The sequence below is a fragment of the Pseudomonas nicosulfuronedens genome, from assembly GCF_005877905.1.
GTDB lineage: Bacteria > Pseudomonadota > Gammaproteobacteria > Pseudomonadales > Pseudomonadaceae > Pseudomonas > Pseudomonas nicosulfuronedens.
This window is the reverse complement of the sequence record NZ_SWDV01000011.1, coordinates 56,622-166,524: the sequence shown is the minus strand read 5'-3', so window position 1 is coordinate 166,524 and position 109,903 is coordinate 56,622. Positions and strand designations below refer to the sequence as shown.

The window sequence follows — 109,903 nt, the reverse complement described above, 5'->3', positions numbered from 1 at the left end:
CGTGGAATACAACCGTCGCCGTGTTGTCGAGCGCAACATTCAACTGGCGCCGGCAGAGGCTGAGGCCTTCTGGGGCATCTACAACATCTATCGCGCGGAAGCGGACAAGGTCGATACCGATGCCTTGGCACTGAGTCTGGATTTCGTTCGCAGCCTGGAACGGGGCTCAGTGGGTGAAGAGCAGGCGCGGGATCTGCAGAAACGGGTCTTTGATCTGGAAGATCGCCGTCAGCAGCTCAAGGAGACCTATGTCACGAGAGTGGCGAAGGAGGTCTCTCCGGTGCGCGCCCTGCGATTCCTGCAGATCGAGAGCCAGCTCGATGCCCTGGCTTTGATCCAGACCAATCGCTCTCTGCCATTGGCGGAGTAATTCCGCTGACTTCAGGCTCACCGCTTGTTGGGCCGCTCTTCCGCATTCCGAGGTCGCCTTCATGAAGATATTTTCCCCAGTGGCCGCGTTGATGGTTTCTGCCCTGCTGGGCGGCTGCATGACCGATCAACAATTTCTCGCCCAGAACCAGAGCGCGGCGATCAATGCCACCGTCTCGCGCGCGAAGTTCGAACTCAACTGCCCTGATGTCACGGCATCCGTCCTCTCAAGCAAGGTCACCCAGGTTCAGTTCGCCTACGCGAACAACCGCACCGAATACACCATCGGTGCCCGTGGCTGCGGCCGTCAGGCGGTGTACATCACTTACTGCCTGGACCCGGATACCTGCAACGCCATTAGCGATACCGCACGGGTCAGCGAGTGACACAGCCGGATTTTGACTCCTTTCACCACGACGAGCCCAAGGAGGGTTCAACCATGCATATGCTCAAATCCCTGCCGATGATCAGCGCACTGGCGCTGGCGTTCGCCACTCCCGTGATGGCTGCCGATATTCCTCTGGGCGGTGCCGTCGAGGCTGACGAAGTCGTGACCAAGGTGATTTCCGTCGACGCCAAGGACCGCCGTGTCGTGGTCGCGGACGCAGCGGGCAAGCCGGTCACCGTTCAGGTCACCGATGCCGCCCAGGACCTGGATCATCTGAAACCCGGTGATGCCATCGGGGCTCTGGTCATCCACTCCACCGCCTTCGACCTCGATACCCAGGTGCAAACTCAGGCTCCAGGCGGTTTCGAGGCTGACGGCGCCGCCATTGCCACGCCGAGCAACCCCCATCCGGGCGGCGACGCTTTCCGCATGGCCCGCGTGCAGCTGAAGATTCTTGGCGTCAACCTGAAGAAGCATCAGATCACCTTCGAAGGCCCCGATGGCAGCAACAAGACCGTCTCCGTCGACGATCCGAAACTGCGCAGCAAGATGGGCGAGCTGAAGGCAGGCCAGATGCTCAACGTGACCTACGAGGACACCCTGCAGATCGTTACCGCTCATCCGGCAACTGCCGCAGCGGCGACCAAGTCGGCTCAGTGATCTGATCACGGAGCCTCCGGACGCCGACGGGGGCTCCGTTCCAGACGCGGCGACGATCACGGGATCTGCTATGCGCTTGACTGATATTCGTTACCCAGCAGCGGCATTGTTCGTTGCGTTATCTCTGACGGCATGTGGTCCGGAGAACAAGGCGCCTGCCAGTGCCATTCCGATCGACGTCACCACGGTAGTCACTAAGCCCACATCCTTACCGGCGAGCTTCACCTTCGTTGGTCAAACGCAGAGCCCCCAAGCGGTAGACATTCGTGCACGGGTCAGTGGATTCCTGATCAAACGCAACTACACCGAAGGCTCGATAGTAACGGCCGGTCAGTTGCTGTTCGAGATCGATCATGCGCCTTTCCTCGCAGACCTGGCGTCGGCGAAGGCGGAATTCCTGGCACAGAAGGCGCGCTACGAGCGCGCAAAGGCCAACCTGGATCGTGTACTGCCGTTGGCGGCCGAGAATGCATTGAGCCCGAAGGATCGCGACGATGCCATCGGCAGCGCCAAGGCAGCCGAGGCATCGATGCAGGCGGCGCAGGCCCAGGTGCAAACACAGGAGCTGAACCTCTCCTACACCTATGTTCGCTCGCCGGTGGATGGCGTCAGCGATTACGCACGAGTCAACGATGGGTCCTATGTCAACACCGAGAACAGCCTGCTGACTACTGTATCGACGCTGAACCCTATGCGTGTGGTGCTCAGCGTCAGTGAAGATCAGTTCCTGGCCATTCGTGCGTTGCATGATAGCGGTCGTATGAGCATGCCTCAGGATGGCCGTATGCAAGCCAGTCTATTGATGGCTGATGGCACCACATACCCTCAGGCAGGGGTCGTGACCTTTGCTTCCACCACCTTCAGCCAGCAGACCGGCACCTTCATGGTTCGCGCGGATTTTGCCAACGCAGAGAGCGCGCTACGACCCGGACAGTTCGTGCGGGTCACGTTGACCGGCGCCAATTACCTCAATGCGATTCAACTGCCGCAGCGAGCGGTCATGCACGGCCCGAAAGGGGATTTCGTGTTCGTTGTTGGGAAAGACAACAAGGCCGAAGTGCGTCCGGTCCAGGTGGCTGACCCGAGCGGCGAGTTCTGGCGAGTCGAGTCGGGTCTCAAGGGTGGTGAGCAGGTGGTTGTCGATGGTGCAGGCAAGACAACTTCCGGAGCGCCGTTGAAAGTGACCGGCGATGCGCCGATCGGAAGCTTTGGTGCTGTCAAAGCCACGGCAGAGTGAGGGGGGCGTCATGCTTTCGCGTTTCTGCATTACCCGTCCGATCTTCGCAATGGTGCTCTCACTGATCATCATCATCGCCGGCGGCGTCTCTATCTTTTCGCTACCGGTGGCGCAATACCCCGATATCACGCCGATCCAGATTACGGTGACCGCAACCTACCCGGGTGCGGATTCCCAGACCATCGCTTCCACCGTTGCTGCCCCCATCGAAACCCAGGTAAACGGGGTCGACAACATGCTGTACATGCAGTCGGTCAGTTCGCCCACCGGGCAGATGACCCTGAACGTGTACTTCGATATCGGTACCGATCCGGACATCGCGCAGGTCCAGGTACAGAACCGGGTCAGCCAGGCACTGGCGCAGTTGCCTCAGTCCGTTCAGCAGAATGGCGTGGATGTTGAGAAACGGTCCAGCAGCTTCCTCATGCTCATCGGCGTCTACTCGCCGGACGACAGCTTTGACCAGAGTTATGTCGGCAACTACGCGAACTTGTATGTGCTCGATACGATCAAGCGCATCCAGGGCGCCAACCAGGCGGAAATCCTGGGCGACGCGGACCTGGCGTTGCGAATCTGGTTGCAGCCGGACCGGATGGCCGAGCTCAAGATCACGGCGGCAGATGTGCAGAATGCCGTCAGCCAACAGAACCAACAATTCGGTGCGGGCAACATCGGCCAGGCACCCTCGGCCGGCAAGATGGAGCTGACCTATCCGTTGGTGACGCCGGGACGGATGAAGACTGCCAAGGAGTTCGAGGACATCATTCTGCGTGCCGACTCCAACGGCACCGCCATCGTTCGCCTGGGCGACGTGGCGAAGGCCGAGATCGGCCTGAACCAGTACAGCATGAGGTCAGCGCTCAATGGCAAGACCGCGACGATGATCGCGGTCTATCAACAGTCAGGCTCGAATGCGCTGCAGGTTTCGACCAACGTACGCGCGGCCCTGGAGGACATGTCGAAGACATTCCCCGATGGCATTGCCTATGCGGTTTCACTGGATACCACAGAGTTCGTTCGTTCCTCGATCCATGAGGTGGTGATGACCCTGCTGATCGCCATTGTACTGGTGGTGCTGGTGGTCTTTGTTTTCCTGCAGAACGTGCGCAGTACGCTGATCCCGGTCGCGGCGGTGATGGTGGCGGTGATAGGTACGTTTGGTGCACTGCTCGCTCTGGGGTTCTCGATCAACCTGCTGACCTTGTTCGCCTTGGTGCTGGCCATCGGCATTGTGGTGGACGATGCGATCGTAGTCGTGGAAAACGTCGAACGGAACATGGAGCAGTTCAAGCTGAACGCTCGTGACGCCACGCTGCGAGCAATGGAGGAGGTCACAGGTCCGGTCATTGCCATCGTACTGGTCCTGTGCGCGGTGTTCATACCGGTGGCATTCGTTAGCGGAACCACGGGGCTGCTGTATCGCCAGTTTGCCCTGACCATTGCCTGCTCAGTGACCATCTCCGGTTTTGTCGCCTTGAGCTTGTCGCCGGCCTTGGCATCTTTGATTCTCAAGCCGGGTCGGCATACCCGTTGGAAGGGCTTCCAGTGGTTCAACCAGGCATTCGACAAGCTGACCAAGGGGTACGTGAAAGTCGTGTCGGTTGTCGTGCGTCGGAGCTTGGTCGCACTGACATTGTTTGCCGTCATGCTGGTGTGCATCGGGGTGCTGTTCTCGCGTATTCCAACCAGTTTCGTGCCGGAGGAAGACCAGGGGTATCTGCTGGTGGCTGTCATCATGCCCGACTCGTCGAGCCTGGATCGAACCGAAGCAACGACCGAGCAGGTCGCCAAGCTGTTCCGTGAGCATCCTGCTGTGCATGACGCGACCGCGGTGGCAGGTTACAGCTTCATCGATAGCCAGCAGGAAACCAACATGGGGACGGTGTTCGTCAACCTGAATCCATCCGAACAGCGTTCGGGTGAGGCTCTTTCGGCAGAGGGGGTGGTTAAGGCGCTGTACCCGAAGCTGGCGCTGATTCCCGAGGCTCGGATCATCCCGATCAACCCGCCCTCCATACCTGGCCTGGGCACCCAGGGCGGCTTCGAGTTCTGGGTTGAGAATCGCGGTGACGGTGACGCCAAGGAACTCCAGGCGGCAATTTGGAAGCTTATTGGTGCCAGCGCAAAGTATCCGGAGCTTTCGGGGTTGATCAGTACTTTCCAGGCGTCGACCCGACAAATGCTCGTGAAAGTCGATAATGCCAAGGCGGAAACGCTCGGGGTGCCTATGGCTGATGTCTACGGGGCACTGCAAACCCAGTTCGGCTCGTCTTATGTAAGTCAGTACGTGCTTGGTAGTCGTGTATGGCAGGTGATTCTTCAGGGGGCTCCTCAGTATCGCAGTGCTCCGACTGACCTGGGGTATCTCTACGTCAAGCAGAAGAATGACCAGATGATCCCGCTCTCCGCACTGGTGAAAACCGAGTTCACTTCAGGGCCGAGCCTGGTGACTCGCTTCAACAACTTCCCCGCCGCCAAGATCAATGGCAACGCGGCCCCGGGCTATAGCTCCGGCGATGCTATCGCCGCCATGCAAAAGCTTGCCGCGGAAGAGCTTCCGGCAGGCTACAGCTACGCCTGGAGTGGTGAGGCATTCCAGCAGAACAAGTCGGGCAACACCACCGTGCTGGTCTTTGTCTTCGGCATCATCATGGTGTTCCTGATCCTGGCGGCGCAGTACGAGTCCTGGGCGCTGCCGCTGACCGTTCTTAGCGCGGTGCCGTTCGGCATCTTCGGAGCGCTGGTGGCGATCTGGGCGCGTGGCATCCCCAACGACGTGTACTTCCAGATCGGGCTGGTCACCCTGGTGGGGTTGGCAGCGAAGAACGCGATCCTGATCGTCGAGTTCGTCATCCTTCAGCGTCAAGCGGGGCTCTCGCCCCTGGACGCGGTACTCAAGGCCGTCGAATTACGTCTACGTCCAATCATCATGACCTCCCTGGCCTTCATCTTTGGCGCAGTGCCACTGGCCATCGCCACGGGTGCCGGGTCCAATTCCCGTCACTCCATCGGCACCGGCATCATTGGTGGAATGCTCGCGGCCACCAGCCTGGCCCTGCTGTTCGTCCCACTGTTCTCCTTCCTCGTCGAGCGTGCCGGTGAACGGCGGGCGAAGAAGAGAGGAGCCTCCCAATTGCCTGCTGATGTAAACGGTACAGCCAGCGACTCTGCCGCGGAGGCCCACTGATGATCACCCGGAAACTCTTGTTGGCATTGGTCGTGAGCAGTATGTCGGGCTGCATGGTAGGGCCTGACTATCAAAGACCCGAGGTTGGCCTGCCGGCATCGTATAGGACCCACCTGGCGGAGCCCTTCTCGGAGGTCGCCGGTCCCTGGTGGGGGCAATTCGGTTCCCCGACCCTGACTTCGTTGGTGAACGAGGGCTTGAGGGGGAACCTCGACCTGCAGCGCGCCACCGCGCGCATCGATCAGTTCCGTGGCCAGTTGCGCACGGTGCGAGCGGGTCTGTTCCCGCAGTTGGGGCTAGGTGGCGGAGCCAAGCGCGCGCTGAGTGATCAGTTTGTCGACACGCCGCTTGCCGGGTTCGATGGAGTGGGCAATCAGTACCAGGCGGGCCTGAATGCCAGCTGGGAGATCGACCTCTGGGGCAAGCTGCGTCGTCAGAGCGAGGCTGCCACTGCGCAACTGCTCGGTGCGCAGTATGCGCAGCGTGGCGTGGCGCTGAGCCTGGCCAGTTCGATCAGCGAGGGCTACCTCAACTTGCTGGCACTGGATGAGCAACTGTCCATTGCGGAGCAGACGGCGCAGGCGCGCAAGGAGGCCCTGGATATCTTCCAGAAGCGCTATGACCGAGGGGTGATTCGCCAGATCGAACTCAGCCAGGCGCAGAACGATTACTGGTCGACCCAGGCGACGATTCCGCCCTTGAGAGCGAAGATCAGTTCGGCGGAGAACTCGCTGTCGGTGCTGCTGGGCCGAAATCCAGGACCCATCGTGCGCAGCGAGCGCCTGTCCGCTCTGCGTCCCCCGACGGCTCCGGATGTCCTGCCGGCTACCTTGCTATCGCGTCGCCCCGACCTGCTGCAAGCCGAACAGGCCGTCGTCGCCAGCAATGCCATGGTCGGCGCGGCACAGGCGCTGTACCTGCCGGACCTGAACCTGTCAGGAATGATCGGCTTCAGCCGGGGCGAGAGCGGGCAATTGTTCGAGAGTGCATCGAAGGTCTGGAACCTGGCCCTGGGGCTGAATCAGACCGTATTCGATGCTGGCGCCATTTCCGGGCAGGTGCTCCAGGCGAAGTCCGAATATCAGCAGTCGGTTCTCGCCTACAAGGGCGCGGTGCAATCGGCGCTGGCGGACGTGAACGATGCGCTGGTGGGCACTCGGGAGTCCGCGGCGCAGTTGGCTGCGGTCGAGCAGCAGGTCACCGCGCTGCAAACATACTCGCTGCAGGCGCGTCGCTTGTACGAGGGAGGATATTCGACCTACCTGGATGTCACTACGTCGGAAGAAAAGCTTTTCGATGGGCAGTTACAGGAAGTGAACAGCCGGTTGGCCGCGCTGAACGCCTTCAACACGTTGTACCTGGCTGTGGGGGGCGAAGTGGGCCCTGATGCGTCGCTGCTTTTCGGGCCGATTGTGAATCGTTGATACGATACGGGAGACAGGTCAGTGGCCTTGGCATTATCACGTCGCCCAGGGGAGGAGCTTCGGATCTTCTGTGGCGACGATGTGAGCGATGAGGAAATCCTTGCAGCAGTGCGGGGCGAGGGGTTGGCGGTACGGGTCGATGGCGTTTACACGTCGCTTTCCCGGACGCCGATGAAGGGTGTGATGGTGCGTCTTTCGATTCGCGCTCCTCGCTGCATCGAGGTGTTGCGCAACGAGTTGATCGACAAGCCGAAACTTCCCAGCGCCTGATGACTTGGCAGCAGAGGCGCCTCTCGGAAGAAAGGCGCCTCTGGTTATCAGCTCTGGGGCACTACACGCGCGCCGTTGCCACTCCCCTCGATGTACACCGCCATACCCTGACCGAGGCTGGGGTTGACCGGCTGGGTCACCGAAACCAGCACTCCGCTACGCATGCGTACGATGATCTGCTGGGCTTCCCTGGGTTGGTCGTAGTGTTTCTTTTCCTCGTAGTTGCCACTCAACGCCCCGCCCAGAGCGCCGGCAACCATCGCCACATCCCGGCCCGTGCCGCGGCCAACCAGGCTGCCCAGCGCGGCGCCGCCGACGCCGCCGAGCACGGCACCCACGCCGCTGTCGTGGTTGGTCTGCATCTGCGTCAGGGTAATTTGCTCGATGCGGCCGGTACGGATTTCCACCTCGCCGGGCCCGCCGTCGTTGGCATCCACCGTTGCACAAGCGCTGAGGGAGAGGGCGAGCAGGGCACCGGCGAGCCAGGATGTTGCTGGTTTCATTGATCTGTACCTCGAAGATGGGGATCTATGGCAGGCGCGCCTTCATTGGCACGCCGGGTTTCCGAGGTTAAGGGGAAGTTTCCGAGGCTGCTGCGGGGGGCGATGAGTACAGGAAATGTCGCGGCAGACTCTAGGACGCTTCTGGTAGTCCGGGTCCTGTCGCCGCGTCAAGAATGGGGCGCACGCCGATCGGGGTATGCGGCAGAGGCTGATCGAGGGGCTCCGTACTCCTGCCTCTGCCTTGAGCCAGGTCCTGGTTATTCCGTGAGTCAGGACCTGGCTTTTTTATTCTGGCGAAAGATATCTCATGGGTTACGTTCCACATTCAGCCAGTGCTGAAATCGCTCCACCTTCGACAGTCCCATCTTGTCAGTGGCGATATCCAGCCAGTAGCCGTAGGGGCCGACCACCTCGACCGGAGTGATGGGCAGGAGGCTGCCATTGGCCAATTCTCTTTCGATCATCTGACGGTCGATCACTGCAAGACCGCCCCCGGCCAGAGCTGTGTGGATGACCTGGTCGAGGGTGCTGAACTCGATTCCGCTGGCGGCATCGACGTCGTTGCGGCCAACTGCTTCGAGCCAGTTTTCCCAGACCCGCAGGCGCTTGCCCTCGTGCAGGATGTGCAGCAGCGGATGGTCATGCAGTTCTGGCGGTCGTTCGCCGTCGAACAGCTCCGGGCTCGCCACGGCGATGTGGCGCTCCATCACCAGCAGCTCGCTATGGCAGTGGGTGGCCTGCTCCAGACCGAAGCGGATGCGGCAATCCAGTTCGCCGGCGCTGTCGTCGCCCTGCTGGTTGGTGATGCTCAGGCTGATGTCCGGATAGCGCTTGAGGAAGCTGCGCAGCCGCGGCGATAGCCAGCGGGTACCCCAGGTCGGTGGTGCGAGGATGCGCAGGCGTTGGCGCAGGTTCGGTACGCGCACGGCCTGCAGGGCGCGCTCCATCTGGTCGAAGGCCTCGCCAAGGTGCGGGGCGAGGGCGCTACCGGCTTCGGTCAGGGTCAGGCCACGGGGGGTGCGTAGGAAAAGGCTGATTCCGAGGTATTCCTCCAGTTGCTTGATCTGCCGGCTGACGGCTCCCTGGGTGACGTTCAAGGCCTCGGCCGCACGATTGAAACTGCGGTGGTGGGCCACTTCTTCGAAAACGCGGAGCATGGTCAAGGGCGGCAGATTACGCATGGCGGGGCCATCCGGAGGGGCGCGTGAGGCGCGGATTTTTTGCCGATTCTAGCTGTGCTGCCGGTAGCGGAACATGTGTTTGTCTGGCGCTTCCTGAGTTGTGTCGGGACACTTTGACTTGCAATGGTGCAGGGCCCTGGGTGGAGTCGCCGGCTTTCGAGCGCGTGGCCGTGTAGTAGCGGCGTAATACCCGCTGCCCGCGCGACTGACTAAGCTCTCCCGCATGCCCGGCCACCTTGGCCGGGCCCTGCCGGGAGGATGCCCAGATGGCCGCGAAGAAGATCCTGATGCTGGTCGGCGACTACGCCGAAGACTACGAAACCATGGTGCCGTTCCAGGCCCTGCTGATGGTCGGACACACCGTCCATGCGGTCTGCCCGGACAAGAAGGCCGGCCAGAGCATCCGCACCGCCATCCACGATTTCGAAGGCGACCAGACCTACAGCGAGAAGCCGGGTCACAACTTCGCCCTCAACGCCAACTTCGCCGATGTGCGCGCCGAAGACTACGACGCACTGCTGATTCCCGGCGGCCGAGCTCCGGAATACTTGCGCCTGAATACGAAAGTGATCGAGCTGGTGAAAGCCTTCGACGCGGCGAAGAAGCCCATCGCCGCCGTTTGCCACGGTGCCCAGCTGCTGGCTGCTGCCGGCGTGCTCAAGGGCCGCTCCTGCAGCGCCTATCCGGCCTGCGGCCCGGAAGTGACCCTGGCCGGTGGCGAGTACGTGGACATCCCCGTGGACGCGGCCCATGTCGATGGCAACCTGGTTACCGCCCCGGCCTGGCCGGCGCACCCGGCGTGGCTGGCGAAGTTCCTCGAGGTACTGGGTACGAAGATCAGCCTGTAGACTGGCCCGACATCGAAGCTGGAGAAGCCGTTCATGTGCGAACTCTACGTCAAGGCCGACCCGATTCTCTACGAGTCGCGCTCCCGCTCGCTGCGTATCCGTGGCGTGGTCACCACGCTGCGCCTGGAGAACCAGTTCTGGGACATCCTGCGCGAGATTGCCGAGGTGGACGGCATGACCACCAACCAGCTGATCACCAAGCTCTACGACGAGGTGATGGATTACCGCGGGGAGGTGGTGAACTTCGCTTCCTTCCTGCGGGTGAGCTGCACGCGCTTCCTGGCGCAGCGCCGTGACAAGGTGACGGAGCTGAGTCTGGTGACGCGCAGCGCGTCCTGATTCAGCTTCCTCGCACGGTGATTGCCGAATAGTCCGATCCCGGAAGCTGGCGCGGTCTTCCTAGACTGCTGCGTTGCCAGTTTCCGGGAGTTTCCCATGTCATCCAGTATCCGCTCATTGCTCCTCTCAGCTCTGCTGGCGGGAGGCATTGTCGGGCTATCGATCGCTGAGCCCAACTCCGCGGAGCGTGAGGCCATCGTGGCCTATCAGCAGAATGCCTTCATCGAGCAGTTGCGCGACATCCATGAGTCCGCCGGTTTTGCCGTCCCCGTCGAAGTGGACTGGGAGAGTATCGCCCTGCCGGGGCAGGCCGCTCATTACGCAGCCGAGGATTATTGGACCAACGTGTACTTCGTACCGTTGGCCGAGGCACTGGAAATGCTGACTTCCTATGACCAGGGGCGGCAGGCAGTGCAGGGCAAGCTGAAGCGAGTCGTTGTCCGCTATGACGCCAGCCAGGCTTCGACGAGCGATTACCACAGCAAAGTGGCACTGGAGTCGGGTGTGCTGAACATCAACTTCAAGCCGGCATCAGCGGCCGAGCAGATCGAAGAACGTACCGAGGCCATCCAGTCGAGCCTGGAAACCTTGCTCTGAGTCTAGCGAGCATGAAAAAGCCCGGCACAGGGCCGGGCTTTTTCAGGGAGCGGTCACGCAGTGATTACTGCACTTCCACCGCCAGGTTCTCGGCGATCTTCTTCTGCCAGATGGCCGGACCGGTGATGTGCACCGACTCGCCGTTGGTGTCGACCGCAACGGTCACCGGCATGTCTTTGACTTCGAACTCGTAGATCGCTTCCATGCCCAGTTCGGCGAAGGCCAGGACCTTGGACTTCTTGATCGCCTGGGCGACCAGGTAGGCGGCGCCGCCCACGGCCATCAGGTAGACGGCCTTGTTGTCCTTGATCGCTTCGATGGCGATGGGGCCGCGCTCGGACTTGCCGATCATGCCCAGCAGACCGGTCTGCTCGAGGATCTGGCGGGTGAACTTGTCCATGCGGGTCGCGGTGGTCGGGCCAGCCGGGCCAACCACTTCGTCACCGACCGGATCGACCGGGCCGACGTAGTAGATGAAGCGACCCTTGAGGTCCACCGGCAGCTCTTCGCCCTTGTTCAGCATGTCGACCATGCGCTTGTGCGCGGCGTCGCGGCCGGTGAGCATCTTGCCGTTGAGCAGGATGGTCTCGCCCGGCTTCCAGCTCTGCACTTCTTCCGGGGTGATGCTGTCGAGGTTGACGCGGCGCGCGGACGGGCCGGCTTCCCAGACGATTTCCGGGTAGGCGTCCAGGGACGGCGCTTCCAGTTCGGCCGGGCCGGAACCGTCGAGCACGAAGTGCGCGTGGCGGGTGGCGGCGCAGTTGGGGATCATGCAGACCGGCAGCGAGGCGGCGTGGGTCGGGTAGTCCATGATCTTCACGTCGAGCACGGTGGTCAGGCCGCCCAGGCCCTGGGCGCCGATGCCCAGCTGGTTGACCTTCTCGAACAGCTCGAGGCGCATTTCCTCGATCTTGTTCTGCGGGCCGCGGGCCTTCAGTTCGTGGATGTCGATTTCGTCCATCAGGACTTCCTTCGCCATCACCGCGGCTTTCTCGGCGGTACCGCCGATGCCGATGCCGAGCATGCCCGGCGGGCACCAGCCGGCACCCATGGTCGGAACGGTCTTCAGCACCCAGTCGACGATGGAGTCGGACGGGTTGAGCATGGCCATCTTCGACTTGTTCTCGGAGCCGCCGCCCTTGGCCGCGACGTCCACTTCCACGGTGTTGCCGGGGACGATGGAGTAGTGGATCACCGCCGGGGTGTTGTCCTTGGTGTTCTTACGCGCGCCGGCCGGGTCGGCCAGGATGGAGGCGCGCAGGACGTTTTCCGGCAGGTTGTAGGCGCGACGTACGCCTTCGTTGATCATGTCGTCGACGCTCATGGTGGCGCCGGCCCAGCTCACGTCCATGCCGACGCGGACGAACACGGTGACGATACCGGTGTCCTGGCAGATCGGGCGGTGGCCGGTGGCGCACATGCGCGAGTTGATCAGGATCTGCGCCATCGAGTCCCGGGCAGCCGGCGATTCTTCGCGCAGGTAGGCCTCATGCATGGCCTGGATGAAATCAACCGGGTGGTAGTAGGAGATGAACTGCAGGGCATCGGCGACGCTCTGGATCAGGTCGTCTTGCTTGATCACGGCCATGGAGCACGGTCCTCTTCAGGCGGGGTAAGACAGGCTTCTAGCCTGTTACATCAGGGGTTCGCCGACACGGCTGCGGCGAAAAAAGGCGCCATAGTATAGCGCTGAGGTCGCTTGCCGCGCACTTGCCAGTGATCCGACCTTGGTCCCAGATGGGCTCTGCTCCTGGTAACGGCTGCCCACATTCCGATCGGCTAGGCACTGAGGCGCTTTGATAGTAGAGTGAAGGCCAGGTGCCATTACGGGACGGAGCCCCATGAGCACGCTGAAACCACCTCTGAAGCAGCACGCCTTACAAAAACTACTCATCAGGCGATTCGGCATGGCCCTCGGGACCTATGCGCTGGCGCTTCTGTTGTTGTGGTTGGCCGTGTTCGGCGAGTTCTACCGCGCCCCCGTCAGCTTTGCCCTGACGTGCACGCTGCTGGTCGCCGGCAGTCAGCTGGTGTTCGCCTGGCTGTTCTTCAGCGGGCGCAACCAGCGTTTCACCGACCCGAGCATGACCGAGCCGCAGGTGCTGGTGGCAGTGGTCTGGAATACCCTGTTCCTGGCCAACGTCGATACTGCACGCGGCACGCTGATGGTGCTCTACGTGCTGATCCTGCTGTTCGGCGTGTTCCAGTTGCAGCCACGGGTATTTGCCCGTTGCGCCGCACTGGCGTTCATTGCCTTTGCCGGCCTGAACCTCCACGAAGCCTTCCAGCAGCGCCTGCAACTGCCGGCCCAGGCCGTGCTGCAGTTGCTGGTGCTGTTCATCGTGCTCACCTGGCTGAGCCTGTTTGCCGGCTACGTGCAGTCGCTGCGCCAACGCATGCGCCAGCGCCGGTATGCGCTGCAGGCTCACCAGGACACCCTGCGCGGCATGATGCGCCAGCTGGAGGACCTGGTGGCGACCGACGAACTCACCGGGCTGTTCAATCGCCGGCACTTCATTCGTCTGGCCGGCCGTGCGCTGGAAGAAATGCGTGATGGCCAGCGCCACGGCCTGGCGCTGATCGACCTGGATCACTTCAAGCGGATCAACGACGTTCACGGCCACGCCGCCGGTGACCGTGTACTGCAGACCTTCGCGGCTGTGGCTCGGGCCTGCCTGCGCGAAGGCGACGTGCTGGCGCGTTATGGCGGCGAGGAGTTCGTCCTGCTGCTGCCCAACGCCGATGCCGATCGCCTGACCACCTGCTGTGAACGCCTGCGGCTGGCCTATTCGGCGGCGGAGCCGGTGGGGGTGAACATTGAAGTGCTCAGCCTCTCGGCGGGTATGACGCTGCTCGACGCCGACGATGATCTCGACGAGGCCTTGCAACGGGCCGACCAGGCGCTCTACCGTGCGAAACGCAGCGGACGCAACCGCTGCGATGCCGCATGGGAGTGGACGCGTGCCTGAAATACAGGCCGGATCGCAACGCTTTTCGGTAAGCCCCGGAGTCAACCTGCTCGATGCCTTGCGCGGGGCCGGCATTGCCGTGCCCTACAGCTGCCGGGCCGGCAGTTGTCATGCCTGCCTGGTGCGCTGCATCCGCGGCGAAGTGCTGGATGCCTTGCCTGAGGCACTGGATAGCGCCCGGCACGAAGCAGGCTGGCGACTATCCTGCCAGTGCCGGGTGATCGAGGACCTTTCGGTGGAGGCTTTCGATCCCCTGCGCGATGGTCTGCCCGCTACGGTCACTGAGCTGGATTGGCTGGCGCCGGACGTGCTGCGCCTGCGCCTCACCCCGCAGCGCCCGCTGCGCTACGGCCCCGGACAGCACCTGATTCTCTGGAGTGGCGAAGGCGTCGCGCGGCCCTATTCCCTGGCCAGCGTACCGGGGCTCGATCCCTGGCTGGAGTTTCACATCGACTGCCGTGAGCGCGGCGCCTTCGCTGATTTCGCCCGTGGCCTGAAGGTCGGCGATGGGCTGCGCCTGGGCGAACTGCGTGGCGGCGCGCTGCACTACGACCCGGAATGGCATGGGCGGCCGCTGCTGCTGATGGCTTCTGGCACTGGCCTGGCGCCGCTCTGGGGGGTGCTGCGCGAAGCGCTGCGGCAGCATCACAGCGGGCCGATCCGCGTCATTCACCAGGCCCATGACCACGCTGGCCACTATCTGGCCGAGCCCCTGCAATCCCTGGCCGCCAGCCATCCGGAGCTGGACGTGACGCTGATGACCACGGCCGAGTCGGCCGAGGTTTTGGCGCAACTCCGGCTTGTTTCGCGGCGAACCCTCGCCTTACTCTGCGGCCATCCCGCCAGCGTCGATGCTTTCGCCCGCCGCCTTTATCTCTGCGGCGTGCCCCGTGGCCAGACGCTGGCCGACCGGTTCCTGCCTCACGCCTGAACCGGTCCCCACCCCTCAATAAGAACAAGGAATTGCCATGAGCGAACAGATTCTCATCGAGCGCGAAGAGGGCCTGCTGACCCTGCGCCTGAACCGTCCGGATAAGATGAACGCGCTGACCCGCACCATGTACGCGGGCCTCGCCGATGCCCTGGAAGCGGCGCAGGAGGATCGTTCGGTGCGCGTGGTGCTGATCACCGGCAACGCCGAGTGCTTCACCAGCGGCAATGACATCGTCGACTTCCTCCAGGAGCCGCCGAGCGGCCCGGACAGCGCGGTGTTCCGTTTCATGCGCGCGCTGATGGAGTTCACCAAGCCGGTGGTCGCCGCCGTCGCCGGCCCGGCCGTGGGTATCGGCACCACGCTGCTGCTGCATTGCGACCAGGTATTCATCGCCAAGGGCGCCAAACTGAAGATGCCTTTTGTCAACCTGGGCCTGTGCCCGGAGTTCGGCTCCAGCTTCCTGGTGCCGCGTCTGGTCGGCCCGGTGAAGGCTTCCAGCCTGTTGCTGCGCGGCGAAGGTTTCACCGGCGTGCAGGCCGTGGCCTACGGCATCGCCAATGAGGCGCTGGAAGACGGTGCGGCTGCGCTGGAGCGTGCCCGTGAGGTTTGCCAGGCCTTCCAGCAGTTGCCGCCGGCCGCGGTGGCGTTGAGCAAGCGCCTGCTGAAAGCGCCCTTCATCGAGGAACTGCGCCGCGTCGTAGCGGAAGAGGGACAGCACTTTGTGCAGCGGCTGCATTCGCCGGAAGCCCATGAAGCGCTGAGCGCCTTCACCCAGCGCCGTCAGCCGGACTTCTCGAAATTCCTCTGAGGCAGGTTGCTCACACAATCTGTGGAACGCGCTGTGGATAAGCTCTGGGGCAACCCGGCTACCTCCCGCCAGCCGTGGCCTGCAAGAGATTGAGCGGTATTTGAACGATGTTCCGCAGGTTGCCCACATAAGGTGTGGAAGGTGCTGTGGATAAGCTCTGGTGCAATCGCTGTAGGCCAGACGCCACGTGGCTTGAAGAGTCTTGAGCAAGAATTGAGCTACCAGCTGGAATCTGGCGAAGGGGCTCTTGGTAGGAGCGAGCTTGCTCGCGAACCGCTTGACGCCGTTGCTGCCGGGGCATGGTTCGCGAGCAAGCTCGCTCCTACAGGTACGGCTCTGCATTTGCGCCAGAAATGAAAAGGCCGCCTGAGGGCGGCCTTTTCTTTTTCATTTACAGCAGGATCAGGCCAGCAGGTCGCCCACGTGCAGCACCTTCATGGTGTTGGTGCCGCCCTGGGTGGTGTAGCTGTCGCCCTTGGTCAGGATCACCCAGTCGCCTTTGGTCACCACGCCACGTTGCAGCAGCGCGTCGACTGCTTCCTGGCTGACCCGCTCCGGCGGCAGGGCAGCCGGGTCGAAGGGGATGGTCTCCACGCCACGGAACAGCGCCACGCGGGCCTGGGTCTCGCGGTGCGGGGAGTAGGCGAAGATCGGCACCGAGGAACGGATGCGCGACATGATCAACGGGGTGTAACCGCTTTCGGTCAGGCAGATGATCGCCTTGACGCCCGGGAAGTGGTTGGCGGTGTACATGGTGGCCAGGGCGATGCTCTCGTCGCAGCGCTCGAAGGTCTGGCCGATACGGTGGCTGGACTTCTTGGTGGTCGGGTGCTTCTCGGCGCCGGCGCAGATGCGCGCCATGGCCTTCACCGCTTCCACCGGGTATTCGCCGGCGGCGGACTCTGCCGAGAGCATCACGGCGTCGGTGTAGTCGAGCACGGCGTTGGCCACGTCGGAGACTTCCGCACGGGTCGGCATCGGGTTGTGGATCATCGACTCCATCATCTGGGTCGCAGTGATCACGGCCTTGTTGTAGCGGCGCGCGTGCAGAATGATCTTCTTCTGGATGCCTACCAGCTCGGCATCGCCGATTTCCACGCCGAGGTCGCCACGGGCCACCATCACGGCGTCGCTGGCGCGGATCAGGCCGTCCAGGGCTTCGTCGTCGGCCACGGCTTCGGCGCGCTCGATCTTGGCTACCAGCCAGGCGGTGCCGCCGGCTTCGGTGAGCAGGCTGCGGGCGTATTCCATGTCCTTGGCGTCACGCGGGAAGGACACGGCGACGTAGTCCAGGTCCATGCTCGCGGCCAGCTTGATGTCGGCCTTGTCCTTTTCGGTCAGGGCCGGCGCGGTGAGGCCGCCGCCACGGCGGTTGATGCCTTTATGGTCGGACAGCGGGCCGCCGATGATCACTTCGCAGACCAGTTCGTCCGCCTTCACTTCCTTCACCGCCATGACCACGCGACCGTCGTCCAGCAGCAGTTCGTCGCCCACGCCGCAGTCCTTCACCAGGTCCGGGTAGTCGATGCCGACCACTTGCTGGTTGCCTTCGGTACGCGGGTGGCTGGTGGAAAAGCGGAAGGTGTCGCCGACTGCCAGTTCGATGCGCTTGTTGGTGAACTTGGCGATACGGATCTTCGGACCCTGCAGGTCGCCCAGCAGCGCCACGAAGCGGCCGTGCTTGGCGGCGATGTCGCGCACCAGCTGGGCGCGCGCGCGGTGTTCGTCGGGAGTGCCGTGGGAGAAGTTCAGACGGGCGACGTCGAGCCCGGCGAGGATCAGCTGTTCCAGGACTTCGGGGGAATTGCTGGCTGGGCCGAGGGTGGCGACGATCTTGGTGCGGCGAAGGGACATGCGGGACTCCTAGGGGAAAGCAGCGGTCAGGCCGCCGCCGAAGCGGGTCCGGAGCGGCCAGGGTGCCATCTTACTCTCTTTCAGGTGACTCTTTCAGGTCGCTGTCTCAGGCGGCCTGATCACCAGCAGGTCACATTCGACTTCCTCGAAGACCCGCTCGGCGGTCTGGCCGATCAGCGCATTGTCGAGCTGGCCACGGGCGACGGCGCCCATCAGCAACAGGTCGATGGCGTGATCCTTCACATAAGCCGGGATCACTTCCTCGGCAAAGCCCTGGCCCAATAGCGTGCGTTGGCGGTCTATCTGCGGGTAATGCGCGAGAAGGGCGTCGAAGGCTTCGCGATGATGGGCTTCGGTGCGCAGTACGTAGTTATCGTAGTTGGCCAGCAGTTCCGCATTGAAGGCCAGGGTATGCGGCAGGGCCATGTACGCGTGCAGATAGTGGGCGTCCAGTTGCAGTCGCTGCTCCAGTTCTCGGGCCACCGTGATCAGCTGGTGGTCCAGTGCGGCAGGGGCATCGCCGGCATGCAGTGGATCGACGGCGGCACACAGGTTTTTCCCGGCCCATTCGCCGTGCTGCACCAGCCACAGCGGCTGCGGGCAATGGCGGATCAGCTGCCAGTCGTTATTGGTGAGGAACAGGCGCTTGAGCAGGTTGTGGTGGTGCGCGGACTTGAGTACCAGGTCCGGTGTGCTCTGCTCGCAGTGGAGTAAGACCTGGTGGTGCAGGGATTTGCCCCAGCGCACCTGGCAATGCACATCGAGGCCGGCCCCGCGCAGTGGCGCGGCCAGCTGTTGCAGCCAGGCCAGGCGCTCGTCCAGCAGGTTGCGCTGGGCGGTATCGAGGTCGCCACGTTCCAGCAGCAAGGCGTTGTCCAGCGCCGGGTTGTACTCGCAGGCCAGCAGTTCCAGGCGCGCGCCGCAACGCTGGGCGATCCAGCGGGCGCGGGTGAGCGCGGGCTGGTCCTCGCGGCTCGGGTCGATGATGACGAGCAGGTGCTGCAGCTTCATGGCGGAGTCCTCGCTTGCTCTGCGCTCATTGCAGAGCAAGCGTAGACACTGCCGCCGGCTACGCGCCTTGACGTGGCTCAGCGGCGCGCGGGTCTTGCGATCAGTTGCGTGAGGAGGTCTGGTTCAGTGCGCGGTCCAGGTGGCGGGCGCCCTTGTCGGCCAGTTCGCCGTCGGGGAACTCGGCGAGCTGGCGGCGCAGATAGGCGATGGCCTTCTCGCGGTCCGGGTGCGGGTTGTCTGGCGCCATGTACATCAGGCCCAGTTGGTAAAGCGCCTTCTCGCGGATATCCGCCGGGATGGCCGGATCGTTGGCGCCCAGCAGGTAGAGCTGCGCGGCTTCGTCCACCCGGCCCTTGAGCACGGCGCGGCGCGACAGAAGGGTCATGTCCGGATCGAGGGTCGGCTTGTTCAGGTCGAGGTTGTATTGCGGCTGCCAGTCGGCCAGCAGCTGCCTGGCGGTCTTCTGCACTGGGTCCTTGGCGCGCTGGCCGATGATCAGTTCGCGGGCGTCGGCGTGTTCGGCAGCCTGGGTACCGGGGAACTCACGGTCGATGCGCTGGAAATACTCCAGCGCCTTCTGGTCGTTGCGCTGGTCGTTGTAGCGGCTCATGTAGATCAGGCCGATCTGGTACAGCGCGATGGCGCGCACTTCCGGGCCATAGCGGGTGTTGTCGTAGCCGGTGAGGTAGAGCTTCTCGGCATCCGCGCTCTTGCCATCGCGGATGGCCTGGGCGCTGTAGGTGAGCAGGTCGCCTTCTTCCTCCACGGCGGCGGTCATGCGCTTGTTCTTGAGTTGCTTGTACTCGGCCACTTCGCCGGTGGTGATCTGGGCGACGAACAGCGGCGTGGTGGGAGCGCAGGCGGCGAGCCAGGGCAGCAGCACGGCAAGCGGCAGGGCAGTCGACAGGGCGTGGGCGAAACGCATGGCAGCTCCTTTGCGCCAGGGCGAGGTCCACGTGAGTCTAGTGGCGGGCTACAGTACGGCCAAGACGGGCCGATACACTTCCCAACGGAGGATATGCCCATGCGAACCCTTTTCCTCGCGCTGCTGGCGCTGAGTGTTACCGGCTGCACCAGCTGGTCGATGAACTATCACCTGAACAACGCCTACCGTGCCTACAAGAGTGGCGACTGCCAACGCGTACAGCTGGAACTCTCGGAAACCGAGCGCAAGGCCCGCGCGCGGCCGTGGATCCAGCCGGAAATCTCCATGTTGCGCGGGCAGTGCCTGGAGCGCGAGAAGTTCTACGTTGATGCGGCGCAGACCTACCAGTTCATCATCGCCCGCTATCCCACCAGCGAGTATGCTTACCGGGCCAAGGCGCGGCTGGAAACGCTACGGCTCAACGGCCGCCTGCCCGGCGACTCGCGCACCTACCCGGCGACGCCCTGACCGGCGGTCGTGGGCTGACTTGAGGCGGGCCGATAGCTGGCTAATCTCATGGATGCTTCACGCAAGGAGGTAGCAATGCGCGCCCTGTGGCTTTGTGCCTGGTGTTTCCCCCTGCTGGCTTCGGCGGATATCTACCGCTGGACCGACGCTCAGGGAAAGGTGCACTTCAGCGAAACACCACCGCCGGGGGCGCAACGCGTCGAGGTCAAGCCGCAGGTCGTCGAACGTGATGCGGCGACCCGCGAGCGCGAAGAGCGTACCCGCCGCTTCTACGACGCGCGTCGAGATGAAAGCGCCGCCGCCCAGAACCAGGCAGCGGAGCAGCAGGCCAAGCTGGACCAGCAGTGCGCGAAGTGGCGCCATGACCTGGATTCGCTCAGTCATGGCGGGCGGTACTTCTCGCAGGCCAGCAGTGGTGAAAGGACTTACTACAGCGATGCACAGATCGACGCCGCTCGTCAGGCGCTTAGCGCACGACTGGCGGAAGGTTGTCGTTAGGACTGGCCCTGCCGGGGCAGCATCGTCATACTGGACGATATCTCATAGCGAAACGCCATTATGCGTCATCAACGACATATCGAGCGCCATCAGCTGCCCTACTACCTGAAGGTGTTCAACAGCATCACCGACAAACCGATGGGTTACCTGGGCAACGTGTCGCTGGATGGGCTGCTCCTGATCAGCCAGCTGCCGATGCTGGTGGGTGGCCGCTTCGAAATGCGCCTGAAGATCCCCGGGCACGACGGCAAGCTGCAACTGATCGAGTTCGCCGCCACCTGCCAGTGGTGCCGCGAGGACGTCAATCCGGGCAACTACGATTCCGGTTTCAGCCTGGTATCACCGCCGATGGAGTACGTCGAGCTGGTCGATGCGCTGCGCCGTTATTTCAGTTTTCGCCGGCAGGTGGAGTCGGTCTGAAGCGCAGGACGCGTTGACCGATCTGCACGGTGTGGGACGCCAGGGAGCCGGCGTCCGGTTATGGCGTACGGTTACAGCGCGCCAGCCTTCTTCCAGCCCAGGTAGCGGCTGATCAGCTCCGGCCCCAGCTGGCTCGGCCGCGCGTCGAGTACCGGCACGCCATGGGCCGCCAGTTTCTCGTGCAGGCCCGCCCGGGCGTTCAGGTAATCCACCGCGCCGCAGTAGGCCAGGGCCTCCTCGAAACCTTCTACCGGCGCCTGGCGCAGACGGTCCAGCACTTCTTCGCGCAGGCTCGCGACCAGCACGCGGTGCTGGCGCCCGAGGCGTTTCACCGCGGCCACCAGTTCCTCGTCATCCTCGTCGCGCAGGTTGGTCACGATCACCACCAGCGCACGGCGGCGCTGGCGTGTGAGCACGGCCTGCACGGCAGCGGGGAAGTCCGCCGGGCGCTGGCTGCTGCGCAGGTCGTAGACGCTGTTGAGCAGGGCGGTGAGCTGGGCGCTGCCCTTGGCTGGCGGCAGGTGGCGTGGCTGGTCGCCGGCGAAGGTCATCAGCCCCACCGCGTCACCCTGGCGCAATGCGACGTAGGCGAGCAGCAGGCTGGCGTTGAGCGAGTGGTCGAAGTGCGAGAGGTCGCCGTCGTGGCTGCGCATGCGCCGGCCGCAGTCGAGCAGGAAGAGAATCTGCTGGTCGCGCTCGTCCTGGTATTCGCGGGCGATGGGCGTGCGCTTGCGCGCGGTGGCCTTCCAGTCGATCTGTCGCAGCGTGTCGCCGTCGCGGAATTCGCGCAGCTGATGGAAGTCCAGGCCCAGGCCGCGACGCTGGCCGGAGCGCACGCCGATGCGATTCAGCCAGTGGTCCACGGCCATCAGTTCCGCGCCATAAAGGCGGGCGAAGTCGGGATAGACGCGGGTTTCGTCGCGCTGCTCCAGGTAGCGCCGGCCCTTCCACAGGCGCAGCGGGCTGGACAGTTCGATCTCGCAGCGCTGGAAGACGAAATGCCCACGGGACAGTGGGCGCACGCGATAACCCAGTTCGGTCTGCTCGCCGGGATGCAGCTCCACGGTCTGCGGCAGGTATTCGAAGTCCATGCCGGCGGGCAGGTGGTCGAACACCGTGATGCGTTGCGGCTGGGCGTAGCGGTGATGGAATTGCAGGCGCACCTCGCTCCAGCGGCCCAGCGGCAGGTTGCCGCTCAGCTGGCGGCGCAACTCGGGCGAGGGTGTGCGGCGCAGCCAGAGGGCATCAGCCAGCGCCAGCAGGACCAGCGCGCAAAGCGCACCCCACCAGAGGCGACCGAGCAGCGCCGAGCCCGAGTCCAGAGCCTCGGCCGCGCCCAGGGCGATGGCGATTGCCAGCAGGACGCCGAGCAGCGCGAGGAGCGCGCGCGATGGCTTCATACGCGCGGCGCCGGTACCTGGTCGAGCAGCTGTTGCAGCACCTGGTCCACCGACAGGCCTTCGATCTCCAGTTCCGGCGACAGGCGCACGCGGTGGCGCAACACGGCCAGGGCGCTGCCTTTCACATCGTCCGGAATCACGAAGTCGCCGCTGCGCAGCAGGGCACGGGCGCGGGCGCAGCGCACCAGGGCGATGGACGCACGTGGCCCGGCGCCCAGTGCCAGGCCCGGCCAGTTGCGGGTGGTGCGGGCGATTCGCACGGCGTAGTCGAGCACCTGGTCGTCGATGGGCAGGTCGGCGGCGATCTTCTGCAGGGCGAGCACGTCCTTGTCCTTGAGCAGGGCGCGCATCGGCGCCACGTCCAGCATGTCGCTGCGCGCGGAGCGGGTGACCTGGCGCACCAGGGTCTGCTCCTCGGCCTCCAGCGGGTAGTCGATGCGCAGCTTGAGCATGAAGCGGTCGAGCTCGGCCTCGGGCAGCGGGTAGGTGCCTTCCTGCTCGATGGGGTTCTGCGTGGCCAGCACCATGAATGGCTGCGGTACTGCCAGGGCGCGGCCTTCAAGGGTGACCTGGCGCTCCTGCATCACTTCCAGCAGGGCGGCCTGGGTCTTGGCCGGGGCGCGGTTGATCTCGTCGGCAAGCAGCAGGTGGGTGAATACCGGGCCCTTGCGCAGCTTGAACTGCTCGGTGGCCAGGTCGTACACGGCATGGCCGGTGACGTCGCTGGGCATCAGGTCAGGGGTGAACTGGATGCGCGCGAAGCCACCGTCGAAGCAGCGGGCGAGGGCGCGCACCAGCAGGGTCTTGCCCAGACCGGGAACGCCTTCGATGAGCACGTGGCCGCCGGCGAGCAGGGCGGTCAGCACGTCGTCGATCACGGACTGTTGGCCGATCAGGGCTTTCTGCAGTTCGTGGCGCAGCGCCTGGGCCAGCTGGCTGGCGCGCTGGCGCTGGGCAGCGGCATTGGGGGCGGTGGTGCTGGACGGTTCAGGCGTCTGTTCGCTCATAGGGCATTCCTGAGGCTTTGCAGGTGCGCGACCTGGCGGGTGAATTCGGCGACGGCCATGCGCTGTTGCGGATAGGGGCGCATGGCCTGGCTGATGGCGCTGACCGACATGCGCGTCATGCGGCCCAGAGCTTGCCATTGTTCGGCGACCGGCAGGCGGTCGAAGCCGGGCTGGCGTTGCCGCGCCCGGCGCATCACGTCACGTTGCAGACCCTGCAGCAGGGCGAGCTGGCCGCGCTGGCGGAGGATGAAGTCGGCGCTGGCGCGCAGATGTTCCTCCAGTTGCCGGCGGCTGCGATCCGGGTTGGGCTGCAGCGGGCCCTGGCGCAGGCCATTGCGCCAGAGCACCAGAACGAGCAGCAGGGCGGCGGCCAGCAGTGCCTGCGGGAAGTAGCGCGTCAGCAGGGTCATCAGGCTGGTCCCGTCGGCGCGATAGACCAGCGTGACGGCGCTGTCCTGGGTCAGGTACCAGAGCAGCCAGGCGTTGTCGTAGGAGTCGAGTTCGCCGTTCTGCCAGATCCAGTTGTCGGTCAGCACGGTGATCAGCCCCTGGCCCTGTTGCAGTTGCAGCAGGTGGGTGGAGTCGCCGCTGTTGGCCCAGGCGTAGGCAAGGTTCTTCGAATCGAACAGGTGATAGTCGGTGTCGAAGTCGATGTAGGCCGGGGCTTTCTCATTCTCCAGGTAGAGCTTGGTCAGGCTCGGGTAGGGATCCGCGTCTGCCGAATCGCTGTCGTGGGCGGCGGAAGGCTGGTCCGGATGCTCTTCTTCGTCCTGCTTGGCGGCGTTGTCCTGCGGTGGCTCTTCGGACGCATCTGCCGATTTCTCGTCGGAGGGAGCGACCTTTTCCTCATCCTTGTCTTTCAGGTCGGCGGTGAGGAACTGCTGCACGCCCAGCTGATCCAGCAACAGGTCGCCGCTCTTGCCTTCGTCTTCGTCCCACAGGCTTTCGGCGGTGACGATAAGGTGGCCCCCTCGATTGGCCCAGTCGAGCAGCCGTGCGTTCTGCGCCGGCGTGACGTTCTCGCGGGTGCCCAGCAGGATCAGGGTCTGGCCCTTGCTCGGCAGCTGGTCCAGCACTTCCATGCCGCGGGCGGTGGTGACGCGGATGCCGCGACCGCGCAGGTACATTTCTGCAGCGAGATAGGGGGTGGCGCGAGCTTCCGGGGAGGCGCCGTGTTCGACGGTCTCGGTGTAGGGCTCGAGGTTTCGGTACAGGTAGTAGCCGATGCCGCCGAGCACGAGCAGGGCGAGCAGCACCAGCAGGGCGAGGTTGCCGCGCTTCATGCCTGAACCTCGTTGCCGAACAGGTGGCGCCATTCGCTGCACAGCTGCTGCTTGAGCTCGGCCTGCGGCGCGCGGTGACCGTAGGCGAGCGCCTGCCACTGCTGGGTCAAGCTGCGGGCGAAGTTATCCAGTGGCGGATCATTGAGGTCGGCCACGCGTACCAGCACCTCGCCCTCGGTGGTCGATTCGCGCAGCGGTATGCGGAAATCGTGCAGCAGGCGGCTGAGCAGGGCGCGGTAGAGCAGTCCCAGCGCAGCGCGGGGTTGTTCGTCCCAGAGGCGCTCGGCTTCACTGGCCACGTCGCTGGGGAGGGTTTCCGGCGCCAGATCCAGCCCGAACAGCACGCTGGGGGCTTCGCGGCGCGGTTTCTGCGGCAGGCCGATGCGCCTGACGAACAGCCGCAGCCATTCGCGATAGCGCCAGATCACCAGGGCGATGACAGTGAATAGAAGTCCCCAGAGCAGCACTTCGATGCCTTGCGCGGCGAACTTGAAGGCCTTCCAGTTTCCCAGTGCCTCAAAGAAGCTCTTCAGGCGTTTGGCCTCGTCCGGGTCGGCCGGCTTCTGGTCTTTCTTGTCTTCGTGCAGGCGCCAGCTGGTGACCTTCTCGCTGTTCTTGAAGGGGGGCGCGGTGAGGATCTTTTCCGCCGCGCTGCGCGAGTCCTCGCTGTTGAGCTTCTGCTGGGTCAGCCTCGCACCCTGCGGGCCGTCGGGGTTCTGGTCAGGCAACGGACAGCTTTGGCTGGCCTTGCTGGCGGTTTCCGAGCCTGCGGCCAGCGCGTCGTCGGCCGGCAGCAGGGAGCAGGCGCCGGCCACCACCAGCAGCAGGGCATAGGCGCTGCCGATCAGACGCTGGCGCAGCCGGCGGAACACCAGTTCGATGTCCCAGGCTTCCAGCTCGGTCCGGCGGTTGAGGTAGAGGGTGAAGCCGCAAGCGACGTACACCGGTTCCCAGACGATCAGCAGCAGCGCGTAGATCAGGTTGCTGATGTGCTCCAGCCAGGCCCAGTCGCCCTCGGCGGCGCTGATCAGCGATTTCCACTCCCAGTCTTCGACCCATTGGTTGGGCAGCATCAGGTACATCAGCGTGGTCAGGCCCAGCCACAGCGCCAGTTCGAAATGCATGCCGACGATGGTCAGCCAGGTGGCGCCGCCGGCGTTGCGCTGGCCGAGTACCACCAGGCGCTGGCTGCGCGCCTGGCCCTTGAGGCCTTCGAGCTGCAGCACCGGCAGGTCGAAGCTGCGCGTCGGGCTCAGCCGGCGCCAGAGCAGACTGGGCAGCAACTGCGACTTGAGCAGGCTGGGGAAGGCCCGCAGCGCTTCCTTGAGTGTCGGCGTATCGCCGAACAGCGAGCGCGACAGGATGTACAGCGGCAGGCGCTCGAAGGCGGGCTTGAGCCACCAGAAGATCAGCACCGCCCAGCTGGAATAGTTCCACAGCAGCACGGAGAGCAGTACGAACACCGGCAGGGTGACGATCGCCCAGCTGGCCATCAACAGGCCGGCGTGCCGGCGTGCGAGCAGGATGCCGAGGTCGAGAGCCTCCCAGGCGCTGCGTGGACGGATGGCGACGCTGGCGTCAGTCAGGCGCATGACGACCCCGTCCGGCAAAGAGGAAATAACTGCCCACCAGCAACCACAGGCAGGCGCCGACGATGTACTTCACCGTCGCCGAGAACTGCGTGACGGAGGACCAGTAGCCCTCGACGAAGGCGGCGATCAGCAGCATCAGGATCACCCCGCCGATCAGTTGCACGGCGCGGGCGGCTGCCTGGCGCAGGGCTTCCAGGCGGCTCAGGCGGCCGGGAGACAGCAATGCCCAGCCGAGCTTGAGGCCGGCGGCACCGGCGAAGGTGATCGCCGTCAGTTCGAAGGCACCGTGGCCGATGACGAAGGACCAGAAGGTTTCGATGTAGCCGACCTGGGTCAGGTGGCCGGCGACCGTGCCGATCACCACGCCGTTGAACAGCAGGAAGAACAGGGTGCCGACGCAGAACAGCAGGCCGCTGGCGAAGGTCTGAAAGGCGATGCCGATGTTGTTCATGATGTAGTGGCCGAACATCTTCCAGTCATCGCCCGCATCGCGCGTGCTCATCGGGCCCAGCCGCGTGGTGTCCGGCGAGTACATCGACTCCATCTCGGACACCCGCTCCGGCGCCATGACGCTGTAGACCAGGTCGGGGAAGTGGTAGACCAGCACGCCCATCAGCAGCAGGCTGCCGTAGAACAGCAGGCTGGCGATGGCGACGCAGCGCCACTCCTCGCGTACCAGACGCGGGAAACCGGCAACCAGGAAGCCGAGGATGCGCGCACCCAGGTGGCTGCGGTGGCGGTAGAACTGCTGGTGCCCGCGCATGGCGAGCTGCTGCAGCTGGTCGATCAGGTGGCTGCTGTAGCCGCGCTCCTGGGCCAGGGCGAGCTGCTGGCAGATGCGCCGGTAGTCGGCGGCAAACTCTTCGGGCTTCTCGCTCGCTTCCTGGCGCTTGCCGCTTTCCAGTTGCTCCAGGCGCTTGGCGAAGCGCTTCCAGCCGCCCTGGTGACGCTGTTCGAAGAAAGCCTGTTTCATGGGTGACCCGTCCCGTTGCCGAGCAGGCCGCTGGCGATACGGTTCAGCCGTGCCTCCGCCTGCTCGGGCGCGATGCCCAGGGGTTGCGCGAGGATGCCGGCCAGCTCCTCACGGCGAGCAGCCGAAAGCTGCGTGCCGCGCTCGGCGAAGCTCATCAGGGCGCGCTGCTCTTCCAGGTTCAGCGGCCAGGGTGCGAGTTCGGGGGTGGTTTCCGGCACCTGCGGACGGCTTGGTGGCGGATCGCGGTAGATCACCAGGGTGCCGGCGGCGAGGTCGCCCAGGCGCTTGAACGCGGAGTTCGACAGGCAGCTGAGCAGCCCGAGTGTGTAGGCGAATGGCAGGATGTCGGCGAAGCGCAGCAGGTTGCGCAGCAGCGAGGCGGACCAGCCGATCGGTGTGCCGTCGTCGTGCACCACGCGCAGGCCCATCATCTGCTTGCCGGGCGAGCGGCCCTGGTTGAGCACTTCGAAGAGCACCATGTACCACCAGGTCATGATGAAGGTGAGGATCAGCCCAAGGCCCGTGCCCAGTTCGCCGAGGAAGGCCAGCAGCATGAACAGCGCCACCATCAGCAGAACGCGAATTCCCAGGTCGATCAGGTAGGCGAGGGCGCGGGGGACGACACCGGCAGGGCGCAGCAGCAGGTCGATGCCTTCCGGGGTCTCCACGTGGTAGCGGGTATCCAGGATGGGCGCGTGGGAAGACGCTTGGGATGAAAGGTCTGCTGGGCTCAAGGGAAACCGCTGTCGATGACGTAGGTGCCAGATGCTAGCCAGCGCGGTGCGGCGAGGCAACCGCGCTGGCAGGCTCAGGCCGATTTGATCACTTGGCCGGCGGCAGCACGCCGAAGATGGTGCGGTAGAGCACGCCGATGGCGACGATCAGCCACGGCATCACCCAGATCAGCGCGATGCCCAGGGTCAGGGTGCTGAGCATGAACAGCAGGCCGAACACCAGCAGCAGGCCGAAGACCTTGAACCAGTGCTGGGTAATGGCCTTGCGCGAGGCTTCCAGGGCAGCCCAGGGCGACAGGCCGCGCTCGACCACCAGCGGGATGGCCAGCATGTAAGCGATGCTCAGGTAGATGCCGGGCAGCACGAAGAGGAAGTAGCCGATGCAGATCAGCAGGGTGCTCAGCAGCACGCAGACCACTACCTGGAAGGTACGGCCGAAGTGGCTGAAGACTTCGTTGAAGCGCAGTGGCTGGTCGGCGGCGCGACGGATGCCGAGCATGTTCACGCCCGCCAGCAGGGGGTAGCACACGGCGGTGGCGACGAAGCTCAGGACGATGGAGCCGACGAAGAACGCGACCAGCGCGCCGACCGCCATGCCGCCGGCGGCTTCGCTGTCACCCAGCAGGCCCATGCCGGCGATCCCGGCGACGCCGACCACGGTGAGGAACAGGCTGAGCACGTTGACCAGGGCGAAGATCGCCGCATAGAAGACCACGAAACCGCCGATGATCAGGCCCTTGGTGCCCTTCGTGCGGCGCCAGGACTCGCCCAGCAATTCGTTGATGCTGAAGTTGTAGCCGCGGCTCAGCGCTTCGCTGACGGAGGGCACGGCGCCCTGGCCTGCGCCCGGTTCGAGGTTGCTCAGTGGAGCGCTATAGGGATTTTGTGCAGCGATGTCTTGCATGAGGAAAGTCCTTTCCAGTGGGTGTCCTTGCGACGCCCATCATAAAGGCGGGGGCTGGCTAGGTGCCAGCGAGGCGTTTTGGAAGTGTGGTCGGCCGCACTGTTAGACTGCGACGCACTCGCTTGCAGGCAAGGAAAAACGATGAACGCCAGCATCTTCTGGTACGACTACGAAACCACCGGTATCGACCCGCGCCGTGACCGTCCGCTGCAGGTGGCCGGCATCCGCACGGACGAGGATCTCAACGAGATCGGTGAATCGCTGAACCTCTATTGCCGGCCCAGCGACGACATCCTCCCGCACCCGGCCGCTTGCCTGGTCACCGGTATCACGCCGGATCGCCTGGAAGAGCGCGGTCTGCGCGAAGCCGAATTCATGACCCGGCTGCACGCTGAACTGGCGCAGCCGGGGACTTGTGTGGCGGGCTACAACAGCTTGCGTTTCGATGACGAGGTAACGCGCTACAGCCTGTACCGCAACTTCTTCGATCCCTACGCCCGCGAGTGGCAGGGCGGCAACAGTCGCTGGGACCTGATCGACATGGTGCGTACCGCTTACGCCCTGCGGCCGGAAGGTATCGTCTGGCCCGAGCAGGACGGTGTCGTCAGCCTCAAGCTCGAACGCCTCACCGCGGCCAACGGCATCGACCATGGGCAGGCGCACGATGCACTGTCCGACGTGCGCGCCACCATTGCTCTGGCGCGACTGGTGCGCGAACGCCAACCCAAGCTTTACGACTACCTCTATCGCCTGCGCGGCAAGCAGGGTGTGCTGGATCAGGTGCGTGTACTGCAGCCGATGGTCCATATCTCGGGCATGTTCTCCGGTGCACGGCACTATCTGTCCGTGGTGTTGCCGCTGGGCTGGCATCCTCGCAACCGCAACGCATTGATCGTCTGCGACCTGGGCGCCGACGTTTCGCCCTTGCTGGAGCTGGATGCGGAAACCCTGCGCAAGCGCCTCTACACGCGTCGTGACGAGCTGGCCGAGGGCGAGCTGCCGGTGCCGCTGAAGCTGCTGCACATCAACAAATGCCCGGTGGTGGCGCCGCTCTCCGTGTTGCGCCCGCAGGATCGTGAACGCATCGGCCTGGACCTCGACGCCTGCCTGGCGGCGGCGCGGACGCTGACCGAGGCGAAAGCGAACTGGCAGGACAAACTAGCGCCCTTGTATGCCGAGGAAAGTTTCGCCGGCAGTGAAGATCCCGAGCAGCAGTTGTATGACGGATTTATCGGCGACCGTGATCGCCGATTGTGCGAGCAGGTGCGCCAGGCCGATCCCGTGCGGTTGGCGAAAGAACAATGGCCGTTCGACGATGCGCGACTTCCCGAACTTCTCTTCCGTTATCGGGCACGCAATTTCCCGGAAACTTTGAGTGCCACGGAACAGCAACAATGGCAGGACTTCTGCCGTGCGCGCCTGAATCAGACCGAGTGGGGCGCGCCCAATACTCTGGATAACTTTGCCGCGGCAATGAGCGAGCAACTGGTCAATGCCACGCCGGCTGGCCGTCTGGTGCTGCAAGAGTGGGATAAGTATGCGCAGGTGCTGCGCGCGCGCTATAGCCTGTAGCGCCGCGCACTTTTCTGCGGCCAATAAAAAACGCCAGCGCGAAGCTGGCGTTTTTCATGTCCGCAAGGCTTAGCCCAGCAGCGTGGCCCAGCCTTCTACGGCCTCGGCGCCCCACTTGGCCTTCCACTCCTTGAGGGTCTTGTGGTTGCCGCCCTTGGTTTCGATGACTTCACCGTTGTGCGGATTCTTGTACTGCTTGACCTTGCGAGCGCGCTTGCTCACGGTGGCTTTTGCGGCACGCGGCGATTTGCTCAGCTTCGCGTCCGGATCAAGCAGGGCGATGACGTCACGCAGGGACTTGCCATAGCTGGCCATCAGCGCACGAAGTTTCTCTTCGAACTCAAGCTCTTTCTTCAGCTTGTCGTCCTGCTCCAGGGATTTCAGGCGCTCCTGAAGTTCCTTGATGGCTTCTTCGGTAGCGCGGTACTCGTTGATCAGCGACATGTTGGGTACCTTGTTCTGGGTCCAGCGGTGGCGGAAAGTTTGTAGCAGACATAATAGTCAGCGAAGTTGTTCAAGTAAATGCTTGGGAAAAGTTTTGTCGGTAATTGTCGACTTATTTAACTAGTTCATTCGCCGGTAATTAATCGATGCACTCGCAATGCACCGAACTGGCTCTCGTCGGCGCGCCGCGGCAATGGCTGATCTTTTCCCCCGCAGCCGCTAGAATGGCGGCCTTCGCGATGTATCTGGAGTACACCCATGCGCACTTTCCGACTGGTGATCGCCTGCCCCGACGGGGTCGGCATCGTCGCCAAGGTGAGTAATTTCCTGGCCACTTACAACGGCTGGATCACCGAGGCCAGTCACCATTCCGACAACGACAACGGCTGGTTCTTCATGCGGCATGAGATTCGTGCCGATTCCCTGCCGTTCGATATCGACGGTTTCCGCCAGGCCTTCGCACCGATTGCCCGCGAGTTCTCCATGGAGTGGCGCATTACCGACTCCTCGGTGAAGAAGCGCGTCGTGCTGATGGCCAGCCGCGAATCGCACTGCCTGGCCGACCTGCTGCACCGCTGGCACAGCGGCGAACTGGACTGCGAGATTCCCTGCGTGATCGCCAACCACGATGACCTGCGCAGCATGGTGGAGTGGCACGGTATTCCGTACTTCCACGTCCCGGTGGATCCGAAGAACAAGCAGCCGGCCTTCGAACAGGTCTCGCGCCTGATCGATGAACACCAGGCCGACAACGTGGTGCTGGCGCGCTACATGCAGATCCTGCCGCCGGACCTGTGCCAGAAATACCGCCACCAGGTGATCAACATCCACCACAGCTTCCTGCCGTCCTTTGTTGGCGCCAAGCCGTACCACCAGGCTTCGTTGCGGGGCGTGAAGCTGATCGGCGCGACCTGCCACTACGTGACCGAGGAACTGGACGCCGGCCCGATCATCGAGCAGGACGTGGTGCGCATCAGCCACCGCGACAACATCGAGGACCTGGTGCGCCTGGGCAAGGATGTGGAAAAGCTGGTGCTGGCCCGCGGCCTGCGCTACCACCTGGAAGACCGCGTGCTGGTACACGACAACAAGACCGTGGTGTTCGACTGATCCACCCGGTCTCGTTCTACACTGGGTACTCCGCATGCTCCCGCCGTCGCTCGGCGGCGGGCGCTGCGCTCATTGGAGATGGTCAGCATGAGTGACCCGAAGAACCCCGGCACCGCCACCCCGCCGCCCACCCTGGGCGAAGGCTGTACCAGCCGCTACGACCCCGAAGCCTTGAGCGACGAGGATGGCACCGAGTTTCCCGGCGCCGCCGAACTCTGGGATTCGCTCAAGCCCGAGGCGCCGTCCGAAGACGACAAGCCTTCCGGCGACTGATCCTCAGGCGCTTTCCCGCATCCCCATCAGCTTGCGCAGCAACGGCCGGCCGGCCATCAGGGCGAATACCGGCGCCCCCATCACCAGGTAGAAGTAATAGGTCACCACGCGCCAGATCAGGATGGCCGCGGCCGCCGTGGACTTGCCCACCAGTGGGGCGAGCAGCGCCGCGCTGGTCAGCTCCGTCCCCCCCGCGCCGCCGGGCAGCAGCGTGGCGAGGCCCGCCGCCAGTGACAGCAACTGGATCAGGAAGGCCCAGGCCCAGTGCAGGTCCACACCCAGCGCCTTGAGGGTGATGTAGAGCACCGAGAAGCGCAGGATCCAGTGGCAGCAGGTGAAGAAGAAGATCAGCAGCAGCCGGCGCTTGGGCTGGCGCAGGCAGCTCACCAGGGTGTCGCGGAAGTGCAGGCATTTGCGCGCCCAGTGCAGGCGTGTGCGCGGCTTCATCCCCAGTCGCTCGAACAACCGGCCGTTGGCCTTGATCACCCGGCGCTGGAAGCGCGCGAGCAATACCACGCCGAAGAAGATTCCACCCAGTAGCACGCCGCTGGTGATCAGCGAGGTCTCCAGGTTCGGGCTGACGCTGTGCGACAGCGCCCACACCAGCACCGCGGCCAGTGCGCAGAGGAAGAACAGCAGGTCGCTCAGTTGGTCCACGGCGAAGATTGCGCTGCTGTGCGCCGGGCGCATGCCGTGGCGGGCAAGCAGGGCCATCAGGGTCAGCGGGCCGCCGGTGCCGCCGGGGGTGGCGTAGAAGGCGAATTCCGAGGCCATGATGATGCCCACCGAGCGCACCTTGCCGATCTCGCCGGCGCGGCCGTTGAGCAGCACGCGCAGCTTCTGCGCGTTGATCAGCCAGCACAGGCAGATCATGCCGAACATCATCAGCAGCTGGTCGAGGGGGAAGGCGAGGACGTGGTCGAGCATCTCCTGGCCGCCCAGGGCGAGCGGGATCAGCGAGGCGCCGATGAGGCCGAGCAGCAGCCACGCGGCGCGGCTCACGGGCGCACCTGCGACGGGCAAAACGGGGCGGGCGAGGCGAAGCGAATGGGGATTGCCTCCTGTCGGGTTCGAACTGTCATGCTGAGTGGACCCTGTTCGGCATGCTGCGTTCGCCTGACTTTGTGTGGGCAGGGCGCCGCCGTGAGGCGGCGCCCAGGGCTCACTCGGCGGGCTTGTCGGCCGATGAGTCGCCGGCGCCTTGTTCCAGCGCCTTGTTTTCCCAGCCTTCCTCGCCGGGCAGGATCAGGTTCAGCAGGATGGCGACGATGGCGCACAGGGCGATGCCCTTCAGGCCGAAGTCGTCCGGGCCGGTGCCGGTGCCGATCAGCACGCCGCCGATACCGAACACCAGGGTGACCGAGACGATGCACAGGTTGCGCGCCTGGGACAGGTCCACCTTGTGGCGGATCAGGGTGTTCATGCCCACCGAGGCGATGGTGCCGAACAGCAGGCAGAGAATGCCGCCCATCACCGGTACCGGAATGCTCTGCAGGATGGCGCCGAACTTGCCGACGAAGGCAAGGCTGATGGCGAACACCGCCGCCCAGGTCATGATCTTTGGGTTGTAGTTCTTGGTCAGCATCACCGCGCCGGTCACTTCTGCGTAGGTCGTGTTCGGCGGACCGCCGAACAGGCCGGCGGTGGAAGTGGCGATGCCGTCGCCCAGCAGGGTGCGGTGCAGGCCCGGGGTCTTCAGGTAGTTCTTGCCGGTCACGCCGCCCACGGCGATGACGCCGCCGATGTGCTCGATGGCCGGGGCCAGCGCCACCGGGACGATGAACAGGATGGCCTGCCAGTTGAATTCCGGCGCGGTGAACTTCGGCAGCTCCAACCACGGGGCGGCGACGATTTTCGCCACATCGACCACGCCGAAGGCGAAGGACAGGCCGTAACCCACCAGCACGCCGGCGATGATCGGCACCAGGCGCAGCATACCCTTGCCGAACACCGCGACGATCAGCGTGGTCAGCAGCGCCGGCATGGAGATGAACATGGCGGTCTTGTAGGGGATCAGCTCGGTGCCGTCACCGGCCTTGCCCATGGCCATGTTGGCGGCGATCGGCGCCATGGCCAGGCCGATGGAGATGATCACCGGGCCGATGACTACCGGTGGCAGCAGGCGGTCGATGAATCCGGTGCCCTTGATCTTCACCGCCAGGCCCAGGAAGGTGTAGACGAAGCCCGCCGCCACCACGCCGCCCATGGTCGCCGCGAGGCCGAACTGGCCCTTGGCGAGGATGATCGGGGTGATGAAGGCGAAGCTCGAGGCCAGGAATACCGGCACCTGACGGCCGGTGACGATCTGGAACATCAAGGTGCCGAAGCCGGCGGTGAACAGCGCGACGTTCGGGTCCAGGCCGGTGATCAGCGGCATCAGTACCAGCGCGCCGAAGGCCACGAAGAGCATCTGGGCGCCAGAAATGATCTGGCGCCACAGCGGTTCGTTGAATTCATCGGCCATCGATCAGGTGTCCTTCTGCTTGGTGCCGAAGATCTTGTCACCGGCGTCGCCCAGGCCCGGCATGATGTAACCGTGCTCGTTCAGGCACTGGTCGATGGAGGCGGTGAGGATGAGCACGTCCGGATGCGCATCGTTGACCGCCTTGATCCCTTCGGGAGCAGCCACGAGCACCATGGCGCGGATGTCCTTGCTGCCGGCTTTCTTGAGCAGGTCGATGGTAGCGACCATGGAACCGCCGGTGGCCAGCATCGGGTCGATGATCAGCGAACGGCGCTCAGCGATGTCCGGTGCGAGCTTTTCCAGGTAGGTGTGCGCTTCGAGGGTTTCTTCGTTGCGCGCCACGCCCACGGCGCTGACCTTGGCCCCCGGAATCAGGCTGAGCACCCCGTCGAGCATGCCGATGCCGGCGCGCAGGATCGGCACCACGGTGATCTTCTTGCCGGCGATCTTCTCGACCTGCACGGGGCCGGCCCAGCCTTCGATCTCGTAGTTCTCCAGAGGCAGGTCCTTGGTCGCCTCGTAGGTCAGCAGGGCGCCTACTTCCTGGGCCAGCTCGCGGAAATTCTTGGTACTGATATCGTGACGACGCATCAGTCCGATCTTGTGGCGGATCAGGGGATGGCGGATCTCGAGGACGGGCATGGATGGGTTCTCCGGACGGGCTGGCAAAAAAATTGCGGTAGCGTAATGCATCCTAGCTACCTTGGGCCACGATTGTCGGCGACATTCGTCCGCTGACCCTTGCTCCGTGGCACGCCGATAGGTACCTTTGCGCACTTTTTCACGGGAGAACCCCCATGTCCGTCGATCTCGCGCACATCCGCCAAGTCATGGCCGAAGCCGACTGCCTGTACACCAACGCCGAGGTAGAGGCCGCCATCGCCCGTGTGGCCGAGGCCATCAATGGCTCGCTGGCCGACACCAACCCGGTGGTGTTCTGCGTGATGAACGGTGGCCTGATCTTCTCCGGCAAGCTGCTCCCGCTGCTGAATTTCCCGCTGGAAGCCTCCTACCTGCATGCGACCCGTTACCGCAACGAGACCACCGGTGGCGAGCTGTTCTGGAAGGCCAAGCCGGAGATCTCCTTCATCGATCGCGAAGTGCTGATCATCGACGACATCCTCGACGAAGGGCACACCCTCTCGGCGATCATGGATTTCTGCAAGCACGCCGGCGCCAAGCGCGTGCACACCGCCGTGCTGATCGACAAGGACCACGACCGCAAGGCCCGTCCGGACCTGAAGGCCGACTACGTTGGACTGTCCTGCATCGACCGCTATATCTTCGGCTATGGCATGGACTACAAGGGCTACTGGCGTAACGCCGCCGGCATCTTTGCCGTAAAAGGTCTCTGAGGATGAGCGGACCGCGTTTTCTCGACAGTGCGCTGTTCGATGAGGTCGCGGCCCGTGCCGCCGCCAGCCCCCGGCGCCGGCAGAACCACAATTTCCATGAGCAGACCGAGCCCTGCCATCGCCTGCTCAATGCGCTGCAGCCCGACAGCTACATCCCGCCGCATTGCCACCGTCACCCGGACAAGGCCGAGAGCCTGCTGGTCGTGAAGGGCGCGCTGGGCCTGCTGGTCTTCTCCGACAGTGGCGAACTGCTGACTACCCGCGTACTGCGCGCGGGCGGCGAGTGCGTCGGTGCAGACCTGCCGCCGGGCACTTTCCACGCCATCGTGGCGCTGGAGCCGGACAGCGTGATGTTCGAAGCCAAGGCTGGCCCCTTCGTGCCATTGGGCGAAGACGAGCGTGGGCAGTGGGCGCCGCGCGAGGGCGAGCCGGGCGCTGCTGACTATCTGGCGTGGATGCGCTCCCAATTCGCCTGAGGCGCCTGCTCGCTCCTACCGATCCCTGATGCATCTGTTCACATCGATGTATGCATGGGTAAGAACGCATTTTTGCCGATGCATGCCCCGCCTATCCTGCGCCCCTCACCAGACAACCGTCCGAGGTTCGCATGTCCCGTCTCCTTTATATCGATGGCCAATGGCAGGCCGCCGACAGCGGCGCCGTCCTGCGCCCGATCGCTCCCGCCTCCCGTGAGGCGCTGCCGGAAGTTGCCTGCGCCGGTGTATCCGACGTGGAGCGCGCCGTCGCTGCTGCCAAGCGCGCCTTCACCGACTGGAAACTGACCAGTGCCGCCCAACGCGCCGGTTACCTGCGGGCTTTCGCCGAGCAGCTCGAAGCCCGCAGTGAAACGCTGATCACCCTGCAGATGCAGGCCAGCGGCAAGCCGCGTCTGGAAGCCGAAATCGACATCAGTGACGCCATTGCCACCTTCGCCTACTACGCCGAACTGGCCGACCAGCTGGACGCCCGGCAGAACGCCGAAGTGGCCCTGCCGGACGCCGGTTACCGCTCGCAGACCCGCTTCGAGCCCATCGGCGTGGTCGGCCTGATCGTGCCGTGGAACTTCCCGCTGGTGACCAGCGCCTGGAAAGTCGCGCCGGCCCTGGCGGCGGGCTGCACCGTGGTGCTCAAACCCTCGGAAATCACCCCGCTGATCGAACTGGTGCTGGGCGAGATCGCCGACGCCATCGGTCTGCCGGCCGGCGTGCTGAACCTGGTGCCGGGCCTGGCCGATGCCGGTGCTGCCCTATGCAGCCATCCGGGCATCGCCAAGCTGTCCTTCACCGGCAGCAACGTTGTCGGCCGCAAGGTCATGGAAGCTGCCGCCGCTCGCACCCTGCCGGTCGGCCTGGAGCTGGGTGGCAAGTCGCCGATCCTGGTGTTCGAGGACTGCGGCCTGGACGAAGCCGTGCAGTGGATCATCGCCGGCGTCTACTGGAACGCCGGACAGATGTGCTCCGCCACCTCGCGCCTGCTGGTGCAGAAATCCATCGCCCAGCCGCTGCTGGCGAAGCTGAAAGTCGCGGTGGAAGGCCTGCGTGTGGGGGATTCGCTACAGGGTGAGACCGACATGGGCCCGATGACCAGCGAAGCGCAGTACCGCAAGGTGCTCGACTATTTCGCGGTGGCTCGTGACGAAGGCCTGGCCTGTCTGACTGGCGGCGAAGCGGCCGAGGGTTGGTTCATCCAGCCGACCGTCTACACCGACGTACCGGCGGACAGCCGCCTGTGGCGCGAGGAAATCTTCGGCCCGGTACTGTGCGTGCGCACCTTCAGTGATGAAGCGGATGCCCTGCGTCAGGCCAACGACAGCGACTTCGCCCTGGCCGCCACCGTGTGCAGCGCCGATCTTGAGCGCGCCCAGCGCGTTGCCGAGAGCCTGGAGGCTGGCAACGTCTGGCTGAACTCGCCGCAGGTGGTGTTCCCGCAGACCTCCTGGGGCGGCGGCAAGCGCAGCGGCATCGGCCGCGAGCTAGGCCCTTGGGGGTTGTCCGCGTTCTTCGACATCAAGCACATCACCGCGCCGCGCTGATCGGCGCCACCCCGTGCTCCAGGCGCAGGTCCTCGACCAGCGCCTGGAGCGCTTCGTTATGCCCCGGCTCGTCGCGTACCACCAGGCTGTGGGTGATGCCGTAGCCGAGGCTGTCCGGCAGCAGCGCGCGCATCTCGCCCTGTTCCACCCAGCGCTCGGCATAGTGCGTGGGCAGGTAGCCCAGGTGAGTGCCCGCGCGCACGGCGTGGAGCACTGCCTCCATGTGCTGGGCGAAGGCCGTGCTGCGTTGCGGGTCGGCCGGCAACTGCACGTCGGCCACTGCATAGCCGTGCTGAATCCAGTCGCAGCTCTCCAGCTCTCCCGCGTTCCTCACTGGCTTGTCGAACAACGGATGCTCGCGCCCGCAGAACACCGCGACTCGCTCGTGGTACAGCGGCTCGTAGCGCAGGTTCGGCAGGCGCCGGCTGAAGCAGGCAATGGCCAGGTGCAGGCGGCCGCTGAGTACCAGGCGCTCCAGTTCGCTGGAGGATTCGATGAGGAAATGCAGGCGCACGTCCTGGTCGCGGCGGTTGAAGCGCGCCAGGGTCTGGTGGATGCGTGCATCGGGCAGGGTGGCGATATTGTCGGCCAGGCCCAGGTGCAACTCGCCGACCAGGCGCCCGGCGAGGGACTGCACCTGGTCGCGGAAGTCGCCCAGCGCGGCGAACAGGTTCTGCGCGTAGTCCAGCACCCGCTCGCCTTTCTCGGTCAGGCGAAAACCGCTCTTGCCACGTTCGCACAGGCGGTAGCCCAGGCGCGTTTCCAGGCTGGCGATGTGCGTGCTGATGGTCGACTGGCCCATGCCCAACTCGCCCTGTGCGGCGGAGAAGCCGCCACAGCGCACCACGCAGGCGAAGATGCGCAGCAGGCGCAGGTCGAGGTCGGAGACGTTGTGCAGCATGGCGGTTTTCGATTCGTGAGTGGCGATGTATTGGGGGTGTTGCTTTGAAGGCTATCAATGTATCGCCGGGCTTGCCATGAGCGCCTGTCTTGGCGCTTCGGGCGCGTGCTAGAGTGCTCGGCCCTGTCCCGCGGAGGTGATGATGTCCGTTCGCATGCCGGGCGCCGTGCTGGCGCTGCTGTTCTGCCTACCTCTCGGTTTTGCCGTCGGGGCCGTTGCCGCGCCGATGCACAGCCAGTTCCTGCCACCGGACGACGCCGGCCTGCGCCAGGGTGAGCCGGAGCAACAGCAACTGCTGCAGGTCACCGAGTACAGTGTGGTGCTGGGCAACCAGCGCCAGTCCAACCAGCAGCCGATTCCGATCACCACGCCGTCGCTGCTGCGCCTCAAGGGCAAGCCTCTGAGCAAGGGCGCGCAGATCAGCCAGGTGGTCATCAGCTTCGACGCCGAGGGCAAGAGCCTGAAGAAACCGGCCTACGACGAGAAGACCCGGGTGCTCAGCCTGTATTACCCGCAGGCCGCTTATCCACAACTGCTCGACCTGCTGCGCAACGGCACCGTCTACGTGCAGTTCCTCACCTACGGCAACGGCCATATCTGGGCCGACCTGCATACCGGCGCGGTGCGTGCGCGTTGAGCCGCGCCCTGCGCAGGGTTAAACTGCCCGACCCGTGGTGCCCGGCCTGAGCCGATGCGGGCCGCGATCCCCGAGACAGCCGTAGAGAGAAGCGAGCGATGCGTAAAGACAAGAAGCAGGTGATTGGCGAAGAAATCGACGACGCCGAGATCAAGCTGTTCCTCGACGTGGAGCCGGCCGACGACACCCCGGCGTCCCTGCACAAGCTGGTCAAGGCCTACCGTGGCCTGCGCATCGACGACTTCGAGCGCTTTGTTGGCTTCTTCGTCGAAGCCGGTTACGACCTGTCTGCCAAGGATGCACAAGGCAAGGACTTCGTTGCCCTGATCCAGGACCAGCGCCAGGCCGAGCCCTACATCGAGGTGATCAAGGCTGCTCGCGGCTGATCCTTTCGATTCGCCGAAAAGCCCGCCTTGTGCGGGCTTTTTTGTTCGGGAACTCAGCGGGAAAACTCCATGTAGGATGGCGTGGAGCGAAGCGATACCCATCACTTCCGAGCTGCGAACGGCATGGGTATCGCTGCGCTCCCCCCATCCTACGAACAGACTCGCCGGACCCTCGTCGAATCCCCGCCTAGACTTTCCCTCAGAACGATAACGACAAGGCGAGGATGAAGCCGTGCAAGTACAGCCCTATCTGTTTTTCCATGGTCGTGCCGATGAGGCTATTGCCTTCTACCAGCATGCGGTGGGTGCCCAGCTCGGCGCAATGATGCGCTTCGAGGAGGCGCCGGGCCCGTCGCCAGTACCCGATGGCTGGCTGGACAAGGTGATGCACGCCAGCCTGCAGATCGGCGAGACGGAGGTTTTCCTGTCCGACGGTCGTGGCGAGCATAACGCCGCTTTCAATGGCTTCTCCCTGCACCTGACGCTGCGCAGCGTCGTGGCGGCGGAAAAGGCGTTTGCCGCGTTGGCGGATGAGGGGCGAGTCGAGATGCCGTTGGAAAAGACCTTCTGGGCCCAACGTTTCGGCATGCTCACCGACCGCTTCGGCGTCGGCTGGATGGTGAGCTGTCATTGAATCGGCAGAAACGAAAAAGCCCGCCGGATGGCGGGCTTTTTCAGGAGTGCAGCACTCAGGACGCGGCGACGATCTGCAGACGGTCGGCGGTCATCTGGTTGACTTCGCGGTATACCGCGGCGTCGGTTTCCAGCTGCTTCTCGCGGGCCGGGAAGATCTCCTTGAGCTTCGCGGTCCACTCGGCCGACTTGTAGCGCTCGGGGAAGCAGCGCTCCAGCAGGCCCAGCATGATCGAGACGGTGACCGAAGCACCCGGGGAGGCGCCGAGCAGGGCGGCGATGCTACCGTCCTGGGCCGCCACCAGTTCGGTACCGAACTGCAGGATGCCGCCTTTCTTCGGGTCCTTCTTGATGATCTGCACGCGCTGGCCAGCGGTTTCGAGGCGCCAGTCGGCCGGGTTCAGTTCCGGGTAGAACTTGCGCAGGGCTTCGATGCGCTGGTCCATGGACTGCATGACTTCCTTCACCAGGTAGCGGGTGAGGTCCATGTTGTCGCGAGCTACGGCGAGCATCGGCAGCAGGTTGCTGGTGCGCACCGAGAGCGGCAGGTCGAGGAACGAACCGTGACGCAGGAACTTGGTGGAGAAGCCGGCGTAGGGGCCGAACAGCAGGGAGGTCTTGCCCTCGACCACGCGGGTGTCCAGGTGCGGCACGGACATCGGCGGGGCGCCCACTTCGGCCTGGCTGTAGACCTTGGCCTGGTGGTGCTTGACCACTTCCGGGTTGTCGCAACGCAGCCACTGGCCGCTCACCGGGAAGCCGCCGAAGCCCTTGCTTTCCGGAATGCCGGACATCTGCAGCAGCGGCAGAGCGCCGCCACCGGCGCCGAGGAAGACGAACTTCGCCTTGACCTTGCGCGCTTCGCCGGTCTGGGTGTTCTTGATGTCCACCAGCCAGCCGTCGCCGGAGCGTTCGAGGCCCACGACCTTCTGGAAGTAGCGGACTTCGCTGCCTTCGCGGCTGGAAAGGTAGCCCAGCAGCTGGTTGGTCAGGGCGCCGAAGTTGACGTCGGTGCCGCTTTCCACGCGGGTCATCGCGACCTGCTCGTCGGCCGGTCGGCCAGGGATGGTCAGCGGGGCCCAGTCGGCGATCTTCGCGCGGTCCTCGGTGTATTCCATCGAGGTGAAGGCATGGTGCTGGCTGAGCAGCTCATGGCGCTTCTTCAGGAACGGAATGTCCTTGCCACGCACGAAGCTCATGTGCGGAACGGGGTTGATGAAGTTGCGCGGTGCGCCGAAGGCGTCCTTCCCGGTCAGGTAGGCCCAGAACTGCTTGGACACCTCGAACTGGGCGTTGATGTTCACCGCCTTCTTGATGTCGATCGAGCCGTCGGCCGCCTGCGGGGTGTAGTTCAGCTCGCAGAGGCCGGCGTGACCGGTACCGGCGTTGTTCCACGGGTTGGAACTCTCGATGGCTCCGGATTCCTGCAGTTCGACGATCTCGAGCTTCACGCCCGGATCGACTTCCTTGAGCAGGACAGCCAGGGTTGCGCTCATGATGCCGGCGCCGACCAGCAGCACGTCCATCGATTCGATTTCGTTCTGCGCCATTAACGCGTCTCCAAAACTATCAGCAGCCAGTTGTGACAGAGGTTTCGCGCCCACTGCGCAAAACAATTGTCCGAATTCTTCTCAGGTCAAAAGACCTTTCGCGAATGTCTCGGGCCGGGATCGGAGGAGGGGAATGCGCACCTTCTCGGCAATCCACGGACGGACAAGTCATCCGCAAGTGCATCGGGGAGTGGCGCTTATGCGCGGCTTCCGGTGCCGAAAAAGCGATTCAGTGCTGCGGGGTCAGACGTCAATGGTGCTACCAACGCAAAACTCTTCATTGCTCGCCACACTCTCGTGAAGTAGTGAAAAACCTTCGATCACGCTCTTTTGGAGGCGTGAAGCTCAAAGGGGATCGTCGTCGCGGGCCGGTCCGGTCTCCGTGCGGAGGGGGCGGCTGCATCCTTGCCAAGTTCTGCGCAACGAACGTACAAAGCGCGACGGCCAGTGACCGAGGCGAGTGGCGACTCTCTTTGAGGGGTGGCAGAGGCGAGACACGGTGTGTCGGCATCGTGCGGGGCCCGACCAGGAGGCGTCCTTATAATCGGGGGGCGATTATAACGGCGAAACACAAAAAAAAGCTCTGCACCTTAGACTTTTTTCCTAGTGTGTACCCCTTGATTCCCCATTTGTGCCCCCTCCCGGTGCGTCTTGCCTCCAGCTGGGTCAAGGCGGCCTATCGACGCGCGGCGAGGGAACCCTGAGAACGGGTTCCGCGTCCAATGGCCAAGCGCTATCTGACCGCGCTGCCCGCCGGTATACTGCCGGCCATCGCTTACCCCATGGAGAGATGAGCATGCTGCCTCGCCTGTTGCTCGGCTTTATCGCTGCCGCCAGCCTGACCTTGACCGGCTGCGCCCTCAGCCCGCAACAACTCAACCCGACCCCCGAGTTCAAGGGGCCTGTCGCCGCCGTTGGCCAGGGCCAGCCGGTAGTGGTGAAAGTCGTCGACGGTCGCCCGAGCACCGCGCTGGGTACCCGTGGTGGCCTGTATTCGGAAACCAGCCAGCTGACCGTGCGCAGCGAAGACGTGATCCCCAAGCTGCAGCTGCAGGCTGAGACCGCCGTGCGCCTGCTGGGCTTCACCCCGTCGGCCAACGCCTACAACGCGCCGCAATTGACCCTGACCCTGGCCGAGCTGAAGTACCAGTCGCCCAAGGAAGGCATGTACGTCACCGAGGCCGACATCGGCGCTACCTTCCGCGCTGACGTGCAGAGCGGTACCCGCCGTTACAGCGGCCGCTACGGAGCCTCGACCAACCAGCGTTTCGGCATGGCGCCCAACCAGGCGACCAACACCAAGCTGGTGAGCGAAGTGCTCAGCGACGCGCTGACTCGCGTGTTCAAGGACCCGACCATTGGCCAGACGCTGAACCAGCGCTGATCGATCTGTTCGGACAGAAAAAAGCCCGGTCAATGCCGGGCTTTTTCATGGGCGTCTGAAGCGCAGCGATCAGGCGGCCTGGCGGTACGGGTCGACCTCGACCAGGCGCATGCGCTCGTCGGCTTCCGGCAGGTCCAGGTGCTCGTGGCCGCAGGCCTGGGTGTAGACCAGCCAGTGGTCGTCCTGGACGTTGAACGAGAGTTCGACGACCACGGCCTCGATTTCTTCGAGGTGTTCGATCAGGTAGGCATTTTCGTGGGGGACGATGTCGAGCATGGCGAATCTCCTTGGCGAAAGACCGGGTTTGCAGAATTCGTTCAAGCCAGCAACGTGCCAGGGCGCGGGAGAGGTCTTAGACCATTTCTCGATAACTCTTACGCTCGTCGTAAATAAGCGTTGCGCGCTGGCTGCGAGGGTGGGCCAGCGGATAAAATGCGCGTCGATTGTTTCTCATCCATGACGGGCCATGCCCGTTCGTCCAGACTGACCCCCGCTTTGCTTCGAAGTCGATGGTGTGCAGTTCTGAAGCGGAGGTTGTGATGTCGCTGCAGGCGCTCTGGAGTCTTTTCCAGGCCCATCCTGGTCGTATCGTGAATGACCTGGCCCTGTTCTTCGCCCTGGCCGGAGGCTGGCTGCTGCTGGCGACCCGCCGCCGCGAACGCCTCGCCCTGGCACGCCTGGCGGCTGAGAGTGAAGTCGCGCCGGTGCCGCTGGACAGCGTCGAGCCGACCGCGCGGATGAACCGCTTCTTCTACCGTTTCGGTTTCGCCTGCATGGCCCTGGCCATGGCGGTGAGCTGGTACAGCACGCAGCTCGGCCAATAACCGACGAGAAGAAAAAAGGCGCCCGAGGGCGCCTTTTTTCATGCCGGCTGCTTGAGCCGGTACTGGTTCAACACCGGGTTGGCGTACTGCAGGATCAGGTGGCCGCGCTGCTCGGCGGGGCATTCGCCCAGGCGACGCTCCCATTCGGTGCGCGCACGCTGCAGTTCCTCGGCCTTGAACAGGGTCTGGGCGCGCGGCACGTTCAGTGCGGCGTCGCGCAGCTCGGAGGCCTCGTAGGCGAGGTAGTGCACCGGGAACAAGCGGTAATTGCCGAGGATCTGCCGGTCCAGTTCGGCGGCGAGCTGCTTGGCGTCGGCGAAGTCGCCGGTGATCTCTTCGCCGAAGTTGATGTGCACCCGGCCCTTGTAGCCGGTGATGCCCTGCACGATGCTGCGGTCGTCCTCGCCTGGCGCCTTCTTGTACTCGCCGGTGGTGGCGCGGGTGAACAGCTCGCGGGCCTTGGCGGCGTCGCAGGGGTCGTATTCGTAGCTGATGGACACCGGGATCAGGTGCAGCTCGCGGATCACCTCGGCGAACGGCTCGTCCTTGCGGCTCATGTGGAACATCTTGAGGATCGCCGAGTCGGTGCGATCGTTACCGTCCTTGGCGCGGCCCTCGGCCTGGGCGATCCAGATCGACTGGACGTCCTGGCAGATCGAATGATTGATGTAGGCCGAGAGGTTCTGGTACGCCGCCAGCTTCTCGCGGCGACCGCTGATGGAGCGGTGCACGATGAAGCTCTTGTTCAGGCGCATCAGGTCGCTGACGAAGGGCTTCTGCAGTAGGTTGTCGCCGATGGCGATGCGCGGCGTCGGCAGCTTGGCGTGGAAGATCGCGTAGTTGCAGAAGGCCGGGTCCATCACGATGTCGCGGTGGTTGGCGATGAACAGGTAGGCGCGGCCGGACTTCAGGCGTTCGACGCCCGAATAGGTAACACCGTCGGTGGCGTGCTCGATGGTCCGGTCGACGTACGGCTCGAACTTGTCCTGCAGCGCGACGACACTGCGGATGCCAGTGACTTCGCGGGCCAGCCGATGGGCTATAAGAGGTCTGAGCAGCCAGCCGAACGGGCCGGATAGACGCGGGAAACGGTAACGCGCCAGCGCGCCGAGGAAGGCGTCATCGCTCAGCAGGCGCTGCAGGACAGCCGGGACTTCGGCGTCGTTGTACGGTCGGATGGCTTCGAACTCGCCCATCATGCTCTCTATGAATTCTGGGGGTATCACGGGTCGGAACCGCGAAGTAGACGGTCCGGAAGGGTATGCCGCCGACTCACCGGCCTGGCGGGCACCCAAAAAGACCGCGCGATTATAAACGGAAGTCACGGGGGAACCAGCGATGCTCGAAAGTCAGGCCTATTCCTGTCCCTATTGCGGCGAGCCGGCCGAGGCCGTGCTCGACCTTTCCGGGGGCGACCAGAGCTACTATGAAGATTGCCCGGTTTGTTGCCGGCCGATCCTGTTCCAGCTCCACACCGATGGGGTGGAATGGACCCTGGACGTTCAGCGCGAGGACGATTGATGCAGCGAATCTACGCACCCGCCGACCTGATCGAAGCCGAACTGCTGAGCGGCATGCTGGCCAACGAGGGCATTTCGTCGCACCTGGGCGGACGCCACCTTGTCGGCGGTATCGGCGAGCTGCCGGGCATGGGCCTGCTGCACCTGTGGGTGGAGGATGACGTGGCCGAGCGGGCGCGGGAGCTGATCGCCGCGTACAATGCCGCGCAACCCCTGCCGGGGCCCGCTCACGATCACGAAGGCGGCCCTGGCGTCCTGCTTTGCTGAATTCCATCAACGAGTCCCGATGACCAGCCGCTATGCCCTGTTCCGCTGGAACCGCGAGCTGGCCGACAGCGCCGGCTTCCCCGCCGACCTGCAGCCGCAGTGGAGTATTGCGCCCGGCGCCCGCGTGTTGATGCTGCGCGAAGAGAGCAGCGCGCGCCATGCCGACCTCGCACGCTGGGGCCTGACGCCGGCCTGGCTGAAGGACCTGTCGCGAACCCCGGCCCATGCCCGCACGGAGACCATCGCCGAACAGCCGATGTTCCGTGACGCCTTTGCCCTGCGCCGCTGCCTGCTGCCGGCCAACGGCTTCTACGAGTGGCGCGGCGTGCGCAAGCGGCCGCACTGGATTTCCGGTGGCGGGCTGATCTGCTTTGCGGGGGTGTGGGAGGCGTATCCGGTGGAGGGCCACACCTATTACAGCGTGGCGATGCTCACCCAGGACGCGGGCGGCATGCGTCGCCCACTGATCCTCGATGCTGCCGAGCAGGCGCAATGGCTGTCGAACGAGACGCCCTCGGCGCGGTTGCTCGAACTGCTGCAATTGCCCCAGGCGCGGCTGCGCGAGCAGGCGCTGGCGAACTTCATCAATGATCCGACCTGCAACGGGCCGGAGTGTCTCACCCCCGCCTGACGTCGCCCCCCACAAGATCAAGAGCCCCTCACCCTAGCCCTCTCCCGCAAGCGGGAGAGGGGATCGTTCGGTGCAGGATGAAGCCATGGCATCAGCCGGCGCGATCTGCCCCCTCTCCCTCCGAGAGAGGGATGGGGTGAGGAGGCGCCCTGGCACGGCCTTTCAGACGAAGACAGTTGCTCCGACGGGAACAGTACGCGGCGCTGGACCTACACCTTGAACTGATTCACCAGCCGGCGCTGCTGCTCCGCCAGCTTGGTCAGCTCGGCGCTGGCCTGGGAGGCTTCGTCGGCGCCGCCGGCCACCTGGTTGGCAACCATGCCGATGTTGCTGACGTTGCGGTTGATGTCCTCGGCCACTGCGCTCTGCTCCTCGGCGGCGCTGGCGATCTGGGTGTTCATGTCGTTGATCACCGACACCGCCTGGGTGATCGACTCCAGCGCCTGGGCTGCTTCGCTGGCGTGGCGCACGCTGTCCTCGGTCTTGTCCTGGCTCTGCTGCATCACGTGCACCACTTCGCGGGTGCCGTTCTGCAGCTGCTGGATCATCGACTGGATTTCCTCGGTGGCCTGCTGGGTCTTCTGCGCCAGGTTGCGTACTTCGTCGGCGACCACTGCGAAGCCGCGGCCCTGCTCACCGGCACGGGCGGCCTCGATGGCGGCGTTGAGCGCCAGCAGGTTGGTCTGCTCGGCGATGCCGCGGATGGCCACCAGGATCGCGTTGATGTTCTCGCTGTCGCGGGCCAGCGACTGCACCACGCCCACGGCGCGGCCGATCTCGCTGGCCAGCGCCTGGATCGCCGTGGAGCTGCTCTCAACGATGCGCTTGCCGTGGTGCGCGGCCTGGTCGGCGTGGTTGGCGGCTTCGGCGGCATGGGTGGCGTTGCGCGCCACGTCCTGGGCGGTGGCGGTCATCTCGTGGACCGCGGTGGCCACCAATTCGATTTCCGCCAGCTGTTTCTGCACGCCCTGGTTGGTGCGGATGGCGATGTCGGCCGTGTGCTCGGAGGAGTCGCTGACGTGCTGCACCGAGGTTACCACCTGGCCGATCATCCCCTGCAGCTTGACCAGGAAGGTGTTGAAGCCCTTGGCGATGGAGCCCAGTTCGTCGGCGCGGTCGCTGGTCAGACGGCGGGTCAGGTCGCCTTCGCCCTGGGCGATGTCGTCGAGCATGCCGACCAGCTGGCGCAGCGGGCGGGCGATGCCGTGGCCGACCAGCCAGATGACGGCGAGGCCGATGCCGGCGATCAGCAGGCCCACCAGGGTCATGCCGAGGGTATCGCTGTCGCGCTGGGATTTCAGGTCGCTCTGCAGCTGGTTCAGGTCGCCCAGCACGGCTTCCTGCGGCAGTTGCAGCATCAGCGTCCAGCGCGCGCCGGAGTCGGCGATGGTGAAGGGCAGGAACAGCTCGATGTGGCCGTGCTCCTTGTCCACCGAGGTCAGCGGCTGGTCGAGGGTGAGCTTGGCCAGGTTGGCCACTTCATTGGCGTCCAGCACGCTGCTGGCGGATTCGCCGAGCTTGGCCGGGTCCTTGGTGTAGGCCACCAGGCGGCCGTTGGTGGAGATCAGCGCCATCTCGCCGGCGCCGTCGTAGAGCTGGCTGTCGGCGGTCTTGAGCAGGTCCTGGATGAAGTCCAGCGACAGGTCCACGCCGACGGTGCCCTTGAACTGGCCCTTGACCATGATCGGCGCGTTGAACGAGGACATCAGCACCATCTTGCCGCCCATTTCATAGGGCGCCGGGTCGATGATGCAGGGCTGGTGCTTTTCTTTCGGGCACAGGTAGTACTCACCTTCACGCACGCCGGTGGGCTGCATCTTCTGGCTTTCCAGGGTGTCGCCCATGGCTTCCACGGTCAGGCCACCATCCTTGCGGTACCACCAGGGCATGAAGCGGCCGCTGGCGTCGTAGCCGGGCAGGCCCGAGTACTGGCTGTCGTTGCCGGCGAAGGCGTTGGGCTCCCAGCCGGCGAAGGCGTCGAGCAGCTTGGGGTTCTGCGCCACGGTCTGGCGCAGCAGGTTGGACATGCCGGCTCGGCCGATCCCCAGCACGGGCTGGCCGTTGGCGTCCGTCTCGTCGAGCAGGGCGTTGGTATTGGCCAGGTCGCGGGCGACGGTGAGGGGATATTCCAGTTCACGCTGGATCTGCGCGACCTGGCCGCGGGCCATGGCCACCAGGCGTTCGTTGATCACCTGCTCGAGCAAGGCCTGGGTGCGCTCCTGCACCAGCGCCTGGGTCCGCGAACCGGCGAACAGCGCGTAGAGCACCAGCGCTGCGACCACTGCCAGAACGCTGGCACCGGCCAGCGCCACCACGGAAAACTGGATCGACTTGAATTTCATACGGGTACCCGGAATGCGCCAGAGGCCTGCGTGTCTATCTGTATCGGCAGGACCGTGGAAATTCCTTAGGCGGTCGTTGTAAAGGCTTGTAACGCGGCTGTGTGCCGCTTGTCGCAGGATTGTCGGCGCTGACCGGGAGGTCTAGCATGTGATGTCAAAATGAAATTATTCGGTTGCAGCGAGCGCCTCGATATCCCTCTCCGGGAGTGAAATCAGCCGCCGGCTGCGGCTACCTCGCGGGTGTGGATCACAGGCGTGATGCCGCGCACCGTGTACGCCGCGACAGGCGCCCCATGGCACCTCCCGATGCGTCGGTGCGGTTTCGTAAGTTACTGCTGCGCCGGCTGTTTCCTGCCAGTTGCCGGGCATCGGGGGTGGGCCTACCATGCGCGCTGTCCGTGGGAGATTGCATTGTTTCGGGAGAGCAACATGCCCAGAGTTTTCCGTATTGCCGGCCTTGCCGCCGCGCTGATGCTGACCGCTTGCCAGCAGGTGAATACCACCAGCGGCGGCGTTGTCGGCGTTGAGCGCAAACAGACCATGTTCAGCATGCTGTCCAGCGCGCAGGTCGACCAGATGTATGCGCAGTCCTACCAGCAGACCCTCAGCGAGGCCTCCCAGGCCGGCAAGCTGGATGCCAGCAGCAGTGATGCCAAGCGTGTGAAGGCCATCGCCGACCGCCTGATTCCGCAGACCGGCGCCTTCCGCCAGGATGCGCCCTCGTGGAAGTGGGAAGTCAACGTGATCCAGAGCGATGAGCTCAATGCCAACTGCGGTCCGGGCGGCAAGATCATCGTCTACACCGGGCTGATCGATAAGCTGAAGCTGACCGACGACGAACTCGCCGCGGTGATGGGCCACGAGATCGCCCATGCCCTGCGCGAGCACGGCCGCGAGGCGATGTCCCGCGCCTATGCCGAACAGGTCGGCCTTGGCCTGGGCGGCCAGTTGCTGGGCCTGGGCCAGACCAGCGTGGACCTTGCCCACCAGGTCGTCGAATACAGCATGACCCTGCCCAACAGCCGGCAGAATGAGAACGAAGCCGATCTGATAGGTCTGGAATTGGCGGCGCGAGCCGGCTATAACCCCAACGCCGCCATTACCTTGTGGCAGAAGATGGGCCAGGCCGGAGGCGACGCTCCGCCGGAAATCCTCAGCACCCACCCGGCGGACAGCACGCGGATGGCCAACCTGCAGGCCGCCATCCCGAAGGTCATGCCGCTCTACGAGCAGGCCAAGACCCGCTGAGCAATGGTTTTTCAGCAGTGGTTCGTGATTCTCTCGAACGGCCAGGAGCGGCGTAAGGTTGCGCCGCTTTATCCAGTGAACAGGGAGCACCCGTGAAAATCGCTGTACTCGGAGCCACCGGGCTCCTGGGCCACCACGCCGCCCGCGCGATCAAGGCGGCCGGCCACCAGCTGGTGCTGATCCACCGACCCTCGTCGCAGATCCAGCGCCTGGCCTACCTCGAGCCTGAGTGCCGGGTAGCCGAACTCTTCGATCATCAGGGCATGGCCCGCGCGCTCAGCGGGCTGGACGCGGTGATCTTCAGCGCCGGCTACTACCCGGTGCGCCCGCGTCGCTGGCAGGAGGAGGTGGCCAGCGCACTGGACCTGACCAATCATTTCTACGCCGCCTGCCTGCAGGCCAGGGTGCCGCGCATCCTCTACGTCGGCTCGGCTTTCGCCATGCCCTCGCACCCGCAGGGGCTGCCGGGGCATGAGGGGCTGTTCTACGAAGGGCTGCCCACCGGCAAGAGCGCCTACGTGATGTGCAAGTGGGCGCTGGACGAACAGGCGCGCGAGCAGGCTCGTGGCGGCCTGCCGGTGGTCATCGGGATTCCCGGCATGGTGCTGGGCGAGCTGGACATCGGCCCGACCACCGGGCGCCTGATCACCGCCATCGGCCGCGACGAGATGCTGCACTACGTGCCGGGCCGGCGGAACGTCATCGATGCTTCCGAGGCCGGACGCGGACTGCTCACGGCACTTGAGCGCGGTCGAGTCGGCGAGCGCTACCTGCTTACCGGGCACAACATCGAGATGGGCGAGCTGACCGCCACCATCGCCAAGCTGCTGGGCAAGCCGGCGCCGACTCCGATGCCGCTACATCGCGCCCGCGCGCTGGCGACACTGGGCCGCTGGCGCTACCGCCTGACCGGCAAGATGCCGCTGCTGGACGACACCGCCATCGAGGTCATGGCCGGTGGGCAGTTCCTCGACGGCCGCAAGGCGCGCGAGGAGCTGGGCTTCGAGTCCCATGTGCCGCTGGAGGACACGCTGGAGCGGGCCATTTCCTGGTTCCACGCCAACGATTACCTCTGATTGGCAACTCGTAGGATGGGTGGAGCGCAGCGATACCCATCAATGTTGTGCATGGACAGCATGGGTATCGCTTCGCTCCACCCATCCTACAAAGCTCAACGTGTAGGACGGCCATGCCCGCGATCGCGCGCATGGCGCGCTCCTACAGAAAGCAGAAAGCCCGGCGGAGTCCGGGCTTTTTGCTGGGTCAGGTTTTCTGTCAGGGCAATGCTTTCTCGGCGAAGGGCCGGTTGGGCAATCCCATTTGCGCGCGGAAACTTTCCATGTCGAACAAGGTGCACAGTTCCTGCACCTGATCCTGGCTGTTGAATACCCAGAAGCCCATGGCCGAGATGCTGACGATACGATCGCTGACCGGATAACCCAGCACCGGGCGGGCGATGCTGCCCATCAGGGTGCTCCAGGTGAAGACCTTGTTGCCCTCGCGGATGCATTCCTCCACGGCCACTTCCAGGTCCTCCATGCCACTGCGGATCTCCTCCACCAGCGCCCGGTAGCCGGCATTGTCCAGCGGCTGGGCGGTGAAGGCGCTCTTGTAGATGAAGTCCGGGCTGTGCAATTGCTCGACCAGTGCCAGGTGTCCCTTGTTCCAGGCGAGGTCGATGTGATGGCGGGCGACTTTCTTCAGGTCTTTTTCCGGCATGGCGACATCCTTTGTCGTGGGAGGCGGAAACACCACTGTGTATCGCCATCGATACACAGGCATTGGCCGGCGCGCCAGCCTCCCAACGAAAAGCGGCCGGTCAGAACACCCCGGAGAGCTTCAGCGCATGGTAGATCGCGGCCAGGCCGAGGATGGCGAAGGCGGCGGCGGCCAGGCGGCGGATCAGGTTCAGCGGCAGGCGCTCGGCGGCGAAGTTGCCGGCCAGCACTACCGGCACGTTGGCGATCAGCATGCCCAGGGTGGTGCCGATGACTACCAGCCAGAAATGCGGGTACTGCGCGGCCAGCATCACGGTGGCGACCTGGGTCTTGTCGCCCATCTCGGCGAGGAAGAAGGCGATCAGGGTGGTGAGGAAGGGGCCGAACTTCTTCAGCGAGCCCTCTTCGTCGTCATCCAGCTTGTCCGGAATCAGGGTCCAGCCAGCGACCGCCAGGAAGCACACGGCCAGTACCCAGCTCAGCGTGCTTTCCGAGAAGAACGAGGCGACCCAGCTGCCAACGGCGCCGGCGGCGAAGTGGTTGGCCAGGGTGGCGGCGATGATCCCGGCGATGATCGGCCAGGGCTTGCGGAAGCGCGCGGCGAGGACGAGGGCGAGCAGTTGCGTCTTGTCGCCGATTTCCGCGAGGGCAACGATCAGGGTTGGGACGAAGAGGGATTCCATCAGACTTCCTAAGGGGGCGGGTCGACTAATCACCATGACACGCGCCACCTGCCCGCCCCGGGTCAGGTTGCTCGTGTCATAGGTCTTGTCAAACCCCGGCCTGAACGCTGCAGGCCTGGATCGTACGCGCCATGGTCTGCGGACCAAGTGTGTTGACGCGTACCGGGCGAGCAGGGCGCTCGCGGGAGACTACTCCCCTAGGACGGGGCGCATTCTGCCCAAGTCCTGGGACTTGGGCAAGCCTGCGCGTCGGATCAGTCGCGGGTGGGGCGAATGTCCATGTCTTCGTAGCGGATGAAGCGGGTCTTGTTCTTGAAGCGATACCCCAGCCAGATGGCGAGGAACAGCGGGATGGTGATGTAGGTGGCGATCAGGCCAGCCCAGTCCACGTGCTCGCCGACAAAGGCCTGGTAGTTCTGCCCCAGGGTGATGATCAGGCAGAGGACGAAGGCGAACAGCGGGCCGAAGGGGAACCACTTGGCGCGGTAGGGCAGGTCGTTGAGGTTGCCGCCCTGCAACACGAAGCCCTTGCGGAAACGGTAGTGCGACACGGCGATGCCCAGCCAGACGATGAAGCCGCACATGCCCGAGGCGTTGAGCAGCCAGGTGTAGACGGTCTTGTCGCCGATGAAGCTGGTGAGGAAGCACAGCGCGCCGATCAGCGTGGTGGCGTAGAGGGCATAGCGCGGCACGCCGCTTTCGGACACCTGGGTGAACAGGCGCGGCGCCTTGCCCTGGGTGGCCATGGTGTAGAGCATCCGGGTCGAGGCGTACATGCCCGAGTTGCCCGCGGAGAGGATCGCCGAGAGGATCACCGCGTTCATCACGCCCGCCGCGGCAGCAAGGCCCGCGCGCTCGAACAGCAGGGTGAAGGGCGAGGTGCTGATGTCGCTGCTGTCGGTCTTGAGCAGGTTCGGATCGGTGTAGGGAATCAGCATGCCGATGACGAAGATCGACAGAATGTAGAACATGAGGATTCGCCAGAACACCTGGCGGATTGCGATGGGAATGGACTTCTGCGGGTTCTCCGACTCGCCTGCAGCGACGCCGATCAGCTCGGTACCCTGGAACGAGAAGCCGGCGATCATTGCCACCCCGATCATCGCCTGCAGGCCGCCGACAAAGGGTGCGTCACCGGTGGTGAAGTTGCTGAAACCGGGGCTGTCGATGCCGTGCATGATGCCGATGATGCTGGCCAGGCCAATGCCGATGAACACCACGACCGCGACGACCTTGATCAGCGCGAACCAGAACTCGCTCTCGCCGAAGCCCTTCACCGAGAAGAAGTTGAGCATGAACATGATGCCGAGGAAACCGGCGCTCCAGTACATGCCCGAGACTTCCGGGAACCAGAACTTCATCACCAGCTGCGCCGCCACCAGCTCCGCAGCGATGGTTACCGCCCAGTTGTACCAATAGTTCCAACCCATGGCGAAACCGAAGCCATCGTCGATGAAACGGCTGCCATAAGTGCAGAACGAGCCGGAATCTGGGATGTAAGCGGCCAGCTCGCCGAGGCTGGTCATGAGGAAGAACACCATCAACCCGATCAGTGCATAGGCCAATAGCGCGCCGCCCGGTCCCGCCGTGGCGATGGTACTGCCGGAGGCGACGAACAACCCGGTGCCGATGGAGCCGCCGATGGCGATCATGTTCAGATGGCGCGGTTTCAGAGAGCGCTTGAGGTGATGCGGCTTCTCTTTCGGCCCCATGGCGAAAGTCAGTTCGACGTCATCTTTGATTCTGCGATTCACGGGTGTCCTCGATAGTTCAGGGCGAGCGGCGGTGCGCCGATCCGGGCAGGCTCGGTGGAGTGTAGTGCGAGCCTGGGATCAGCGCCGGGCGCTGTAGATACGGAAGCCGTCAGCCTCGGCCAGGGTGCGGCAGGGGCCCAGGTGCTGTTCGATCAGCGGCGGGTATTTCAGGAAGCTGTTGGCCACCAGACGCAGCTCGCCGCCGCTCGCCAGGTGGCGGGCCGACTGGCGCAGCAGGTGTTCGGTGGCGGCGTAGCTGGTGTGCACGCCCTGGTGGAAGGGCGGGTTGCTGACGATGGCGGCCAGGTTCTCCGGTGCGGCGTCGATGCCGTCGCCGGCGATCACTTCGCCCTCCAGGCCATTGGCGGCCAGGGTCAGGCGGCTGCTCTCGACGGCAAAGGCGTCGACATCCAGCAGGGTCAGCTGGCTCTGTGGATAACGTCGCTTGAGCGTGGCGCCGAGTACGCCGGCGCCGCAGCCGAAGTCCAGCAGGTGGCCGGTCGGCAACTTGTCCAGGTGCTCCAGCAGCAGCGCGCTGCCGCGATCCAGGCGGCCATGGCTGAACACGCCGGGCAGGGTGACGACTTGCAGCGGGCCGTCGGCCAACGGCAGTTCGTAGCGTTGCGCGAGGGCGTGCAGATCAGGCGCGGCGGGGGCGCCGTCGATGTGCGTGTGCCACAGCTGGCAATGGCGGGCGCTGTCCAGCTTGCTGGCGCGGCCGAATTCGCCGAGCTGCTTGCTGGCGCGTTCGACGCCGGCGCGTTTCTCTCCGACCAGGTACAGCTCGCCGTCCGGTACGCAGTTGGCCAGTGCGGCGAGCAGGTAGTCGGTCAGTTCGCGGGATTTGGGCAGGAACAGCACGGCGGCGTCGAACGGGCCCTCGGGCGGCGTCGCGCCGAAGTGGCAGCGGTCGGGATAGCGGCCTTCGAGCTGCCGGGCGTCGCCGGCGTGCCAGCTCCAGCCCCGGGCCTGCGGCAGGTCGCCGAGCAGGGCGTCGGCGGGCAGGCCGGCGAGCAGGACGCGGCCCTGGAAGCGCTCGATCTGGCGCAGCAGCACTTCACTGGTGGGGGCGTTGGACATGCGGCCTCCTCGAAAAAAGGGCGCGAGTTTAGCAGGGCTGCCGTGGCCGAGCCTAGGCGAGCCGTACCTCGGCGTTCTTCCAGAAGTCGTCGCCACGCAGTTCCAGCGCTCCTGCCGCGACTTGTTCGCGCAGGCGCCAGGCGGCCAGCAGGTCGCTGACGAACAGGCCATCGACATAGGCCATGGTCGGGCCGATCAGCGACTGCACCGGGCGCCAGGACTCGCTGGCGCTATCCAGCAGGATGCGGTCGATGTGCGCGTAACCGGCGCCGTTCAGTTGGCCATCCAGCCACAGGCGCAGCTCGGCGTTTTCAGCCAGGGCACACTGCCAGTCCGCCGCCAGGCTCTGGCGTTCGGCGCCGTCCAGCTCGTGGCTGGCGGCCAGGGCGTTGGCCAGTTCGACGGGCTTGAGCATGGCGATGGCGTGGCGGTCTTCGCTGCGGCACTGGCCGCTACCGGCGCCAACACTGCGCAGGATGATGTTCGCCGGCAACAGCGCGCAGACGCGGCGCAACATTAGTTGCTCGCTGGCACTGTCGCCGTGCCAGAGCGTGACGGAACCGACGTCCGGGCTGCGCAGCCAGTTCACTTCGGTGGCCATCTCGAGGGCGATTTTCCGCTCGCGCAGGGCTTCGCCACCCAGCTCATGCCAGAACGCGGCGCGCTGCTGGCAGGGCGGGTTATCCACATCACTCAGCGGGCCGACCGCGAGGTCGTCCGGCAGCACGTGGATTTTCTTCTCGGTCAGCACGCCAGCCTCGACGGCTCGGCGCAGGGCATCGGCGGCGCCGTCGCCGCAGACCAGGTGCAGGCTCATGGCGCCACCACCCGACGCGGTTCGCCGGCGAAGAAGCCGGCGGCGTTCTCGCTCAACTGGCCGACGATGCGCTGCCTGGCCTCACGCGCGCCCCAGGCACTGTGCGGGGTGAGGATGAAGCGCGGGATATCGCCGGCCAACAGCGGGTTGCCGTCCCTGGGTGGCTCGACGCTGAGCACGTCGAAGGCCGCGCCGCCGAGATGGCCGCGGCGCAGGGTGTCGGCCAGTGCCTGCTCGTCGACCAGGCCGCCGCGGGCGGTGTTGATCAGGTAGGCGCCGGGTTTCATCAGGTCCAGTTCGCGCTGGCCGATCAGGTTGCGCGTGGCGTCGGTCAGCGGGCAGTGCAAGGTCAGGGCGTCGACCTGCGGTAGCAGCTCGTCCAGCGCCAGGCGGTCTGCTCGGGCTGGGCGGCCGGGCAGGGCGCCGAACAGAACGCGCATGCCGAAGGCTTCGGCCAGCCTGGCCACCGCGCCGCCCAGTTCGCCGTGGCCGAGCAGACCGAGAGTCTTGCCTTCCAGTTCGACGATGGGGAAGTCCAGCAGGCAGAACTGCGGCGCCTTCTGCCAGCGGCCTTCGCGGATCGCTGCCTGGTAATCGGGCAGGCGGGTGGCCAGCGCGAGCAGCAGCATCAGGGTGTGCTGGGCCACCGACGGGGTGCCGTAGCCCTGGCAGTTGCTCACGGTCACGCCGTGACGGCGCGCGGCGTCGAGGTCGACGTTGTTGGTGCCGGTGGCGGCTACCAGGATCAGCTTGAGGTCCGGGCACTGCTCGAATACCTCGGCGCCGATGCGCACCTTGTTGCTGATCGCCACCTGCGCGCCTCGCAGTCGTTCGGCCACCTCCAGGGTGTCGCTGCGCTCGTGCAGGACCAGTTCGCCGAACGGCGCGCGCAGCGGCGCGAGGTCGAGATCACCGAGGTCGAGGGAGGCATGGTCGAGGAAGACGGCGCGAGCAGGATTCATGAGCGATGACACCTTGATCGGAAGGGCGGGGTGAAGGGGATTCTCGGCAGAACCACTGCCGTGGACAACCCGGTCTGCCCGCAGATGTGGAGTGAGGGAGCCGCGTATTGATGGTAGATGTTCGAGTGAAAAGTCTGACAGACGTTTCGGTTTTCCCTCATCTGCCAGTCCGCGCCGGGTTTCTAGAGTGCTCCCATCGAAATCTCGAGGTGATTGGCGATGATGGGTTGGGTTTTCTCCGGTCTAGCGGCCTTTGGGGTCACGACAGCGGGCATGCTGGCAGCTCGGGCCTGGTTTCGGATCGTGCCTGCCGTTAGTGTCCCCATTCGGCGCCGGCGGGCGGCCTTGACTCCGGGACACGAAGCTTTGCTGTGTTTCGGCACGCTGATGGCGGCCTGCGAGGGGCGCGACCTGGGCTTGCGCTGCGATCGACCGGGCTCGGCTGAATGGGGGCGAGAGTTGGCCGAAGGCTGGGGCATCCGTGACTCCGCCTCCGCCCGCGACACCTTGCAGGGGTTGCTGGCGAAGGCTCAGGGTGGACAGTCCGACGAAGATTTCCAGCGCCTGCAGCGCAACGAACCGAGTGTCTTTGACGGCGAGCAGCGGCTGCGTTGGCAAAGAGCGAAACGGGCCTGGAGTCGTGCCGGCCTGAGTTTGCCTCCGGGGCTGTCGATGGCGGCTCATGACCACGAATGCATCGCCTCTCTGGCCAAAAAGTGCCATGAGTGTGGCTATCTCACGCGTTCGGAATTCTGGCTGACCCTGGCCTGGGTAGCCGAAGATGCGGCATGGCACTTCGTCGATTGGCAGGCTTATGCCGCGTCTTTCGTCATGGCCCGGGCCATCCTGGTCCGCCAGGGACCGCCTGCGACGGAGGTCATCAAGGCCATGCGGCATCTGCTGGGCGGGCGACAGGAGAGCAACGAGCTGGCAGGGCTCTGGCGAGCGCATCCTCTGTCGGGTATCCGGGTCGATGAGGTGGCCATTCAATCTGAACGAAGGCTCGCCCGGCAGATATGGCCGGCACAGGACTCCCTGCTGGCGTTGGGCGCTTTGATCGCCAGCAGCGGTGGTGCGCGGGTCGACCGCCTGGCCATCGCTCCCGAGGAGCATGAGCTGCACGCGCGCTGGCTGGCGACCCATTGGCGAGCATTCGACAGTAGCCAGGTCATGGCACGAGTGGATTGGCTACTGGATACGGGCAGTCGGGCGAAACTGGACCCTGTGCTGGTGACATCGGCTGGCAAGCCTCAGGCCCAGGGCCTGCGGATCGAGCGTGCGTGCCGTGCCTTGCTCAGGGCCGGTCATGATCCGGCGCTGATACAGGGATGTCGCACGCTGCTGGCCTATGATCTGGAACGAGCGGCATTCGGCGCACGCCTGGCCTTCAGTGCTGGCTTGCTGGACGAGGAGCGTTTACGGAATGCGCTGCGTCACATGGCTCGGCAGGCTCGTGCCGCCTTCGACACCTGGGAGCAATACCTGGTGTCCGTGATCCTGGGGCATGCCATGGCCAATGAGGACTGGCGGGTAGGCAAGCAGTTGCTGCACAGCGGCATGGTCCTGCTGGACGGCATCACTCCCTTCGCCGAATTCCCCTCGCCGTGGCAAGCCTGCCCGTTGACGCAGCTACCGATCCTGCACGGCGTAGCACCTGCCTCGGTGCACTGAGGCATGCCGCGCGGTCGTCGCGACTTGTCGGCTGCCGGGCACTTCGTATAGAACCTGTGGCTTTCCACGGATGTTCGGAGGCGCGATGTACTGGGCGGAGTTTCTCACGGTGGCGTTCATTCACCTGCTGGCGGTGGCCAGCCCCGGCCCGGATTTCGCCGTGGTGGTGCGCGAGAGCGTGACCCACGGCCGTCGCGCCGGTACCTGGACGGCCCTGGGCGTGGGTAGCGCGATCTTCCTGCATGTCACATACTCGCTACTGGGCATCGGCCTGATCGTGTCGCAGTCCATCGTGCTGTTCAACGCCCTGAAATGGCTGGCGGCGGCGTACCTGCTGTACATCGGCTTCAAGGCGCTGCGGGCGCGGCCAGTCGATCCGGCGGCAGCCGAAACACTTGCCGCGCCGGTTGCCCGCACCGCGCGCGGTGCCTATGTCGCCGGCTTCGTCACCAATGGCCTGAATCCCAAGGCCACGCTGTTCTTCCTCTCATTGTTCACGGTGGTGATCAATCCGCACACACCGCTGCTGATACAGGCCGGCTATGGCGTCTACCTGGCGTGCGCCACCGCGGCTTGGTTCTGCCTGGTGGCGCTGCTGTTCAGCCAGCAGCGCGTGCGGGCCGGTTTTGCCCGCATGGGGCATTGGTTCGACCGGGTGATGGGCGTCGTGCTGGTCGGGCTGGGTATCAAGCTGGCCTTCACCGAACTGCGCTGAGTCGAAGAAAGAGGGCGCCAGTGGCGCCCTCCTGTGGACTTACTTCAAGGCCCGGATGCGGGCTACTTCTTCGGCGCTAACGGCCGCTGCCTGGTAGCCCCAGGCCGAGCGCAGGAAGCTGGCCAGTTCCGCCACCTGGACATCGCTCAATCGCCAGTCGAATGCCGGCATGCTCAGGCCTGTGGGCGCTGCCCGGGTGACCGGCATGCTGGAGCCATGCAGGATGATGCGGATCAGCGAGTCAGGGCTGGCGCCCAGCACCGCCGAGTTGCCTGCCAGACGCGGGAAGGTGCTTCGATAGCCTTGGCCGTCGCTGCGGTGGCAGGCGCTGCAGTTGTCCAGGTAGAGCTCCTCGCCAGCATTCTGCGGCTTTCCTTCGGCCAGACGTTCACTGGTGTTGTCACTGCCTACGGTTGCCACTGCGCGCCCGGCGGAGAGTGACTTCAGGTAGACCGCGACGGCCTTGAGGTCTGCATCACTGTAGTACTGGGTGCTGTGCGCCACCGCCTCGCCCATGGGGCCGAAGGCGGCCGTGTGGGTATTGCGCCCCGCCTTGAGGAACTCCACCAGATCGGCTTCTGACCAGTCCTGCAGGCCGCTGCCAGTGGCGCCGGTCAGGTCGGCGGCATACCAGCCGGCCAGCTTGGCGCCGCTGAGGTAGCTGGTTCCGTTCTGGTCCAGGGCTTTTTCCTGGAAAGCGATGCCGCGCGGTGTGTGACAGGTGCCGCAGTGGCCCAGGCCTTGAACCAGGTAGGCACCGCGGTTCCACTCCGGCGTTTGGGTGACGACCGGCTGATAGGGCCTGGCTTCGACGAACAGGGCGTTCCAGAGGCTCAGGGGCCAGCGCATGCTCAGCGGCCAGGGAAAGCCGGCCGCAGGATTCTCGGTGGGGTCGGCCAATACCCCGTGCCTGAAGTAGGAATACAGATCGCTGACGTCTTCGTCGCTGAGCCGGGAGAACGATGGATAGGGCATTGCCGGATACAGGTGGCGGCCGTCCGCTGCGACGCCCTTGCGCAGGGCATCGCCGAATTGCTCCAGTGAGTACGAGCCGATGCCGTTGCGGGTGTCAGGTGTAATGTTGGTGGAGTACATCGCGCCCAATGGCGATTGCAGTGCCAGTCCGCCGGTGAAGGGGCGCTTCGGATCGACGGTATGGCAGGCGGCGCAGTCGCCCAGTTGGGCCAGGTAGCGGCCACGGGCAATGGCGGTGTCCAGGTCTTGGGCGGCGTCGGCCTGGACCGACTCCATGGCCAGCAGGAGGGCCAGTGGAAACAGAACGGATTTCATGGCGTCTCTCCTCAGGCGGATACCAGCGGACCGGGGTGCTTCAGGTACTGCTGACGGATGGCGTTGGCTGCCCAGTAAGTCAGTGCGCCGACGATGCCGGTGGGGTTGTAGGCCATGTTCTGCGGGAAGGCGCTGGCACCCAGGACGAACAGGTTCGGCACGTCCCAGCTCTGCAGGTACTTGTTCACCACGCTTTGCCCTGCGTGCTCGCCCATGATGGCGCCGCCGGTGGTGTGGGTGCTCTGGTAGTTGCGCCAGTCGAAGCGCGAACCGGTTTTGGGGCCGCCGGAGACGCTGTGCCTGGGGTTGAGCACGCGGGCCATTTCCTCCATGCGCTGGATCATGTACTGCGCCTGGAGGATGTCGTTTTCCTTCCAGTCAAAGGTCATGCGCAGCATCGGCAGGCCGTGCTCGTCGGTGTAGCGAGGGTCGAGGTCCAGGTAGCAGTCGCGGTAGGCCATGCTCGAGCCTTCGGCGTGCAGGCCCATGTTGTGGTTGTAGTTGTCCCTGATTGCCTGCTTCCAGCCGCTGCCCCAGGCGGGGGCGGTGTCCGGCAGGACCATCTGCTGGATCGGCCGCCCACCACTGGTGGAGGAGGACAGGTAGGCGCCGCCGACGAAGCCATTGCCCTGGCTGAAGAACGCCTCGTTGTTGAAGTCGTCCAGGCAGGTGTAGCCGGCACCTGCACCGACGAAGGGATTGAAGTGCTTGTCCTTGTCGAAGAACAGCGTCACCGCCGAGTTGGTCTGGTAGGCGTAGTTCTTGCCGACCACACCGGTGCCGCTGATGGGGTCGTACGGCTTGCCGATCTTCGAGAGCAACAGCAGGCGCACGTTGTGCAGCTGGAAGGCGCTGAGGATGACCAGGTCCGCCGGTTGCTCGACCTCGCGACCCTGGGCATCGATGTAGGTCACGCCAGTGGCCCTGCGTCCGGTGGAGTCGGTGTTGATGCGGACGACCTTGGACTGGGTGCGCAGCTCGAAGTTGGGCTGGGTGAGCAGGACCGGGAGGATGGTCGACTGTGGCGAGGCCTTGGAATAGTTGAAGCAGCCAAAGCGCTCGCAGTAGCCGCAGTAGTTGCACGGTCCCATCTGTACGCCGTAGGGGTTGGTGTAGGGCTCGGTGCAGTTGGAGGCGGGGCAGGGGAAGGCGCTCAGGCCCAGCTCTTTGCCAGCCTGGGTCAACAGCTCGCCGGCGTAGAGGGTCTTCATCGGCGCGGTGGGGTAGGGGTTCTGTCGTGGTGCCTCGAACGGGTTGCCGCCGGCAATCTGCTGGCCGCGCAGGTTGCCGGCCTGGCCGGCGGTGCCGCAGACCTTCTCGAAATGATCGAAGTAGGGCTCCAGCTCGTCGTAGGTCACGCCCCAGTCCTGAATCGTCATGCCCTCGGGGATGGCGTTGGCGCCGTGGCGCTCCAGGGTGTTGCTGCGCAATTGCAGGTCATAGGGCTGCATGCGCCAGTGCTGACCGTTCCAGTGCACGCCGGCGCCGCCCACGCCGTTGCCGGGCAGGAAGGCGCCGAGGCGACGGTAGGGCACGGCCTGGTCTGCGGGCGTGTGGCGGATGGTGAGGCTTTCCTTGGCGAGGTTCTGGAACAGCTTGTAGCGGATGCCGTAGGTCAGCTCGTCAGCCATGCGCGGGTAGGCGAAGTCGGGGGAGGTGTTGCGCATCTCCCCGCGCTCCAGCGCGACCACCTTGAGGCCGGCTTCGGTGAGTTCCCTCGACATGATCGAGCCGGTCCAGCCCAGGCCGATGACCACGGCGTCGACGGGTGCCATCTTCAGTGCGCTCATGGCTCAGCTCCTGCGCCCGGCAATGTCGACCGGGCCTTGGGGGTAGTGGGCGTTGGGCCGTGAGGCCCAGTCGGCAAAATCGGCGCGGGCGCCGGGGAAGCCGATCAGCTTCCACGAGGCCATGGTCCGGTTGCCGCCATGGATGGGGTCGCTGAGCCAGCCTTCGCGGGTGTTCTGCAGCAGTTGCTGGAAGAACATCGGGGCGGGGCAGTCGTCGCTCAGCGCTACCGCACCTTTCTCCAGCTGGCCGAGTAGCGCGTCCTGCCGGGCGGGGTCCAGTTCGTGGAAGTACTTCCCGGAAAACAGTTGCTGGCAGTGGGCGTTCAGCGCGGCGATGCCGACGCGGTAGATGTCGCGCGGGGCCAGCAGGCTCTGGAAGCCCAGCTCTGGTGCTGCCGGCAGGGAGGGGCCCTTGAGGTACCAGATGCCGCCATGGCCGTAGAGGGTTTCCATCTGCCGGTCGATGAACGCCGGCACGCCCTCGGCGACTGCGCCGGGGCCATTGTCATCGCTGGGGATCAGGCGGTCGCAGGCGGCCAGCAGGAACAGCCATTCCTCATCGTTGAAGTACAGCGGCACGTAGCTGCCGTCGGTGGGCTTGGCCTCTTCTGCCGCGGGCGGCGCGGTCTCGGTGGTGGCACTGTCGGCCAGCAGGCTGGCGCTGCCCAGCAGGGTCACAGCTGGAATCAGGGTCAGCGAGCTTTTCAGGAAGCGACGGCGAGCGGGCTCGTCATCGTTGAAGTCGTTGGACATGGAAGGGCACTCTCAGACGAAGAGACTGCCCATGCTAGGGAGCGTGGCGCCGGGTTCTTGCCCCCGTGTTCGGATGATGGGGGCGGAAATTTCCGTGCTTTTGGACGCAGGGTTGCGCCTCATGCTCGGTGTCCAGGTCGATGACCTGAAACGAAGAAGGGGCGCCGAGGCGCCCCTTCTTCATGCCGGATCGAGAATCAGACCAGCTCGATCGCCACGGCGGTGGCTTCGCCGCCACCGATGCACAGCGAGGCCACGCCGCGCTTGCCGCCCTTCTTCTGCAGGGCGTTGATCAGGGTGACGATGATGCGCGAGCCGGTGGAGCCGACCGGGTGGCCCTGGGCGCAGGCGCCGCCGTAGACGTTGACCTTGGCGTGGTCCAGGCCGTGTTCGCGCATGGCGAGCATGGTGACCATGGCGAAGGCTTCGTTGATCTCGAACAGGTCGACGTCGTCCTTGCTCCAGCCGGCCTTCTTGAACAGGTTGGTCATGGCGCCGATCGGGGCCAGGGTGAACTCGGCCGGGTCCTGGCTCTGGGTGGCGTGGGCGACGATCTTCGCCAGCGGCTTCAGGCCACGGCGTGCGGCTTCTTCGGCGGTCATCAGGACCAGCGCGGAAGCGCCGTCGGAGATGGAACTGGCGTTGGCGGCGGTGATGGTGCCGTCCTTGCGGAAGGCCGGGCGCAGGCCAGGAATCTTGTCCAGGTTGGCGGTCAGCGGCTGCTCGTCGTCCTTCACCACGGTCTCGCCCTTGCGGGTGGTGACGGTGACCGGGACGATTTCCGAAGCCAGCGAACCGTCCTTGATGGCGGCCTGGGCGCGCTGCAGGGACTCGATGGCGTAGGCGTCCATCTCTTCGCGGGTGACGTTGTACTTATCGGCGGTTTCCTGGGCGAACGAGCCCATCAGGCGGCCGGTGCGGGCGTCTTCCAGGCCGTCGAGGAACATGTGGTCCTTGATCTCGCCGTGGCCCATGCGCAGGCCGGTGCGGGCCTTCTCGATGACGTAGGGGGCGTTGGACATGCTTTCCATGCCACCGGCGACCATCACGCTGTTGGTCCCGGCCTTGAGCAGGTCATGGGCCAGCATCACGGCCTTCATGCCCGAGCCGCAGAGCTTGTTGATGGTGGTGCAGCCAGTGGCGGCGGGCAGGCCGGCGTTCAGCGACGCCTGGCGGGCCGGGCCCTGTTTCAGACCGGCGGGCAGCACGTTGCCCATGATCACTTCCTGCACGTCGTCGGGCTGGATGCCGGCACGGGAAATGGCTTCGCGGATGGCGATAGCGCCCAGGTCGACGGCGGAAACGCCGGACAGGCTGCCCTGGAAGCCGCCCATGGGGGTACGGGCGCCGCTGACGATGACGATCTCGGACATGACTAACCTCTTCGCTCTTGTTGTGATGCGCTAACTGGGTACCGGGCGTGAACGACCGGGCGCCAGGATTCTACCGCGTGACCGAATGTGGCCATAGAGTCATCGGCAAATCACTCTTTTGACTGATGAATGGACACACCCGGCGCTCTAGAGTCGGTCTCATCCTGATGAGATCCAGCCTTGAGAGTGCGTACGCCATGCTGAAAACCCGCGTCATCCCCGCTGCACAGAACGCCTACCAGTACCCGCTGTTGATCAAGAGCCTGCTGCTGTCGGGCAGCCGTTACGAGAAAGGCCGGGAAATCGTCTACCGCGACACCGTGCGTTACAGCTATGCCACCTTCAACGAGCGCGTCGCGCGGTTGGCCAACGTGCTGACCGAGGCCGGCGTGAAGGCCGGTGACACCGTGGCGGTGATGGACTGGGACAGCCACCGTTACCTGGAGTGCATGTTCGCCATCCCGATGATCGGCGCGGTGCTGCACACCATCAACATCCGCCTCTCGCCGGAGCAGATTCTCTACACCATGAACCACGCCGATGACCGCTTCGTGCTGGTCAACAGCGAGTTCGCCGCGCTCTACCAGGGCATCGCCGGGCAATTGACCACGGTGGAAAAGACCCTGCTGATCACCGATGGCGCCGACAAGACCTGCACTCTGCCCGACTGCGTCGGCGAGTACGAAACCCTGCTGGCCGCCGCCAGCCCGCGCTATGCCTTCCCCGACTTCGACGAGAACTCGGTGGCGACCACCTTCTACACCACTGGCACCACCGGCAACCCCAAGGGCGTGTATTTCACCCACCGCCAGCTGGTGCTGCACACCCTGGCCATGGCCGCGACTATCGGCAGCCTGGACAGCATCCGCCTGATGGGCACCGACGACGTGTACATGCCGATTACCCCGATGTTCCACGTTCACGCCTGGGGCGTGCCCTACGTGGCGACCATGCTGGGGGTGAAGCAGGTGTATCCGGGCCGTTACGAGCCGGAGCTGCTGTGCAAGCTGATCCGTGAGGAGAAGGTGACCTTCTCCCACTGCGTGCCGACCATCCTGCAGATGATGCTCAACGCCGCCAGCGCCAAGGACCATGACTTCGGCGGGCTGAAGATCATCATTGGCGGCAGCGCCCTCAACCACGCGCTGTACGACGCCGCCAAGGCCCGTGGCATCCAGCTCACCGCGGCCTACGGGATGTCCGAAACCTGCCCGCTGATTTCCTGCGGTTACCTCAACGAGGAACTCTGCGCCGGCAGCGAGGATGAGCGCACCACCTACCGCATCAAGGCCGGCGTGCCGGTGCCGCTGGTGGAGGCGGCGATCATGGACGAGCACGGCCGGTTCCACCCGGCGGACGGCGAGTCCCAGGGCGAGCTGGTGCTGCGCGCGCCCTGGCTGACCCAGGGCTACTTCCGCGAGCCGGAAAAGGGCGAGGAGCTCTGGGCCGGCGGCTGGATGCACACCGGCGACGTGGCGACGCTCGACGGCATGGGCTTCATCGATATCCGCGACCGCATCAAGGACGTGATCAAGACCGGCGGCGAGTGGCTGTCCTCCCTGGAGCTGGAAGACCTCATCAGCCGTCACCCTTCGGTACGCGAGGTCGCGGTGGTCGGTGTGCCCGATCCGCAGTGGGGCGAGCGCCCGTTCGCCCTGCTGGTGCTGCGCGACGGCCAGGCGCTGGATGCCAAGGCGCTGCGCGAACACCTCAAGCCTTTCGTCGAGCAGGGCCACATAAACAAGTGGGCCATTCCCTCGCAGATCGCCGTTGTTACTGAAGTTCCCAAGACCAGTGTCGGCAAGCTCGACAAGAAGCGTATCCGGGTAGACATCGCCCAATGGCAGGAGGCCGGCAGCGCTTTCCTCTCCACGGTGTGACCGACGACCGGCAAGTCACGGTTTTCGGGCGGTCGTGCCAAGCAAGCGCTTGGCACGGCGCAGCCCAGTGGCCACGCCACCTCGGGGCCTGCGCAGGCGTCTAGTCAGGGCCTTTGTAAGACAAATCACACTTTCGAGCGATCAAGCACCTTAGGACGCTGGATATAGTCGCCGCTACTCATAACAAAAAACACATGGAGTAGCGTCGATGAAAACCATGCAACATATCTGGCGCCTGGCACGGTTGCCGCTGGCAGTCAGCCTGGCTTCTTCGCTGGCGGCTCCCGCCTCCGCTGTCAGCTTCAACATCGGGGAAATCGAAGGCTCGTTCGACTCGACGCTGTCCGTGGGGGCCAGCTGGTCGACGCAGAATCCGAACAGCAACCTCATCGGCGTGAACAACGGTGGCAAGGGCCTGTCCCAGACCTCCGACGATGGTCACCTGAACTACAAGGCCGGCAAGACCTTCTCGAAGATCTTCAAGGGCATCCACGACCTCGAACTCAAGTACGGCGATACCGGCGTCTTCGTGCGCGGCAAGTACTGGTACGACTTCGAGCAGAAGGACGAGAACACCGAGTTCAAGCCGCTCTCCGACCATAACCGCAAGGAAGCCGCCCAGGCCTCCGGCGGCGAAATCCTCGACGCCTTCATCTACCACAACTACAACATCGCCGATCTGCCGGGCACCGTGCGTCTGGGCAAGCAGGTGGTGAACTGGGGCGAGAGCACCTTCATCCAGAACGGCATCAGCGTGATCAACCCGTTCGACGTCACCGCCTTCCGCCGTCCAGGCTCCGAGATCAAGGAAGCCCTGGTGCCGGTGAACATGTTCTACCTGTCGCAGAACCTCACCGAGAACCTTTCCGCCGAAGGCTTCTACCAGCTGGAGTGGGATCAGACGGTGGTCGACAACTGCGGCACCTTCTTCTCCCAGCCGGACGTGGTGGCTGACGGCTGTACCCAGAACCTGGCGGTGCTGACCAACAACGCTGCCTCGATTCGTACCCTGAACGGCCTGCTCGGCCCGAACCTGGCGGTAACCCCCTCGCCGTGGAACGAAGGCCTGGTGGTCCAGCGCGGTCCGGACCGTGATGCCCGTGACAGCGGCCAGTACGGCTTCTCCCTGAAGTACTTCGCCGACAGCCTGAACACCGAGTTCGGCGGCTACTACATGAACTATCACAGCCGCCTGCCGATCTTCAGTGGCCGTGGCGCAGACGCCTCCAAGGTGGCGCAGATCAACCAGCTGATCACCAACATCGCGGCGATCAGCCCGTCCCTGGCGGCCCAGGCCGGCGCGGCGGCGATGGCGGGCAACTCCAGCTACTTCATCGAGTACCCCGAAGATATCCGCCTGTACGGCCTGAGCTTCTCCACCACGCTGCCCACCGGCACCGCCTGGCAGGGCGAGATCAGCTACCGTCCGAACGCCCCGGTGCAGCTGAATACCACCGACATCCTGTATTCCGGCCTGGACCCGGTCTCCATCGGCGGCAACCACGTCTACGACAACGCCTCCGTGCTGACCGGCACCGCCGGCCAGGACCTGCACGGCTACCGCCGCAAGGAAGTCACCCAGCTGCAGACCACCTTCACCCACTTCTTCGACCAGGTCATGGGCGCCGAGCGTCTGACCCTGGTGGGCGAAGTCGGCTGGACCCACGTCGGCGGCCTGGAAAGCCAGAACAAGGCGCGCTACGGCCGTGACCCGGTCTTCGGCCCCGGCCCGCTGAATGGCACCCTCAACGGCCTGGCCACCTGCGAGGCGCTGAACGCTTCCACCCTGGGCACCACCAATGCCAACAACGTCAGCCGCAACTGCGAAAGCGATGGTTTCACTACCGCCGACTCCTGGGGCTACCGCGCTCGCGCCATCTGGGACTACAACGACGTCTTCGCCGGCGTGAACCTCAAGCCCAACGTGGCCTGGTCCCACGACGTGGACGGCTACTCCCCCGGCCCCGGCGGCAACTTCGAGGAAGGCCGCAAGGCGGTCAGCCTGGGTATCGACGCCGACTACCTGAACACCTACACCGCCAGCCTGGCCTACACCAACTACTTCGACGGCAAGTACTCCACCGTCGACGACCGTGACTTCGTCAGCTTGAGCTTCGGGGTGACCTTCTAAGCCGGCCGTTCAACCGGCAAGCGGCCCGCCCTCGCGGCGGGCCATCCGCGCGGTCGGGTGACCTGGCCGCGCGGGGCAGCAGACAAGACCCGTGAACCGTTCTTTCAGGGCATCCCCGCAGGGGCGGCCATCACGGTGGGCAAAGACTCAACGAGGACGATAAACGAATGAGAACAACAAAGATCCTGCTGCACACGGGCGCCCTGGCGCTCAGCCTCATCGCCTCCCAGGTGATGGCGGCCGTCTCTGCCGATGAAGCGGCGAAGCTGGGTTCCACCCTCACCCCCATGGGCGCGGAAAAGGCCGGCAACGCCGACGGCAGCATCCCGGCCTGGACCGGTGGCCTGCCCAAGAACGCCGGGACTGCCGACAGCAAGGGTTTCCTCAGCGATCCATTCGCCAGCGAGAAGCCGCTGTTCACCATCACCGCGCAGAACATGGACCAGTACAAGGACAAGCTGACCCCCGGCCAGCAGGCCATGTTCAAGCGCTATCCCGACACCTACAAGATGCCGGTGTACACCACGCATCGTACCGCTACCGTGCCGGCCAATGTGCTGGAGGCGACCAAGAAGAACGCCACCAGTACCAAGCTGCTGCAGGGCGGCAACGGCCTGGAGAACTTCCAGGTGGCCAACCCCTTCCCGATTCCGAAGGACGGCCTGGAAGTCATCTGGAACCACATTACCCGCTACCGCGGCGGCCATGTGCGCCGTCTGGTGACCCAGGCGACTCCGCAGGTCAACGGCTCCTACTCGCTGGTGTACTTCCAGGACGAGTTCGTCTTCCGTACCGACCTGAAGGACTACGACGCCAGCAAGCCGAGCAACGTGCTCTTCTACTTCAAGCAGCGTGTCACTGCTCCGGCGCGCCTGGCCGGTAACGTGCTGCTGGTGCACGAGACCCTCGACCAGGTGAAGGAACCGCGTCTGGCCTGGCTCTACAACGCCGGTCAGCGCCGCGTTCGCCGTGCCCCGCAGGTCTCCTACGACGGCCCGGGTACCGCCGCCGATGGCCTGCGCACCTCCGACAACCTGGACATGTACAACGGCGCACCGGACCGCTACGACTGGAAACTGGTGGGCAAGCAGGAGCTGTACATCCCGTACAACAACTACAAGATGGACGATCCGAAGCTGAAGTATTCGGACATCATCAAGCCCGGTCACCTGAACCAGGACCTGGCCCGTTACGAGCTGCACCGCGTGTGGCACGTGACCGCCACCCTGAAGCCGGGCGAGCGCCACATCTATGCCAAGCGTGACTTCTTCATCGACGAGGACACCTGGCAGGCCGTGGAGATCGACCACTACGACGGTCGCGGCACCCTGTGGCGCGTAGCCGAGGCGTTCAACCAGTACTACTACAACTACCAGGTACCGTGGTACACCGCGGAAACCCTGTATGACCTGCTGTCCGGTCGCTACCTGGTGCTGGGTCTGAAGAACGAGGAGAAATCTGCCTACGACTTCAACTACAGCGCTTCGGAAAGCGACTTCACCCCGGCAGCGCTTCGCCAGGAGGGCGTGCGCTGATCCCCCGATCCCCACGGGTGGTACCGCGGTGAAAAAAGACCGGCCTTCGGGCCGGTTTTTTTATGGGGGATCATCTGTCAGATGAATGGATGGCGGAATGTAGGACGTCTTCTGGTCATGTTGTGAGCAAAGGTAACAAAATCGACTTCTATTCCCGACCGCGAGCGGCTAGGCTCGGACGGCAGTGTGACCTTCGTTGACCGCTATAAGAGCTAGAGCAAGAGCCAGGCCGATGACCGACTTCTCGACTCTGCCAAGTCTGACCGATGTTCCCCCCAGCACGGCCGGTAGCCGCTTCTTCCGGCCGCCGCTGCCGCATGGCCACGTCGCCCGTTCTCGGTTGTGCCAGCGCATGGCCGCGGGGCTGCAGGGGCGGCTGATACTGGTATCCGCGCCGGCCGGGTTCGGCAAAAGCTCGCTGGCCATCGAATTCTGTCAGACGCTGGAGAATCACTGGCGCAGCCTGTGGCTGGGGCTCAGTGCCAGGGACAGCGATCCCGGACGTTTCCTCGAACGCCTGCTCGAAGGCCTCCGCCTGCATTTCCCCACTCTCGGCGAAGAAGCCCTGGCCCTGCTGAAGATGCGCCAGCGCCACCAGCCTTTTGCGTTCGAGGCCTGGCTCGACGACCTGCTCGATGAGCTGGTGGACAGCCTGTCGGTCGACCGCCCGTTGCTGCTGGTGCTGGACGACTATCACCTGGCCCAGGGGGCTGTGCTGGATCGCTGCCTGCAGTTCCTCCTCAATCACCAGCCCGCCGGCCTGGTCGTGCTGGTCACCAGCCGTCAGCGGCCGGACTGGCACCTGGCGCGCCTGCGCCTGTCGCGGCAGCTGCTGGAGTTCACCGAACAGGACCTGCGCCTGACCGTCGAGGAAACTGCGCAGCTGGTCTCGGCCAACGGCGCGCAGCTGGACGACAACGCCCTCGACAACCTGGTCGAGCGCAGCGAGGGCTGGATTGCCGGGCTGCGCCTGTGGCTGCTGGCCCATGGTGACGAGCTGGCGGCCAATGTGCCGGATCTTTCGGTGCACGGCGCCGAAGAGCTGATCCGCGACTATCTATTGGAAGAGGTGATCGACAAGCAGTCGCCGGAGGTCCAGATGTTCCTGGCCCAGACCGCGCGCTTCGAGCGCTTCTCCGCCGAGTTGTGCGACGCGTTGCGTGATGCCCATGACAGCGCCTCGATCCTGCGCCACCTGCAGCAACACCAGGTGTTCCTCGTGCCGCTGGACGAGCAGGGTCAATGGTTCCGCTATCACCACCTGTTCTCCGACCTGTTGCTGGCGCGTCCGTTGCCCGGTTCCGGGCCTTCGGCGGCGGCGCTGCACCTGCGCGCCTGCCGCTGGTTCAGCGCCCAGGGGCTGTTCGACGATGCAGTGGAGCAGGCCCTGCGTGCCGGCCACCCGGAAGTCGCGGCGAGCCTGGTGCAGAGTCTGTCCGAAGAACAACTGCTGGCCGAGCAGAACGTCGCCACGCTGCTGCGCTGGAAGATGGACCTGCCCGACAGCCTGCTGGCCAGCACGCCGCGCCTGATCGTGCTGTACAGCTGGGCGCTGGCGCTGGCCTGTCAGCTGGACGCAGCCGAAGAACTGGCGGCACAGCTGTCGCGCTTCCTGCCCGCCGCCGATGCCACCGCCCATCGCGACCTGCTTGCTCAATGGCAGGCGCTGGCGGGTGTGATCGCCCGCGGTCGTGGCGAGATCGAGGCGGCTGAGCGGCACTGCGAGGAGGCCATGCAAGGCCTCGGTCCGGAGCGCTTCGGCCCCCGCCTGCTGTGCCTGTCGACCCTGAGTAACCTGGCCATCGTGCGTGACGACCTGTGGCGCGCACGCGGGCTCAATCGGGAAGCCCTGGAACTGGCGCAGCGCTTCGGCAATCCGCTGTTCGAGGCCATGGTGCATTACGACCGTGCCCGCGTGCTGCAGGCGCGCGGCGAGGTGCTGCGTGCCGAGGACGAAGTGCGCCAGGGCCTGGCGCGGCTGTCCGGCCTGTCTTCCCAGCGTCGCTATGCCGTACGTGGCCGGTTGATGCTTTACCAGGGCTACCTGCGCAGCCTCGCGCTGCAGCCGGACGAGGCGCGCAAATGCCTCAAGGCCGGTATCGAGGAAGCCCGCGCCTGCCGCGACATCAGCCTGGTGATCGGCTTCTGCGTGCTGGCCAGCCTGGAAGGTCGACTGGGTAATTACACCCGCGCCTTCGCCCACCTCGCCGAGGTCGAGCGGATGATGCACGTGTGGGATGTGCCGCCGGTGTACTACCTGTCGGCCATCACCCTGATCAAGTGCGAGCTCTGGCTTGGCCAGGGTCAGGTCGAACTGGCCACTGCCTGGCTGGAACGCCTGCGCGACACCTACACGGGCGACGAGCCGGCCACCCCTCCGGAATGTTCGCCGCAGTTGCCGCGCAACGTGGAGATGCTGCAATCCCAGCTGGAGCGCCGCGAGGGCCGCATGGCAGACGCCGAGGCGCGGTTGCGCGCTGTGGCCAGCGGTGCCCTGCAGGGCGGTGCGCAGTTGCAGGCGCGCTTCGCCCAGGGCCAGCTGGTCGCTCTGCTGCTGCAGGACGGCCGCGAGCGCGAAGCTTCCTTCGAGCTGGGCGAGTGCCTGAATGGTCTGGCGGTCGGCCTGCTGATCCCGTTGCATGAAGTGCTGCTGCAGCATCCGGAGTGGTTGCGCGAGCAACTGGCCGTGCGCGCTTCATCACCGGCCATCGACGCCTTGCGCGAGCGCCTACCAGCCCCGCCGGAGCGGGGTGCGGTGCTCAACGATTGCCTGAGCGGGCGCGAGCTGGCGGTGCTGGAACTGATCGCCCAGGGCTGCTCGAACCAGGAAATTAGCGAGCGCCTGTTCATCTCGCTGCACACCGTGAAGAGCCACGCCCGCCACATCAATGACAAGCTCGGCGTTGAACGCCGCACCCAGGCGGTGGCGCGGGCGAAGGAGTTGGGGTTGTTGCGGTAGAAGGTGTTGGCGCAGGTCTTTGATTTCGGCTTATCGACCGACCGTGCCCCCCCTCCCTAACCCTCCCCCGCAAGCGGGGGAGGGGACTGGTCCGTAGCGAGGGCTGGACCCGGCGTATCAAGGATGCTCCGCACCGCTTCCGGCTGACTCCTGCAATCCAGAATGCACCGAACGGCCCCCTCTCCCCTCAGGGAGAGGGCTGGGGAGAGGGTGTCGAACCGCGTACACCGATGCTGCACTGGCCTCAGCGTTCTAATTACCCGTTGACGAGTCTCACATTCCCTTCTTCTTCTCCGCTTCCGGCGGAGCGCTCAGGTCCAGCCCCTTGGGCACAGGTTGTCCCTTGGCCGGGGCGGCCAGCTGCTTCTGCACGTCCGCCTGGATCGCCTGCAGCACCGGCAGCAGGTCGCGCATGTTCTCGCGCACTTCCGGGTAGGCGTGCTTCTGCGCCAGTTCATCCACGCGCATCAGCAGCTGCACGCGGACTTCCGGCGGCAGGTGGATGAAGAGTTCGGGCAACTGCTTGGCCAGTTCGGCGCTGTAGAGCACCAGGTCCTGGCGGTCGAACTGCGCGGTCAGACCGAGGTAGTCCAACGCACTGCTGGTCAGCATCGAGGCGGCGGCCTTGGCTTCCTGCATGCCTTGCAGGCGCACCGGGTTGCGCTGCTCGCTCTGCGCCAGGGTCATCCAGAACTCCACCGTCAGGTTGAACAGGATCGCCTGCTCGCGCAGCGAGTAGCTCATCAGGCCCAGTGCCTCGGCGCCGTAGGGCTGCTTGGCGGCGCGGAAGTTGAAGTACAGGCGCATCAGTTCCTTGAGCTTGAACAGCACCTCGCGCGCCTCGTTCTGCCTCAGCTCCAGCGGCGCGTAGATGTTCAGCTGCGGGCGGAAATTCTCCTCGCTGACCATGCGCTGGTAGATTGGCCCGGTGAACTCGCCGCTGCGCCGGGGCAGGCCGTTGACCTGGGTTTCGTCGATCTTCTTCAGGGCGTCGATCAGCACCTGGTAGTCGGCGCTGGTCCAGTTGCGCTGGATGTCGGGAATCTTCTGGCCCAGGTAGTACAGGTCGGCAGACAGGGCCGGGCGGCACAGGAGCAGCAACAGCACGGCCAGCGGCCACAGCGAACGGCGAATGAGGATCGGCACGAACGGGCTTTCCTTGCGCGAGGGCGGGTCGGGCTAGGTTAACGAGGTGCAAGGCCTGCGTCATCCCGTGACGGGCCTCGACACTACCTAGGTTGGGCGCGGCGGCGAGGGCGCTGTGGTGTGATTCGGGCTTTAGAACAACAAGCACGGGAGTCACTCGTCCATGACCGCCACATTGTCTGTGCAACCGCCGCTGGCCGAGGGCCTGGCCCGCTACGGTTTCGGCCCGCTGCCACTGGCCGCGCTGAAGGCGCGCTACGCTTCGCCCGAATCCGGCTCGAAGTTCCTCCACGTCGACGGCTTCGATATCCACTACCGCGACGAAGGCAGCCCGGACAAGCCGGTGCTGGTGATGGTCCACGGTGTGATGGCCTCGTTGCACACCTGGGATGGCTGGGTCGCCGAGCTGGCCGGGCACTTCCGCATCATCCGCCTCGATGTGCCCGGCTTCGGCCTCACCGGTGGCGGCCAGGACCGCGAGTACGACGGCGAGCGCCTGGTGAAGGTGTTCGGGATGTTCCTCGACCGCCTGGACCTCAAGCAGGTGTCCATCGCCGGAAACTCCCTGGGCGGCTACATCGCCTGGAACTATGCGCTGGCCAATGCCCACCGCGTCGAGCGGCTGATCCTGATCGACCCGGCCGGCTACTACATGCAGAAGGTCCCGCTGATGATCGCCAGTGCGGTGCTGCCCGGTGCCGGCATCATGATGCCGATGTGGATGCCGCGCGCCCTGGTGGCCCAGGGCATCAAGGAAGTCTACGGCGATGCACGCAAGATCAAGCCGGGCGTAATCGACCGTTACTACGACATCAGCCGCCGGCCGGGCAACCGCCGCGCGATGATCGATATCTTCCGGGTGCTGGTGAAGGCCAACCGCGAGGAGCTGCCTACCACCCCCAACCGCGTCGCCGCGCTGAAGGTGCCGACGCTGCTGATGTGGGGCGAGCGCGATCGCTGGATTTCGCCGCGCCATGTGCCGATGTGGCAGCGCGATGTTCCGGGGATCGAAGTGAAGGTCTACGCGGGCGTGGGGCATATCCCGATGGAAGAAATCCCCGAGGAGTCGGCGGCGGATGCGCTTCGCTTCCTGCATGCCTGACTGTTGATCGCTCAATGAAAAGCCCGGCCATGTGCCGGGCTTTTCGTTCTGCCCAAGCGCTTTTCGTAGGATGGTGTGGAGCGAAGCGATACCCATCGGTTCCCGCGCGCCGACAGCATGGGTATCGCTGCGCTCCACCCATCCTACGGGGAAGTCCGCGGTCGGCACTGGAAACGACATCGCCCCGGCAAGGCGGGGCGGTGTGCGAAGCGAAGGGCGGATCAGCCAGCGTGAGCCAGTGGCTGCGGGTCGTACTCCTTGCGCACTTCGTAGAGCACATCGAGGTTGTTGTGCTGCCAGGGGTGGAAGTCGGACTTGAAGAAGTCCATGTATTCACGCAGCAGCGGGCGGAACACGCCGTGCTTGCCCCAGGTCCACTTGATGCCGTCGCGCCAGACGCGCCAGTTCCACAGCAGGCCGTCCACCTTGAGCATGTGCACCAGCCCGCGGAAGGTATCCAGCACGAAGAAGAAGGTGGCCATGCGCATCGCCCGGCGCAGCAGCTTGCGGCTACCGCAGACCTGGTTGTAGACGTCGAAGGCCACTGCCTTGTGCTCGGTTTCCTCCAGCGCGTGCCAGCGCCACAGACGCTGCATCACCGGGTCGGCGCCTTCCATGGTGCGCGGGTCGGTCAGCAGCCCGTTGGCCATGATCGCGGTGATGTGTTCCAGTGCGGCAGTCGCGGCCAATTGGCGCTTGGCCGGGAATTTCTTCTGGGTGAAGCGGATGCGCGCCTGGGCGCGCTTCTCGATGGCGGTGATGTCGTAGCCCTGGTCGCGCAGGCGCTGGCTATAGGTCAGGTGCTCACGGCTGTGGTGGCCCTCCTGGCCGATGAAGCCACGGATCTGCTCCTTGAGCACCGGGTCGGTGATCTGGTCGCGGAACTGCCGCACCGAGTCGATGAAGAAGCGTTCGCCGTCGGGGAAGAGTACCGACATGGCATCGAACAGGTGGGACTTGAAGGCGTCTCCGCCGTGCCAGTGGCGCGGCAGCGGATCGGGCAGATCGAAGTCCATGTGCCGGGGCTTGATCTCCAGTCCTGCGGGGGTGGTGCTGGCCATGGCGGCTCCATTGTTGTGCTTGTCCATGGTCATTACTCTGGGCTTGTAGGGAAAGCGTCACAAGGTTATTGTCTGCCAACTTTCCGGTCATATCCGGCCAGCGGTCACTATAAGAAGAACGATGAAACAACCGCTCAATTTCACCGCCGAACTGGTGCCTGTCGCCTATGCGCAGGCGCTTCTCGATCTCGCCGAAGAGCTGGGCGTGCCGCGTGTGCGCCTGTTCGAGCTGGCCCGTGTGCGCCCCGAGGTGCTGCAGAGCCCCAACGGCCGCCTGTCCTTCATCGACTTCCATCAGCTCTCCAGTACCGCCCTGGTGCACTGCAACGAGCCGGCCTTCGGCCTGCTGCTGGGGCAGCGGCTGAACGTCTCCACCCACGGCATCCTCGGCTATGCGGTGCTCTCCAGCGCCAACCTCGGACGCGCCATTGCTTTCGCCCTGAAGTACTACCGTGTGCTCGGCCTGGCCTACGACCTGGAAATGGTGGAGGACGGCGGCGTGTCCTACCTGCGCGCCAGCGAGTCGATTCCCCTCGGTCCCACCAGCCGCTTCGCCGCCGAAGGCCTGATGACCAGCCTGCATACCATCGCCCGCTTCCTCGTCGGCGAACCCTTGCAGGGGGTCAGTGTGGGCTTCGCCCATGCTGAGCCCGCCTACGTCGAGCGCTACGCCGAGGTGTTCGGCTGTGAAGTGCTGTTTGACCAGCCTTTCCACTTCATCGGCCTGCCCAGCGAGTACCTGGCGCGGCCCATGGCGCTGGCCAACCCGGCCACGGTGCAGATGTGCGAGCAGCAGTGCGAGGCGTTGCTGGCCACGCTGGACGTGCAGGAAGGCCTGCTGACCCGCATCCGCCGCCTGCTGCTGGCGCGCCCCGGCGAATTCCCCGACCTGGAAAGCGTGGCCGCCGACCTGCACACCAGCGGCCGCAGCCTGCGTCGACATCTTTCGAACCTGGGCACCACCTACCAGGAAGTGCTCGACGACGTACGCAAGCGCCTGGCGCTGCAATACCTCACCACGACCCACCTGCCGCTCTACGAGATCGCGCTGCTGCTGGGCTTCAACGACCCGTCGAACTTCCGCCGGGCCTTCCGCAAGTGGACCGGCAAGCTGCCCACGGACTACCGCCAGGACGACTGAACACTCGATCCATCGACTCGCCAGGGCAGGGCGGAATCGGCGAAAATGTGCGCCGTGTTCTTCCGCAACCGAGCGAGTCTTCGATGAGCGACCAGCCTGCCCTGATCCGCGAAACCTTCCCTGTCGGCCCCTTGCAGTGCAACTGCACCATCATCGGCGACCCGCTGACGAAGAAGGCCATCGTCGTCGATCCGGGCGGCGACCACGAACTGATCCTGCAGCGCCTCGATGCGCTGGGGCTGAAAGTGGTCAGCATCATCCACACCCACGCCCACCTGGATCACTTCCTCGCCTCCGGGCAGATGAAGGAGAAGACCGGCGCGACCCTGCACCTGCACAAGGACGACCAGTTCCTCTGGGACAACCTGGAAATGCAGTGCCGCATGTTCGGCGTGCCCTATACGCCGGTGCCCGCGCCGGACCAGTGGCTGGCCGACGACGAGGAGCTGGCCTGCGGCTGTGGTGTGGCGCTGCACACGCCGGGGCATACCCCCGGCTCCATGAGCTTCTGGTTTCCCCAAGACAAGTTGCTGATCGCCGGCGATACCCTGTTCCGCCGCAGTATTGGCCGTACCGACCTGTGGGGCGGCGACTACGCCACCATCGAACGCTCGATCCGCGACCGCCTGTATTCGCTGGACGAAGAGGCGACCGTGGTCACCGGGCATGGGCCGGATACCTGCCTGGGCGACGAGATGCGGGAAAACCCCTTCATCCGTGCTTAAGGTTGCTACGGAATTATTTGCACGACCTAAGCTCTAACCTGCCGCCCACTAATGGGTGTTTCGCTATTCGAGGAGTCATCCGACATGTTCACCGCACGTAGTCTGTCCATGGTCGCGGCTGCCACCGCCTTTGCCCTCATGGCCGGTTGCGCCTCCCAGAATCCCTATGACCCCAACACCCAGGCCCCGCCGGCCGAAGGCGGCATGAGCAAGACCGCCAAGTACGGTGCGCTCGGTGCGCTGGCCGGCGCCGTCGCCGGTGCCGCGATCAACCACGACAACCGTGGCAAGGGCGCGATGATTGGCGCCGCCGCCATCGGTGCTGCCGCCGCCGGCTACGGCTACTACGCCGACAAGCAGGAAGCCAAGCTGCGTCAGCAGATGCAGGGCACCGGCGTGCAGGTCGAGCGCCAGGGTGACGACATCAAGCTGATCATGCCGGGCAACATCACCTTCGCCACTGACTCGGCGAACATCGCGCCGTCCTTCTACACCCCGCTGAACAACCTGGCCAACTCCTTCAAGGAGTTCAACCAGAACAGCATCGAGATCGTCGGCTACACCGACAGCACCGGCAGCCGCCAGCACAACATGGACCTGTCCCAGCGTCGCGCGCAGTCCGTTGCAACCTACCTGACCTCCCAGGGGGTCGACGGTACTCGCGTCAGCACCCGTGGCATGGGCCCGGACCAGCCGGTTGCCTCCAACGCCGACGCCAACGGCCGCGCGCAGAACCGCCGCGTGGAAGTGAACCTGAAGGCCCTGCCGAACGCTCAGACCCAGCAGTACCAGCAGTAATCAGCGCCCATGAAAAAGCCCGCCGATTGGCGGGCTTTTTCGTTTCCGCAGACATTGGGGGTGGCAGCGGATTTAACCTGTAAAGGTGACTGTCTCTTCCTGAAAGTCCTTGCCTGGAATTTCCCTCTCCCTAACCCTCTCCCTGAAGGGAGAGGGGACTGGTTCGGTGCAGGCTGATACCGTGGCTTCAGCCTGCACGGAAAGCTCCCTTCCCCTTCAGGGAGAGGGCGGGGGCGAGGGTTGAGGCCCGCGCAGGATTTTCCAGGTAGGCATCAGGCTCTGGCGGCAGGGAACTCGCGGTGCAGCTGGCTCAGCAACTGGTCCTTGCGCTCCCACAGCTGGTTCACCCACAACTGGAACTCGGCGCGGTAGCCCTCGTCCTGGTCATAACTCTTGCCAATGAACTGGCGGGGGATTTCCATCTCCTCGAAGCGCACCACCACCGAACGCAGGCGGCCGGACAGCAGGCACCAGAAGGTCGGGCGACCATCGGGATAGTGAATGGTGACGTTGACCAGGGTGCGCAGCTGCTCGCCCATGGCGTCGAGAACGAAGGCGATGCCGCCGGCCTTGGGCTTGAGCAGGTGCTGGAACGGCGAGTTCTGCTCGTCATGCTTGGCCTGGGTGAAGCGGGTGCCTTCGAGGAAGTTGAAGATTGCCACCGGGATGCGGCTGAACTTGGCGCACGCCTTGCGGGTGGTTTCCAGGTCCTTGCCTTTCTTTTCCGGGTGCTTGGCCAGGTAGGCCTTGGTGTAGCGCTTCATGAAGGGGAAATCGAGCGCCCACCAGCACAGGCCGATCACCGGGACCCAGATCAGCTCCTGCTTGAGGAAGAAGCGCAGCAGGGGAATGCGGCGGTTGAGCTGGTACTGCAGGACGAGGATGTCCACCCAGCTCTGGTGGTTGCTGGTGACCAGGTAGGAATGGTCGTAGTGCAGCCCTTGCAGGCCCTGTACGTTCCAGCCGGTGCTGCGGACGAGGTTCATCCAGCCCTTGTTGCAGGTGATCCAGCTTTCGGCGATCACGCTCATGATTTTGCTCAGCGCCAGTTGGGCGGCGTTGAAGGGCAGTAGCAGCTTGATGATCGACATGCCCAGCAGCGGAATGCACCAGCACAGCGTGCTCGTCACCAGGATCAGGGTGGCGAGGATGCCGCGCAGGGTGTGCGGGAGGAAACTCAACATCGAGGAATGGTCCTTGTACGTAGGCGCCCGGTCGGCCGGGCGCGTGATGCGTTCTTGGGCACATCCCTCGTGCCTTGGGTTATCAGCCGTCCTTGCCGTTGTCCGCCTGGATCGCCGTCAGCGCGATGGTGTAGACGATGTCGTCCACCAGCGCGCCACGCGACAGGTCGTTCACCGGTTTGCGCAGGCCCTGCAGCATCGGCCCGATGCTGACGCAGTCGGCGCTGCGCTGGACCGCCTTGTAGGTGGTGTTCCCGGTGTTCAGGTCGGGGAACACGTACACGTTGGCGCGTCCGGCCACCGGGCTGTCGGGCGCCTTCTGGCGGCCCACGCTGGCGATGGCGGCGGCATCATACTGCAAGGGGCCGTCAATCAACAGATCGGGGCGTTTTTCCCGCGCGATGCGTGTAGCTTCGCGGACTTTCTCGACATCTGCGCCGGTTCCGGACTCGCCGGTGGAGTAGCTGATCATCGCCACTCGCGGAGTGATGCCGAAGGACTGCGCCGAGGCGGCACTCTGCAGCGCGATTTCCGCCAGGTCACTGGCCGAAGGATCGGGATTCACCGCGCAATCGCCGTAGACCACCACCTGGTCGGGCAGCAGCATGAAGAACACCGAGGACACCAGGTTGTAGCCGGGCGCCGTCTTGATCAGCTGCAGGGCCGGCCGGATGGTGTTGGCGGTGGTATGGATGGCGCCGGAGACCAGCCCGTCCACTTCGTCCAGGGCGAGCATCATGGTGCCCAGCACTACGTTGTCCTCCAGCTGCTGCTCGGCCATCGGCGCGTTCAGGCTCTTGCCCTTGCGCAGCTCCACCATGGGTTCGACGTAGCGGCTGCGAACCAGGTCCGGGTCGACCACTTCCAGGTCCTCGGGCAGTACGATGCCCAGCATCTGCGCCACCGCCTGCACGTCGTCGGGCTTGGCCAGCAGCACGCAGCGGGCGATGCCGCGGGCATGGCAGATGGCGGCGGCCTGCACGGTGCGCGGCTCGCTGCCCTCGGGCAGGACGATGCGCTTGCCGGCACGGTTGGCGCGCTGGGTCAGCTGGTAGCGGAACACTGGCGGCGACAGGCGCAGCTCGTGGGGGGAGCCGCAGCGGTCCTTGAGCCATCCGAAGTCGATGTGCTCGGCGACGAACTCGGTGACGCGCTCGGCGCGTTCGCGGTCATCCACCGGGATTTCCTTGTTCATCCGCGACAGGTCGCCGGCGGTGTCGAAGGAACCGGTCTTCACCGTCAGCACCGGCAGGCCGCTCTGTAGCGCGCTGCGGCACAGCTCCATGATCCGAGCGTCCGGCGCCAGGCCCGAACACAGCAGCAGGCCGGCCAGCGGCACGCCGTTCATGGCGGCCAGGCACGCGGCGAGGATGATGTCGTCACGGTCGCCCGGTACCACCACCAGCACGCCGGGCTTGAGCAGGTGCACGGTGTTCGGCGCCGAGGGCGCGCAGAGGATGATCTTCTGCACTCGACGTTGCTCGTAGTCGCCGGCATTGAGCACGCTGGCGTCCAGCAGGTCAGCCACGTCGCGGGTGCGCGGGGCGTTCATCTCGTCCTGCCAGGGAATGCAGCCGAGCAGGCGCACGTCGCCATCGCGCAGCAGCGGGGAATGTTCCTTCAGGCGTTCGCCGAACAGCCGTGCGGCTTCTTCGGCGTCACGCGGCATGTCGTCGCTTTCGCCGCCGCGCACCTTGTTCACGATCAGGCCGGCCAGATGCGGGTCGCGTGGGCCGCCGAACAGCTGGGCGAGGATCTCGATGCGGTCGGACAGTTCACTCACCGTCTCGTTGTCGGGCGCGGAGACGAGGATCACCTCGGCGTCCACGCTGCGCGCCAGGTGCGCGTTGATGCGCGCGGCATAGCTGGCATGTTTGGTCGGCACCATGCCTTCGACGATCATCACGTCCTTGTCCACGGCGGCGCTGTTGTACATGCCGACGATGTCCTCGAGCAGCTCGTCGAGCAGGCCGTCGCCGAGCATGCGCTCGACCTTGGCCAGCGACAGCGGGGTGGGTGCGTTGAGGCCATGGGTGCGTGCAACCAGTTCGCTGGAGCGTTCCGGACCGTCGTCCCCGGCGTGGGGTTGGGCGATGGGCTTGAAGAAGCCGACTTTCAGGCCGGCGCGTTGCAGGGCGCGGATCAGGCCCAGGCTGGTGGACGTCAGGCCGACACCGAAACCGGTCGGTGCGAGGAAGAAGGTGTGCATCCGGGCTCCTTAAGCCGTGCAGGGGTGGTTTGTGCCCTTGTGGGGCGCAACCGATGAATCTTCAGTCGAGGACAGCCAGGGTGTCGAGTGCGATCTGTTTCTCTTCGTTGGTCGGGATCACCAGCACGCGGGGATGTCCGGCGAGGTGGATCGGCCCGCCGACGCCGCGCACGCAGCGGGCGTTGGCTTCGCCGTCGAGTTCGAGATTGAGCACGTGCAGGTGCTTGACCGTCAGGTTGCGCACCAGCGCGGAGTTCTCGCCGATGCCGCCGGTGAAGATGATGCCGTCCAGCCGTGGCAGCGCACAGGTCAGCGAGGCCAGCGACTTGGCCAATCGGTAACAGAATACTTCGATGGCCAGCGCGGCATTGGCGTGGCCCTGCTCGCGGGCGTGCTCCAGGGTACGCATGTCGTTGGACAGTCCCGACAGGCCGAGCAGGCCGCTGTCGTGGTTGAGCATATGGTCGATCTTCTCCAGGCTCCAGCCCAGGGTGCGCGCCAGGTGACTGTGCAGGTTCGGGTCGACGTCGCCCGAGCGGGTACCCATCATCAGGCCTTCCAGCGGGGTCAGGCCCATGCTGGTGTCGCGGCTCTGGCCGTTGGCGATGGCGCAGGTGGAGCTGCCGTTGCCCAGGTGCGCGGACAGCCAGTAGCTGTCGCCCACGGCCAGCCCACTCATTTCTGCCGCCTTGTGGCTGACGTAGCGATGGCTGGTGCCATGGAAGCCGTAGCGGCGCACGTGTTGCTCGCGGTACAGCGGTTCCGGGATGGCGTAGCGGTAGGCGCGCTCGGGCAGGCTCTGGTGGAAGGCGGTGTCGAACACGGCGATGTGCGGCAGGTCCGGGTAGAGCGCCATGGCGGCGTCGATGCCGACCAGGTTCGCCGGGTTGTGCAGCGGCGCCAGCGGGGAGGTCTCGCGGATGGCGCTGAGCACTTCATCGGTCAGACGCGAGGCCTGGGTGAAGCGTTCGCCGCCATGCACCACGCGATGGCCGATGGCGTGCAACTTGCCCTGTGCGGCCTGGGCTACCAGTGGCAGCAGGCGGGCGAGGGCGGCCTTGTGGTCGGCGCCGGGCAGCTCCAGGGTCTGCGGCTGTTCGTCGGTCTCGCCCTGCCAGCGCAGGCTGGCGCCGTTGGCGCCAAGACGCTCGGCCAGACCGTGGAGAATGAAGTCGTCGCGTCCCTCTCGAACCAGAGCGAACTTGATCGACGAACTGCCGCAGTTGATCACCAGGATATTGCGAGCTGGCATGCCTACTCCTTGTTGCTGACGGATTCCTTGGCGCACCAGCCGCAGGGGAACAGCCGACCGATCTGCGCCATGCGCTGCTGCGGGTCCAGCACCCAGGGCCGCGACTGCCAGGGCGGCTGGTGGCGCAGGTGCTGGGTGTGGCCGCAGGACAAGACTGCCACCCAGTGGCCGTCTTCGTCCTGATGAAAGTCAAGCAGGCGCGGCGGGGCCGCGTTGTCCCGTCCGTCCGTCTTCGGGTCGCATTCGGGGGCGTCGCCGCGTAAACTTACGCGCTCAACTTCTATATCAGATAGGTTTCGAACCATGCAGATCGCGGCCAACAAGGCGGTTTCCATCGACTATACCCTGACCAACGACGCGGGTGAGGTCATCGACAGCTCCGCCGGCGGCGCTCCGCTGGTCTACCTGCACGGTGCCCACAACATCATCGGTGGCCTGGAAAAGGCCCTGGAAGGCAAGCAGGTCGGTGACGAGCTGGACGTGACCGTCGAGCCGGCCGATGCCTACGGCGAATACAGCGCCGAGCTGGTTGCCACCCTGACCCGTGAAATGTTCGAAGGCGTGGACGAGCTGGAAGTCGGCATGCAGTTCCACGCTTCCGCTCCGGACGGCGGCATGCAGATCGTCACCATCCGCGACATCGAAGGCGATGACGTGATCGTCGACGGCAACCACCCGCTGGCCGGTCAGCGCCTGAACTTCAAGGTGAAAGTGGTCGACATCCGCGACGCTTCCGCCGAAGAAGTCGCCCATGGCCACGTCCATGGCGAAGGTGGTCACCACCACTGATTGCTGTCATCCGGTCGGCCATCGACCGGGTGAAGCCATCATTGAGCTGCTACGCTCAATCGTGAAAGGCGCCTTCGGGCGCCTTTCTCATGCAGCCTGATCTACTGCAACAAGGCCAGGGCATTTTTCCCGCATCGACTGGGATTGCGCAGCACGACGGACAGATTGTCCGCTCCCTGCGCGGGCACTTCGTGCCTACTTCTTCAAGGAGCAAGCAATGAGCGCTTTTCACGATCTGACGCTGCACGGTCTCGACGGCCAGGATCTGCCGCTGGCGCCGCTCAAGGGCAAGGTCGTGCTGGTGGTCAACGTCGCCTCGAAATGCGGCCTGACCCCGCAGTACGCCGCTCTGGAAAACCTCTACCAGCAATACAAGGACCAAGGGTTCGTGGTACTGGGCCTGCCGTGCAACCAGTTCGCCGGGCAGGAGCCGGGCAGCGAATCCGAGATCCAGTCGTTCTGCTCGCTGAACTACGGGGTGAGCTTCCCCATGTCGGGCAAGCTCGAGGTCAACGGCTCCGAGCGCCACCCGCTGTACCGCCTGCTGGCGGGCGAGGGCGCCGAGTTCCCCGGCGACATCACCTGGAACTTCGAGAAGTTCCTCCTCGGCCCGGATGGCCGCGTGCTGGCCCGCTTCAGCCCGCGCACCACGCCGGATGATCCGGCGCTGATCCAGGCCATCGAGAAGGCGCTGGGCGCCTGATCCTCCCCGGCGGGAGAGGGCGCATGCGCCAATCCCGCCGGCATTTCTCCCCTCCGTCTTGTTCCACGCCAGGTGTGGCGGCTTAATCGGGCGACCTGCTTCCGGAGCCCGCCATGAGCCGTTTCGCTGCCGAGTCCTCCTGCCTGCCCGCCACGCCCGACGCCTTGCGCGCGCTCATCGAACAGCGCCGCGCAGTACGCCGTTTCCTCGAAGAACCGGTGCCGGATGCCGTGCTGCGAGACTGCCTGGAACAGGCCGTGCTGGCGCCCAATGCCTGCAACCTGCAGCCGTGGAGCTTCCAGGTGATCCGCGATGCCGAGTTGCGACGTCGACTGGGACCGGTGTGCCTGGGCCAGAATGCGGCGCGCACGGCGCCGGTGCTGATCGCCGTGCTGGCGCGGCCGGATACCTGGCGCGAGTCCTGTGCGGCTGTCCTCGATCAGTGGCCCGAGCCGCAAGTGCCGGAGAAGGTCCGGCACTTCTATGAGCGCACCGCGCCATTCCAGTACAACCAGGGAACCTTTGGCCTGCGCGGCCTGTTCAAGCGGGCCCTTTACGGCGTGGTCGGTCTGCGCCGCGCGTTGATGCGCCAGCCCAACAGCCACGCCGAGATGCGCCTGTGGGCGGTGAAGTCCACCGCGTTGGCGGCGCAGAACCTGATGCTGGCCCTGCAGAGCCACGGCTACGCGACTTGCCCCCTGGAGGGCTTCGACGAGGTGCGGCTGCGCCAGGTGCTGCAGATTCCCCGGCGCGCGGTACCGATCATGCTGCTGGCGGCTGGGCGGGCTGCCGACAACGGCGTCTACAACCCGCGCCTGCGCTTCCCGCTGGAGGAGCGCGTCAGCTGGCACTGACCTCATCGGGCCGTGTCAGCACCCCCATGCGCCCACCACCAAAGGACCAGTCGTCCGCCTCGCTGGTGGTGATCTGCACCATCACGTCCTCGCTGGCGATTCCCAGTCGCTCGCCCAGCAAAACGTTCAGCCGGCGGTAGAACGCCTGCTTGGTCTGCGAGTCTCGCGGACGGCCGATGGTGATGGCGATCAGTACGAAGTCATCGTTGCGCGGCCCGCCCAGGTAGTGGCGGTTGAAGACGAACTCCCCTGCCTCGTGCTGGTGGATCATCACGAACTGATCGCCCTCCGGCACGTTGAAGGCCTCGTGCATGGCGTCGTAGACGGTGTCGGCCAGTTCGCGAAGGTAGTCGGGTTGCTTGCCCTTGTGCAGGGAGATGCGGACGGTAGGCATGGTGCCGTTCCTCGAAGAGTGATTGACGAGTTCAGGCTAGCTCGGCAGATTGATTCGGAAAATCGGGAAATATTTGATCGATAGTTCGATTAATCAGGATTGTTGTCATGGCCCGCATCAACTTCGACCTGGACGTGCTGCGCACCTTCGTCACCGGTATCGAACTGGGCAGCTTCGCCCGCGCCGCAGATCGCCTGGGGCGTTCCACCTCCGCCGTCAGCGCGCAGTTGAAGAAGCTCGAAGAGCAAGCCGGCACCCCCGTACTGCGCCGCGAAGGGCGCGGCATGGCGCTGACCGAGGCGGGTGAGACGCTGCTCGGCTACGCCCGTCGCCTGCTGGAGTTGAATGACGAAGCTGCCGGCGCCTTGCGCGGTGGTTCGCTGGAAGGCCGAGTGCGCCTCGGCCTGCAGGAAGACTTCGGCGAAACCCTGCTGCCCGCCGTGCTGGCGCGTTTCGCCCGGGCTCATCCCAAGGTGCGGATCGAGGTGCGTACGGCGCGCAATCAGCAGCTCATCGAAGGTGTCCGCAACGGTGAACTGGACCTGGCGCTGGCCTGGGAAACCGGCGAGCGCACGCCGCACATGGAGCGCATCGGCGCGGTGGCGCAATGCTGGATCGGTGCGCTGGACGCAGTCCCGTCCCTCGGCGCGGAACCGTTGCCGCTGGTGATGCTGGAGGCGCCGTGCCTGCTGCGCAGCGCGGCGACGGCAGCGCTGGATCGGGCCGGTATAGCCTGGCGCGTGGCATTCACCAGCGCCGGGTTGTCCGGCATCTGGGTGGCGGTCGGCGCAGGGCTGGGCGTCGGCTTGCGCACGCCGATCGGCCTGCCAGCCAGCGTTGAACGGCTGGACGCCGAGCGCGCCGGACTGCCGATGATGGCGCCACTGGGCCTTTGTCTGCACCGCAGCGAAGCCGAGCCGGAGGCGGTGGTGGAGCGCCTGCGCGAGCTGCTGCAGGAGGGCGTCGCGGAGCTGCTGGAAAGCCCGGCGATTCGCTGATCCGCTTCTGAGGGAAAATCACTGCGATCAATGGTGCTGGAAAAAGCGAGACGACCGGTCATATTCTTGCGCCCATGAACAGCATCCGACTCGACAAGCGCGACCTTATCCTCGCCAAGGGCTCCCTGGCGATGACCCGCAGCGGTTACCACGGCACCGGCGTGCAGGACATCGTCCAGGCCGCCGGCATTCCCAAGGGCTCCTTCTATCACTACTTCGAGAGCAAGGAAGACTTTGCCCTGCAGGCACTGGAGCATCTGTACGCGCCGCGCCTGGCCCGCTACGCCGAGGCGCTGGGCAACCCGGCACTGGGCCCGCGGGCGCGCATCCTCACCTATTACCGCGAACTGCTCGCGCACTTCGCCCGCCAGGAGAAGCTCGAATACCACTGCTTCATCGGCAGCCTGAGCTTCGAGATGGCCGAGCTGTCGCCGCCGATCGCCGAGCGCGTCGACGGCATTCTCCAGCAGTCCATCGATACCCTGCGCGACTGCCTGGCGGACGCCCAGCGTGCCGGGGAGTTGCCCGCCTCGGAGAACGTCGAGCAACTGGCCGAGTTCATCGGCAATGCCTGGCAGGGCGTGCTGGCGCGCATGAAAGTCAGCGCTTCGCTCAAACCGGTGGAACGCTTTATCGAGCGCCTGGAGCACTTGCTCCAGGCCTGATCTGCCTGAGTCATCACTCATTTTTCAGCCCAACTCAAAAACGAGACGACCGGTCGCCTGGCCGTCATGGAGACTTCAATGACTGCATCCGTAGATACCCTGTTCTCGCCCTTCCGACTGGGCGGCCTGGAATTGCCCACGCGCATCGTGATGGCGCCGATGACCCGCAACTTCACCCCGGGCGGCGTACCTCACGCCCAGGTGGTCGAGTACTACCGCCGCCGTGCCGCTGCCGGTGTCGGCCTGATCGTCACCGAAGGCACCACGGTCAACCACAAGGCTGCCAACGGCTACCCGAACGTACCGCGCTTCCACGGCGAAGATGCCCTGGCCGGCTGGAAGCAGGTGGTCGACGCCGTGCACGCCGAAGGCGGCAAGATCGTCCCGCAGCTGTGGCACGTCGGCGCCGTGCGCCGTCTGGGCACCGAGCCGGACGCCAGCGTTCCGGGCTATGGCCCCAGCGGCAAGGAAAAGGACGGCACCGTGCTCGTCCATGAGATGACCAAGGAAGACATCCAGGAAGTCATCGCCGCCTTCGCCCAGGCCGCCGTCGACGCCAAGTCCATCGGCATGGACGGCGTGGAAATCCACGGCGCCCACGGCTACCTGATCGACCAGTTCTTCTGGGACGGCAGCAACAAGCGCACCGATGAATACGGCGGCAGCCTCGCCAACCGTTCGCGCTTCGCCATCGAACTGATCCAGGCTGTGCGCGCGGCCGTCGGCCCCGACTACCCGATCATCTTCCGCTTCTCCCAGTGGAAGCAGCAGGACTACAGCGCCCGCCTGGTGCAGACCGCCGAAGAGCTGGAGGCCTTCCTCAAGCCGCTGTCGGATGCCGGTGTGGATATCTTCCACTGCTCCACCCGCCGCTTCTGGATTCCGGAATTCGAAGGCTCCGACCTCAACCTGGCCGGCTGGACCCGCCAACTCACCGGCAAGCCGACCATCACCGTCGGTAACGTCGGCCTGGACGGCAGCGAGTTCCTGGCCTTCTTCGGCAACACCGAGGAAGTCGCCCAGCCGTCGGGCATCGACGGTCTGCTGGAGCGCCTGAACAAGGAAGAGTTCGACCTGGTGGCCGTCGGCCGCGCCCTGCTGGTCGACCCGGACTGGGCAGTGAAAGTGCGTGACGGTCGCCTGGAGGACATCAAGCCCTTCAGCCGCGATGCGCTGATGTCGCTGGCCTGATTCGCGACCCGGTGAAATGCAAAGCCCCTGGCGCCGATGGTGCCAGGGGCTTTTTTGTGGGCGAGGTGTTTCCTTGTAGGAGCAACTGCCTTCTTCTGAAATTCCGTGCCTACGTTTTTCCCTCTCCCCAACCCTGGCTGCGCGCCCCGCTCCGAAGGGAGAGGGAGCCGTCCGTGCCGGCTGATGGCGTGGTTTCATCCTGCTCCGAACAGTCCCCATTCCCGCTTGCGGGAGAGGGCTAGGGAGAGGGGCTCTTGTAGGGGGCCATGCCCGCGATCGCGCGCACGACGCGCTCCTACAAAATGTCCTGATTATGTCTAGTCATAATCTTTATGAATGGTCTGAAAGTACCGTCCCAGGCGTTTACAAATCTTTTCCGAGACCCACCTTTCCGCATGCTGACTTCCCAGTCCGAAACGGGCAGAGTATGAACGCGTTCACACAACAATAGGCCGGGAGACGGCCATAGGAGTAAGACATGCGGATCGGCTTGGTAGTCGATGCAACCTGCGACCTTCCCCCGGAATTCCTTGCTGCCAACAACATTCGCGTGCTGCCCATCGGCATCCGTGTCGGCGAGCGTCGCATCGTCGATGATCGCGATCCCGACACCACCCTCAAGTTCTATTCGCAGGACCTGCCCAAGGTCGGCCCCGAGGACGGCAGCGAACCGCTGACGCCGGCGCAGACCCACGACTGGTTCCTGGAAAAGCTGGTCACCGATTTCGACTACGTGATCTGCCTGACCGTGACCAGCCAGCGCAGCCCGATCTTCGAGCACGCCACCCAGGCCTCCTTCAGCCTGCTGCAGAGCTACAAGGAGCGCCGCGCCGCTGCCGGTATCGCCGGTCCGTTCGCATTGCGGGTGATCGACAGCCAGACCGTGTTCGCCGGCCTGGCCGTGTTGGCCGCTGAAGGTGTACGCCTGCTCGGCGAAGACCAGCATCCCAATGCCGTGCGTACCCGCCTGGAACAGCTCAGCCAGCAGATGAACACCTTCCTGGTCGCCAGCGACCTGGGGCACATCCGCCGTCGCGGGTTCCAGAAGGGTGACCGCAGCAGCATCGGCGACCGCCTGCGTGGCGCCTTCCTTGGTCTGGGCTCGATGCTCGACATGAAACCGGTGCTGAGCCTGGTGCAGGGAGAGGACAAGCCGGTGTCGGTGTCGCCGAACTACGAGAAATCCGCCGAACGCCTGCTCAACTTCGCCCGCGCGCGGGTCGAGGCGGGCGAGTTGCTGGCGCCGCAGATGTGCCTGAGCTATGCCGGCGATCCTTCCGCCCTGCGCGACCTGCCCGGTTTCGCTGCGCTGGAAGATGCCTGCGAAGCGAAAGGCATCCAGGTGCACCTGGCGATGCTCAGCCCCACCGGCGGCATCAACCTGGGCGCCGGCGCCATGAGCCTGTCCTTCGCCGCCGAGCCCAAGCCCTTCGCCTGATCCTACTTGTGGATTTCAGGATGCCCCAGGCCGCCGGGGTTCTTCCCCGGCAGGGCCGTGCGGCAGGCCTCCTGCAGATAGCCTTCGAAACGCTCGATCACGGTGTCCCATGCCTGATGGATGGCGTGGTGACGCGCGTTGAGGCGCACCCGACGCAGGCGCTCCGGGTCACCCAGTAGCCAGCTCGCTGCTTCGAAGAAGCTCTGGTTCTCGCCCGGCACGCCGAGCACGCCGTTGTGCCCGTGGCGGATGTGCTGGCCTGCCGCAGCCTGGTCGAAGGCGACTACCGCCAGCCCTGAAGCCAGTGCTTCCAGCACCACGTTGCCGAAGGTTTCCGACAGGCTGGGGAACAGGAAAAGGTCGCCGCTGGCGTAGTGCCGGGCCAGTTCCTCACCACGCTGCAGCCCACAGAACACAGCTTCGGGCAGCTCCTTCTGCAGGTGCGCGCGCTGCGGTCCGTCGCCGACTATCACCAGCCGGAGCTTGAGGTGCGGGTGCGCCGTGCACAGCGCGTGGAAGCTGCTGCCCAGCAGCGACAGGTTCTTCTCCGCCGCCAGCCGGCCGACGTGCAGCACGGCGATATCTCGCTCGCCCAGGCCCCACTCGCGGCGCAGTGCTTCATCACGTCGGGCGGGGTTGAACAACTGGCTGTCGACGCCGCGAGAGAGCTGCGCCAGGCGCTCGAAACCGCGCCGCTGCAACTCCACGGACTGGCTGGCACTGGGCACCAGGGTTTGCTGGGTGCGGTTGTGGAACCAGCGCAGGTACACCGTCACCAGCCGCATCAGCGGGCTGAAGCCATAGTGCGCGCTGTACTGCTGGAAGTTGGTGTGGAAGCCGCTGATCACGGGAATCCGCAGGCGCCGCGCGGCTCGCAGGGCAGCCAGGCCCAGCGGGCCTTCGGTGGCGATATAGAGCACATCCGGGCGGGTGTTGTTCCAGTGCCGCAGCAGCTTGTGCAGGCACGACTGGCCCCATTGCAGGCCGGGGTAGCCGGGTAGCGGCCAGCCACGGGTGAGCACGAGTTCGCCATCGCTGTGACGGCCTTCTTCGCCCTGCTGGCGTGGGCGCACGACCTGGATCTGGTGCCCGAGGCGCAACAGCCCCGAGGCCAGCCGGCCAAGGGTGTTGGCAACGCCGTTGATTTCCGGCGGAAAGGTTTCGCTGATCAGTGCGATGCGCAGGGGAGTCGTGGTCATGCTTGCAGTGTCCCGGCGCGCGGTGGCGCGCCGATGACAATGCGATGATCGATAGGTGACAACCGCTCGGCAGTGGGGGTGCCTTACTTCACCAGCGCTTTCTCGCCTTCCTCGCGCACCCAGAACAACACCGCACCGGCCACCGCGGCGGGCATGGCGACCAGGTTGACCACCGGGATCAGCAGCGCCAGGTAGGTGATGCCGCCAAAGCCCATGCAGGCCCAGCGCTTGCTGCGCAGCCAGGCGAGCATCTCGTTCCAGCCCAGCTTGTGGTTGTCCGCCGGGTAGTCGATGTACTGCACGGCCATCATCCACACGCCGAAAATCAGCCAGAGCGGTGCGGCGATCAGGTTCAGGCCGGGGATCAGGCTGAGAATGAACAGCGCGATGGCACGCGGCAGGAAGTAGCCCAGCTTGCGCAGCTCGCGGCCGATGGTGCGCGGCACCATAGCCATCAGTTCGCCCCAGCTGAACTCGGGGAAGTCGTCGGTGCCGCGCACCACCACCTCGACCTTCTCCGCGAGGAAGCCGTTGAAGGGCGCGGCGATGATGTTGGCGATCATGGTGAAGGTGAAGAACACGATCAGCAGCACCAGCGCCACGAACAGCGGCCAGAGGATGAACTGCAGGAAGCTCAGCCAGTCCGGTAGGGTCGGCATCAGCCAGTCGACCCAGTGGCTGAACTGGTTGATGGCGAAGCCGATCAGGCCGACGAACAGCAGGATGTTGATGCTCAGGGGCAGCAGGACGAACAGCCGCAGGCCGGGGCGCATCATCAGTTTCAGGCCTTCGCCGAGGTATTGCGGGCCGCTCAGGGTGGACATCGGACTCTCCAGGGGTGAACCGTAGGCGACCTTAGCAGACCCGGCGAACGGCCGGCGAGCCGTCTGTTTTGCCGGGTATGTGTTCGCGGGCCAGCCCTCAGGCGGCCGTGTAGCGATAGCAGCGGTTGCGTTCCTGCTTGGCCTGGTACATGGCAATGTCGGCGGCGCGGGTGAGGGCGTCGGCGTCGCCAGCATCCTGAGGGTAGAAGGCGATGCCGATGCTGGGGGTGACGAAATCGATCAGTTGGCCACTCAGGCGGTACTCGGCGCCCAGCACAGCCAGCAGGCGCATGCCCAGGGCGTCGGCTTGATCCGGCTCGGCGTTTTCCAGCAGGACGGCGAACTCGTCGCCGCCCAGGCGGAAGGCCTGGTCAGGCTGGCGCAGGCTGCTGCGCATGCGCTCGCCGACGGTGCTGAGCAGGGCATCGCCAAGGGCATGTCCGAAGCGGTCGTTGACCTGCTTGAAACGGTCCAGGTCGATGTACAGCAGGGCCACCCGGTTGCTGTGCACGACAGCCTGTTGCAACTGCTCGTTGAATGCCTTGCGGTTGCCCAGCTCGGTGAGGGTGTCGCGGTAGGCCAGGTCGATGAGCTGCTTCTGGTAGGCCACCTGGTCGCTGATGTCGCGCAGGATGCCGCGAAATCCCTGGAACTCGCCCTGGCCGTCGCGTATTGCCGAGAGCCGCGTCTCACAGCTGACCAGCCGGCCGTCGCGACGCTTGAAGGGGGCGGAGAAGGTGGTCTCCTGTTCGTCGTCGCGGGCCTGCCGATAGAGCCCCTGGGCACGGCGCAGGTCCTGCTCCTGCAGCAGGACGCTGAAGTGCTGGCCGCTGAGTTGTTCGGCGCTATAGCCGAGCATCCGGCACAGTGCAGGGTTGAGGGTGCGGATGAGGCCGTGGGTATCCATTTCGAAGTAACCGTCGCGGATCGCGTCGAGGATCGCCCGGTCGCGCGCCTCGCTCTGTTCCAGGCGGTCGAGAGTGCGGTTCATCTCGCTGGCCAGCTGGCCCAGTTCATCCTGCCCCTGCGGGCTCAGGCGCGAGGGCGTGTCGTCCTGGCCGATGGCCGCGACCTCGCGGTTCATGCTGGTAACACGGCGGATGATGCGGAACTCCAGGGCCAGGTAGGCAAGCAGGATGGCGCCACCCAGCAGCGCCAGGGTCAGGTAGAGGAACAGCCGGATGGATTGCTGGCCCTGCTGGTACAGCGGGCGGGCGCTGGTGAGCTCCAGGCGCAACTGTGGCTTGCCGTGGGAGTCGAGATAGAGCAGCGACATCTGCTGGCTGTTCTCGTCCAGCAGACGGCGCGAGCTGAGCAGGGTGGCGCCGCGCCCGGTGGGGATGTTCAGGGTGCGCCAGTCCTTGCCCTGCACAGGGTCCTGAGCCAGGCGCAGGCTTGCGCCCATCTGGGTCTGGAGGTTGTACATGCGTGCGTTGTCGAGCAGCACGCCAGCGATGACCACGCCGGCCGGCTCGGCGGTTCCGGCGGTGTTGCTGATGGGGTAGCTGAGCAGCAGCTGAGGCACGCCTTCGATCTGCAGCAACTGGTCGAGACTGTGGTGCGGATCGCCGTCGATGTCCAGTGCACCCAGTTCGATCGCGGTACGCAGGATGCCGTCGCGCAGCCGAGGGACGTCGGGCACCTTCTGGCCGGGTAGGCGCTCGGACAGTTCATCGAGCTTCCATTGCTGGGCGAGGATGTGCCCGTCACGGTCGACGAACAGTACATAGTCGAAGCCGAGGATGCCCAGCAGGTCCTGGTCCAGGTTGTCCTCGATGAAGCGCGCCTGCGGCAGGCGCATGAACTGGTAGCTGGCGTCCCACCAGGCGTAGCTGTGGACGATGTCGAGGTTGCGCTGCTTCTCGTAGGCGACGCGGTTGTGGACGATGCGCACCTCGTCGGCGAGGTGCTGGCGGTCCCCGCGGTCGAAGCGGTCGAGCAGGATCATGTCCGACAGCAGCCAGACCCCTGCGAGGCTCGCGATGAACAGGGGCAGGCACAGCCATAGCAGGCGGGCGCGAAGGTTCATGGTGATACGAGTGACCTTTGGTTTCTTGAGTCTAGCCATCCAGGCAATGGACGCTCGCTGCATAGGGGAAGCCTATGGAGGGCATTGAGATTGGACATTTCAGCAGGGGGCGGCGGCGGCGGTAAGCTGCGCGCCATCTGGAATCGAACGAGTTCGAGGGTCGATCCGACACTCCCTGACTTATCTCAAGGGGCGAAGGACGACTGCGGAAATCCCTGACCTATCTCAAGGGTTTTCCGGGGTTCTGCGGGACAATGCAAAGCGTGACTCAGGTCACACCGCATTGCCCACAGTCTCCGGGCCATGCGGTCCGCGCAAGAAACCTTTCCGTGGAGCTGCCGTCCTCCCAACCTTCCCCCTGGTGCTTTGGCAGCTCCCTTTTCTTTTGCACCCCGCTCTTCACCCGAGCACTGGAGGCTGTCATGTCCGATCGTCATGCGCGCGTCATCATTCTGGGTTCCGGGCCTGCCGGCTATAGCGCCGCGGTGTATGCCGCCCGCGCCAACCTCAAGCCGCTGCTGATCACCGGGATGCAGGCCGGCGGCCAGCTGACCACCACCACCGAAGTCGACAACTGGCCGGGCGACTCCCATGGCCTGACCGGGCCGGCGCTGATGCAGCGCATGCAGGAACATGCCGAGCGCTTCGAGACCGAGATCGTCTTCGACCACATCCACGGCGTCGACCTGGCCGGCAAGCCGTTCGTGCTCAAGGGCGACAGTGGTACCTACACCGCTGACGCACTGATCATCGCCACCGGCGCCAGCGCGCGTTACCTGGGCCTGCCCTCGGAAGAGAGCTTCATGGGCAAGGGCGTGTCCGCCTGTGCCACCTGTGACGGCTTCTTCTACCGCAACCGTGAAGTGGCGGTGGTTGGCGGCGGGAACACCGCCGTAGAGGAGGCCCTGTACCTGGCCAACATCGCCAGCAAGGTGACCCTGGTACACCGCCGCGAAAACTTCCGTGCCGAGAAGATCCTGCAGGACAAGCTGCGCGCTCGTATTGCCGAGGGCAAAATCGAATTGCGCCTGAACGCCCAGGTGGAGGAAGTGCTGGGCGACGACATGGGCGTCACCGGCGTGCGCCTGCGCCATAACGATGGCGAGGCTTCGGAGCTGACGGTCGACGGCCTGTTTGTCGCTATCGGCCACACGCCCAACACTTCGCTGTTCGAAGGCCAGCTCGACCTGAAGGATGGCTACCTGGTGGTCAGCGGCAGTCGTGATGGCAACGCCACCGCCACCAACATCCCCGGCGTCTTCGCCGCTGGCGATGTGGCCGACCATGTCTACCGCCAGGCCATCACCTCCGCCGGTGCCGGTTGCATGGCCGCGCTGGACGTTGAACGTTACCTGGATTCCCTGTAACGGCCCGAAGAGCCGGCGTGCAGGAAGGGGCCCCGCTTTGCGGGGCCTTTTTCTGTAAGGCGTGAACGTGCTTTTCGTAGGAGCGAGCTTGCTCGCGAACCGCTTGGCACCCTGCCTGGCAATTTCGCTGCCAGCGTTGCCAGATGACGCCAGGTGTTCGCCCAAGAAAAAGCCCCGCATCAGCGGGGCCTTTTCATCGAGCCGGACAACCTCAGCCGCGACGCGACAGCGGCTGGCGCTCGAAGTTGACGCCGGCCAGGCCGGTGGTCTGCAGAGCACGGATGTTGGCGTGGTCGGTGCCTTCGGGATGCTCACGCACGGCGCGGTAGTGCTCGCCGAACGCCAGCAGTGACTCTTCCTGGCTCAGGCCTTCGAGGATGGCGAAACCCAGGGTCTTGCAGGACCCTTCGTTCTGCCCGGCGGGGTTTTCCACGCTGCCGTTGGTGAAGGCGCTGGGGGTGTAGCTGTAGTGCTCGGCGATGTACGCCAGGGTGTCGGTGAACAGGTGCTGCTCGCTGCGCAGGCGCGAGCGGAAATCAGTGAGGGTCATCAAGGCAAACTCTTAGTGTTTCTTCGCGTTATCGAAGGCCGTCTGCTGGGCAGGGGTCGCTTCCGTCTGGTACTTGGCCTTCCATTCGGCGTAAGGCATGCCGTAGATCTCTTCGCGGGCCTGATCCGGGCTGACAGGCAGGCCCATGTCGTCCGCCGCGGCCTTGTACCACTTGGACAGGCAGTTGCGGCAGAACCCGGCAAGATTCATCAGATCGATGTTCTGCACGTCCTTGCGGGTACGCAGGTGCTGCACCAGGGTGCGGAACGCGGCGGCTTCCAGTTCGGTGCGCTGCTCGTCGGTCAGGTTCATCGGCTCGGTCATGGCAGGTCTCTCAACAAGGGCGCATCGGAGGCGCATGGCGGGGCTGGCGAGATTCTAAGAGGCGGGCGATCTGCCAGCAACGCCCATTGGCCGACTGGAACGGGCGTGCAGGGTAGTTGCTGGGAAATTGTGCGGCTCAGCGCTGGGCGGCCAGGGCGATCGACACCGACTCGGCGAAGCGCAGTGCGTGGGGCTTATCCACTTCCACTTCGGCGTAGTGCACGGCCGGGTTGGCCATGACCAGGTCGAGCAGTTCCTGGGTCAGCCGCTCGAGCAGGGCGAAGCGGTTCTCCTCGACGTGGGCGATGATCGCCTTGGTGATGGTGCGGTAGTTCAGCGCGTGGTCGATGTCGTTGACCTGCACCGCATCGCCGGCGGGGTAGAGGATGGTGAGGTTGATCAGCACATCCTGCTTGTTGAGGATTTCCTCCTCCTTGATACCGATGTAGGTGCGCACGCGCAGGTCCTTGACCCGGATTCGCGCCATGCCCGGCTGCAATTGCGTCATTTCACTTGCTCCGTCCGATCAGTTGCAGGAATTCCTGGCGGGTATTGGTGGACGCGCGGAAGGCGCCGAGCATCACCGAGGTGTTCATCACCGAGTTCTGCTTTTCCACCCCGCGCATCATCATGCACATGTGCTGCGCCTCGATCACCACCGCTACACCGGCTGCGTTGGTGACCTGCTGTACGGCCTCGGCGATCTGCCGGGTCAGGCTCTCCTGGATCTGCAGGCGACGTGCAAACATGTCGACGATGCGTGCGACCTTCGACAGGCCCAGCACCTTGCCGGTGGGAATGTACGCCACATGGGCCTTGCCGATGAAGGGCAGCAGGTGATGTTCGCACAGGGAGTAGAGCTCGATGTCCTTGACGATGACCATTTCGTCATTGTCCGAGGCGAACAGTGCGCCGTTGACGATCCCTTCCAGCGTCTGCTCGTAGCCGTGGCAGAGGTACTGCATGGCCTTGGCCGCGCGCTTGGGGGTGTCCAGCAGGCCTTCGCGGGTCGGGTCTTCGCCGAGCCCTTTGAGAATCTCACGGTAGTGGTGAGACAGGTCTTCGATCATGGTGGGAGTTCCTCGCGCCCGCGCCGGGCGGGTCATTTGAGGTGCCGGCCGCCGTTGACGGTCAGGGTAGTGCCGGTCACATAAGGGCTGTCGAGCAGGTAGCGCACGCTCTGGTAGATCACGTCCGGGCCGGGCTCGATGCCCATGGCGGATTTGGCCAGGGTGCGGGCGCGGTAGGCGTCGTCGTCGCCTTCGTTGAACAGGATCAGTGCCGGCGCGATGCCGTTGACCTTGATGCGCGGCGCAAGGCTCGCAGCGAAGGACAGAGTGAGGTTGTCCAGGCCGGCCTTGCTGGCGCAGTAGGCGATGCGGTTGGCGCTGCCCTTGCGGGCGACATCGTCGGAGAGGTGGATGATGTCGGCCGGCGCGCCACGCTCGATGGCGTCGCGCTCGAGCAGTTCGCTGCAGCGCAGGTTGATCAGGTAGGGCGCGAGCATGTGCACGCGGAACAGCGTCTCGAAGGCCTGCGCATCGCCGCCGGGTTGCTCGGCAATCCACGCGGACGCGTTGTGGACGATTGCGCGCAGGCGGTCGGTATGGGACTTGAGTTGGTCGATGAAGGCGAGGATGCCGGCTTCGTCGCCCAGTTCGGCGTGCAGGCAGGTGGCACCCAGCTCACGCAGTTCGGCAATGCCGGGCTTTTCCTGGCGATAGGTCGCGATGACCGGCTGGCCGTCCTGCAGCAAGCGCTTGGCACAGTGCAGGCCGATGCGCTGGCTGGCGCCGGTGATCAGGATGGGGGCTGGGGTATGGCCCATGCGCGCCTCGCGAAAATCCACTTTGGGAAGCGCCGCAGCGGACAATGTCCTAGCGGCCGGGTAGGGCAAAACTATACCAGCCCCGGCGCGGTGCGGCACGGATGGGGCATAATGGGCGGCCTTGTCTTGCCTTGTGGGAGTGAACATGAAAGTCGCCATCGTGTCCGGTTCGGTCTACGGCACCGCCGAAGAAGTCGCGCGTCACGCCAAGCGCCTGCTCGAAGCCGCTGGCTTCGAAGCCTGGTACGACCCGCGTGCCACCCTGGACGCCATGCTCGAGTTCGCTCCCGAAGCTTTCCTGGTGGTGACCGCCACCACCGGCATGGGCGACCTGCCCGACAGTTTCCAGCCGCTGTTCCATGCCATCCGCGATCGCCTGCCCGCCGACTGGCGTGGCCGCCCGGGCGCCGTGCTGGCGCTGGGCGATTCCAGCTACGGCGATACCTACTGCGGTGGCGGCGAGCAGGTGCGTGAACTGTATGCCGAACTGGGCGTGCAGGAAGTGGTGCCGATGCTGCGCCTGGACGGCAGCGAGACGGTGGACCAGGAGACCGACTCCGAGCCGTGGCTGGCCGACTTCATTGCTGCACTGAAGGCCTGATGCATCCCCGCGCCCGCTACCTGATCGATACTTTGCAGCTCTCCCCGCACCCCGAGGGCGGGTTCTACCGACGCGTGTTCGAGTCCGGTCTGCTGGGCGCCGATGGCCGGCCACAGTCGTCGGCCATCCTGTTCCTCCTGCCGGCCGGCACGGTCAGCCGCTGGCACCGTGTGGACGCCGACGAGCTCTGGCACTTCCATGAGGGCTCGCCGCTTGAGTTGCTGATCGCAGAGCAGCCGGATGCCGACGTACGACGCGAGACTCTGGGGCCGGTGGGCGACGACAGCTTGCCGCAGCGTGCGGTGCCGGCCCACGCCTGGCAGGCTGCGCGCTGCCTGGGCGACTACGTGCTGGTGGGCTGTACCGTTTCCCCTGCCTTCGAGTTTGCCGGGTTCAGGCTGCTCTCCGACGATGTGCAGGCGCAGCGGGAGTGGCCGAAGCTGGTCGGTGAGTTTGTAGCGCTGATCTGAAAAGCTTCGCGAGCAAGCTCGCTCCTACGAAGAGCGGAGCCGTGCCGACCCTGTAGGAGCGAGCTTGCTCGCGAACCGCCTCACTGCGGATGCAACGGCATCTCCAGCATCAACCCCAGCCACGCCTTCGCCGCATTCGACAGGTAGGCGTCGCGCCGCCAGATGAAGCTGATGTCCCAGCGCAGGTCCGGTTGGCTCAGCAGTACGCGTACCAGCCCGGGCCGCTCCAGATCCTTCGCCACCACGCGCGGCAGCAGCACCGCGCCTTGCCCGGCGGCGACCAGCGCACCCAGGAAATCCGCCTGGCCGCTGCGGCCGCCTTCCTTCGGCTCGAAACCGGCCTCGCGGCAGGCGCGCAGCAGGCGGTCGTTGAGGGTGAAGCTCTGCTGATAGAGCAGGAAGGGCGTGTCGGAGAGCTCCGCCAGTTCCAGGCTTTCACGCCCGGCGAGCGGGTGGCTGTCGGGCAGCAGGATGTCCAGGGGCTCATTGCAGAAAGGTTGCCAGTCGAAGCCGGGGTCGTCCGGCGTCAGACCGCCGCCCAGCTCCAGTTCACCGCTGTAGACCATCTCCTCCATGGTCTTGCTTCCGCCCTCGATCAGGTGCACGTCGATGTTCGGGTAGCGCCGCCGGTACTCGGCGAAGCGCCCGGCGAACAGCGCGTCCGCGCCCAGCAGTGGCAGGCCGAGGCGCAGTTCGCCGCGATGCAGGTGGGTGAGGTCGTCCAGTTCGGTGTGCAGCTCGCGGCGCAGACGCAGCATGTCCTCGGCGCGGCGCAGCACCACTTCGCCTGCGGCGGTCAGGCGGATGTGCGGGCCGCTGCGTTCCAGCAATTGCACGCGCAGGCTCTGCTCCAGCTGGGCGACCTGCTTGCTCACCGCCGACTGGCTGGCGTTCAGGTGTACTGCCGCCTGGGTGAAACTGCCGTGGCGCACGACTTCGGCGAAGGTGCGCAGCTGCTTGAATTCCATTCTGGAATGGCTCCGATTCGATCTATTCGCTTTGGGGATGATAGGCGTGGGCGTAGGCTTTGCGCCATTCCCAACCGATTTCTTCATCCGCTCAACACTTCGAGATCGCCGCCATGTTCCGCCGCGCCGCCCGCCTCATTTTCGAAATCGCCGTGCTGGTCGCCTTCTGGTGGCTGGGCGGCTGGATCGCCACGCTGACCGGCCTGCCGCTGCCGGGTGGGGTGATCGGACTGGCGCTGCTGCTGGTGCTGTTCGCCTGCGGTGCCATCCGACCGGCCCTGTTGCAGGGCGGCGCCGGCCTGCTGCTGGCGGAGATGCTGCTGTTCTTCATCCCCGCACTGATGAGCCTGCTGGACTACGGCCCGCTGCTACGCAGCGAGGGCTGGAAGATTCTGCTGGTGATCACCGCCAGCACCGTGATGGTGATGCTCTCCACCGCGCTGGCGGTGGAATGGATGTGCAACAGGAGTTCGCGCCATGAGCCTCGATAAGCAAGCGCTGTTCTGGTTGGCCGTGACCTTGGGCGGTTACCTGCTCAGCCGTACCCTCTACCGCCGTTTTCAGCAGTATTGGCTGTCGCCCATCGTCTTCGTGCCGGTGCTGCTGTTCGCCCTGGCGATCCCGATGCAGGCCCGCTATGCCGACTACGCCCGTGACACCAGCTGGCTGGTGGCGCTGCTCGGCCCGGCCACCGTGGCCTTCGCCATCCCGATCTGGCAGCAACGAGCTTTACTCGCCCGTCACTGGCCGGCGCTGCTGACCGGTATGCTGGCCGGCTCGACCATGGCCATTGGCAGTTCCTGGGCGCTGGCCCACGCGCTGGCGCTGGACGGCCAGGTGACGCTGTCGCTGATTCCGCGCTCGATCACCACACCCTTCGCCATGGAAATGTCCCACGACCTGGGCGGCGTGCCGGCGCTGACCGCGGCCTTCGTGATGATCACCGGGGTGTTCGGCGCGCTGATCGGCGGGGTGCTGATGAAGATGCTGCACCTGCGCTCCGCCCTGGCCCGTGGCGCACTGCTGGGCGTCGGCGCCCACGGTGCGGGCACCAGCCGGGCTTATGAGTTCGGCGGGGAGGAAGGGTCGGCGGCAGGGCTGCTGATGGTGCTGACCGGGCTGTTCAACCTGCTGATGGCGCCGGTCCTCGCGTGGTGTCTGTAAGGCCTAGCTCAGCTCGTAGGCATCGAGCATGCGCGAGACGTCGGCGGGGGAGTTGAACATCATCACGTCGATGATCGACAGGCCCGCCTCGAAGGTCCGGCGCTTCTGTTCGTAGGGCACCAGCTTGGGTTCCTGGAAGCGCAGGGTCAGTCCGGCGGCATCGTACTTGCTGCGGTCGAAGAAGCTCTGCCCACCCGGCGGGTTCCAGTACTCCTCTACGCCCCCCAGCGCCTTGCAGATGTTCAGCGCCCATTCGTCCGGCGCGGTCGGTCGCTCCATCGACAGGTCCATACGCGAGAGCACCGGCATCTGCCGAGGGAAGCCCAGGTAGGCGCAGGTCGCCTCCAGGGTGGCCTTGTTCAGCGAGACGATGTCCTGGAATGGGTGGTCGAGGGATGCTGCGATCATCTCGCGCACGTCACGGTAGTAAGGCGCTACCTTGCGGTACACGTCCAGCTGGGAGAACAGGCTGCGCCGCCAGTCCTGACGGTTGTCGACCTGCACGTCGCAGATCAGTGTCTCGCGGTGGTGCTTGACCCGTGGCACGCGGATATACAGCCAGCCGTCCTGCTGCTTGAGGATGCGGTTGCGCTCGATCCAGCCGTGATGGATGTACTGCACCGTATCGAACAGCACGAACAGATCGGTGTGCTTGATCAGGCTGAAGTAGCCCAGGTACGGAAAGAAATAGGGCTGCATGATGGCGGTTCGTTTCACGTCGGCTGCCTCGTTGGCCGAACTGGAGTCTCCTCCCGACTCCCGGGTACTGCCTGAGAAGGGCACTGCGAAAGATATTGCGAAATGTTTCCAGGTGGATCGAGGGCGCCTGTTGCGGCGTCTTGGCAGGTCTTGGCAATGGGCACGCTTCCGCCAGCCCTGACGTGCGAACTGGCTGCTGCACTGTCTGGATAGCGCTTTTGGAGGGAGTTGCCGGGCGTCGAATCGATCAGGCGCCGCGGGCAGCAACTACCGCCACTATAGGTGGGGAAACCGCTGACGCAAGGCAAGTTATCGGCCTGCGCTTATAGCGGAACATTCGCCAGACACTGCCAGAGTCAACTGTCAGTTCCGTGACAGTCCTTGGCCCGTTGCGCTGACTAGACTGCGCCTTCGAACAACAACAACGAAGAGGCTACCGACCATGCACGCCGCTCATCCGCTGCCCACCGTGAACGTCAAGGACCAGGTTTCCGCCGCCGAATGGCAGACCCGCGTCGACCTCGCCGCCTGTTACCGCCTGATCGCCCTGCAGGGCTGGGACGACCTGATCTTCACCCACATCTCCGCCAAGGTCCCCGGCACCGAGGACTTCCTGATCAACCCCTACGGCATGATGTTCCACGAGATCACCGCGTCGAGCCTGGTGAAAGTGGATGCTTTGGGCAAGAAGCTGATGGACAGCCCGTACGACATCAACCCGGCCGGCTACACCATCCACAGCGCGATCCATGATGTGCGCCACGACGTTGCCTGCGTCCTGCACACCCATACCGCCGCCGGCATTGCGGTGTCTGCGCAGAAGCAGGGCCTGCTGCCGATTTCCCAGCAGTCGCTGTTCGTACTATCCAGCCTCGCCTATCACGGCTACGAGGGCGTGGCGCTCAATCATGACGAGAAGGCGCGCCTGCAGGCTGACCTGGGCGAAGCCAACTTCATGATCCTGCCCAACCACGGCCTGCTGACCTGCTCGGGCACCATCGCCGATACCTTCCTGATGATGTTCACCCTGCAGCGCGCCTGTGAGATCCAGGTGCTGGCCCAGGGCGGTGGCGCCGAACTGATCCTGATCCCGCAGCAGATCCTCGATGGCGCCCGCGCCATGGCCGCCGCCGTGACCAAGAGCAAACAGGGCATGGGCGGTGCGCTGGCGTGGCCGGCACTGCTGCGCAAGCTGGACCTGCAGAACCCCGGCTACCGCGACTGATGGCCCTGGCCGGCATTGCCCTGCGCGACTGGCGCGCGCAGGGCTGTGACTTCACCTTCCGAGGGCATGCAGTACGTTACTGGAGCGCCGGCAGCGGCGCTCCGCTGCTGCTGATCCACGGTTTCCCCACTGCCTCCTGGGATTGGCACTACCTCTGGCAGCCGCTCGCCGAGCGCTACCGGGTGATCGCCTGCGACATGCTCGGTTTCGGCGATTCCGCCAAACCCAGGGGGCACGACTACCGCATCCTCGAACAGGCCGACCTGCAACAGGCGCTGCTGCAGCACCTGGGCGTGCGCGAGCCGGTTCACCTGCTGGTGCACGACTACGGCAACAGCGTCGGCCAGGAGTTGCTGGCGCGGCACGAGGAGGGCGCCTTCAACCTGGCTTCGCTGGCCTTCCTCAACGGCGGGCTGTTCCCGGAAACCCACCGCGCGGTGCTCTCGCAGAAGCTGCTGCTCGGCCCGTTCGGTTTCCTGTTCGGCCGGCTGTTCGACCGCCAGCGCCTGGCGCAGAACTTCGCCAAGGTGTTCGGCCCACAGACCCAGCCGTCGGAGGCGGAGCTCGATGCCTTCTGGGAGCTGATCCGCCACAACGACGGGCCGCGCGTCATGCACCGGCTGATCCATTACATCCTCGACCGTCGCCAGCACCGCGAGCGCTGGGTGGGCGCAATGCAGCGCACTTCGGTACCGCTGCGCCTGATCGATGGACCGGAAGACCCGATCTCCGGCGCGCACATGGTGGTTCGCTACCGGGAGTTGATCCCGCAGCCGGATACCGTCGAGTTGCCCGGCATCGGCCACTACCCGCAGGTCGAGGCGCCGGAGCAGGTACTGCAACACTATCTGGCGTTCCGTCAGGAAAGGGCGCCGTAGGTACGGACCGATCTGGCTGTAGATTCGGAACTGGCTGATAGATCGGTCCTGCGTGGCAGCGGTAGCTTGCCCGGCTTTGTCCAGCCGGAGGTCGCTGCCATGCCACTCAGATCCGTCATTCCCGTCCGCCAGCCGCAGGGTTCGCTGCTGTACCGGGCGCTGCTGCACCTGCGCCGGGACTTCGTCTTCGTCGCCATTCCCGTGCTGCTGGTGCTGGTCGCAATCTGCGCGGCTGGCGGCTACTACGCCTGGCTCACGCAGGACTGGGTGCCGGCCGCACTGGGCGCACTGGCGCTGCTGCCGGCCTTCGGCCTGCTGCTGTTCTGGAGCGAGTACGACTGGTGGCTGTTCAAGCTCGGGCCGCGCTCGGAGCTGAACCTGCCGATGCGCTGACGGATCATCCCCTGGCCTTATCGGGCACCATTCAGCCTTGGTCGTCTTGGTTGTGACCGGATCGTGACTGCCGGACACTCCGGGAAAAACCATCCTGTCTGGAGCCCCAATCATGAGTGATGCCCTGCACTTCGACGGAAAAGTCGTGATCGTTACCGGAGCCGGTGGCGGCATCGGCCGTGCCCACGCCCTGTTGTTCGCCAAGTACGGCGCGAAGGTAGTGGTGAACGACCTGGGCGGCAGCACCCATGGCGAAGGCGCCAACGCCTCGGCTGCCGACCGCGTGGTGGCAGAAATCCGCGAAGCCGGCGGCATCGCCATCGCCAACCATGACTCGGTGACCGATGGCGAGAAGATCGTCCGCCAGGCCGTCGAGGAATTCGGCCGCATCGATGTGGTGGTGAACAACGCTGGCATCCTGCGTGACAAGACCTTCCACAAGATGGAAGACGCCGACTGGGACCTGGTCTACAAGGTGCACGTCGAAGGCGCCTACAAGGTGACCCGCGCCGCCTGGCCGTTCATGCGCGAGCAGGGTTATGGCCGGGTGATCTTCACCTCGTCCACCTCCGGCATCTACGGCAACTTCGGCCAGAGCAACTACGGCATGGCCAAGCTCGGACTCTACGGCCTGACCCGCAACCTCGCCATCGAGGGCCGCAAGAACAATATCTTCGTCAACGCCATCGCTCCCACCGGCGGCACCCGCATGACCGAAGGCCTGATCCCGCCGCAGGTGTTCGAGGCGCTCAAGCCCGAACTGGTCAGCCCGCTGGTGGTGTACCTGGGCAGCGAAGCGTGCCAGGAAACCTCCGGCCTGTTCGAAGTCGGCGGCGGCTGGATCGGCAAGGTGCGCTGGGAGCGCAGCCTGGGCGTGGGCTTTGACCCGCGCAAGGGCTTCAGCGTCGAGGACGTGGCAGCCAACTTCGCGCAGATCTGCGACTTCGAGAACGCTGCGCATCCCAAGGACAACGTCGAAGCGCTGCGCGAGATGATGGCCAACCTGCAGAAATACGCCGGTTGATCCGGCCAGCCTGACCGGCGGAACGGCCAGCGGGGCTGTTCCTCGGCGGCGAACGCAGTAAGGTGAAAGGGCCGGCTCAAAGCCGGCCCTTTGCTTTTCCGCTTCCCGGCCCGAGGAGTTCGCCATGAGCGTGATAATCCAGAAGAACGGCCCGGTGACCACCCTGGTCATCGCCCGCCCTGCGGTGCGTAACGCCGTGGACCTGCCCACAGCCCAGGCGCTGGCCGATGCCTTGCGCGAATTCGAGCAGGACGGGGAAGCCCGTGTCGCCGTGCTCACCGGCGCCGGCGGTACCTTCTGCGCGGGGGCGGACCTGGCTGCGGTGGCCGAAGGTGGCGAGCGGCGCAACCGCCTGGAAATGGAGGGTGACGGGCCCATGGGGCCGAGCCGGATGCAACTGTCCAAGCCGCTGATTGCCGCGATCGAGGGCTATGCCGTCGCCGGGGGACTCGAGCTGGCGCTGCTGGCAGACCTTCGCGTGATGGCCGAAGACGCGGTTTGCGGGGTGTTCTGCCGGCGCTTCGGCGTGCCGTTGATCGACGGCGGCACCGTGCGCTTGCCACGCATCGTCGGCCAGGGGCGGGCGCTGGACCTGATCCTGACCGGTCGCCCGGTGGGCGCGCAGGAAGCTCTCGCCATGGGCCTGGCCAATCGCGTGGTGCCCAGCGGGCAGGCGCTGGAGTTGGCCGAGGAGCTGGCGCGGGAGATCGCCGAGTTCCCACAGCGCTGCATGCTGGCTGATCGTGACAGTGTCTTCGCGCAGTGGAACCTGTCGTTCGACGTGGCGCTGGCCAACGAATTCCAGGGCGGAATGGCGGTGATCGAAAGCGGCGAGACGGTGGATGGGGCGAAGCGTTTCGCCGAGGGGGAAGGGCGGCATGGAAAATTCTGACGAGTTTGGGTGCGTCGGATGGCACCCTCTCCCCAGCCCTCTCCCTGAAGGGAGAGGGAGCTATCCGTGCCAACGGATCGCACTGCGTTTCTCGGCGAGAAAAGGGTGACGCTTCACTCCGGACAGTTCCCTCTCCCTTCAGGGAGAGGGTTAGGGAGAGGGGAAAGTGCGAACGCCGGACTTTCGCCACGTCCCCGCCGGCCGATCAATCGCGTTCAATGATCACGTAGGTCTTGCGCGTGGTTTCCTGGATGTCCCAGATGCCCAGGCTGTTCTGCGGCAGCAGGAAGGCGTCGCCGGCCTGGAAGGCGATCGGCTCGCCACCATCCGGGGTGAAGGTGCCGCGGCCGGCGATGAAGTGGCAGAACTCCTGCTCGACGATCTGGCGGCGCCAGCGGCCGGGGGTGCATTCCCAGATGCCGGTTTCCACGCGGTCGGTACGCTCGATGGATTCCACGCGGGTCTCGGAGATCGGCTCGCCCAGGGGCACGGCTACCGGGTTGGCTTCACCGAGTTGGGCGTTCAGGGTGTCTTTCAGGTGGGTCAGTTTCATACGGGGGCTCCAGTGGGCTTTCTATGCTTTCTGTCCAGGTGCCGAGCCGGCGCTCAGCCAACCTTCCAGGTCATGAGGTTTTCCATGCTGGCGGCGACTTTCTCCGCTAGCCGGCGGCGCCAGGGCGCGCTGTGGGGGTTGGCCAGCACATCGTCTTCGTGCACGAAGCTGCGGATGATGGCGTTGTAACCGAGCCAGCGGCAGGGTTCGGGTTCCCAGCCGCGCAGGCCGTCCTGCACGCTGCGGTCGTTGATGACCCACGGCTGGCGGGTGAGGGCGCTGTCCTGGCCAAGGATCAGGTCGGCCAGGGTGCGGCCGCCCAGGTTGGTGGCGCCGACGCCTTCGCCGCCGTAGCCGCCAGCCAGCGCGATGCCGTTGCGGCGGTCCACCAGCATGTGCGGGTGGAAGCGCCGCGACATGCCCAGGTTGCCGCCCCAGGTGTGGGTGATGCGCACGTCCTTGAGTTGCGGGAACAGCTCGCTGAACAGGTAGCGGCGCAGGCCGACCTCATCTTCGGTCAGGCTGAAGTCGTTGCGCAGTTTGCCGCCGAAGCGATAGCCGCCACGGGCGCCGAAGGCCAGGCGGTTGTCCGGAGTACGCTGGCCGTAGGTGACCTGGCGGCTGAACTCGCTGAAGGCCTGGCCCTTGTCGAGGCCGATCTCCGCCCACACCGATTCGGGCAGCGGCTCGGTGGCCACCAGCAGGCTCTGTACCGGCAATTGGTAGTTGCCCAGCGGCGGCAGGTCGGCGGCGTAGCCCTCGATGGCCGGCACCACCCATTGTGCCTTCAGTTCACCCTGTTCGGTACGCAGCAGACCCGGTGCCCAGTGGGTGACGCGGCTTTTCTCGAAAATCGGCGTGCCCTGGCGCTCCACGGCGCGGGCCAGGCCACGGACCAGCTTGGCTGGATCGATGGTGGCGCAGTGCGGGGTGTGGATGGCCCCCAGCGCGCTGGGAATGCGCAGTTGCTCGGCCAGCTCACTCTTGCTCAGCCAGCGGTAGTCGTCTTCGGTCAGGCCTTCGGCGTGCAAGTGGGCGAGGTACTCGCGCAGGCGGGTTTCCTGCTCCGGATAGCGCGCGGCGGTGTAGAGCACGCCAGCCTTGCGGTAGTCGCAGTCGATACCTTCGCGATCGAGCACACGGGCGACTTCGTCGGGGATGTCGTGCAGCAGGTCGTAGGACGCGCGGCGCTGCTCGGGCGACAGGCCGGCGAGCAGACGGTCTTCGCCGAGCATGTTGCCCATCAGCCAGCCGCCGTTGCGGCCCGAGGCGCCGAAGCCGGCAGTCTCGGCCTCGACGATGGCGATCTTCAGCTGCGGTGCGCGCAGCTTCAGGTAGTAGGCGGTCCACAAGCCGGTATAGCCGGCGCCGGCGATGGCCACATCGACGTCCAGGGTGCCCTGCAGGGATGGCCGTGGGACGAGATCGTCGTCCAGTTGGTTCATCCACAGACTGATATGACGCCATGCCGACATAGACGACTCCAAAAGGAAGAAGGGGGAATGTCGGCAAGCCTAGATTTGGCGCGGGGTTCTGTCGTGCGCGCGGGTACGCGAGGATTGCTCGCGTACCCGCCGGCAGGGGCGGATCAGGCCCCCTGCTGTTCTTCGCGCAGGCGCTTCAGGTATTCGCGGGGAGACTGGCCGGTCTGCTGGCGGAAGCAGCGGTAGAAGGCCGAGAGCGAGTTGAAGCCAGCAGAGAAGGCCAGTTCGTCGATGCGTGAAGGCAGCGGCGGGTGCAGTTGGTTGAGCAGGTGGGTCAGGCGCGTCTGGTTGACGTACTGATAGAAGCTCAGCCC

Annotated in this window: 111 protein-coding genes and 1 riboswitch (2 of these 112 only partly in view); of the genes, 59 read left to right on the top strand and 52 right to left on the bottom strand. The window is 65.0% G+C overall.

What is annotated here, in order from left to right; genetic code table 11:
• The 7 genes from FAS41_RS11455 to FAS41_RS11425 all read left to right on the top strand — a co-directional run.
• On the top strand, window positions 1–370 hold the 3' portion of the coding sequence (locus tag FAS41_RS11455; protein WP_138522256.1) for a transcriptional regulator. Its footprint begins 134 nt before the window's first position; 370 of the gene's 504 nt are visible here — the last part of the coding sequence; the start codon falls outside the window, past its left edge; its stop codon occupies window positions 368–370.
• Window positions 371–431: 61 nt separating this feature from the next.
• Window positions 432–755, top strand: coding sequence for a hypothetical protein (locus tag FAS41_RS11450; RefSeq protein WP_138522254.1), 324 nt, complete (start codon window positions 432–434; stop codon window positions 753–755).
• Window positions 756–808: 53 nt separating this feature from the next.
• Entirely contained in the window at window positions 809–1,417 is a 609-nt protein-coding gene (locus FAS41_RS11445) for a hypothetical protein (protein WP_246084862.1), read from the top strand.
• Window positions 1,418–1,487: 70 nt separating this feature from the next.
• Window positions 1,488–2,654, top strand: a complete 1,167-nt coding sequence (locus FAS41_RS11440) for an efflux RND transporter periplasmic adaptor subunit (protein ID WP_138522252.1) — start codon at window positions 1,488–1,490, stop codon at window positions 2,652–2,654.
• A 10-nt stretch (window positions 2,655–2,664) separates the two neighbouring features.
• Window positions 2,665–5,841 (top strand): efflux RND transporter permease subunit, encoded by a 3,177-nt coding sequence (locus FAS41_RS11435; protein ID WP_138522250.1) that lies wholly within the window; start codon window positions 2,665–2,667, stop codon window positions 5,839–5,841.
• Window positions 5,841–7,265 (top strand): efflux transporter outer membrane subunit, encoded by a 1,425-nt coding sequence (locus FAS41_RS11430; RefSeq protein WP_138522248.1) that lies wholly within the window; start codon window positions 5,841–5,843, stop codon window positions 7,263–7,265. The genes FAS41_RS11435 and FAS41_RS11430 overlap by 1 nt, the downstream gene beginning before the upstream one ends.
• 81 nt (window positions 7,266–7,346) lie before the next feature.
• Window positions 7,347–7,535, top strand: a complete 189-nt coding sequence (locus FAS41_RS11425; protein ID WP_138522246.1) for a hypothetical protein — start codon at window positions 7,347–7,349, stop codon at window positions 7,533–7,535.
• 47 nt (window positions 7,536–7,582) lie between these two features.
• Here FAS41_RS11425 and FAS41_RS11420 read toward each other — a convergent pair whose 3' ends face one another.
• On the bottom strand, window positions 7,583–8,038 hold the full coding sequence (locus FAS41_RS11420; protein WP_138522244.1) for a glycine zipper 2TM domain-containing protein: 456 nt from the start codon (window positions 8,036–8,038) through the stop codon (window positions 7,583–7,585).
• A gap of 305 nt (window positions 8,039–8,343) precedes the next feature.
• Window positions 8,344–9,219: a LysR substrate-binding domain-containing protein gene (locus FAS41_RS11415; RefSeq protein ID WP_138522242.1), complete on the bottom strand. Its 876-nt coding sequence runs from the start codon at window positions 9,217–9,219 to the stop codon at window positions 8,344–8,346.
• Between the two features lie 266 nt (window positions 9,220–9,485).
• Here FAS41_RS11415 and FAS41_RS11410 point away from each other — a divergent pair, with 266 nt between their 5' ends.
• From FAS41_RS11410 to FAS41_RS11400, 3 genes are all read left to right on the top strand, one after another.
• Window positions 9,486–10,067 (top strand): DJ-1/PfpI family protein, encoded by a 582-nt coding sequence (locus FAS41_RS11410; RefSeq protein ID WP_138522240.1) that lies wholly within the window; start codon window positions 9,486–9,488, stop codon window positions 10,065–10,067.
• 33 nt (window positions 10,068–10,100) lie between these two features.
• Window positions 10,101–10,406 carry a ribbon-helix-helix domain-containing protein gene (locus FAS41_RS11405; protein ID WP_138522238.1) on the top strand — a complete coding sequence of 102 codons (306 nt, stop codon included), beginning with the start codon at window positions 10,101–10,103 and terminating at the stop codon, window positions 10,404–10,406.
• Between the two features lie 96 nt (window positions 10,407–10,502).
• Complete coding sequence (locus FAS41_RS11400) at window positions 10,503–11,003, top strand: hypothetical protein (protein WP_138522236.1); 501 nt, start codon at window positions 10,503–10,505, stop codon at window positions 11,001–11,003.
• A 64-nt stretch (window positions 11,004–11,067) separates the two neighbouring features.
• On the opposite strand, the gene FAS41_RS11395 is transcribed toward FAS41_RS11400, so the two are convergent.
• The gene (locus FAS41_RS11395; RefSeq protein ID WP_054908611.1) at window positions 11,068–12,591 is read right to left on the bottom strand and encodes a fumarate hydratase; all 1,524 of its coding nucleotides are present in this window, start codon (window positions 12,589–12,591) and stop codon (window positions 11,068–11,070) included.
• Window positions 12,592–12,844: 253 nt separating this feature from the next.
• Here FAS41_RS11395 and FAS41_RS11390 point away from each other — a divergent pair, with 253 nt between their 5' ends.
• The 3 genes from FAS41_RS11390 to FAS41_RS11380 are packed head-to-tail and all read left to right on the top strand — an operon-like array spanning window position 12,845 to window position 15,714.
• A complete protein-coding gene (locus FAS41_RS11390) occupies window positions 12,845–13,972 on the top strand; it encodes a GGDEF domain-containing protein (protein WP_138522234.1) in 1,128 nt (375 codons plus the stop codon).
• On the top strand, window positions 13,965–14,903 hold the full coding sequence (locus tag FAS41_RS11385; RefSeq protein WP_138522232.1) for an iron-sulfur-binding ferredoxin reductase: 939 nt from the start codon (window positions 13,965–13,967) through the stop codon (window positions 14,901–14,903). Before FAS41_RS11390 ends, FAS41_RS11385 begins: the two co-directional genes overlap by 8 nt.
• A 37-nt stretch (window positions 14,904–14,940) precedes the next feature.
• The gene (locus tag FAS41_RS11380) at window positions 14,941–15,714 is read left to right on the top strand and encodes an enoyl-CoA hydratase-related protein (RefSeq protein WP_138522230.1); all 774 of its coding nucleotides are present in this window, start codon (window positions 14,941–14,943) and stop codon (window positions 15,712–15,714) included.
• 402 nt (window positions 15,715–16,116) lie between these two features.
• Here FAS41_RS11380 and pyk read toward each other — a convergent pair whose 3' ends face one another.
• The 3 genes from pyk to FAS41_RS11365 form a co-directional block, all read right to left on the bottom strand.
• Window positions 16,117–17,568: a pyruvate kinase gene (gene pyk / locus FAS41_RS11375; protein WP_138522228.1), complete on the bottom strand. Its 1,452-nt coding sequence runs from the start codon at window positions 17,566–17,568 to the stop codon at window positions 16,117–16,119.
• A 93-nt stretch (window positions 17,569–17,661) separates the two neighbouring features.
• Window positions 17,662–18,579, bottom strand: a complete 918-nt coding sequence (locus tag FAS41_RS11370; RefSeq protein WP_138522226.1) for a universal stress protein — start codon at window positions 18,577–18,579, stop codon at window positions 17,662–17,664.
• Between the two features lie 100 nt (window positions 18,580–18,679).
• On the bottom strand, window positions 18,680–19,504 hold the full coding sequence (locus FAS41_RS11365; protein ID WP_138522224.1) for an outer membrane protein assembly factor BamD: 825 nt from the start codon (window positions 19,502–19,504) through the stop codon (window positions 18,680–18,682).
• Window positions 19,505–19,603: 99 nt separating this feature from the next.
• Between FAS41_RS11365 and FAS41_RS11360 the strand changes: the two genes are divergently transcribed.
• The 3 genes from FAS41_RS11360 to FAS41_RS11350 all read left to right on the top strand — a co-directional run bounded on the left by FAS41_RS11360 (window position 19,604) and on the right by FAS41_RS11350 (window position 20,890).
• Window positions 19,604–19,972, top strand: coding sequence for a lipoprotein (locus tag FAS41_RS11360; RefSeq protein WP_024762630.1), 369 nt, complete (start codon window positions 19,604–19,606; stop codon window positions 19,970–19,972).
• A 75-nt stretch (window positions 19,973–20,047) separates the two neighbouring features.
• Complete coding sequence (locus FAS41_RS11355; protein WP_138522222.1) at window positions 20,048–20,470, top strand: DUF4124 domain-containing protein; 423 nt, start codon at window positions 20,048–20,050, stop codon at window positions 20,468–20,470.
• 60 nt (window positions 20,471–20,530) lie between these two features.
• On the top strand, window positions 20,531–20,890 hold the full coding sequence (locus FAS41_RS11350; protein WP_138522220.1) for a PilZ domain-containing protein: 360 nt from the start codon (window positions 20,531–20,533) through the stop codon (window positions 20,888–20,890).
• 71 nt (window positions 20,891–20,961) lie between these two features.
• Here the strand turns inward: FAS41_RS11350 and FAS41_RS11345 are convergent, their stop codons facing one another.
• From FAS41_RS11345 to FAS41_RS11315, 7 genes are all read right to left on the bottom strand, one after another.
• Entirely contained in the window at window positions 20,962–22,290 is a 1,329-nt protein-coding gene (locus FAS41_RS11345; RefSeq protein ID WP_138522218.1) for a DUF58 domain-containing protein, read from the bottom strand.
• Window positions 22,287–23,297 carry an AAA family ATPase gene (locus FAS41_RS11340; protein WP_138522217.1) on the bottom strand — a complete coding sequence of 337 codons (1,011 nt, stop codon included), beginning with the start codon at window positions 23,295–23,297 and terminating at the stop codon, window positions 22,287–22,289. Before FAS41_RS11340 ends, FAS41_RS11345 begins: the two co-directional genes overlap by 4 nt.
• Window positions 23,294–24,580 carry a DUF4350 domain-containing protein gene (locus FAS41_RS11335; protein WP_138522215.1) on the bottom strand — a complete coding sequence of 429 codons (1,287 nt, stop codon included), beginning with the start codon at window positions 24,578–24,580 and terminating at the stop codon, window positions 23,294–23,296. Before FAS41_RS11335 ends, FAS41_RS11340 begins: the two co-directional genes overlap by 4 nt.
• The gene (locus FAS41_RS11330) at window positions 24,577–26,172 is read right to left on the bottom strand and encodes a DUF4129 domain-containing protein (protein WP_138522213.1); all 1,596 of its coding nucleotides are present in this window, start codon (window positions 26,170–26,172) and stop codon (window positions 24,577–24,579) included. Before FAS41_RS11330 ends, FAS41_RS11335 begins: the two co-directional genes overlap by 4 nt.
• Complete coding sequence (locus FAS41_RS11325; RefSeq protein WP_138522211.1) at window positions 26,159–27,145, bottom strand: stage II sporulation protein M; 987 nt, start codon at window positions 27,143–27,145, stop codon at window positions 26,159–26,161. The genes FAS41_RS11330 and FAS41_RS11325 overlap by 14 nt, the downstream gene beginning before the upstream one ends.
• The gene (locus tag FAS41_RS11320) at window positions 27,142–27,879 is read right to left on the bottom strand and encodes an RDD family protein (RefSeq protein WP_246084861.1); all 738 of its coding nucleotides are present in this window, start codon (window positions 27,877–27,879) and stop codon (window positions 27,142–27,144) included. Before FAS41_RS11320 ends, FAS41_RS11325 begins: the two co-directional genes overlap by 4 nt.
• Before the next feature lie 88 nt (window positions 27,880–27,967).
• On the bottom strand, window positions 27,968–28,783 hold the full coding sequence (locus tag FAS41_RS11315; protein ID WP_138522209.1) for a DUF975 family protein: 816 nt from the start codon (window positions 28,781–28,783) through the stop codon (window positions 27,968–27,970).
• Window positions 28,784–28,924: 141 nt separating this feature from the next.
• Between FAS41_RS11315 and sbcB the strand changes: the two genes are divergently transcribed.
• Window positions 28,925–30,355 carry an exodeoxyribonuclease I gene (gene sbcB / locus FAS41_RS11310; RefSeq protein ID WP_138522207.1) on the top strand — a complete coding sequence of 477 codons (1,431 nt, stop codon included), beginning with the start codon at window positions 28,925–28,927 and terminating at the stop codon, window positions 30,353–30,355.
• A gap of 69 nt (window positions 30,356–30,424) precedes the next feature.
• On the opposite strand, the gene mvaT is transcribed toward sbcB, so the two are convergent.
• Window positions 30,425–30,799, bottom strand: coding sequence for a histone-like nucleoid-structuring protein MvaT (gene mvaT, locus FAS41_RS11305; RefSeq protein WP_045211008.1), 375 nt, complete (start codon window positions 30,797–30,799; stop codon window positions 30,425–30,427).
• A gap of 258 nt (window positions 30,800–31,057) precedes the next feature.
• Here mvaT and purU point away from each other — a divergent pair, with 258 nt between their 5' ends.
• Window positions 31,058–31,909: a formyltetrahydrofolate deformylase gene (gene purU, locus FAS41_RS11300; protein ID WP_017519713.1), complete on the top strand. Its 852-nt coding sequence runs from the start codon at window positions 31,058–31,060 to the stop codon at window positions 31,907–31,909.
• An 87-nt stretch (window positions 31,910–31,996) separates the two neighbouring features.
• Window positions 31,997–32,182, top strand: a complete 186-nt coding sequence (locus FAS41_RS11295) for a hypothetical protein (RefSeq protein WP_138522205.1) — start codon at window positions 31,997–31,999, stop codon at window positions 32,180–32,182.
• 3 nt (window positions 32,183–32,185) lie between these two features.
• Here the strand turns inward: FAS41_RS11295 and gpgF are convergent, their stop codons facing one another.
• The 3 genes from gpgF to upp form a co-directional block, all read right to left on the bottom strand.
• Entirely contained in the window at window positions 32,186–33,184 is a 999-nt protein-coding gene (gpgF, locus tag FAS41_RS11290; protein ID WP_138522203.1) for a glucosaminyl phosphatidylglycerol flippase, read from the bottom strand.
• 160 nt (window positions 33,185–33,344) lie between these two features.
• Window positions 33,345–34,646, bottom strand: a complete 1,302-nt coding sequence (locus FAS41_RS11285; RefSeq protein WP_138522201.1) for a uracil-xanthine permease family protein — start codon at window positions 34,644–34,646, stop codon at window positions 33,345–33,347.
• Window positions 34,647–34,649: 3 nt separating this feature from the next.
• Window positions 34,650–35,288: a uracil phosphoribosyltransferase gene (gene upp, locus FAS41_RS11280; RefSeq protein ID WP_138522199.1), complete on the bottom strand. Its 639-nt coding sequence runs from the start codon at window positions 35,286–35,288 to the stop codon at window positions 34,650–34,652.
• Window positions 35,289–35,443: 155 nt separating this feature from the next.
• Here upp and FAS41_RS11275 point away from each other — a divergent pair, with 155 nt between their 5' ends.
• The 3 genes from FAS41_RS11275 (at window position 35,444) to FAS41_RS11265 (ending at window position 38,033) form a co-directional block, all read left to right on the top strand.
• Window positions 35,444–36,001 carry a hypoxanthine-guanine phosphoribosyltransferase gene (locus FAS41_RS11275; protein ID WP_017519718.1) on the top strand — a complete coding sequence of 186 codons (558 nt, stop codon included), beginning with the start codon at window positions 35,444–35,446 and terminating at the stop codon, window positions 35,999–36,001.
• A gap of 2 nt (window positions 36,002–36,003) precedes the next feature.
• Window positions 36,004–36,477, top strand: a complete 474-nt coding sequence (locus FAS41_RS11270) for a WbuC family cupin fold metalloprotein (RefSeq protein WP_138522197.1) — start codon at window positions 36,004–36,006, stop codon at window positions 36,475–36,477.
• A 131-nt stretch (window positions 36,478–36,608) separates the two neighbouring features.
• Window positions 36,609–38,033, top strand: a complete 1,425-nt coding sequence (locus tag FAS41_RS11265; protein ID WP_138522195.1) for an aldehyde dehydrogenase family protein — start codon at window positions 36,609–36,611, stop codon at window positions 38,031–38,033.
• Here FAS41_RS11265 and FAS41_RS11260 read toward each other — a convergent pair.
• On the bottom strand, window positions 38,017–38,934 hold the full coding sequence (locus FAS41_RS11260; protein WP_138522193.1) for a LysR family transcriptional regulator: 918 nt from the start codon (window positions 38,932–38,934) through the stop codon (window positions 38,017–38,019). The genes FAS41_RS11265 and FAS41_RS11260 overlap by 17 nt on opposite strands.
• 226 nt (window positions 38,935–39,160) lie before the next feature.
• Here FAS41_RS11260 and FAS41_RS11255 point away from each other — a divergent pair, with 226 nt between their 5' ends.
• The 3 genes from FAS41_RS11255 (at window position 39,161) to FAS41_RS11245 (ending at window position 40,591) form a co-directional block, all read left to right on the top strand.
• Window positions 39,161–39,571, top strand: a complete 411-nt coding sequence (locus FAS41_RS11255) for a hypothetical protein (protein WP_425049008.1) — start codon at window positions 39,161–39,163, stop codon at window positions 39,569–39,571.
• A 98-nt stretch (window positions 39,572–39,669) separates the two neighbouring features.
• Window positions 39,670–39,957, top strand: coding sequence for a PA4642 family protein (locus FAS41_RS11250; RefSeq protein WP_054908634.1), 288 nt, complete (start codon window positions 39,670–39,672; stop codon window positions 39,955–39,957).
• A gap of 232 nt (window positions 39,958–40,189) precedes the next feature.
• On the top strand, window positions 40,190–40,591 hold the full coding sequence (locus FAS41_RS11245) for a VOC family protein (RefSeq protein ID WP_138522189.1): 402 nt from the start codon (window positions 40,190–40,192) through the stop codon (window positions 40,589–40,591).
• Window positions 40,592–40,646: 55 nt separating this feature from the next.
• Here FAS41_RS11245 and mqo read toward each other — a convergent pair whose 3' ends face one another.
• Complete coding sequence (gene mqo, locus FAS41_RS11240; RefSeq protein WP_138522187.1) at window positions 40,647–42,140, bottom strand: malate dehydrogenase (quinone); 1,494 nt, start codon at window positions 42,138–42,140, stop codon at window positions 40,647–40,649.
• Window positions 42,141–42,936: 796 nt separating this feature from the next.
• On the opposite strand from mqo, the gene FAS41_RS11235 reads away from it, so the two are divergent.
• A complete protein-coding gene (locus FAS41_RS11235; RefSeq protein ID WP_017519726.1) occupies window positions 42,937–43,524 on the top strand; it encodes a YajG family lipoprotein in 588 nt (195 codons plus the stop codon).
• Window positions 43,525–43,593: 69 nt separating this feature from the next.
• On the opposite strand, the gene FAS41_RS11230 is transcribed toward FAS41_RS11235, so the two are convergent.
• Window positions 43,594–43,800: a hypothetical protein gene (locus tag FAS41_RS11230; RefSeq protein ID WP_138522185.1), complete on the bottom strand. Its 207-nt coding sequence runs from the start codon at window positions 43,798–43,800 to the stop codon at window positions 43,594–43,596.
• A gap of 263 nt (window positions 43,801–44,063) precedes the next feature.
• On the opposite strand from FAS41_RS11230, the gene FAS41_RS11225 reads away from it, so the two are divergent.
• Window positions 44,064–44,348 (top strand): hypothetical protein, encoded by a 285-nt coding sequence (locus tag FAS41_RS11225; protein ID WP_138522183.1) that lies wholly within the window; start codon window positions 44,064–44,066, stop codon window positions 44,346–44,348.
• A gap of 38 nt (window positions 44,349–44,386) precedes the next feature.
• Here the strand turns inward: FAS41_RS11225 and FAS41_RS11220 are convergent, their stop codons facing one another.
• Complete coding sequence (locus FAS41_RS11220) at window positions 44,387–45,547, bottom strand: 1-acyl-sn-glycerol-3-phosphate acyltransferase (protein ID WP_138522181.1); 1,161 nt, start codon at window positions 45,545–45,547, stop codon at window positions 44,387–44,389.
• 139 nt (window positions 45,548–45,686) lie between these two features.
• On the opposite strand from FAS41_RS11220, the gene FAS41_RS11215 reads away from it, so the two are divergent.
• From FAS41_RS11215 to FAS41_RS11205, 3 genes are read left to right on the top strand one after another with little or no spacing between them, the layout of a single operon-like run.
• Window positions 45,687–45,869, top strand: coding sequence for a CPXCG motif-containing cysteine-rich protein (locus tag FAS41_RS11215; protein ID WP_138522179.1), 183 nt, complete (start codon window positions 45,687–45,689; stop codon window positions 45,867–45,869).
• Complete coding sequence (locus tag FAS41_RS11210; protein WP_138522177.1) at window positions 45,869–46,135, top strand: putative signal transducing protein; 267 nt, start codon at window positions 45,869–45,871, stop codon at window positions 46,133–46,135. Before FAS41_RS11215 ends, FAS41_RS11210 begins: the two co-directional genes overlap by 1 nt.
• Window positions 46,136–46,154: 19 nt before the next feature.
• Entirely contained in the window at window positions 46,155–46,766 is a 612-nt protein-coding gene (locus FAS41_RS11205) for an SOS response-associated peptidase (RefSeq protein WP_138522175.1), read from the top strand.
• 209 nt (window positions 46,767–46,975) lie between these two features.
• Here FAS41_RS11205 and FAS41_RS11200 read toward each other — a convergent pair whose 3' ends face one another.
• Window positions 46,976–49,108: a methyl-accepting chemotaxis protein gene (locus FAS41_RS11200; protein ID WP_138522173.1), complete on the bottom strand. Its 2,133-nt coding sequence runs from the start codon at window positions 49,106–49,108 to the stop codon at window positions 46,976–46,978.
• Between the two features lie 429 nt (window positions 49,109–49,537).
• Between FAS41_RS11200 and FAS41_RS11195 the strand changes: the two genes are divergently transcribed.
• Entirely contained in the window at window positions 49,538–50,356 is an 819-nt protein-coding gene (locus FAS41_RS11195; RefSeq protein ID WP_138522171.1) for a M48 family metallopeptidase, read from the top strand.
• 92 nt (window positions 50,357–50,448) lie between these two features.
• Window positions 50,449–51,432, top strand: coding sequence for an NAD-dependent epimerase/dehydratase family protein (locus tag FAS41_RS11190; protein ID WP_138522169.1), 984 nt, complete (start codon window positions 50,449–50,451; stop codon window positions 51,430–51,432).
• 199 nt (window positions 51,433–51,631) lie between these two features.
• Here the strand turns inward: FAS41_RS11190 and FAS41_RS11185 are convergent, their stop codons facing one another.
• The 6 genes from FAS41_RS11185 to FAS41_RS11160 all read right to left on the bottom strand — a co-directional run bounded on the left by FAS41_RS11185 (window position 51,632) and on the right by FAS41_RS11160 (window position 57,370).
• On the bottom strand, window positions 51,632–52,075 hold the full coding sequence (locus FAS41_RS11185) for a ketosteroid isomerase-related protein (RefSeq protein WP_138522167.1): 444 nt from the start codon (window positions 52,073–52,075) through the stop codon (window positions 51,632–51,634).
• Window positions 52,076–52,175: 100 nt separating this feature from the next.
• Window positions 52,176–52,757, bottom strand: a complete 582-nt coding sequence (locus FAS41_RS11180) for a TMEM165/GDT1 family protein (protein WP_138522165.1) — start codon at window positions 52,755–52,757, stop codon at window positions 52,176–52,178.
• A gap of 90 nt (window positions 52,758–52,847) precedes the next feature.
• A riboswitch (yybP-ykoY riboswitch) is annotated at window positions 52,848–52,967 on the bottom strand.
• Window positions 52,968–53,011: 44 nt separating this feature from the next.
• Window positions 53,012–54,469 (bottom strand): amino acid permease, encoded by a 1,458-nt coding sequence (locus FAS41_RS11175; RefSeq protein WP_138522387.1) that lies wholly within the window; start codon window positions 54,467–54,469, stop codon window positions 53,012–53,014.
• 120 nt (window positions 54,470–54,589) lie between these two features.
• Window positions 54,590–55,591, bottom strand: a complete 1,002-nt coding sequence (locus tag FAS41_RS11170; RefSeq protein ID WP_138522163.1) for a methyltransferase — start codon at window positions 55,589–55,591, stop codon at window positions 54,590–54,592.
• Window positions 55,592–55,643: 52 nt separating this feature from the next.
• Window positions 55,644–56,408 carry a DUF1835 domain-containing protein gene (locus tag FAS41_RS11165; protein WP_138522161.1) on the bottom strand — a complete coding sequence of 255 codons (765 nt, stop codon included), beginning with the start codon at window positions 56,406–56,408 and terminating at the stop codon, window positions 55,644–55,646.
• The gene (locus tag FAS41_RS11160) at window positions 56,405–57,370 is read right to left on the bottom strand and encodes a 2-hydroxyacid dehydrogenase (protein ID WP_138522159.1); all 966 of its coding nucleotides are present in this window, start codon (window positions 57,368–57,370) and stop codon (window positions 56,405–56,407) included. The genes FAS41_RS11165 and FAS41_RS11160 overlap by 4 nt, the downstream gene beginning before the upstream one ends.
• Before the next feature lie 219 nt (window positions 57,371–57,589).
• Here FAS41_RS11160 and FAS41_RS11155 point away from each other — a divergent pair, with 219 nt between their 5' ends.
• Both FAS41_RS11155 and FAS41_RS11150 read left to right on the top strand, forming a co-directional pair.
• Window positions 57,590–59,041, top strand: a complete 1,452-nt coding sequence (locus FAS41_RS11155) for a DUF1266 domain-containing protein (RefSeq protein ID WP_138522157.1) — start codon at window positions 57,590–57,592, stop codon at window positions 59,039–59,041.
• Between the two features lie 85 nt (window positions 59,042–59,126).
• Window positions 59,127–59,756 (top strand): LysE family translocator, encoded by a 630-nt coding sequence (locus FAS41_RS11150; protein ID WP_138522155.1) that lies wholly within the window; start codon window positions 59,127–59,129, stop codon window positions 59,754–59,756.
• Between the two features lie 39 nt (window positions 59,757–59,795).
• Here FAS41_RS11150 and FAS41_RS11145 read toward each other — a convergent pair whose 3' ends face one another.
• The 4 genes from FAS41_RS11145 to FAS41_RS11130 all read right to left on the bottom strand — a co-directional run bounded on the left by FAS41_RS11145 (window position 59,796) and on the right by FAS41_RS11130 (window position 64,962).
• Window positions 59,796–61,046, bottom strand: coding sequence for a cytochrome c (locus FAS41_RS11145; RefSeq protein ID WP_138522153.1), 1,251 nt, complete (start codon window positions 61,044–61,046; stop codon window positions 59,796–59,798).
• Window positions 61,047–61,057: 11 nt separating this feature from the next.
• Window positions 61,058–62,836 (bottom strand): GMC family oxidoreductase, encoded by a 1,779-nt coding sequence (locus FAS41_RS11140; RefSeq protein ID WP_138522151.1) that lies wholly within the window; start codon window positions 62,834–62,836, stop codon window positions 61,058–61,060.
• Window positions 62,837–62,839: 3 nt separating this feature from the next.
• On the bottom strand, window positions 62,840–63,589 hold the full coding sequence (locus tag FAS41_RS11135) for a gluconate 2-dehydrogenase subunit 3 family protein (protein WP_138522149.1): 750 nt from the start codon (window positions 63,587–63,589) through the stop codon (window positions 62,840–62,842).
• Window positions 63,590–63,786: 197 nt separating this feature from the next.
• On the bottom strand, window positions 63,787–64,962 hold the full coding sequence (locus tag FAS41_RS11130; protein ID WP_138522147.1) for a thiolase family protein: 1,176 nt from the start codon (window positions 64,960–64,962) through the stop codon (window positions 63,787–63,789).
• Between the two features lie 197 nt (window positions 64,963–65,159).
• On the opposite strand from FAS41_RS11130, the gene FAS41_RS11125 reads away from it, so the two are divergent.
• From FAS41_RS11125 to FAS41_RS11110, 4 genes are all read left to right on the top strand, one after another.
• A complete protein-coding gene (locus FAS41_RS11125) occupies window positions 65,160–66,842 on the top strand; it encodes a fatty acid--CoA ligase (protein ID WP_138522145.1) in 1,683 nt (560 codons plus the stop codon).
• 208 nt (window positions 66,843–67,050) lie between these two features.
• Window positions 67,051–68,973: a DUF1302 domain-containing protein gene (locus FAS41_RS11120; RefSeq protein WP_138522143.1), complete on the top strand. Its 1,923-nt coding sequence runs from the start codon at window positions 67,051–67,053 to the stop codon at window positions 68,971–68,973.
• A gap of 167 nt (window positions 68,974–69,140) precedes the next feature.
• Window positions 69,141–70,508, top strand: a complete 1,368-nt coding sequence (locus FAS41_RS11115) for a DUF1329 domain-containing protein (RefSeq protein ID WP_138522141.1) — start codon at window positions 69,141–69,143, stop codon at window positions 70,506–70,508.
• 232 nt (window positions 70,509–70,740) lie between these two features.
• Entirely contained in the window at window positions 70,741–73,467 is a 2,727-nt protein-coding gene (locus FAS41_RS11110; RefSeq protein WP_138522139.1) for a winged helix-turn-helix domain-containing protein, read from the top strand.
• A gap of 273 nt (window positions 73,468–73,740) precedes the next feature.
• Here FAS41_RS11110 and FAS41_RS11105 read toward each other — a convergent pair whose 3' ends face one another.
• Window positions 73,741–74,613 carry a hypothetical protein gene (locus tag FAS41_RS11105; protein WP_138522137.1) on the bottom strand — a complete coding sequence of 291 codons (873 nt, stop codon included), beginning with the start codon at window positions 74,611–74,613 and terminating at the stop codon, window positions 73,741–73,743.
• A gap of 163 nt (window positions 74,614–74,776) precedes the next feature.
• Here FAS41_RS11105 and FAS41_RS11100 point away from each other — a divergent pair, with 163 nt between their 5' ends.
• Window positions 74,777–75,715 (top strand): alpha/beta fold hydrolase, encoded by a 939-nt coding sequence (locus FAS41_RS11100; protein ID WP_138522135.1) that lies wholly within the window; start codon window positions 74,777–74,779, stop codon window positions 75,713–75,715.
• A gap of 221 nt (window positions 75,716–75,936) precedes the next feature.
• On the opposite strand, the gene FAS41_RS11095 is transcribed toward FAS41_RS11100, so the two are convergent.
• Complete coding sequence (locus FAS41_RS11095; protein WP_138522385.1) at window positions 75,937–76,776, bottom strand: metal-dependent hydrolase; 840 nt, start codon at window positions 76,774–76,776, stop codon at window positions 75,937–75,939.
• 121 nt (window positions 76,777–76,897) lie between these two features.
• Between FAS41_RS11095 and FAS41_RS11090 the strand changes: the two genes are divergently transcribed.
• The 3 genes from FAS41_RS11090 to FAS41_RS11080 all read left to right on the top strand — a co-directional run bounded on the left by FAS41_RS11090 (window position 76,898) and on the right by FAS41_RS11080 (window position 79,440).
• Complete coding sequence (locus FAS41_RS11090; RefSeq protein ID WP_138522133.1) at window positions 76,898–77,917, top strand: AraC family transcriptional regulator; 1,020 nt, start codon at window positions 76,898–76,900, stop codon at window positions 77,915–77,917.
• An 83-nt stretch (window positions 77,918–78,000) separates the two neighbouring features.
• Window positions 78,001–78,642, top strand: coding sequence for an MBL fold metallo-hydrolase (locus FAS41_RS11085; RefSeq protein ID WP_138522131.1), 642 nt, complete (start codon window positions 78,001–78,003; stop codon window positions 78,640–78,642).
• Window positions 78,643–78,726: 84 nt separating this feature from the next.
• Window positions 78,727–79,440 (top strand): YiaD family glycine zipper/OmpA-like lipoprotein, encoded by a 714-nt coding sequence (locus tag FAS41_RS11080; RefSeq protein WP_138216059.1) that lies wholly within the window; start codon window positions 78,727–78,729, stop codon window positions 79,438–79,440.
• A gap of 272 nt (window positions 79,441–79,712) precedes the next feature.
• On the opposite strand, the gene FAS41_RS11075 is transcribed toward FAS41_RS11080, so the two are convergent.
• The 4 genes from FAS41_RS11075 to FAS41_RS11060 all read right to left on the bottom strand — a co-directional run bounded on the left by FAS41_RS11075 (window position 79,713) and on the right by FAS41_RS11060 (window position 84,420).
• Window positions 79,713–80,624: an acyltransferase gene (locus FAS41_RS11075; RefSeq protein ID WP_138522129.1), complete on the bottom strand. Its 912-nt coding sequence runs from the start codon at window positions 80,622–80,624 to the stop codon at window positions 79,713–79,715.
• An 82-nt stretch (window positions 80,625–80,706) separates the two neighbouring features.
• A complete protein-coding gene (gene pta / locus FAS41_RS11070) occupies window positions 80,707–82,833 on the bottom strand; it encodes a phosphate acetyltransferase (RefSeq protein WP_138522127.1) in 2,127 nt (708 codons plus the stop codon).
• A 61-nt stretch (window positions 82,834–82,894) separates the two neighbouring features.
• Window positions 82,895–84,085, bottom strand: a complete 1,191-nt coding sequence (locus tag FAS41_RS11065) for an acetate kinase (protein WP_138522125.1) — start codon at window positions 84,083–84,085, stop codon at window positions 82,895–82,897.
• Window positions 84,086–84,087: 2 nt separating this feature from the next.
• On the bottom strand, window positions 84,088–84,420 hold the full coding sequence (locus FAS41_RS11060) for a DUF3565 domain-containing protein (protein WP_138522111.1): 333 nt from the start codon (window positions 84,418–84,420) through the stop codon (window positions 84,088–84,090).
• Here FAS41_RS11060 and FAS41_RS11055 point away from each other — a divergent pair.
• The 3 genes from FAS41_RS11055 (at window position 84,389) to FAS41_RS11045 (ending at window position 86,431) form a co-directional block, all read left to right on the top strand.
• The gene (locus FAS41_RS11055; protein ID WP_017519102.1) at window positions 84,389–84,874 is read left to right on the top strand and encodes an FKBP-type peptidyl-prolyl cis-trans isomerase; all 486 of its coding nucleotides are present in this window, start codon (window positions 84,389–84,391) and stop codon (window positions 84,872–84,874) included. The two genes, FAS41_RS11060 and FAS41_RS11055, sit on opposite strands and share 32 nt — an antisense overlap.
• A gap of 217 nt (window positions 84,875–85,091) precedes the next feature.
• Window positions 85,092–85,577 carry a glutathione peroxidase gene (locus FAS41_RS11050; RefSeq protein WP_138522109.1) on the top strand — a complete coding sequence of 162 codons (486 nt, stop codon included), beginning with the start codon at window positions 85,092–85,094 and terminating at the stop codon, window positions 85,575–85,577.
• Between the two features lie 113 nt (window positions 85,578–85,690).
• Window positions 85,691–86,431, top strand: a complete 741-nt coding sequence (locus tag FAS41_RS11045) for a nitroreductase family protein (protein ID WP_138522107.1) — start codon at window positions 85,691–85,693, stop codon at window positions 86,429–86,431.
• Here the strand turns inward: FAS41_RS11045 and FAS41_RS11040 are convergent.
• Window positions 86,418–86,825, bottom strand: a complete 408-nt coding sequence (locus FAS41_RS11040; RefSeq protein WP_138522104.1) for a tautomerase family protein — start codon at window positions 86,823–86,825, stop codon at window positions 86,418–86,420. The two genes, FAS41_RS11045 and FAS41_RS11040, sit on opposite strands and share 14 nt — an antisense overlap.
• Before the next feature lie 107 nt (window positions 86,826–86,932).
• On the opposite strand from FAS41_RS11040, the gene FAS41_RS11035 reads away from it, so the two are divergent.
• From FAS41_RS11035 to FAS41_RS11020, 4 genes are all read left to right on the top strand, one after another.
• Window positions 86,933–87,823: a LysR substrate-binding domain-containing protein gene (locus tag FAS41_RS11035; RefSeq protein ID WP_138522102.1), complete on the top strand. Its 891-nt coding sequence runs from the start codon at window positions 86,933–86,935 to the stop codon at window positions 87,821–87,823.
• A 74-nt stretch (window positions 87,824–87,897) separates the two neighbouring features.
• Entirely contained in the window at window positions 87,898–88,488 is a 591-nt protein-coding gene (locus FAS41_RS11030; RefSeq protein WP_017519097.1) for a TetR/AcrR family transcriptional regulator, read from the top strand.
• A 78-nt stretch (window positions 88,489–88,566) separates the two neighbouring features.
• On the top strand, window positions 88,567–89,679 hold the full coding sequence (locus FAS41_RS11025) for an NADH:flavin oxidoreductase (RefSeq protein WP_138522100.1): 1,113 nt from the start codon (window positions 88,567–88,569) through the stop codon (window positions 89,677–89,679).
• A 478-nt stretch (window positions 89,680–90,157) separates the two neighbouring features.
• A complete protein-coding gene (locus tag FAS41_RS11020) occupies window positions 90,158–91,117 on the top strand; it encodes a DegV family protein (RefSeq protein ID WP_138522098.1) in 960 nt (319 codons plus the stop codon).
• A gap of 2 nt (window positions 91,118–91,119) precedes the next feature.
• Here the strand turns inward: FAS41_RS11020 and FAS41_RS11015 are convergent, their stop codons facing one another.
• The 3 genes from FAS41_RS11015 to FAS41_RS11005 all read right to left on the bottom strand — a co-directional run bounded on the left by FAS41_RS11015 (window position 91,120) and on the right by FAS41_RS11005 (window position 95,169).
• Window positions 91,120–92,316 (bottom strand): glycosyltransferase family 4 protein, encoded by a 1,197-nt coding sequence (locus tag FAS41_RS11015; protein WP_138522096.1) that lies wholly within the window; start codon window positions 92,314–92,316, stop codon window positions 91,120–91,122.
• Window positions 92,317–92,399: 83 nt separating this feature from the next.
• Window positions 92,400–93,140 carry a sulfate transporter CysZ gene (gene cysZ / locus FAS41_RS11010; RefSeq protein ID WP_138522094.1) on the bottom strand — a complete coding sequence of 247 codons (741 nt, stop codon included), beginning with the start codon at window positions 93,138–93,140 and terminating at the stop codon, window positions 92,400–92,402.
• 97 nt (window positions 93,141–93,237) lie between these two features.
• Window positions 93,238–95,169, bottom strand: a complete 1,932-nt coding sequence (locus FAS41_RS11005; RefSeq protein WP_138522092.1) for a sensor domain-containing diguanylate cyclase — start codon at window positions 95,167–95,169, stop codon at window positions 93,238–93,240.
• Window positions 95,170–95,591: 422 nt separating this feature from the next.
• Between FAS41_RS11005 and trxB the strand changes: the two genes are divergently transcribed.
• Window positions 95,592–96,536, top strand: a complete 945-nt coding sequence (trxB, locus tag FAS41_RS11000) for a thioredoxin-disulfide reductase (RefSeq protein ID WP_138522090.1) — start codon at window positions 95,592–95,594, stop codon at window positions 96,534–96,536.
• A gap of 211 nt (window positions 96,537–96,747) precedes the next feature.
• Here trxB and FAS41_RS10995 read toward each other — a convergent pair whose 3' ends face one another.
• The 5 genes from FAS41_RS10995 to folM form a co-directional block, all read right to left on the bottom strand.
• Window positions 96,748–97,086, bottom strand: a complete 339-nt coding sequence (locus tag FAS41_RS10995; RefSeq protein ID WP_081516253.1) for a HopJ type III effector protein — start codon at window positions 97,084–97,086, stop codon at window positions 96,748–96,750.
• A 12-nt stretch (window positions 97,087–97,098) separates the two neighbouring features.
• Window positions 97,099–97,410: a DUF1244 domain-containing protein gene (locus tag FAS41_RS10990; protein ID WP_138522088.1), complete on the bottom strand. Its 312-nt coding sequence runs from the start codon at window positions 97,408–97,410 to the stop codon at window positions 97,099–97,101.
• A gap of 136 nt (window positions 97,411–97,546) precedes the next feature.
• Entirely contained in the window at window positions 97,547–97,918 is a 372-nt protein-coding gene (gene folX / locus FAS41_RS10985) for a dihydroneopterin triphosphate 2'-epimerase (RefSeq protein ID WP_081516251.1), read from the bottom strand.
• Between the two features lies 1 nt (window position 97,919).
• Window positions 97,920–98,480: a GTP cyclohydrolase I FolE gene (folE, locus tag FAS41_RS10980; RefSeq protein ID WP_138522086.1), complete on the bottom strand. Its 561-nt coding sequence runs from the start codon at window positions 98,478–98,480 to the stop codon at window positions 97,920–97,922.
• A 32-nt stretch (window positions 98,481–98,512) separates the two neighbouring features.
• A complete protein-coding gene (gene folM / locus FAS41_RS10975) occupies window positions 98,513–99,238 on the bottom strand; it encodes a dihydromonapterin reductase (RefSeq protein WP_138522084.1) in 726 nt (241 codons plus the stop codon).
• A 145-nt stretch (window positions 99,239–99,383) separates the two neighbouring features.
• Here folM and FAS41_RS10970 point away from each other — a divergent pair, with 145 nt between their 5' ends.
• Both FAS41_RS10970 and FAS41_RS10965 read left to right on the top strand, forming a co-directional pair.
• Complete coding sequence (locus FAS41_RS10970) at window positions 99,384–99,839, top strand: flavodoxin (protein WP_138522082.1); 456 nt, start codon at window positions 99,384–99,386, stop codon at window positions 99,837–99,839.
• The gene (locus FAS41_RS10965) at window positions 99,839–100,309 is read left to right on the top strand and encodes a cupin domain-containing protein (RefSeq protein ID WP_138522080.1); all 471 of its coding nucleotides are present in this window, start codon (window positions 99,839–99,841) and stop codon (window positions 100,307–100,309) included. The genes FAS41_RS10970 and FAS41_RS10965 overlap by 1 nt, the downstream gene beginning before the upstream one ends.
• 80 nt (window positions 100,310–100,389) lie before the next feature.
• Here FAS41_RS10965 and FAS41_RS10960 read toward each other — a convergent pair whose 3' ends face one another.
• The gene (locus FAS41_RS10960) at window positions 100,390–101,277 is read right to left on the bottom strand and encodes a LysR family transcriptional regulator (protein ID WP_138522078.1); all 888 of its coding nucleotides are present in this window, start codon (window positions 101,275–101,277) and stop codon (window positions 100,390–100,392) included.
• Window positions 101,278–101,390: 113 nt separating this feature from the next.
• On the opposite strand from FAS41_RS10960, the gene FAS41_RS10955 reads away from it, so the two are divergent.
• Window positions 101,391–101,768: a CidA/LrgA family protein gene (locus tag FAS41_RS10955; protein ID WP_138522076.1), complete on the top strand. Its 378-nt coding sequence runs from the start codon at window positions 101,391–101,393 to the stop codon at window positions 101,766–101,768.
• The gene (locus FAS41_RS10950; protein WP_064979867.1) at window positions 101,755–102,441 is read left to right on the top strand and encodes an LrgB family protein; all 687 of its coding nucleotides are present in this window, start codon (window positions 101,755–101,757) and stop codon (window positions 102,439–102,441) included. Before FAS41_RS10955 ends, FAS41_RS10950 begins: the two co-directional genes overlap by 14 nt.
• Before the next feature lie 3 nt (window positions 102,442–102,444).
• Here the strand turns inward: FAS41_RS10950 and FAS41_RS10945 are convergent, their stop codons facing one another.
• Window positions 102,445–103,158 carry a WbqC family protein gene (locus FAS41_RS10945; RefSeq protein ID WP_246084860.1) on the bottom strand — a complete coding sequence of 238 codons (714 nt, stop codon included), beginning with the start codon at window positions 103,156–103,158 and terminating at the stop codon, window positions 102,445–102,447.
• Between the two features lie 424 nt (window positions 103,159–103,582).
• Here FAS41_RS10945 and FAS41_RS10940 point away from each other — a divergent pair, with 424 nt between their 5' ends.
• From FAS41_RS10940 to FAS41_RS10920, 5 genes are all read left to right on the top strand, one after another.
• Window positions 103,583–104,365 (top strand): class II aldolase/adducin family protein, encoded by a 783-nt coding sequence (locus FAS41_RS10940; RefSeq protein ID WP_138522074.1) that lies wholly within the window; start codon window positions 103,583–103,585, stop codon window positions 104,363–104,365.
• On the top strand, window positions 104,365–105,243 hold the full coding sequence (locus FAS41_RS10935) for an alpha/beta fold hydrolase (protein ID WP_138522072.1): 879 nt from the start codon (window positions 104,365–104,367) through the stop codon (window positions 105,241–105,243). Before FAS41_RS10940 ends, FAS41_RS10935 begins: the two co-directional genes overlap by 1 nt.
• A 99-nt stretch (window positions 105,244–105,342) precedes the next feature.
• The gene (locus FAS41_RS10930; protein ID WP_138522070.1) at window positions 105,343–105,636 is read left to right on the top strand and encodes a hypothetical protein; all 294 of its coding nucleotides are present in this window, start codon (window positions 105,343–105,345) and stop codon (window positions 105,634–105,636) included.
• Window positions 105,637–105,748: 112 nt separating this feature from the next.
• Complete coding sequence (locus tag FAS41_RS10925; RefSeq protein WP_138522068.1) at window positions 105,749–106,660, top strand: SDR family oxidoreductase; 912 nt, start codon at window positions 105,749–105,751, stop codon at window positions 106,658–106,660.
• Between the two features lie 124 nt (window positions 106,661–106,784).
• Window positions 106,785–107,552, top strand: coding sequence for a crotonase/enoyl-CoA hydratase family protein (locus FAS41_RS10920; protein WP_138522066.1), 768 nt, complete (start codon window positions 106,785–106,787; stop codon window positions 107,550–107,552).
• 205 nt (window positions 107,553–107,757) lie between these two features.
• Here the strand turns inward: FAS41_RS10920 and FAS41_RS10915 are convergent, their stop codons facing one another.
• The 3 genes from FAS41_RS10915 to FAS41_RS10905 form a co-directional block, all read right to left on the bottom strand.
• A complete protein-coding gene (locus FAS41_RS10915; protein WP_138522064.1) occupies window positions 107,758–108,105 on the bottom strand; it encodes a cupin domain-containing protein in 348 nt (115 codons plus the stop codon).
• Window positions 108,106–108,158: 53 nt separating this feature from the next.
• Window positions 108,159–109,580, bottom strand: coding sequence for an NAD(P)/FAD-dependent oxidoreductase (locus tag FAS41_RS10910; RefSeq protein ID WP_138522062.1), 1,422 nt, complete (start codon window positions 109,578–109,580; stop codon window positions 108,159–108,161).
• A gap of 113 nt (window positions 109,581–109,693) precedes the next feature.
• Window positions 109,694–109,903: the 3' portion of a helix-turn-helix domain-containing protein gene (locus FAS41_RS10905; protein ID WP_425049009.1), read on the bottom strand. 543 nt of this gene lie beyond the right edge of the window; only the last 210 of its 753 coding nucleotides appear in the window; its start codon lies off the right edge, out of view; its stop codon occupies window positions 109,694–109,696.

Bases quoted from the DNA above. Each gene is read 5' to 3' on its own strand.
- FAS41_RS11450 (WP_138522254.1), top strand. From the start codon at position 432: ATGAAGATATTTTCCCCAGTGGCCGCGTTGATGGTTTCTGCCCTGCTG.
- FAS41_RS11445 (WP_246084862.1), top strand. From the start codon at position 809: ATGCATATGCTCAAATCCCTGCCGATGATCAGCGCACTGGCGCTGGCG.
- FAS41_RS11440 (WP_138522252.1), top strand. From the start codon at position 1,488: ATGCGCTTGACTGATATTCGTTACCCAGCAGCGGCATTGTTCGTTGCG.
- FAS41_RS11435 (WP_138522250.1), top strand. From the start codon at position 2,665: ATGCTTTCGCGTTTCTGCATTACCCGTCCGATCTTCGCAATGGTGCTC.
- FAS41_RS11430 (WP_138522248.1), top strand. From the start codon at position 5,841: ATGATCACCCGGAAACTCTTGTTGGCATTGGTCGTGAGCAGTATGTCG.
- FAS41_RS11420 (WP_138522244.1), bottom strand. From the start codon at position 8,038: ATGAAACCAGCAACATCCTGGCTCGCCGGTGCCCTGCTCGCCCTCTCC.
- FAS41_RS11415 (WP_138522242.1), bottom strand. From the start codon at position 9,219: ATGCGTAATCTGCCGCCCTTGACCATGCTCCGCGTTTTCGAAGAAGTG.
- FAS41_RS11410 (WP_138522240.1), top strand. From the start codon at position 9,486: ATGGCCGCGAAGAAGATCCTGATGCTGGTCGGCGACTACGCCGAAGAC.
- FAS41_RS11405 (WP_138522238.1), top strand. From the start codon at position 10,101: ATGTGCGAACTCTACGTCAAGGCCGACCCGATTCTCTACGAGTCGCGC.
- FAS41_RS11400 (WP_138522236.1), top strand. From the start codon at position 10,503: ATGTCATCCAGTATCCGCTCATTGCTCCTCTCAGCTCTGCTGGCGGGA.
- FAS41_RS11395 (WP_054908611.1), bottom strand. From the start codon at position 12,591: ATGGCCGTGATCAAGCAAGACGACCTGATCCAGAGCGTCGCCGATGCC.
- FAS41_RS11390 (WP_138522234.1), top strand. From the start codon at position 12,845: ATGAGCACGCTGAAACCACCTCTGAAGCAGCACGCCTTACAAAAACTA.
- FAS41_RS11380 (WP_138522230.1), top strand. From the start codon at position 14,941: ATGAGCGAACAGATTCTCATCGAGCGCGAAGAGGGCCTGCTGACCCTG.
- pyk (WP_138522228.1), bottom strand. From the start codon at position 17,568: ATGTCCCTTCGCCGCACCAAGATCGTCGCCACCCTCGGCCCAGCCAGC.
- FAS41_RS11370 (WP_138522226.1), bottom strand. From the start codon at position 18,579: ATGAAGCTGCAGCACCTGCTCGTCATCATCGACCCGAGCCGCGAGGAC.
- FAS41_RS11365 (WP_138522224.1), bottom strand. From the start codon at position 19,504: ATGCGTTTCGCCCACGCCCTGTCGACTGCCCTGCCGCTTGCCGTGCTG.
- FAS41_RS11360 (WP_024762630.1), top strand. From the start codon at position 19,604: ATGCGAACCCTTTTCCTCGCGCTGCTGGCGCTGAGTGTTACCGGCTGC.
- FAS41_RS11355 (WP_138522222.1), top strand. From the start codon at position 20,048: ATGCGCGCCCTGTGGCTTTGTGCCTGGTGTTTCCCCCTGCTGGCTTCG.
- FAS41_RS11350 (WP_138522220.1), top strand. From the start codon at position 20,531: ATGCGTCATCAACGACATATCGAGCGCCATCAGCTGCCCTACTACCTG.
- FAS41_RS11345 (WP_138522218.1), bottom strand. From the start codon at position 22,290: ATGAAGCCATCGCGCGCGCTCCTCGCGCTGCTCGGCGTCCTGCTGGCA.
- FAS41_RS11340 (WP_138522217.1), bottom strand. From the start codon at position 23,297: ATGAGCGAACAGACGCCTGAACCGTCCAGCACCACCGCCCCCAATGCC.
- FAS41_RS11335 (WP_138522215.1), bottom strand. From the start codon at position 24,580: ATGAAGCGCGGCAACCTCGCCCTGCTGGTGCTGCTCGCCCTGCTCGTG.
- FAS41_RS11330 (WP_138522213.1), bottom strand. From the start codon at position 26,172: ATGCGCCTGACTGACGCCAGCGTCGCCATCCGTCCACGCAGCGCCTGG.
- FAS41_RS11325 (WP_138522211.1), bottom strand. From the start codon at position 27,145: ATGAAACAGGCTTTCTTCGAACAGCGTCACCAGGGCGGCTGGAAGCGC.
- FAS41_RS11315 (WP_138522209.1), bottom strand. From the start codon at position 28,783: ATGCAAGACATCGCTGCACAAAATCCCTATAGCGCTCCACTGAGCAAC.
- sbcB (WP_138522207.1), top strand. From the start codon at position 28,925: ATGAACGCCAGCATCTTCTGGTACGACTACGAAACCACCGGTATCGAC.
- mvaT (WP_045211008.1), bottom strand. From the start codon at position 30,799: ATGTCGCTGATCAACGAGTACCGCGCTACCGAAGAAGCCATCAAGGAA.
- purU (WP_017519713.1), top strand. From the start codon at position 31,058: ATGCGCACTTTCCGACTGGTGATCGCCTGCCCCGACGGGGTCGGCATC.
- FAS41_RS11295 (WP_138522205.1), top strand. From the start codon at position 31,997: ATGAGTGACCCGAAGAACCCCGGCACCGCCACCCCGCCGCCCACCCTG.
- FAS41_RS11285 (WP_138522201.1), bottom strand. From the start codon at position 34,646: ATGGCCGATGAATTCAACGAACCGCTGTGGCGCCAGATCATTTCTGGC.
- upp (WP_138522199.1), bottom strand. From the start codon at position 35,288: ATGCCCGTCCTCGAGATCCGCCATCCCCTGATCCGCCACAAGATCGGA.
- FAS41_RS11275 (WP_017519718.1), top strand. From the start codon at position 35,444: ATGTCCGTCGATCTCGCGCACATCCGCCAAGTCATGGCCGAAGCCGAC.
- FAS41_RS11270 (WP_138522197.1), top strand. From the start codon at position 36,004: ATGAGCGGACCGCGTTTTCTCGACAGTGCGCTGTTCGATGAGGTCGCG.
- FAS41_RS11265 (WP_138522195.1), top strand. From the start codon at position 36,609: ATGTCCCGTCTCCTTTATATCGATGGCCAATGGCAGGCCGCCGACAGC.
- FAS41_RS11260 (WP_138522193.1), bottom strand. From the start codon at position 38,934: ATGCTGCACAACGTCTCCGACCTCGACCTGCGCCTGCTGCGCATCTTC.
- FAS41_RS11255 (WP_425049008.1), top strand. From the start codon at position 39,161: ATGCACAGCCAGTTCCTGCCACCGGACGACGCCGGCCTGCGCCAGGGT.
- FAS41_RS11250 (WP_054908634.1), top strand. From the start codon at position 39,670: ATGCGTAAAGACAAGAAGCAGGTGATTGGCGAAGAAATCGACGACGCC.
- mqo (WP_138522187.1), bottom strand. From the start codon at position 42,140: ATGGCGCAGAACGAAATCGAATCGATGGACGTGCTGCTGGTCGGCGCC.
- FAS41_RS11235 (WP_017519726.1), top strand. From the start codon at position 42,937: ATGCTGCCTCGCCTGTTGCTCGGCTTTATCGCTGCCGCCAGCCTGACC.
- FAS41_RS11230 (WP_138522185.1), bottom strand. From the start codon at position 43,800: ATGCTCGACATCGTCCCCCACGAAAATGCCTACCTGATCGAACACCTC.
- FAS41_RS11225 (WP_138522183.1), top strand. From the start codon at position 44,064: ATGTCGCTGCAGGCGCTCTGGAGTCTTTTCCAGGCCCATCCTGGTCGT.
- FAS41_RS11220 (WP_138522181.1), bottom strand. From the start codon at position 45,547: ATGATGGGCGAGTTCGAAGCCATCCGACCGTACAACGACGCCGAAGTC.
- FAS41_RS11215 (WP_138522179.1), top strand. From the start codon at position 45,687: ATGCTCGAAAGTCAGGCCTATTCCTGTCCCTATTGCGGCGAGCCGGCC.
- FAS41_RS11210 (WP_138522177.1), top strand. From the start codon at position 45,869: ATGCAGCGAATCTACGCACCCGCCGACCTGATCGAAGCCGAACTGCTG.
- FAS41_RS11205 (WP_138522175.1), top strand. From the start codon at position 46,155: ATGACCAGCCGCTATGCCCTGTTCCGCTGGAACCGCGAGCTGGCCGAC.
- FAS41_RS11200 (WP_138522173.1), bottom strand. From the start codon at position 49,108: ATGAAATTCAAGTCGATCCAGTTTTCCGTGGTGGCGCTGGCCGGTGCC.
- FAS41_RS11195 (WP_138522171.1), top strand. From the start codon at position 49,538: ATGCCCAGAGTTTTCCGTATTGCCGGCCTTGCCGCCGCGCTGATGCTG.
- FAS41_RS11185 (WP_138522167.1), bottom strand. From the start codon at position 52,075: ATGCCGGAAAAAGACCTGAAGAAAGTCGCCCGCCATCACATCGACCTC.
- FAS41_RS11180 (WP_138522165.1), bottom strand. From the start codon at position 52,757: ATGGAATCCCTCTTCGTCCCAACCCTGATCGTTGCCCTCGCGGAAATC.
- FAS41_RS11175 (WP_138522387.1), bottom strand. From the start codon at position 54,469: ATGGGGCCGAAAGAGAAGCCGCATCACCTCAAGCGCTCTCTGAAACCG.
- FAS41_RS11170 (WP_138522163.1), bottom strand. From the start codon at position 55,591: ATGTCCAACGCCCCCACCAGTGAAGTGCTGCTGCGCCAGATCGAGCGC.
- FAS41_RS11165 (WP_138522161.1), bottom strand. From the start codon at position 56,408: ATGAGCCTGCACCTGGTCTGCGGCGACGGCGCCGCCGATGCCCTGCGC.
- FAS41_RS11160 (WP_138522159.1), bottom strand. From the start codon at position 57,370: ATGAATCCTGCTCGCGCCGTCTTCCTCGACCATGCCTCCCTCGACCTC.
- FAS41_RS11155 (WP_138522157.1), top strand. From the start codon at position 57,590: ATGATGGGTTGGGTTTTCTCCGGTCTAGCGGCCTTTGGGGTCACGACA.
- FAS41_RS11150 (WP_138522155.1), top strand. From the start codon at position 59,127: ATGTACTGGGCGGAGTTTCTCACGGTGGCGTTCATTCACCTGCTGGCG.
- FAS41_RS11145 (WP_138522153.1), bottom strand. From the start codon at position 61,046: ATGAAATCCGTTCTGTTTCCACTGGCCCTCCTGCTGGCCATGGAGTCG.
- FAS41_RS11140 (WP_138522151.1), bottom strand. From the start codon at position 62,836: ATGAGCGCACTGAAGATGGCACCCGTCGACGCCGTGGTCATCGGCCTG.
- FAS41_RS11135 (WP_138522149.1), bottom strand. From the start codon at position 63,589: ATGTCCAACGACTTCAACGATGACGAGCCCGCTCGCCGTCGCTTCCTG.
- FAS41_RS11130 (WP_138522147.1), bottom strand. From the start codon at position 64,962: ATGTCCGAGATCGTCATCGTCAGCGGCGCCCGTACCCCCATGGGCGGC.
- FAS41_RS11125 (WP_138522145.1), top strand. From the start codon at position 65,160: ATGCTGAAAACCCGCGTCATCCCCGCTGCACAGAACGCCTACCAGTAC.
- FAS41_RS11120 (WP_138522143.1), top strand. From the start codon at position 67,051: ATGAAAACCATGCAACATATCTGGCGCCTGGCACGGTTGCCGCTGGCA.
- FAS41_RS11115 (WP_138522141.1), top strand. From the start codon at position 69,141: ATGAGAACAACAAAGATCCTGCTGCACACGGGCGCCCTGGCGCTCAGC.
- FAS41_RS11110 (WP_138522139.1), top strand. From the start codon at position 70,741: ATGACCGACTTCTCGACTCTGCCAAGTCTGACCGATGTTCCCCCCAGC.
- FAS41_RS11100 (WP_138522135.1), top strand. From the start codon at position 74,777: ATGACCGCCACATTGTCTGTGCAACCGCCGCTGGCCGAGGGCCTGGCC.
- FAS41_RS11095 (WP_138522385.1), bottom strand. From the start codon at position 76,776: ATGGCCAGCACCACCCCCGCAGGACTGGAGATCAAGCCCCGGCACATG.
- FAS41_RS11090 (WP_138522133.1), top strand. From the start codon at position 76,898: ATGAAACAACCGCTCAATTTCACCGCCGAACTGGTGCCTGTCGCCTAT.
- FAS41_RS11085 (WP_138522131.1), top strand. From the start codon at position 78,001: ATGAGCGACCAGCCTGCCCTGATCCGCGAAACCTTCCCTGTCGGCCCC.
- FAS41_RS11080 (WP_138216059.1), top strand. From the start codon at position 78,727: ATGTTCACCGCACGTAGTCTGTCCATGGTCGCGGCTGCCACCGCCTTT.
- FAS41_RS11075 (WP_138522129.1), bottom strand. From the start codon at position 80,624: ATGTTGAGTTTCCTCCCGCACACCCTGCGCGGCATCCTCGCCACCCTG.
- pta (WP_138522127.1), bottom strand. From the start codon at position 82,833: ATGCACACCTTCTTCCTCGCACCGACCGGTTTCGGTGTCGGCCTGACG.
- FAS41_RS11065 (WP_138522125.1), bottom strand. From the start codon at position 84,085: ATGCCAGCTCGCAATATCCTGGTGATCAACTGCGGCAGTTCGTCGATC.
- FAS41_RS11055 (WP_017519102.1), top strand. From the start codon at position 84,389: ATGCAGATCGCGGCCAACAAGGCGGTTTCCATCGACTATACCCTGACC.
- FAS41_RS11060 (WP_138522111.1), bottom strand. From the start codon at position 84,420: ATGGAAACCGCCTTGTTGGCCGCGATCTGCATGGTTCGAAACCTATCT.
- FAS41_RS11050 (WP_138522109.1), top strand. From the start codon at position 85,092: ATGAGCGCTTTTCACGATCTGACGCTGCACGGTCTCGACGGCCAGGAT.
- FAS41_RS11045 (WP_138522107.1), top strand. From the start codon at position 85,691: ATGAGCCGTTTCGCTGCCGAGTCCTCCTGCCTGCCCGCCACGCCCGAC.
- FAS41_RS11040 (WP_138522104.1), bottom strand. From the start codon at position 86,825: ATGCCTACCGTCCGCATCTCCCTGCACAAGGGCAAGCAACCCGACTAC.
- FAS41_RS11035 (WP_138522102.1), top strand. From the start codon at position 86,933: ATGGCCCGCATCAACTTCGACCTGGACGTGCTGCGCACCTTCGTCACC.
- FAS41_RS11030 (WP_017519097.1), top strand. From the start codon at position 87,898: ATGAACAGCATCCGACTCGACAAGCGCGACCTTATCCTCGCCAAGGGC.
- FAS41_RS11025 (WP_138522100.1), top strand. From the start codon at position 88,567: ATGACTGCATCCGTAGATACCCTGTTCTCGCCCTTCCGACTGGGCGGC.
- FAS41_RS11020 (WP_138522098.1), top strand. From the start codon at position 90,158: ATGCGGATCGGCTTGGTAGTCGATGCAACCTGCGACCTTCCCCCGGAA.
- FAS41_RS11015 (WP_138522096.1), bottom strand. From the start codon at position 92,316: ATGACCACGACTCCCCTGCGCATCGCACTGATCAGCGAAACCTTTCCG.
- cysZ (WP_138522094.1), bottom strand. From the start codon at position 93,140: ATGTCCACCCTGAGCGGCCCGCAATACCTCGGCGAAGGCCTGAAACTG.
- FAS41_RS11005 (WP_138522092.1), bottom strand. From the start codon at position 95,169: ATGAACCTTCGCGCCCGCCTGCTATGGCTGTGCCTGCCCCTGTTCATC.
- trxB (WP_138522090.1), top strand. From the start codon at position 95,592: ATGTCCGATCGTCATGCGCGCGTCATCATTCTGGGTTCCGGGCCTGCC.
- FAS41_RS10995 (WP_081516253.1), bottom strand. From the start codon at position 97,086: ATGACCCTCACTGATTTCCGCTCGCGCCTGCGCAGCGAGCAGCACCTG.
- FAS41_RS10990 (WP_138522088.1), bottom strand. From the start codon at position 97,410: ATGACCGAGCCGATGAACCTGACCGACGAGCAGCGCACCGAACTGGAA.
- folX (WP_081516251.1), bottom strand. From the start codon at position 97,918: ATGACGCAATTGCAGCCGGGCATGGCGCGAATCCGGGTCAAGGACCTG.
- folE (WP_138522086.1), bottom strand. From the start codon at position 98,480: ATGATCGAAGACCTGTCTCACCACTACCGTGAGATTCTCAAAGGGCTC.
- folM (WP_138522084.1), bottom strand. From the start codon at position 99,238: ATGGGCCATACCCCAGCCCCCATCCTGATCACCGGCGCCAGCCAGCGC.
- FAS41_RS10970 (WP_138522082.1), top strand. From the start codon at position 99,384: ATGAAAGTCGCCATCGTGTCCGGTTCGGTCTACGGCACCGCCGAAGAA.
- FAS41_RS10965 (WP_138522080.1), top strand. From the start codon at position 99,839: ATGCATCCCCGCGCCCGCTACCTGATCGATACTTTGCAGCTCTCCCCG.
- FAS41_RS10960 (WP_138522078.1), bottom strand. From the start codon at position 101,277: ATGGAATTCAAGCAGCTGCGCACCTTCGCCGAAGTCGTGCGCCACGGC.
- FAS41_RS10955 (WP_138522076.1), top strand. From the start codon at position 101,391: ATGTTCCGCCGCGCCGCCCGCCTCATTTTCGAAATCGCCGTGCTGGTC.
- FAS41_RS10950 (WP_064979867.1), top strand. From the start codon at position 101,755: ATGAGCCTCGATAAGCAAGCGCTGTTCTGGTTGGCCGTGACCTTGGGC.
- FAS41_RS10940 (WP_138522074.1), top strand. From the start codon at position 103,583: ATGCACGCCGCTCATCCGCTGCCCACCGTGAACGTCAAGGACCAGGTT.
- FAS41_RS10935 (WP_138522072.1), top strand. From the start codon at position 104,365: ATGGCCCTGGCCGGCATTGCCCTGCGCGACTGGCGCGCGCAGGGCTGT.
- FAS41_RS10930 (WP_138522070.1), top strand. From the start codon at position 105,343: ATGCCACTCAGATCCGTCATTCCCGTCCGCCAGCCGCAGGGTTCGCTG.
- FAS41_RS10925 (WP_138522068.1), top strand. From the start codon at position 105,749: ATGAGTGATGCCCTGCACTTCGACGGAAAAGTCGTGATCGTTACCGGA.
- FAS41_RS10920 (WP_138522066.1), top strand. From the start codon at position 106,785: ATGAGCGTGATAATCCAGAAGAACGGCCCGGTGACCACCCTGGTCATC.
- FAS41_RS10915 (WP_138522064.1), bottom strand. From the start codon at position 108,105: ATGAAACTGACCCACCTGAAAGACACCCTGAACGCCCAACTCGGTGAA.
- FAS41_RS10910 (WP_138522062.1), bottom strand. From the start codon at position 109,580: ATGTCGGCATGGCGTCATATCAGTCTGTGGATGAACCAACTGGACGAC.